Origin of the sequence: Massilia orientalis, from assembly GCF_030411975.2 — a bacterium.
GTDB classification, from domain to species: Bacteria; Pseudomonadota; Gammaproteobacteria; order Burkholderiales; family Burkholderiaceae_D; genus Telluria; species Telluria orientalis.
This window is the reverse complement of record NZ_JASNRB020000011.1, coordinates 1-115343: the sequence shown is the minus strand read 5'-3', so window position 1 is coordinate 115343 and position 115343 is coordinate 1. Positions and strand designations below refer to the sequence as shown.

Annotated in this window: 84 protein-coding genes, 2 tRNA genes and 2 pseudogenes (1 of these 88 running past the window's edge); 45 read left to right on the top strand and 43 right to left on the bottom strand. The window is 65.5% G+C overall.

What is annotated here, in order from left to right; translation table 11 throughout:
• Positions 1 to 173, top strand: partial view of a hypothetical protein gene (locus QPK29_RS18720; protein WP_371770706.1) — the 3' portion only. Its footprint begins 166 nt before the window's first position; 173 of the gene's 339 nt are visible here — the last part of the coding sequence; its start codon lies beyond the left edge, outside the window; its stop codon occupies positions 171 to 173.
• Here QPK29_RS18720 and QPK29_RS18715 read toward each other — a convergent pair.
• The 4 genes from QPK29_RS18715 to QPK29_RS18700 all read right to left on the bottom strand — a co-directional run bounded on the left by QPK29_RS18715 (position 107) and on the right by QPK29_RS18700 (position 10302).
• The gene (locus QPK29_RS18715; protein WP_371770705.1) at positions 107 to 2161 is read right to left on the bottom strand and encodes a gluconolaconase; all 2055 of its coding nucleotides are present in this window, start codon (positions 2159 to 2161) and stop codon (positions 107 to 109) included. The genes QPK29_RS18720 and QPK29_RS18715 overlap by 67 nt on opposite strands.
• Positions 2162 to 2164: 3 nt before the next feature.
• On the bottom strand, positions 2165 to 4021 hold the full coding sequence (locus tag QPK29_RS18710) for a DUF885 domain-containing protein (protein WP_371770704.1): 1857 nt from the start codon (positions 4019 to 4021) through the stop codon (positions 2165 to 2167).
• 144 nt (positions 4022 to 4165) lie between these two features.
• Entirely contained in the window at positions 4166 to 8350 is a 4185-nt protein-coding gene (locus QPK29_RS18705; RefSeq protein WP_371770703.1) for an SNF2-related protein, read from the bottom strand.
• On the bottom strand, positions 8347 to 10302 hold the full coding sequence (locus tag QPK29_RS18700; protein WP_160407289.1) for a dipeptidyl-peptidase 5: 1956 nt from the start codon (positions 10300 to 10302) through the stop codon (positions 8347 to 8349). Before QPK29_RS18700 ends, QPK29_RS18705 begins: the two co-directional genes overlap by 4 nt.
• A 143-nt stretch (positions 10303 to 10445) precedes the next feature.
• On the opposite strand from QPK29_RS18700, the gene hemE reads away from it, so the two are divergent.
• Positions 10446 to 11528 carry a uroporphyrinogen decarboxylase gene (gene hemE / locus QPK29_RS18695; protein WP_160407292.1) on the top strand — a complete coding sequence of 361 codons (1083 nt, stop codon included), beginning with the start codon at positions 10446 to 10448 and terminating at the stop codon, positions 11526 to 11528.
• Between the two features lie 563 nt (positions 11529 to 12091).
• Positions 12092 to 14098 (top strand): primosomal protein N', encoded by a 2007-nt coding sequence (locus QPK29_RS18690; protein WP_056126165.1) that lies wholly within the window; start codon positions 12092 to 12094, stop codon positions 14096 to 14098.
• 84 nt (positions 14099 to 14182) lie between these two features.
• Here the strand turns inward: QPK29_RS18690 and QPK29_RS18685 are convergent, their stop codons facing one another.
• Positions 14183 to 15235 (bottom strand): RNA-guided endonuclease InsQ/TnpB family protein, encoded by a 1053-nt coding sequence (locus QPK29_RS18685; protein WP_371770702.1) that lies wholly within the window; start codon positions 15233 to 15235, stop codon positions 14183 to 14185.
• Positions 15236 to 15339: 104 nt separating this feature from the next.
• Here QPK29_RS18685 and QPK29_RS18680 point away from each other — a divergent pair, with 104 nt between their 5' ends.
• Positions 15340 to 16776 (top strand): dihydrolipoyl dehydrogenase, encoded by a 1437-nt coding sequence (locus tag QPK29_RS18680; protein ID WP_371770701.1) that lies wholly within the window; start codon positions 15340 to 15342, stop codon positions 16774 to 16776.
• Here QPK29_RS18680 and QPK29_RS18675 read toward each other — a convergent pair whose 3' ends face one another.
• A complete protein-coding gene (locus QPK29_RS18675; RefSeq protein ID WP_371763198.1) occupies positions 16777 to 17262 on the bottom strand; it encodes an SRPBCC family protein in 486 nt (161 codons plus the stop codon).
• Positions 17263 to 17442: 180 nt separating this feature from the next.
• Between QPK29_RS18675 and QPK29_RS18670 the strand changes: the two genes are divergently transcribed.
• Positions 17443 to 19503: a UvrD-helicase domain-containing protein gene (locus QPK29_RS18670; RefSeq protein ID WP_056126171.1), complete on the top strand. Its 2061-nt coding sequence runs from the start codon at positions 17443 to 17445 to the stop codon at positions 19501 to 19503.
• Positions 19504 to 19571: 68 nt separating this feature from the next.
• Here QPK29_RS18670 and QPK29_RS18665 read toward each other — a convergent pair whose 3' ends face one another.
• The gene (locus QPK29_RS18665) at positions 19572 to 19922 is read right to left on the bottom strand and encodes a hypothetical protein (protein WP_371770774.1); all 351 of its coding nucleotides are present in this window, start codon (positions 19920 to 19922) and stop codon (positions 19572 to 19574) included.
• On the opposite strand from QPK29_RS18665, the gene QPK29_RS18660 reads away from it, so the two are divergent.
• The 9 genes from QPK29_RS18660 (at position 19824) to QPK29_RS18620 (ending at position 30166) form a co-directional block, all read left to right on the top strand.
• Positions 19824 to 21827, top strand: a complete 2004-nt coding sequence (locus QPK29_RS18660; protein ID WP_371770772.1) for a DUF4214 domain-containing protein — start codon at positions 19824 to 19826, stop codon at positions 21825 to 21827. The genes QPK29_RS18665 and QPK29_RS18660 overlap by 99 nt on opposite strands.
• Positions 21828 to 21912: 85 nt before the next feature.
• Positions 21913 to 22116, top strand: coding sequence for a SlyX family protein (locus QPK29_RS18655; RefSeq protein WP_056126175.1), 204 nt, complete (start codon positions 21913 to 21915; stop codon positions 22114 to 22116).
• Positions 22117 to 22201: 85 nt separating this feature from the next.
• Positions 22202 to 23371: a GNAT family N-acetyltransferase gene (locus QPK29_RS18650; protein WP_371770700.1), complete on the top strand. Its 1170-nt coding sequence runs from the start codon at positions 22202 to 22204 to the stop codon at positions 23369 to 23371.
• 42 nt (positions 23372 to 23413) lie between these two features.
• Entirely contained in the window at positions 23414 to 23710 is a 297-nt protein-coding gene (locus QPK29_RS18645) for a DUF3144 domain-containing protein (protein WP_371770699.1), read from the top strand.
• 386 nt (positions 23711 to 24096) lie between these two features.
• Complete coding sequence (locus tag QPK29_RS18640) at positions 24097 to 24528, top strand: hypothetical protein (RefSeq protein WP_371770698.1); 432 nt, start codon at positions 24097 to 24099, stop codon at positions 24526 to 24528.
• Between the two features lie 17 nt (positions 24529 to 24545).
• Complete coding sequence (locus QPK29_RS18635; RefSeq protein ID WP_371763203.1) at positions 24546 to 25142, top strand: TMEM175 family protein; 597 nt, start codon at positions 24546 to 24548, stop codon at positions 25140 to 25142.
• Between the two features lie 186 nt (positions 25143 to 25328).
• Positions 25329 to 27455, top strand: a complete 2127-nt coding sequence (locus QPK29_RS18630; RefSeq protein WP_371770697.1) for a M3 family metallopeptidase — start codon at positions 25329 to 25331, stop codon at positions 27453 to 27455.
• A gap of 77 nt (positions 27456 to 27532) precedes the next feature.
• Positions 27533 to 27814 (top strand): DUF4404 family protein, encoded by a 282-nt coding sequence (locus QPK29_RS18625; protein ID WP_056126187.1) that lies wholly within the window; start codon positions 27533 to 27535, stop codon positions 27812 to 27814.
• A 78-nt stretch (positions 27815 to 27892) separates the two neighbouring features.
• Positions 27893 to 30166 carry a YgiQ family radical SAM protein gene (locus tag QPK29_RS18620; RefSeq protein ID WP_371770696.1) on the top strand — a complete coding sequence of 758 codons (2274 nt, stop codon included), beginning with the start codon at positions 27893 to 27895 and terminating at the stop codon, positions 30164 to 30166.
• A gap of 72 nt (positions 30167 to 30238) precedes the next feature.
• Here QPK29_RS18620 and QPK29_RS18615 read toward each other — a convergent pair whose 3' ends face one another.
• Together QPK29_RS18615 and QPK29_RS18610 are read right to left on the bottom strand one after the other, a co-directional pair.
• Positions 30239 to 31375 (bottom strand): AI-2E family transporter, encoded by a 1137-nt coding sequence (locus QPK29_RS18615; protein ID WP_229412236.1) that lies wholly within the window; start codon positions 31373 to 31375, stop codon positions 30239 to 30241.
• Positions 31372 to 31854, bottom strand: coding sequence for a cyclic nucleotide-binding domain-containing protein (locus QPK29_RS18610; protein ID WP_056126189.1), 483 nt, complete (start codon positions 31852 to 31854; stop codon positions 31372 to 31374). Before QPK29_RS18610 ends, QPK29_RS18615 begins: the two co-directional genes overlap by 4 nt.
• A 247-nt stretch (positions 31855 to 32101) precedes the next feature.
• Here QPK29_RS18610 and QPK29_RS18605 point away from each other — a divergent pair, with 247 nt between their 5' ends.
• Positions 32102 to 33256 (top strand): GGDEF domain-containing protein, encoded by a 1155-nt coding sequence (locus QPK29_RS18605; protein WP_056126191.1) that lies wholly within the window; start codon positions 32102 to 32104, stop codon positions 33254 to 33256.
• 11 nt (positions 33257 to 33267) lie between these two features.
• Here QPK29_RS18605 and QPK29_RS18600 read toward each other — a convergent pair whose 3' ends face one another.
• The 4 genes from QPK29_RS18600 to QPK29_RS18585 form a co-directional block, all read right to left on the bottom strand.
• Positions 33268 to 33906 carry an ABC transporter ATP-binding protein gene (locus QPK29_RS18600; RefSeq protein ID WP_056126192.1) on the bottom strand — a complete coding sequence of 213 codons (639 nt, stop codon included), beginning with the start codon at positions 33904 to 33906 and terminating at the stop codon, positions 33268 to 33270.
• Positions 33897 to 34970, bottom strand: coding sequence for a hypothetical protein (locus tag QPK29_RS18595; RefSeq protein WP_371770695.1), 1074 nt, complete (start codon positions 34968 to 34970; stop codon positions 33897 to 33899). Before QPK29_RS18595 ends, QPK29_RS18600 begins: the two co-directional genes overlap by 10 nt.
• Before the next feature lie 62 nt (positions 34971 to 35032).
• Positions 35033 to 35109, bottom strand: a tRNA-Asp gene (locus QPK29_RS18590).
• A 46-nt stretch (positions 35110 to 35155) separates the two neighbouring features.
• Positions 35156 to 35231: transfer RNA gene (locus tag QPK29_RS18585), tRNA-Val, on the bottom strand.
• A gap of 325 nt (positions 35232 to 35556) precedes the next feature.
• Between QPK29_RS18585 and QPK29_RS18580 the strand changes: the two genes are divergently transcribed.
• The 5 genes from QPK29_RS18580 to QPK29_RS18560 all read left to right on the top strand — a co-directional run bounded on the left by QPK29_RS18580 (position 35557) and on the right by QPK29_RS18560 (position 44184).
• Complete coding sequence (locus tag QPK29_RS18580; RefSeq protein ID WP_371770694.1) at positions 35557 to 37779, top strand: TonB-dependent receptor; 2223 nt, start codon at positions 35557 to 35559, stop codon at positions 37777 to 37779.
• 634 nt (positions 37780 to 38413) lie between these two features.
• A complete protein-coding gene (locus tag QPK29_RS18575; protein ID WP_371770693.1) occupies positions 38414 to 40249 on the top strand; it encodes a S8 family peptidase in 1836 nt (611 codons plus the stop codon).
• Positions 40250 to 40387: 138 nt separating this feature from the next.
• Positions 40388 to 42004: a S8 family peptidase gene (locus QPK29_RS18570; RefSeq protein ID WP_371770692.1), complete on the top strand. Its 1617-nt coding sequence runs from the start codon at positions 40388 to 40390 to the stop codon at positions 42002 to 42004.
• A gap of 117 nt (positions 42005 to 42121) precedes the next feature.
• A complete protein-coding gene (gene dinB / locus QPK29_RS18565) occupies positions 42122 to 43198 on the top strand; it encodes a DNA polymerase IV (RefSeq protein ID WP_371770691.1) in 1077 nt (358 codons plus the stop codon).
• Between the two features lie 89 nt (positions 43199 to 43287).
• A complete protein-coding gene (locus tag QPK29_RS18560; RefSeq protein WP_056126858.1) occupies positions 43288 to 44184 on the top strand; it encodes a recombination-associated protein RdgC in 897 nt (298 codons plus the stop codon).
• Positions 44185 to 44221: 37 nt separating this feature from the next.
• Here the strand turns inward: QPK29_RS18560 and QPK29_RS18555 are convergent, their stop codons facing one another.
• Entirely contained in the window at positions 44222 to 45841 is a 1620-nt protein-coding gene (locus QPK29_RS18555) for a catalase (protein ID WP_371770690.1), read from the bottom strand.
• A gap of 124 nt (positions 45842 to 45965) precedes the next feature.
• Positions 45966 to 46451 (bottom strand): asparaginase domain-containing protein, encoded by a 486-nt coding sequence (locus QPK29_RS18550; RefSeq protein WP_056330061.1) that lies wholly within the window; start codon positions 46449 to 46451, stop codon positions 45966 to 45968.
• A gap of 135 nt (positions 46452 to 46586) precedes the next feature.
• On the opposite strand from QPK29_RS18550, the gene QPK29_RS18545 reads away from it, so the two are divergent.
• A complete protein-coding gene (locus tag QPK29_RS18545) occupies positions 46587 to 47351 on the top strand; it encodes an L-asparaginase (RefSeq protein WP_371770689.1) in 765 nt (254 codons plus the stop codon).
• Here the strand turns inward: QPK29_RS18545 and QPK29_RS18540 are convergent.
• Positions 47348 to 48331, bottom strand: a complete 984-nt coding sequence (locus tag QPK29_RS18540) for a D-2-hydroxyacid dehydrogenase family protein (protein ID WP_160407325.1) — start codon at positions 48329 to 48331, stop codon at positions 47348 to 47350. The genes QPK29_RS18545 and QPK29_RS18540 overlap by 4 nt on opposite strands.
• Positions 48332 to 48773: 442 nt before the next feature.
• Here QPK29_RS18540 and QPK29_RS18535 point away from each other — a divergent pair, with 442 nt between their 5' ends.
• Both QPK29_RS18535 and QPK29_RS18530 read left to right on the top strand, forming a co-directional pair.
• Positions 48774 to 50639, top strand: a complete 1866-nt coding sequence (locus QPK29_RS18535; RefSeq protein ID WP_056126863.1) for a phosphoenolpyruvate carboxykinase (GTP) — start codon at positions 48774 to 48776, stop codon at positions 50637 to 50639.
• A gap of 434 nt (positions 50640 to 51073) precedes the next feature.
• Entirely contained in the window at positions 51074 to 52642 is a 1569-nt protein-coding gene (locus QPK29_RS18530; RefSeq protein ID WP_371770688.1) for a GH39 family glycosyl hydrolase, read from the top strand.
• Between the two features lie 6 nt (positions 52643 to 52648).
• Here QPK29_RS18530 and QPK29_RS18525 read toward each other — a convergent pair whose 3' ends face one another.
• Together QPK29_RS18525 and QPK29_RS18520 are read right to left on the bottom strand one after the other, a co-directional pair.
• The gene (locus tag QPK29_RS18525) at positions 52649 to 54031 is read right to left on the bottom strand and encodes a YfcC family protein (protein ID WP_371770687.1); all 1383 of its coding nucleotides are present in this window, start codon (positions 54029 to 54031) and stop codon (positions 52649 to 52651) included.
• A gap of 2 nt (positions 54032 to 54033) precedes the next feature.
• Positions 54034 to 55152 (bottom strand): succinylglutamate desuccinylase/aspartoacylase family protein, encoded by a 1119-nt coding sequence (locus QPK29_RS18520; protein WP_371770686.1) that lies wholly within the window; start codon positions 55150 to 55152, stop codon positions 54034 to 54036.
• Positions 55153 to 55305: 153 nt separating this feature from the next.
• On the opposite strand from QPK29_RS18520, the gene QPK29_RS18515 reads away from it, so the two are divergent.
• Genes QPK29_RS18515 through QPK29_RS18505 form a run of 3 tightly spaced genes read left to right on the top strand, consistent with a single transcriptional unit; the run spans position 55306 to position 60226 of the window.
• Positions 55306 to 56235, top strand: a complete 930-nt coding sequence (locus QPK29_RS18515) for a MurR/RpiR family transcriptional regulator (protein WP_160407334.1) — start codon at positions 55306 to 55308, stop codon at positions 56233 to 56235.
• A gap of 33 nt (positions 56236 to 56268) precedes the next feature.
• The gene (locus QPK29_RS18510) at positions 56269 to 59013 is read left to right on the top strand and encodes a TonB-dependent receptor (RefSeq protein WP_371770685.1); all 2745 of its coding nucleotides are present in this window, start codon (positions 56269 to 56271) and stop codon (positions 59011 to 59013) included.
• Position 59014: 1 nt separating this feature from the next.
• Complete coding sequence (locus tag QPK29_RS18505; RefSeq protein ID WP_371770684.1) at positions 59015 to 60226, top strand: cyanophycinase; 1212 nt, start codon at positions 59015 to 59017, stop codon at positions 60224 to 60226.
• 112 nt (positions 60227 to 60338) lie between these two features.
• On the opposite strand, the gene uvrA is transcribed toward QPK29_RS18505, so the two are convergent.
• A complete protein-coding gene (uvrA, locus tag QPK29_RS18500; protein ID WP_371770683.1) occupies positions 60339 to 63188 on the bottom strand; it encodes an excinuclease ABC subunit UvrA in 2850 nt (949 codons plus the stop codon).
• A 480-nt stretch (positions 63189 to 63668) separates the two neighbouring features.
• On the opposite strand from uvrA, the gene ssb reads away from it, so the two are divergent.
• Positions 63669 to 64169, top strand: coding sequence for a single-stranded DNA-binding protein (gene ssb, locus QPK29_RS18495; RefSeq protein WP_056437874.1), 501 nt, complete (start codon positions 63669 to 63671; stop codon positions 64167 to 64169).
• A gap of 179 nt (positions 64170 to 64348) precedes the next feature.
• Here the strand turns inward: ssb and QPK29_RS18490 are convergent, their stop codons facing one another.
• The gene (locus tag QPK29_RS18490; RefSeq protein ID WP_371770682.1) at positions 64349 to 64774 is read right to left on the bottom strand and encodes a hypothetical protein; all 426 of its coding nucleotides are present in this window, start codon (positions 64772 to 64774) and stop codon (positions 64349 to 64351) included.
• A 369-nt stretch (positions 64775 to 65143) separates the two neighbouring features.
• Entirely contained in the window at positions 65144 to 66190 is a 1047-nt protein-coding gene (locus QPK29_RS18485) for a type IV toxin-antitoxin system AbiEi family antitoxin (RefSeq protein ID WP_371770681.1), read from the bottom strand.
• Between the two features lie 284 nt (positions 66191 to 66474).
• On the opposite strand from QPK29_RS18485, the gene QPK29_RS18480 reads away from it, so the two are divergent.
• Entirely contained in the window at positions 66475 to 67152 is a 678-nt protein-coding gene (locus QPK29_RS18480; RefSeq protein ID WP_371770680.1) for a methyl-accepting chemotaxis protein, read from the top strand.
• Between the two features lies 1 nt (position 67153).
• On the opposite strand, the gene QPK29_RS18475 is transcribed toward QPK29_RS18480, so the two are convergent.
• The 4 genes from QPK29_RS18475 to QPK29_RS18460 form a co-directional block, all read right to left on the bottom strand.
• Positions 67154 to 68689: a rhamnogalacturonidase gene (locus QPK29_RS18475; protein ID WP_371770679.1), complete on the bottom strand. Its 1536-nt coding sequence runs from the start codon at positions 68687 to 68689 to the stop codon at positions 67154 to 67156.
• Positions 68690 to 68819: 130 nt separating this feature from the next.
• Complete coding sequence (locus QPK29_RS18470) at positions 68820 to 70565, bottom strand: ClcB-like voltage-gated chloride channel protein (protein ID WP_371770678.1); 1746 nt, start codon at positions 70563 to 70565, stop codon at positions 68820 to 68822.
• A 23-nt stretch (positions 70566 to 70588) separates the two neighbouring features.
• Positions 70589 to 71938 carry an ATP-binding protein gene (locus tag QPK29_RS18465; RefSeq protein WP_371770677.1) on the bottom strand — a complete coding sequence of 450 codons (1350 nt, stop codon included), beginning with the start codon at positions 71936 to 71938 and terminating at the stop codon, positions 70589 to 70591.
• Positions 71922 to 72584, bottom strand: coding sequence for a response regulator transcription factor (locus QPK29_RS18460; RefSeq protein ID WP_056126878.1), 663 nt, complete (start codon positions 72582 to 72584; stop codon positions 71922 to 71924). Before QPK29_RS18460 ends, QPK29_RS18465 begins: the two co-directional genes overlap by 17 nt.
• Before the next feature lie 114 nt (positions 72585 to 72698).
• Between QPK29_RS18460 and QPK29_RS18455 the strand changes: the two genes are divergently transcribed.
• From QPK29_RS18455 to QPK29_RS18440, 4 genes are all read left to right on the top strand, one after another.
• Entirely contained in the window at positions 72699 to 74009 is a 1311-nt protein-coding gene (locus QPK29_RS18455) for an outer membrane protein assembly factor BamB family protein (RefSeq protein ID WP_371770676.1), read from the top strand.
• Positions 74010 to 74197: 188 nt separating this feature from the next.
• Positions 74198 to 77680 carry a glycosyl hydrolase 2 galactose-binding domain-containing protein gene (locus tag QPK29_RS18450; protein WP_400189798.1) on the top strand — a complete coding sequence of 1161 codons (3483 nt, stop codon included), beginning with the start codon at positions 74198 to 74200 and terminating at the stop codon, positions 77678 to 77680.
• Between the two features lie 149 nt (positions 77681 to 77829).
• Positions 77830 to 80487, top strand: coding sequence for a TonB-dependent receptor (locus tag QPK29_RS18445; protein WP_371770674.1), 2658 nt, complete (start codon positions 77830 to 77832; stop codon positions 80485 to 80487).
• Positions 80488 to 80553: 66 nt separating this feature from the next.
• Positions 80554 to 81408: an alpha/beta hydrolase gene (locus tag QPK29_RS18440; RefSeq protein ID WP_371770673.1), complete on the top strand. Its 855-nt coding sequence runs from the start codon at positions 80554 to 80556 to the stop codon at positions 81406 to 81408.
• A gap of 244 nt (positions 81409 to 81652) precedes the next feature.
• Here QPK29_RS18440 and QPK29_RS18435 read toward each other — a convergent pair whose 3' ends face one another.
• From QPK29_RS18435 to QPK29_RS18405, 7 genes are all read right to left on the bottom strand, one after another.
• The gene (locus QPK29_RS18435) at positions 81653 to 82420 is read right to left on the bottom strand and encodes a ThuA domain-containing protein (RefSeq protein WP_371770672.1); all 768 of its coding nucleotides are present in this window, start codon (positions 82418 to 82420) and stop codon (positions 81653 to 81655) included.
• Positions 82421 to 82430: 10 nt separating this feature from the next.
• Complete coding sequence (locus QPK29_RS18430) at positions 82431 to 83324, bottom strand: alpha/beta hydrolase (RefSeq protein WP_371770671.1); 894 nt, start codon at positions 83322 to 83324, stop codon at positions 82431 to 82433.
• Entirely contained in the window at positions 83314 to 86349 is a 3036-nt protein-coding gene (locus QPK29_RS18425; RefSeq protein ID WP_371770670.1) for a glycosyl hydrolase family 28-related protein, read from the bottom strand. The genes QPK29_RS18430 and QPK29_RS18425 overlap by 11 nt, the downstream gene beginning before the upstream one ends.
• Positions 86350 to 86355: 6 nt before the next feature.
• Positions 86356 to 87678: a gluconate:H+ symporter gene (locus tag QPK29_RS18420; protein ID WP_371770669.1), complete on the bottom strand. Its 1323-nt coding sequence runs from the start codon at positions 87676 to 87678 to the stop codon at positions 86356 to 86358.
• Positions 87679 to 87691: 13 nt separating this feature from the next.
• The gene (locus QPK29_RS18415; protein WP_371770668.1) at positions 87692 to 90670 is read right to left on the bottom strand and encodes a TonB-dependent receptor domain-containing protein; all 2979 of its coding nucleotides are present in this window, start codon (positions 90668 to 90670) and stop codon (positions 87692 to 87694) included.
• A 73-nt stretch (positions 90671 to 90743) separates the two neighbouring features.
• Positions 90744 to 91280, bottom strand: coding sequence for a gluconokinase (locus QPK29_RS18410; protein ID WP_229412262.1), 537 nt, complete (start codon positions 91278 to 91280; stop codon positions 90744 to 90746).
• Positions 91281 to 91522: 242 nt separating this feature from the next.
• Positions 91523 to 92599: an AI-2E family transporter gene (locus QPK29_RS18405; protein ID WP_371770667.1), complete on the bottom strand. Its 1077-nt coding sequence runs from the start codon at positions 92597 to 92599 to the stop codon at positions 91523 to 91525.
• 143 nt (positions 92600 to 92742) lie between these two features.
• Here QPK29_RS18405 and QPK29_RS18400 point away from each other — a divergent pair, with 143 nt between their 5' ends.
• A complete protein-coding gene (locus tag QPK29_RS18400) occupies positions 92743 to 93300 on the top strand; it encodes a putative glycolipid-binding domain-containing protein (RefSeq protein WP_371770666.1) in 558 nt (185 codons plus the stop codon).
• Here the strand turns inward: QPK29_RS18400 and QPK29_RS18395 are convergent.
• Positions 93267 to 94496, bottom strand: coding sequence for a DUF418 domain-containing protein (locus tag QPK29_RS18395; protein ID WP_371770665.1), 1230 nt, complete (start codon positions 94494 to 94496; stop codon positions 93267 to 93269). The two genes, QPK29_RS18400 and QPK29_RS18395, sit on opposite strands and share 34 nt — an antisense overlap.
• A 287-nt stretch (positions 94497 to 94783) precedes the next feature.
• Here QPK29_RS18395 and QPK29_RS18390 point away from each other — a divergent pair, with 287 nt between their 5' ends.
• The 4 genes from QPK29_RS18390 to QPK29_RS18375 all read left to right on the top strand — a co-directional run bounded on the left by QPK29_RS18390 (position 94784) and on the right by QPK29_RS18375 (position 98560).
• Positions 94784 to 95953: an MFS transporter gene (locus tag QPK29_RS18390; RefSeq protein WP_400189797.1), complete on the top strand. Its 1170-nt coding sequence runs from the start codon at positions 94784 to 94786 to the stop codon at positions 95951 to 95953.
• Between the two features lie 153 nt (positions 95954 to 96106).
• The gene (locus tag QPK29_RS18385; RefSeq protein WP_371770663.1) at positions 96107 to 96739 is read left to right on the top strand and encodes a DUF4254 domain-containing protein; all 633 of its coding nucleotides are present in this window, start codon (positions 96107 to 96109) and stop codon (positions 96737 to 96739) included.
• Positions 96736 to 97581, top strand: coding sequence for a glycosyltransferase family 2 protein (locus QPK29_RS18380; protein WP_371770662.1), 846 nt, complete (start codon positions 96736 to 96738; stop codon positions 97579 to 97581). Before QPK29_RS18385 ends, QPK29_RS18380 begins: the two co-directional genes overlap by 4 nt.
• Positions 97565 to 98560, top strand: coding sequence for a glycosyltransferase family 9 protein (locus QPK29_RS18375; protein WP_371770661.1), 996 nt, complete (start codon positions 97565 to 97567; stop codon positions 98558 to 98560). The genes QPK29_RS18380 and QPK29_RS18375 overlap by 17 nt, the downstream gene beginning before the upstream one ends.
• On the opposite strand, the gene QPK29_RS18370 is transcribed toward QPK29_RS18375, so the two are convergent.
• Both QPK29_RS18370 and QPK29_RS18365 read right to left on the bottom strand, forming a co-directional pair.
• Positions 98501 to 99553: a glycosyltransferase family 9 protein gene (locus QPK29_RS18370; protein ID WP_056126890.1), complete on the bottom strand. Its 1053-nt coding sequence runs from the start codon at positions 99551 to 99553 to the stop codon at positions 98501 to 98503. The genes QPK29_RS18375 and QPK29_RS18370 overlap by 60 nt on opposite strands.
• Positions 99554 to 99584: 31 nt before the next feature.
• Positions 99585 to 100091, bottom strand: a complete 507-nt coding sequence (locus QPK29_RS18365; RefSeq protein ID WP_371770660.1) for a N,N-dimethylformamidase beta subunit family domain-containing protein — start codon at positions 100089 to 100091, stop codon at positions 99585 to 99587.
• Positions 100092 to 100254: 163 nt separating this feature from the next.
• Here QPK29_RS18365 and nudC point away from each other — a divergent pair, with 163 nt between their 5' ends.
• A complete protein-coding gene (gene nudC, locus QPK29_RS18360) occupies positions 100255 to 101076 on the top strand; it encodes an NAD(+) diphosphatase (protein WP_371770659.1) in 822 nt (273 codons plus the stop codon).
• A gap of 12 nt (positions 101077 to 101088) precedes the next feature.
• On the opposite strand, the gene QPK29_RS18355 is transcribed toward nudC, so the two are convergent.
• Entirely contained in the window at positions 101089 to 101961 is an 873-nt protein-coding gene (locus QPK29_RS18355) for a hypothetical protein (RefSeq protein WP_371770658.1), read from the bottom strand.
• Positions 101962 to 102110: 149 nt separating this feature from the next.
• On the opposite strand from QPK29_RS18355, the gene folE reads away from it, so the two are divergent.
• Complete coding sequence (gene folE / locus QPK29_RS18350) at positions 102111 to 102677, top strand: GTP cyclohydrolase I FolE (RefSeq protein ID WP_160410791.1); 567 nt, start codon at positions 102111 to 102113, stop codon at positions 102675 to 102677.
• A gap of 182 nt (positions 102678 to 102859) precedes the next feature.
• Positions 102860 to 103135: pseudogene (locus QPK29_RS18345) on the top strand (transposase); the annotation flags it as partial.
• Positions 103136 to 103232: 97 nt separating this feature from the next.
• Here QPK29_RS18345 and QPK29_RS18340 read toward each other — a convergent pair.
• Positions 103233 to 103655, bottom strand: a complete 423-nt coding sequence (locus QPK29_RS18340) for a hypothetical protein (protein WP_371770657.1) — start codon at positions 103653 to 103655, stop codon at positions 103233 to 103235.
• A gap of 155 nt (positions 103656 to 103810) precedes the next feature.
• On the opposite strand from QPK29_RS18340, the gene QPK29_RS18335 reads away from it, so the two are divergent.
• The 3 genes from QPK29_RS18335 to QPK29_RS18325 are packed head-to-tail and all read left to right on the top strand — an operon-like array spanning position 103811 to position 107623.
• Positions 103811 to 104389, top strand: a complete 579-nt coding sequence (locus QPK29_RS18335; protein WP_082577558.1) for a (2Fe-2S)-binding protein — start codon at positions 103811 to 103813, stop codon at positions 104387 to 104389.
• Positions 104390 to 104399: 10 nt separating this feature from the next.
• Positions 104400 to 105407, top strand: coding sequence for an FAD binding domain-containing protein (locus tag QPK29_RS18330; RefSeq protein ID WP_371770656.1), 1008 nt, complete (start codon positions 104400 to 104402; stop codon positions 105405 to 105407).
• Entirely contained in the window at positions 105404 to 107623 is a 2220-nt protein-coding gene (locus QPK29_RS18325) for a xanthine dehydrogenase family protein molybdopterin-binding subunit (protein ID WP_371770655.1), read from the top strand. The genes QPK29_RS18330 and QPK29_RS18325 overlap by 4 nt, the downstream gene beginning before the upstream one ends.
• Positions 107624 to 107635: 12 nt before the next feature.
• Here QPK29_RS18325 and QPK29_RS18320 read toward each other — a convergent pair whose 3' ends face one another.
• The 6 genes from QPK29_RS18320 to QPK29_RS18295 all read right to left on the bottom strand — a co-directional run bounded on the left by QPK29_RS18320 (position 107636) and on the right by QPK29_RS18295 (position 113505).
• Positions 107636 to 109123: an efflux transporter outer membrane subunit gene (locus tag QPK29_RS18320; protein WP_371770654.1), complete on the bottom strand. Its 1488-nt coding sequence runs from the start codon at positions 109121 to 109123 to the stop codon at positions 107636 to 107638.
• On the bottom strand, positions 109120 to 110052 hold the full coding sequence (locus QPK29_RS18315) for an efflux RND transporter periplasmic adaptor subunit (RefSeq protein WP_371770653.1): 933 nt from the start codon (positions 110050 to 110052) through the stop codon (positions 109120 to 109122). The genes QPK29_RS18320 and QPK29_RS18315 overlap by 4 nt, the downstream gene beginning before the upstream one ends.
• Before the next feature lie 7 nt (positions 110053 to 110059).
• Positions 110060 to 110266, bottom strand: a complete 207-nt coding sequence (locus QPK29_RS18310) for a DUF1656 domain-containing protein (protein ID WP_025511664.1) — start codon at positions 110264 to 110266, stop codon at positions 110060 to 110062.
• A gap of 11 nt (positions 110267 to 110277) precedes the next feature.
• Complete coding sequence (locus QPK29_RS18305) at positions 110278 to 112320, bottom strand: FUSC family protein (protein ID WP_371770652.1); 2043 nt, start codon at positions 112318 to 112320, stop codon at positions 110278 to 110280.
• Entirely contained in the window at positions 112317 to 112769 is a 453-nt protein-coding gene (locus QPK29_RS18300) for a MarR family winged helix-turn-helix transcriptional regulator (RefSeq protein WP_056126901.1), read from the bottom strand. Before QPK29_RS18300 ends, QPK29_RS18305 begins: the two co-directional genes overlap by 4 nt.
• Positions 112770 to 112872: 103 nt before the next feature.
• Complete coding sequence (locus QPK29_RS18295) at positions 112873 to 113505, bottom strand: HAD hydrolase-like protein (protein WP_056126966.1); 633 nt, start codon at positions 113503 to 113505, stop codon at positions 112873 to 112875.
• 151 nt (positions 113506 to 113656) lie between these two features.
• Between QPK29_RS18295 and QPK29_RS18290 the strand changes: the two genes are divergently transcribed.
• Entirely contained in the window at positions 113657 to 114868 is a 1212-nt protein-coding gene (locus tag QPK29_RS18290; RefSeq protein ID WP_371770651.1) for an extracellular catalytic domain type 2 short-chain-length polyhydroxyalkanoate depolymerase, read from the top strand.
• Between the two features lie 102 nt (positions 114869 to 114970).
• Positions 114971 to 115266, top strand: a pseudogene (locus QPK29_RS18285) (Hcp family type VI secretion system effector); the annotation flags it as partial.
• Between the last annotated feature and the right edge of the window lie 77 nt (positions 115267 to 115343).

Sequence of the window (115343 nt, the reverse complement as noted above, 5' to 3'; positions counted from 1 at the left end):
CGCCCGTGACCTACTTTTTTAACGAAGACAACGACATCGTCAAGGATCACCTGGCGCCGGGCGCAAGCATCGAGTTCCGTACCGCGCGCCGTCTTCGAATAAGCGCTTATTCCACCGTGATCGGCAGGTCGCGCCCCTCCAGCGCCGCCTGTCCCGCGAAATCCGCCGCGTAGATCCGCAGCACGTAATCGCCCGGTGCGAGTCCATCGACGTTCCACGTGCCGGGCAGCGCGACGCCATCGTGCAGCGTGTTGTTGACGGCGTAGGCGAACACGGTGGCCTTGCTGCCGTAGACCGTGATGCCGCTGTTTTCCGCATACAGCAGCTTCACCGCTTCGCGCTCGCGCGGCAGGCGGTTGTAGACCTGCGTGATGCGCGGCGTCTCGAATCCGGCGACGGGGCTGCCGTCCGCATGGAGCAGCTGGTAGCCCAGCTTGTACAGTCCGAGGCGGCGGCGCGCCAGGTTGTCGTCCATCTGGTCGTAGGCGGCGGCGACGATCGTCAACGCGCCGAGCGTGCGCGCCACGTGCAGGCGCTGGCCCTTCTTGCGCGGGAGGCGCTGGCCGCCCGCATCGTACAGCGCGATGCTCTGGATGCGGGGCGGCACCGTGTCGCGCAGGCCGGTGAACGGCAGGGCCAGCGCGTTGACGGCGACGCCGCCGGGGTAGTACTCCATGTGCACGTGCGCCATCGGATTGATGGTGCCGAGCGGGTCGCCGACGGCGAACCGCGTGCCGCGCCGCACGCGCACGCGTGCCGGCTTGCCGTTCGGGCCGGCCAGCACCTGGAAACGCGGATCGAGCGGCTTGCCCGAGGCATCGCGGCCCACGCGCATGTGGATGTACGACAGCGGCCCGATGCTCATGCCTTCGCCCAGCTGGCCGAACGTCCAGTTGGGATACGGATCGCTCACCGTTGCCGGCAGCACCGCCAGCACGCGCGCGCCGACGTCGGCCCGGATGTCGAGGCCTGCGTGGAAGTGGTCGCGGTTTTCGCCATCGTAGCTGCCGCGCACCTCGCCCAGCACGCCGACGACTTCGTGCGGTTCCGTTTGCGGGCCCACGGGCCAGGGCATCGATGCCACCGCGGGCAGTACCTGCGGCCGCGCCTGCGGGGGCGGCGTGCCGGGTTGGGGTGGGGCCAGCACGAACATCTGCTGCGCCTGGCCATCGGCCACCACCAGCGCACCGTCGCGTTTCACGGCGATGCCGCGCGGCGCATACAGCCGCACGCTGCCGTCGCTGGCATAGCTCGCGCCTTCGGGGTGGTCGGCGTCCGGCAGGGCGTGATACTGCCCGCTCGGGTCGAACTGGAGGATGCGTCCACCCGCGCCGCTCGCGTACAGGTAGCCGTCATGCGTCAGCGCCAGCGCGACGGGGCGGCGCAGCAGCGGACGCCGCTCGTCCTCGGGTGCGCGCGCGAGCGTCGTCACTGCGCCATTCCTGTCGATGCGCCGGATCGCGTTGTTGCCCGTGTCGGCGACGAACAGCACGCCGTGCTTGTCGACGGCGAGGGCGCTCGGCGTATCGAAGGCGGCCGCGGTGCCCGTGCCGTCGAGGTAATCGGGCGTGCCGCTGCCGGCCACCGCCGTCACCGCGCCGTCCTTGCCGATGCGGCCGATGCGGTCGTTGTAGGTGTCGGCCACATACACGTTGCCGTCGCGGTCGACGGCAACGCCGACCGGCCCGTCGAAGCCTGCGGCGCTGCCCGCCAGCGTGCTCACGCCGCCGTCGGGCGCCACCTTGCGGATCGCGTTGTTGTGCGTGTCGGCGACGTACAGGTTGCCGAGGCGGTCGATCGCCAGCGCCGACGGCGTGTCGAATGCCGCGGCGGCGCCGACACCGTCCGCGTAGCCCGCGTGCCCACCGGCGAAGATGGTCACCTGTCCGTCGGGTGCGATGCGGCGGATGCAGCTGCAGTCGCCGCCGTCCGCGACGAACACGTTGCCGTGGCCATCGACGACGGTCCCGAACGGATCGCCGAAGCGGTCCGGCAGCGGCGTCACGCGTGCGGACCATGCAGGTCTGGTCGGCGCGTCGGCGGGACGCCAGAACGCGCGTCCCGGCGTCGCGTCCTGGCGCGCGTTGAAGACGTACAGGGCCGCGCCGCCAGCCAGCACGGCGACGCCCGCGAGCGCCGCGACGATCGTGATGCGCTTCACGCGTTACTGCATCAGCTGGCCGATGATCTTCACCGGCGCATTTCCGTAACCGAGGAACTGGTCGTGGAATTGCTTGAGGTTGAAGCGCTCGCCCAGCTGTTCCTTGCGGCGCTCGCGCAGTTCCATGATGTCGCTGTAGCCGCTGAAATAACTGGAGAGCTGCACGGACGACAGCTGCGCGCGTTTCCACTTCTCGGCCGCTTCCTGCGGGGTCTGGAACGCCTGGCGCACGAGCAGGTCGATCGCCTGTTCGCGCGTCATGCCCAGCACGTGCACGCTGTAGTCGAGGATCGTGTTGGAGACGCTGCGCAAATTCCACTTGCACCACATCAGCCACAGCTCCGGCGCATTGTCGCCATAGCCCGATTCCAGCATCATGCGCTCGCCGTACACGGCCCAGCCTTCGACCATCGCGCCGTTGCCGAACAACGCCTTCACGAGCGACGGCGAACGGTTCGCGTTCATCAGCTGTGTGTAGTGGCCGGGGATCGCCTCGTGGATGTTCAGGATTTGCAGCATCCAGTTGTTGTACTCGCGCAGGCTGCTTTCGGCCTGCTCGGGCGTGAGGCCATCCAGCGGCGTCACGTTGTAATAGGTTTTATCCTTCGGACGGTACGGCCCCGGCGCGTCGATGCTGGCGCCGGCCACGCCGCGCTGGTACAGCGGCGTCTCGCGCACGACGAGCGGCTTGCTCGGATCGATCGTCACGAGGTTGTTCTTGATGACGTATTCCTGCAGCTGCGGGATCTGGCGGCGGATCTCGGGCAGGAAATCGGCGGCCGTCGTGTGCTGCAGCGAGAGCTTGTCGATCACCATGCCGATTTTTTGATAACGGTCCGCCGGCTTCGCGGCGCCGCCCATCGTCTTGTCCCACAGCTGGTCGGCGAGGCCGTCCATGCGCGTGAGGAGTTCGTCGCGCGCGGCCAGGGCTTTGCGGTAGGTCTGCTCGCCCGTGCTGGCGGACTGGATCTCGAACGCGAATTTTTGCTCGTACAGGTCCTTACCGATGCGGAACGAGCGCGCGCGCTGCATCTGCGACTGCGACTTGTCGAGGTCCGTCAGGAAGTCGACCCACGCCACCACCGCCGTGCCGGCGTTCGCGATGCGCTGCGCGAAGATCGCCTTCTCCTGCGGCGTCAGGATCGATTCCTGCGCGGCCTTGCCGAGGTCCGCCAGCACGACGAGCGTGCCCGGCGCCTGCTGGATCGCGAGTTGCGTGTGTTCGTGCGTCGGGTTGACGATGGACGCTTGCGCGGCCTGGTAGTACGCCGGCACGTCGGCCAGGCGTTTCAGGATCGTGCGCAGGCGCTGGGCCTTCGCGGCGTATTCCGTCGTCAGGATCAGGTCGAACGTCTGCGCGACGTTGTACTCGGCCGGGTTCCATTCGAACTCGCGGAACGTGGTCAGCTGCCAGCGCTCGTATTTCAGCTTGTTGAGGAGGACGGCGAGGTCGGTGCGCTGGTTCGGCGACAGTTTGTCGGCGTTCAGCTTGCCGAACTTGTCGAGCCACTCGTCGATGAACGCGAGCTTTTTCGCGCGCGTGGCGGCGTCGGGAATCGTCAGCTTCGCGGCGGCGTCGAACTTGCCGACGTAGATGCCGTCTTCCGGATCGATGCGCCACAGCGCGGTCACGAATTGCATGGACAGCGAGTCCATGTAGCGGTCGTTGCGGTTCTGCGGCGTGGCGACGGCGACGTGCGCGGCGGCCTTCTGTACCGGCTTGGCGGCGGCCTTGGCCTTCGGCTTGCTCTTGGCTTTGGCCGTGCTGGCCGCCTTGTGATGCGTCTTGGGACGCGCACTCGCCGGCGCCAGTGCGACGCTGGTCAGCAGGACGGCCAGTGCGATTTTCGATTTCATCATGTTCTATCTGCCTGGTTTATGGATGGGCCAGATGGGGGGCGCCAGATTAGCATCATTTGGCGCTTTTGCGGGCATCTGAAACAATACGTCACGCGCGCGTCGTGACGTGATCCGCCGCCAACGCGCCCGCAACGGCATGCATCCTCACCCGGTTTGCCACTCTTCGACGGACGCCGGACGCGGGCCCGACGACCCGGCGAGCCCCGCCTGCAGCATGACCAGCATGTCCGCCGGCGACAGGCGCGCGGCGACGTCCGTCCCTTCCAGCAGGCTGTCGGCGAGGTCGCGCTTGTGGCGGTGCAGGTCGACGATGCCTTCCTCGATCGTATGGCGCGCAACGAGCCGGTAGATCGTGACGGGCCGCTGCTGGCCCATGCGGTGCGCGCGGTCGCTGGCCTGGTCTTCCACGGCCGGATTCCACCACGGGTCCATGTGGATCACGTAGTCGGCCGCCGTCAGGTTGATGCCGACGCCGCCCGCCTTCAGCGAGATCAGGAACAGGTCGCCGTCGCCCGCCTGGAACGCGTCCACGCGGCGCTTCCGCTCCTGCATGGGCGTCGATCCGTCGAGGTACTGGTAGCGGATGCCGCGTTCGTCGAGATGCTTGCGGATCAAGGTAAGGTGGTCGACGAACTGGCTGAACACGAGCGCCTTGTGGCGGTTCTCCAGCAGTTCATCCGCGAGGCGCGCGAACGTCTCCAGCTTGCTGCTGCGGATGCCGCTCTCCGGCGCGACGAGGGCGGGATTGCAGCACGCGCGGCGCAGCTTCATCATTTCCGCGAGGATCTGGATCTGTTTTTGCGACTGCGGTGCCTCCAGCGCGGCGATGCGTTCCAGCGCTTCGCGCCGCAGCGATTCGTACAGCGCCGTCTCTTCTTCCGACAGCTGCACCGGCAGCACGATCTCGGTGCGCGGCGGCAGTTCGGACAGCACCTGCGCTTTTGTCCTGCGCAGGATGAACGGCTGCGTGAGGCGGCGCAGGCGCGTGCGCGCCGCCAGTTCCGCGCGCCGATCTTTATTAATACTGGAGGCCTTTTCGATCGGGCCGGCGAAGCGCAATTGGAACTGATCGCTCGTCCCGAGCAGCCCCGGATTGATGAAGCGGAACAGGTTCCACAACTCGCCCAGGTGATTTTCCAGCGGCGTGCCGGTGGCCACCATTTTGAAATCGCCCGTCAGCGCCATCACGGCGGCTGAGCGGCGCGTGTACGCATTCTTGATGGCCTGCGCCTCGTCCAGCACGATGGTGTGCCAGCGGATGCCGTCGAACAGCGCGGACTCCAGCTGCAGCAGGCCGTAGCTGGCGACGATCACGTCGAACGGTCCCGCGTCCTTCAGCATCGCGGCGCGGTCGCCGGGCCCGAACAGCTTCACGTTCAGCGTGGGCGCGAAGCGTTCCGCTTCCGCCAGCCAGTTGGTCGCGACGGACGTCGGCGCCACGACGAGCGTCGGCCCGCCCGGTGCGCGCGACAGGATCAGCGCGAGCGCCTGCAAGGTCTTGCCGAGTCCCATGTCGTCCGCGAGGCAGGCGCCGACGCCCCAGTGCGCGAGGCGCGCCAGCCACTCGAAGCCCTCGACCTGGTAATCGCGCAGCTCCGCCTGCAGGGTGTTCGGCAACTGCGGCCGGTATTCCGCGTTCGCCTGCATGTGCTTCAGGTGCGCGCGCCACGCCTTATCGGCATCGACGCCGCCCGCTTCCAGCGCCATCTCTTCCAGCGCGAAGCTGGCGAGCGGGTGGAAGCGCAGCGCTTCCTGGTCCGCGTCGCTGTAGGCGGAGAGGTCCATCAGGCGGCGGTGCAGCTCGTGCGTCAGTGCCAAAAACTGGTTGTCGCCGAGCGCGATGAAGCGGTCTTCGCGCACGCGCGCGAGCAGTTCGCGCAAGTCCATCACCTTGTTCTCGTCGACCTGCACTTCGCCGTTCGCCGCGAACCAGTCCTTGTCGCGCTGGATCTGCAGGCGCACGGACTTCGACGTGATCTTCTTCGATACGCGGAACGATTCGCCCTCCGGCCAGGCGACGACGACCTTCGCCGCGTCCAGTTCCTGCAGCTGCACGACGAGTTCCAGGCAGTGGATCGGCGCCGCGAGCAGCCATTCGCCATGTTCGTCTTCCGCGTGCTCCAGCGCCGGCAGGTCGGCCAGCAGCTGGCGCTCGGCCTCGCGCTCCGCATTCAGGTCGCGGCGCGCTTCCGTACGCACGCCGCCCACGTCCGCGATGACACTTTCCGTGCCGTCGCCCGGGCGGAAGTACGGACCGGCATCCGGCAACGGCCGCACCATCACCTGGATGCGCAGGCCCTGCTGGTAAGGCAGCAGGTTGATGTGCAGGCGCGGGTCGGCCGTCACTTGCTCGATGTCCGCCGCGCTGCCGCCGATGTCCGACTGCACGGTGACGATGGACGAGATGGCGCTGATCGCCTGCAGCACGCGCTTTTCCGCTTCGAGCGGCACGTCGAGCCCGTCGCCGACGATGGCGCCGATGCGCCGGTGCTCGTCTTTCACCCGCACGATGCGCAATCGCGTCGGCGTCTCCTTCGTGACGACGACTTCGCCCTGCTGCTCGCGCAGGGGCGGCACCAGCGTGATCATGACCTTGCCGCCACCGGCGCGCACGACCAGTTGCGGCTCGCCCGGCAGCAGTTCGACGCGCGTGCCCGGCGCATCCATCCAGAACAGCAGCGGATGGCCGGCCAGCGCGGCCACGGCCTTGTCCAGGTCGAATTCGTAGCGCGTGCCGGTGCCGCTGTAGTAGCGGTAGGCGCCGATGCTGCTTGCGACCTGCACGTCCTGCGCGGTCAGGAAGTCCAGCTCCGCCGCCTCTTCCGCGAGGCGCTTGAGGCCCAGCGGACGGCCGCGCGTCCAGCCGCCCTGCACGTCGCGCTTCTGTTCCCTCGGTTCGATGGCGCGGATGCCGAGGTGCGCGTCCCAGCTCACGAGCCACGCGAGACGCGATTCCTTGACCACCTCCACGTTCACGGCGGGCTGCAGGTTGATGAGGGCATTCAGCTGGCGTTCCCACGGCTGCTCGCGCTCGAACCACAGCGCGAGGTCGACGAAGCGGTGCTGCTGGCGCAGCGCGATCGCCTGCTGGTCGATGCCGACCATGCCCAGCTGCCCCAGCACCGAGGCGATCTGCGCCGCGATGAAGTCGAACCCGGCTTCCCGCGCGACGTCGAACTGCTGCTCCAGCATGGCGCGCTTGTCCGCCAGCTGCGGCATGCCGAGCCACCAGTGCAGCAGTGCGCGGAACATCACCGGCTGCAGGCTCGTCTCCCAGTTGCGCGACGGGAGCACCTCCGCATCGACCGTGCCGCCGCGGATCTGGCGCAGCATCGACAGTTGCTGGTACACCGCCGTATCGTGGCTTTGCACGGCGCGCGTGGCGCTGTCCAGGTAGGACTCCACGGCCTTCGCATGTTTCGGGTCGGCGCTCCTCAGCAGCGCCGTCACGTACAGGTGGCCGCCGATCCCTTCGAAGATGGCTTTTCTCTTGCCCGTCTCGCGCCGCAGCGCTTTCAACGCCTTGTCGAAGCCGGCCAGCGCTTGCTCCGTGTCGCCGCGCAGCAGTTGCAGCACGCTGCGGTAATGGAGTGTCGCCGATTCGTCGAGGTCGACGAGCAGGTCGGCCGCCGCATCGAGGCGACCGCACAGGATCAGGTGTTCCGCCAGCGCCGTGCGCAGCGCCATCGATGCGCCGCCCTGTGCCACGTGTTCTTCCGCATACGCGCGGATCGCGGGCGCGCTGGCCGGTTCGCGCTGCACGTGGTTGACGAGCACCGCGAGCACGTCGTCGCGTACGAGCCCGTTGATGCGCTCCATCAGGTCGGGCTCGAACGGGCGCGCGCAGATGTCGACGAGCGGATGCAGATAGGCCGCTTCGTGGCAGCGCAGGCACGCGGCCAGCAGCGGCGCGATGGCTTTCGGGCCTTCGCCGGCGAGCAGCGCGAAACGCAGCAGCGCGACACCCTGGCGGTAGCTGCGCAGCATGGGCGTGCCCTGCCAGTCGACGCGCAGCGGCGTCACCTGCTGGTAGACCTCGCGCAGCTCGTTGAGGCGGCGCGCACGCAGCGCCCACTGGATGGCGGGCCAGGCGACATCGGCGGCGATCGTGTAGCCGCGCGACGGCAGCTCGCCGATCAGGCCATCGGCGCGCAACCGCTCCAACGGCTCGGCCAGGTCTTCCTCGTTGCTGCTCGCTTCCAGCGGCGCCAGATGGTCGTGGATGCGCCGCCGTCCCATCGGCTCGCCGGCCAGCGCGAGCAAGGCCAGGATCAGCTTGCGGCGCTCGTCGCAGGCTTCCACGACCGCATGCAACACCTCATCGCTCATGCGGCAAGGTTCTCGATATCGATGGGCGGCAGGCTTTCGGGCACGGGGATGCCGAACACGCGCAGGTAGAAATACAGCTCCGCTTCCAGCGTGCGCACGATGCTGTCCGCCTTGCGGAAGCCGTGGCCTTCGCCGGCCAGCGTGATGTAGGCGACGGGCACGCCGCGCGCGCGCAGCGCGGACACCATCACTTCCGATTGCGGCGGCGGCACGACCTTGTCGTCGAGACCCTGGAAGAAGATCATCGGCCGGTGCAGTTTATCGGTGTGGTTGATGGGCGAGCGCTCGGCGTAGACCCGGTCGGCGCTTTCCTTCGGCGCGATCAGGTATTCGTTGTAGTGGGATTCGAATTTGTGCGAGTCCGCGTCCAGGCCTTTTAAATCCGACACGCCGTAGTAGCTGGCGCCGGCCTTGAACACGTCGTGGAAGGCGAGGGCGCACAGCGTCGTCAGGCCGCCGGCGCTGCCGCCGCGGATCACGAGGCGTTCGCGGTCGACGAGATCGTTGTCGACGAGGTACTGGGCGCCCGCGACGCAATCCTCGACGTCGACCACGCCCCATTGACCCTTCAGCAGGTCGCGGTAGGCGCGGCCGAAGCCCGTGCTGCCGCCATAGTTCACGTCCAGCACGGCGATGCCGCGGCTCGTCCAGAACTGCGTCGCCAGTTTCAGGGTGCTGGCCGCCATGCTCGTCGGGCCGCCGTGGCCGATCACCATCAGCGGCGGTAGCTCGCCCGGCTGCGGCGCGAAATCGCGGTTCGTGGGCGGGTAATAGAAGGCGTACGCGGTCCGGTCCGCGGTTTTCTCACCCTTGCTCGGGTAGCGGATGCTTTGCGGGACCGACAGATAGCTCACGTCGGGCAGCTGCTCGATCGAGCGCGCCAGCACGTTGCGCTGCCCGGTCGCGAGATCGATGCACGCGATTTCCGCCGCCAGCGTGGGCGCGCCGCCCAGCAGCGCGACCGTGTCGCCTTCGACCCGCAGTTCGCTGATCTGTTCGTACGGCGTGGCGATGGGTGTCAGGTGGCCGTTGCGCACGTCGAGCCGTGCGAGCTGGCTCACGCCATCCTCGATGTACGTGCAGACGATTTCCTGCGCCGAGCGGAAGCCGTACATGCTGTTCCCGAAGACCCAGTGCGGGCCGCCGAATTCGGCCGCGCGCGGGCACACGGGATGCACGACGCCGTGCTCGTAGCGGTACAGGTTCCACCAGCCGCTGCGGTCGGACACGAAGTACAGCGTGCCGTCCGGCGACCATTCCGGCTGCACGATCGCTTCGTCTGCCCCGCCCGCGATCAGGCGGCCGTCCAGCAGCGTGCCGTCTTCGCCGATCTCGGCCAGCCACAGTTCGGTGCCTTGCCACGGCATGCGCGGATGGTCCCAGCTCAGCCACGCGAGGTGAGTGCCGTCCGGGGAGATGCGCGGCGACGAATAAAAATCGTTGCCGTCGACGAGCACCGTGACCGTGCCGTCCGCGCCGAGCGCACTCAATGTGTTGTCCGGGTAGGTGCCGCCGGCAGAGTGATCTTCGCGCACGCCGATCAGGCGCCGGTGCGCGCGGTCCAGCACGAAGTCGGCCCAGCGCTCGTCGCCGCCCGCGCTGACGGGAACGGGTTCGCCGCTGCCGGCGCGGTCGAGGCGGTAGACGCGGTTGTCGGCGAAGTTCGAGAACCAGATGTGGCTGTCCGCGACGAGCGTGGCGCCGCCGCCGTACTCGTGCACGCGGGTGCGGGCGTTGAACGGGGCCGGCGTCAGTTCGTCGACCTGGCCGCCGCGGTTGCGCAGCAGCGTGTTGCGGCCGCCTTCGCTGGCGCGGCCGGCCAGCCAGAACACGTCGCCGCCGTCGAGCAGTACCTGCGACAGCGGCGTGGCGCCGGCCGCGACGACGGCGGCGGTGATCGGGGAGGTCCAGGTGCCGCAGGGCGCGGCCTGCTTGCGGGTGGTGTCGGTCATGGTCGGTTCTGGGACGGGCAGCGGGAAGAGAGGCATTATAAGTCTCTGCCGCGCGAGCGTATGTCCACGTGGATGCGGTGCGCGGGGCCCGGGGATGCGATAATAGAGGTTTGCCCACCCAACCCGCGAACGGATTGTCAGCCATGCCACAATTTGCCCCGCTCCAGAACGACACCTTCCTGCGTGCGCTGCTGCGCCAGCCGACGGACTACACGCCGGTGTGGCTGATGCGCCAGGCGGGGCGCTACCTGCCGGAATACCGCGCCACGCGTTCGAAAGCCGGTTCGTTCCTGGGCCTGGCCAAGAATCCGGATTTCGCGACCGAAGTCACCCTGCAGCCGATCGACCGCTATCCGCTGGACGCGTCGATCCTGTTCTCCGACATCCTGACCGTGCCGGACGCAATGGGCCTGGGCCTGTATTTCGAGGATGGCGAGGGCCCGAAATTCGAGCGCACCGTGCGCACGGAAAGCGATGTCGCCGCCCTGCGCGTGCCCGACATGGCGTCGCTGCAGTACGTGTTCGACGCCGTGACGTCGATCCGCACGGCCCTGAACGGCCGCGTGCCGCTGATCGGCTTTTCCGGCAGCCCGTGGACGCTGGCCTGCTATATGGTGGAAGGCGGCGGCTCGCGCGAATTCCACACGATCAAGAAGATGCTGTATTCGCGTCCGGACCTGATGCACCGCATCCTGGAGATCAACGCGGAAGCCGTCGCGCAATACCTGAACGCCCAGATCGACGCGGGCGCGCAGGCCGTCATGATCTTCGACTCCTGGGGCGGCGCGCTGGCCGACGGGGCTTATCAACAGTTTTCGCTCGCGTACATGGAGAAGGTCGTCGCGAAGCTGCAGCGTGAAAAGGACGGCGTGCGTATTCCGGCCATCGTGTTCACGAAGGGCGGCGGCCTGTGGCTGGACGCCATGGCCGATATCGGCGCCGACGCGCTGGGCCTGGACTGGACCGTCAACCTGGGCCGCGCCCGCGCGCAGGTGGGCGACCGCGTCGCCCTGCAGGGCAACCTCGATCCGGCCATCCTGTTCGCCGGCCCGGACCAGATCCGCACCGAAGTGGAAAAGGCGCTGGCCAGCTACGGCACGCCGTCCGCAGGCCACGGCCACGTGTTCAACCTGGGCCACGGCATCTCGCAATTCACCCCGCCGGAATCCGTGACGGCGATGGTCGACGCGGTCCACGACTTCAGCCGCCGCCAGCGCGCCGCCTGATCGTTCCACAGCGGCCGTGCTGCATTTTGTGCAGCACGGTGAGCAGGCAATCACACTTATTCACAAAAAATCGGATTCGATCAGCGTGGACTGTAGAAATGTACAGTGCCCGTCAAAATATGGTAAGTGATTGATTTGATTGTATTTAATGCTGGGCCAAGGGCGGCCTGGCGAGGTGCTCCCAGAGGAGTGACCGGTTATCCACCGAAGCTTTCAGCCTATTGTTCACAAAGTTATGCACAGGTTCTGTGAATAATCCGGAAAAGTGCTTGGTTTACCGTGGTTTACGGATTTTCTTCAAGTGTTGTATCAAGATTATGCTGCACTGCGCTGAAGTTTTTCACTGGAAAGGCACAGTTATGCACAGAAGCGCGCAAGCGATGGGATATTTCACCCGCTCAAAGTAGAAAATCGTAAGTCATTGAATTTATACGGAAAATTTCGGCATTTATGTAGAGAATTTCCTAACGTTTTGATCTAGCGTAAACCTTCTCCACGGTCAACTTTTCCATTTTCCACAAAGTTTTCCACAGTTTTCCACAGCTTCTCGACAAGGTACCGGATTGTCCCACTGCATCCTGCAAATCGCGCTCGACACGCCGCTCGACAGCCTGTTCGACTACCGCTGGGCATGCGAACCCGGCAGCGAGCCGGAAGTCGGGCAACTGGCGCTCGTGAACTTCGGGCGGCGCGAGGCGGTCGGGCTGATCGTCGCCGTCAAGCACGAGACGGACGTCCCGGCCGACAAGCTGAAGGATGCGCTCGCCGTGCGCGGCCAGTTGTCGCCGCTGCCGGCGCGGTGGATCGCGCTGGCGCGCTTCGCCGCCGCGTATTACCACCGGCCGCTGGGCGAGGTGGCGATGCCGGGCCTGCCGAAGAATGTGCGGCTGTCGACGACGGTGGCGCTGGACCGGGCGCTGAAAAAACTGGCCAAGCTGCCGGATGCGCACGATCCCACGCCGGCCGATATGCCTGTCCTGAACGCGGCCCAGCAGCAGGCAGCGGATGCGATCGGCGGCGCGCAAGGATTCAGTCCGCTGCTGCTGTACGGCGTCACGGGCAGCGGCAAGACCGAGGTCTACCTGCAGGCCTGCGCGCAAGTCCTGCAGCGCGATGCCGATGCGCAGATCCTGATCCTGGTCCCCGAGATCAACCTGACGCCGCAACTGGAAGCGAACATCCGCGCGCGCTTCCCGGGCGTGATGCTGGCCACGCTGCACAGCAGCCTCTCGGAAGGCGAGCGCATGCTGCACTGGCTGGCCGCGCACACGGGCCGCGCGCGCATCGTGCTGGGCACGCGGCTGGCGATCCTCGCGTCGCTGCCGAACCTGAAGATGATCGTCATCGACGAGGAGCACGATCCGTCGTACAAGCAGCAGGAAGGCCTGCGCTATTCGGCGCGCGACCTGGCCGTGTGGCGCGCGCGCCAGCTCGGCATCCCCATCGTGCTGGGCTCCGCGACGCCGTCGCTGGAAAGCTGGCACCACGCGCAGACGGGCCGCTACCGCAGGCTCGAACTGCGCGAGCGCGCCGTGCGCGACGCCGTGCTCCCGCGCGTGAAGCTGGTCGACATGGAGCGCGACAAGCCGAAGGAAGGCCTCACGTCGACGCTGATGCAGGCGCTGCGCCTGCGCATGGAACGGGGAGAGCAATCGCTGCTGTTCCTGAACCGGCGCGGCTATGCGCCCGTGCTGTGCTGCGAGGCGTGCGGCTGGATCAGCAACTGCACGCGCTGCACCGCGTTCATGGTCCTGCACCGGCCGGAGCGGCGGCTCCGATGCCACCACTGCTCATTGGAGCTGCGCATCCCGCATGCGTGCCCGACGTGCGGCAACATCGATTTGCAGCCGCTGGGCCGCGGCACGCAGCGCGTCGAGGAAGGTCTGCAGGCGCTGTTCCCGGACGCGCGCATCCTGCGCATCGACGCCGACTCCACGCGCCGCAAGGGCAGCGCGCAGGAGGCGTTCGACACGGTGCACCGGGGCGACGTCGACATCCTGATCGGAACGCAGATGGTCGCCAAGGGTCACGATTTCAAAAGGCTGACGCTCGTCGGCGTGCTGAATCCCGACACGGCGCTGTTCTCGCAGGACTACCGCGCCAGCGAGCGGCTGTTCGCGCAGCTGATGCAGGTCGCGGGCCGCGCCGGCCGCGCGGGATTGGAGTCGGAAGTGCTGATCCAGTCGCGCTACTGCCAGCATCCGCTGTACGGCGCCGTGATGCGGCACGACTACGACCGCTTTGCCGGCAGCCTGCTGGAAGAGCGCCACCAGGCCGCGCTGCCGCCGTATATGTACCAGGCGCTGCTGCGTGCCGAGGCGCCCGAGCTGGCGACGGCGATCGAATTCCTCGAGGCGGCGCGCGATGCGGTGCCGTCGGACACGGTCGTCATCAACGAGCCGATCCCGATGACGATGACCCGCGTGCACAACGTCGATCGCGCGCAGCTGCTCGTCGAATCGAATTCGCGGCCGGCGCTGCAGGCATTCTTGACCGAGTGGGTCGACGTGCTGCGGGCGATGAAGTCGCGGGTGCGGTGGTCGCTCGAGGTGGATCCGCTCGATATCTGAAAATTACTCACCTCCAAGCCGAGTTCTGCAAAAAAGCGTATCGTCACGCTCGTGAACTTCCCGGAGGTCAGTTGACGTCCTCCCCTAAAGGACGGGGATTCCTGCAGCCAGCGTCGCACGTCCGCGACGGAGAATGTTTATTGCAGCATTGATATCGCGATCATGTGTACGACCGCAAACACTACACTGCCACTCTCTTATTCCAAGGTCTGCGATACCTTTCGGCCGCGAATCGGGCATGGCGCCACAATTCGAACAGACTTGGGAAGTCAATCTCTCATCGACTTCCTCGAACCACGCGCCATGCTTAACAGCCTTGTACGCCAGTTGATGTCGGAAGGTCGACCAGCCCGCATCATGAACAGACTTGGCCATGCCGGTCCTGGCGAGTCTGGCGGCGGCCACATTGCCGACCGCGATATAGTCGAATTGCCGGACAATGCGGTCCGAGAGCTTGTGCAGAAAGTCGTTGCGACGGTTCGCGATCTTTGCGTGAATCGCCCTGACGCGCCGCTTCTTGTTGGCACGCTGTGCCACCGCGAGCGCTTGCTCGGCACCACGATAGATACGCTGCGCTTCAATTTTTTCGCCGGTGGAAAGCGTCGCGAAGTCTTTCAGGCCGAGGTCGATACCGACACCGCGCAACGGTCGGCGGGCACTGCTATCGGGCGTGACCACATCGATCACGATATTCAGGTACCAGTTCCCTCGCGCGTCGCGCGAAAAGTTGGTGCCATCCTTGATCTTCCCTTCGGGCAGCGGCCGGCTGTTAAAGACGCGGAAGGTATTGCCTGCGAAGCGAAACGCATCACCTTCACGCTTCAGTTCCCGTCCCTTGATCGGTACCCAACCCGAGGAACGCTTGCCGCGATAGCGGAGATAAGGTCGCTTCTTTTGCGAACGCGATTTCGCATACTGTTCGCAGACCGCATTCACCGTCCCCGAATGCAGGCCCAGTTCCTTGCTGCTGCCGGTCGTCAGCTTGTTCAGGTCAAAGCCCGAAAGCCAGGGTCGGCCAAAACGCAGAGCGTCCTTTTGCCGATCGTTGCAGTAATTCCAGACGAAGTTACACGCACGCGACTGCCTGTTGAGCAGCCCGTTAAGGGACTTCACCCGGTAACGATAAACCAGCATCATGCTGTGATTATAGGCAGCGTTTTTAGCAACCGAAAGGCATCGATTGCTGTGCAATCGGCTCTTTTCCTTCCCGCCCTGAAGGACGGGATTTCTCGGAGTACCTGATGAAAAAACTGAAGGTCGATGTCGCCGTGATCGGCGCCGGTACCGCCGGCCTCGTCGCCTACCGCGCCGCGAAGGCGCAGGGTGCGCGGACGGTGCTGATCGAGCGCGGCGTGTACGGGACCACGTGCGCGCGCGTGGGCTGCATGCCCAGCAAACTCCTGATCGCGGCCGCCGAGGCCGCCCACATGCTGCAGCTTGCGCCCCAGTTCGGCGTCCATCCGGGGACGACCCGCATCGACGGCGTCGCCGTGATGGCGCGCGTGCGGCGCGAGCGCGACCGCTTCGTCGGCTTCGTGGTCGAAGGCGTCGACGCGATGCCGGATGAAGACAAGGTGCGCGGCCATGCCCGCTTCGTCGATCCGCACACGCTGCAGGTCGACGACCACACGGAGATCGACGCCCGCCGCATCGTCATCGCCACCGGTTCGAGCCCCACGCGCCTGCCGACGCTGGAGAACGTGGGCCCCGGCGTGATCACGAGCGACGACGTGTTTTACTGGAACGACCTGCCGCGCTCGGTGGCCGTGATCGGCACGGGCGTCATCGGCCTGGAACTCGGCCAGGCCCTCGCGCGGCTGGGCGTGCGCACGCGCGTGTACGCGCGCGGCGGCAGCGTGGCGCAGTTGTCCGATCCGGTCGTGCTCAAGACGGCATCGCGCGTGCTGTGCGAGGAACTCGACATCCACTTCCAGTCGCGCATCCTGAAAGCGGAACAGGACGGCGACGACGTCGTGCTGACGACGGGCCGCCACGACGAAGCCATCACCGAACGGTTTCAATACGTGCTGCAGGCGGCCGGCCGCACGCCGAACGTGCATGGCCTGGGCCTGGAACACGCGGGCATCGCCCTGGACGACAGCGGCGTGCCGGTCTTCGATCCGCGCACCATGCAATGCGGGAACAGCCACATCTTCATCGCGGGCGACGCCAACCAGGAACGCCCCGTGCTGCCGGAAGCGGCCGACCACGGCAAGATCGCGGGCGACAATGCCGGCCGCTTCCCGGACATCCGCCCCGGCCTGCGCCGCGCGCCGCTGACGGCCGCGTTCACGGAACCGAACATCGTCACCTTGGGCGCCAGCTACAAGGCGCTGTGCGCACCGGGCAAATCGAAGTTCGCGGTGGGACAGGTGTCGTTCGAGAACCAGGGCCGCAGCCGCGTCATGTTGCAGAACAAGGGCATGCTGCGCGTGTACGGCGAATACCGCACGGGACGCTTCCTCGGCGCCGAGATGATCGCGCCGCGCGGCGAACACATCGGCCACCTGCTCAGCTGGGCCGTGCAGTCGCGCCTGACGGTGGACCAGATGCTGGAGATGCCGTTCTACCACCCCGTGATCGAAGAGGGCGTGCGCACGGCGCTGCGCGATCTCGCCGCCAATCTCGCCAAGGGAGAAAGCGACATCGATCCCGACTCGGTCGAGCCGGGAACGTGATCAGTTGAGCAGCGAGGCGTCCAGCTTCCCTTCGGACGCCAGCTGCCGCACGATCTTGATCGTATCGATGTCGGCTTCCTGGTAGGCCGACTTCTTGAAATCCTCGTACATGCGGCCCGTCTCGTCGGTCGCCGACGGATTGCCGTCGTCGTACAGGAAACGCACCCACATCACGCCCTCGGACGGCGCCTCGATGGTCATCGTCAGCAGCGACTGGGCAATATCTCCCTGCGCCGGCACTTCGTAGCGGACTTCGTGCAGCGGGTGCAGAACCACCTTGTCGTCGATGACCAGGTCGCCATAGCGCAGGCGGCGCATGAAGCTGCCGCTTTCGCGCTCGCTGATCGTGCATTCGTCCAGGTGCGGCACGAACATCTTCGGATCTTCCGCGCGCAGCACGAGGCCGCGCCACAGTTGTTCGCGTGTCATGGTGTCCGCCAGCGGATTCAGCGGGTCGTTAATCTCGATCAGGTGCTCAAATTTCATGTTGTATCCCTCGTTGGCTGCTGCCCGGTCATGTTAGCGCATGCTTGGCGGGACTGATGCAAAACGCACATGTGGAGGCGGCTTGCGGTTTACTCAAGCGGCGTCGTGGATTCGACACGAACGTTACGCACGAGCTTCCAGCTTCGCTACAATGCTGAGCTGTCCTCTCCAATATTTCCAATGTCCAACACCCCGAATTTCGGCCTGAACGGTCCGCAAAGCGAAGCCGTGCTCTATCTCGACGGTCCGTGCCTGGTGCTGGCCGGCGCCGGGTCGGGCAAGACGCGCGTCATTACGCAAAAGATCGCCTACATGATCGAGCACCGCGGCTACGATCCGCGCACGATCGCGGCCCTCACGTTCACGAACAAGGCCGCGCTCGAGATGCAGGAGCGTATCGCCAAGCTGCTCAAGCAACCCAAGCAGGCCAAGCAGCTGACGGTGTCCACGTTCCACTCGCTGGGCGTGAAAATCCTGCGCCAGGAAGCGGCCGGCGTTGGCCTGAAGGACAAGTTTTCCATCATGGACAGCGACGACTGCTACACCGTCGTCTCCGACCTGGCCGTCACCACCGACAAGCAGGAAATCCGCCGCATCCAGAACGCGATCTCGCTGTGGAAGAACGGCCTCGTCGACCCCGAGGACGCGATCAGGGACGCACGCGACGAGGACGAGGCCCAGGCCGGCCGCATCTACCGCAGCTATGTCGCGACCCTGCAGGCCTACCAGGCCGTCGACTTCGACGACCTCATTCGCCTGCCGGTGGAATTGTTCCGCAATAACGAGCCGATCCGCGACCGCTGGCAGCGCCGCCTGCGCTACCTGCTGATGGACGAGTACCAGGACACCAACACCTGCCAGTACGAACTGGTCAAATTGATGGTGACGGGCCTGGGCAAGAAGCCGATGTTCACGGCCGTGGGCGACGACGACCAGGCGATCTATGCTTGGCGCGGCGCGTCGGTGGAAAACCTGCGTACCCTGCAGACGGACTTCCCCGACCTGAACGTGATCAAGCTGGAGCAGAACTACCGCTCCACGACGCGCATCCTGCAGGCGGCCAACGCCGTCATCGGCAACAACCCGAAACTGTTCGAAAAGTCGCTGTGGTCCGAGCACGGGCTGGGCGAGCCCATCAAGGTTCTCGGCATGCCGAACGACGAGACGGAAGCGGACCAGATCGCCATCATGATCTCGGCCGACCATTTCCAGCGCAAGAACAAATGGTCCGACTTCGCGATCCTGTACCGCGGCAACCACCAGGCCCGCGTGATCGAGCAGGCGCTGCGCAAGGAGCGCATCCCGTACACGATCTCGGGCGGCCAGAGCTTCTTCGACAAGGCCGAGATCAAGGACATCATCGCCTATCTGCGCCTGATCGCGAACCAGGACGACGACCCGGCCTTCATCCGCGCCATCACCACGCCCAAGCGCGGGGTCGGCATGACCACGCTGGAAAAGCTGGGCGAATTTTCCGGGCAATGGAACTGCTCGCTGTTCGAGGCGGCACTGAAGGGTGGCATCGAAGCGCTGCTGCAGGAGCGCCAGCTGTATCCGCTGCGCGAGTTCTGCCACTGGATCAACGAGCTGGAATCGCGCGCCACGCGTCCGGGGCCGTCCGGCAGTGGCGACCATGCCGCCGAGCTGATCGACGACATGATGAAGGAAATGAATTACGAGCACTACCTGTACGAGAACTTCGACGACAAGGCGGCGCAGGGCAAGTGGCAGAACGTGCTCGAGTTCCTGAACTGGCTGAAGGAGCGGGGCCGCGGCGGGCGCGACCGTGACGGCGAAGAAAAGAACTTGCTGGAATTGACGCAGATGGTGGCGCTGATGTCCATGCTCGAGGGGCAGGACGAGGAACAGGATGCCGTCCGCATGTCGACCCTGCACGCCTCGAAGGGCCTCGAGTACCCGCACGTCTACCTCGTCGGTTGCGAGGAGGGCATCCTGCCGCACAAGGGCGATCCGGACGACCCCGTCGAGAAGATCGCCGCCCGCATCCAGGAAGAACGCCGGCTGATGTACGTGGGCATCACGCGCGCCCAGCGCAGCCTGCACGTCACGTGGTGCAAGAAGCGCAAGCGGGCAGGCGAGCTCGTGCATTGCGACCCGTCGCGCTTCATCAAGGAAATGGCACTTGACGTGGGCGATGCGCCGCCGAAGGAAAACGAAATCCTCACGCCCAAGGAACGTCTTGCCAGCCTGAAGGCGTTGCTGGCCACGCCGAAAGTGTGACGTTCAGCCCCAAGGGTGCGCACGATTGAAATTCTTATTTGACTTCAACTGTTGCGCGGGAAATACTTTCATGAATCAATTTTCACGCAGCAAGCATCGTTAATTTCATGGCTACCGTATCTGACATCACGACCACGCCCCTGTCCGGCTTGAACTACATCGATGCCCTGCTCGATACCGGCCCGGACTGGAACTATTTGACGGATGAATTTGGAAAAACCGTCTATAGACTTACTTATACGTTTTCCATCGCGTCCGGTAACGAAGATCCAAAAGACGCAGAAAAGAATTTCACGGGTGCCCAGCAGGCCTTCACAGCTATGCAGCAGCAGGCTGCTCGTCTCGCCATTAAAGATCTTGAGCAGATCACGGGCATAGAGTTTGTCGAGACCACCGAAGGTAGCGATGCGCAGATTCATTTGTCGTACGCTAACCTGATAGCCACGAACGTGACCGGCCTGTGCAGCTGGCACAGCAGTTTCCCCAACAGCGGAGATCAAGTCACCGGCTACGATGCCGATGCCTATGTTTACCTCGACAACGACGCGATCTGGGGCGCGCAGAATGCGAACCTGAGCAAAGGCGGCGACGGCTACGAGACGCTGCTGCACGAACTGGGCCATGCGCTCGGCCTCAAGCACCCGTTCTACGAAGCGGACTATACGGGCGACAACAAAGCCGTGCTGCCGGACGCGCAGGACAACACGGCCTATACCTTGATGTCCTACGACGCCAATGGCGGCCCGTACGCGGCGTACCGCGACTACGACCTCGCCGCATTGCACTGGCTGTACGGGGACGATGGCCTTGGTGGCGCGCAGGGCATGAACTCGACCGGCGGCGGGCGCTACATCATGGGAACCAGCGGTACGGACACCCTCACCGGAACGAGCGCCGATGACAAGCTTGCTGGAAATGGAGGAAACAACATGATCGACGGAGGAGCAGGAAACGATACCGCCGTATTCAGCGGCGCGCGCATCGATTACACGTTCACGAAGCTTGCCAACGGCGACTTGCAGGCCGTCGACAAGACCGGCACCACGACATTGCATTCGATCGAACTGATCCAGTTCGGCAGCAGCCAGGCCGTCAGTGCCAGCACGGTCCTCAGCAGCGACACGACGCCGCCCGGCGCGCCGGTGATGGCGGTCACCCGCAACGGCGACGGCTATGCGCAGGGCAGCCAGCCGTACGTGAGCGGTACCGCGGAAGCCAATGCCGTCGTCAAGATCTACACGGCCAACAACGTGCAGGTCGGAACCGCCCAGGCCGATGCGAAAGGCGTGTGGAGCACGAACCTGAGCCCGTTCGCCGACGGGGTCGGCTACACGATCTACGCGACCGCCACGGATACCGCCGGCAATATTTCGACGCACAGCGGCACGGCGACGTTCAACGTCGACGCGACCCCGCCCGTCATCCCGACCTTCGGTCTGCAATACGCGTCGGGCGACAACATCGCCACGTTCAGCGGCACCGGCGAAGCCGGCACGCTGATCCAGGTGGTGCGCGCGGGCGCGACCGTCGACGACTATATCGACATCGCCACCACCACCGTCCGCCTGGACGGCTCGTGGTCCGTGACCACGTCGCCGCTGCCCAATGCCGGCTACCAGGTCAACGTCGTCTCGTCCGACAAGGCGGGCAACGCCACCGCCAGCCTCAACAGCGCAACGTTCACGGTGGCGAACAGCGCCTTCCAGGGCGGTACGGCCAAGGACGACGTGATCAAGGTGACGGCCGCGAACGGCGGTCATGCGATCGACGGCGGCGCGGGCCGCGACACGGCGGTTATTGCGGGCAAGTTTGCCGATTACACGGTGGGCAAGGAAACGTGGGGCTACGGGGTCACGGACAAGCTGGGCAGCGGCGGACACGATTCGCTCATCAACGTCGAGCGTCTGCAATTCAACGACGTCAATGTCGCGCTGGACATCGACGGTCCCGCGGGCCAGGTCTACCGGCTGTACAAGGCCGCGTTCGACCGTGAACCCGATCCCCAGATCAATTACTGGATCGATCGGGTCGACCATGGCCTGCAACTGGAAGACATGGCGAAGGAGTTCATGACCAACCAGCCCGAGTGGGACAAGATGTATGGCAAGACCCCGTCCAACGCCGACTTCCTGACGAACCTGTATGCCCACGTCCTGCACCGCGGGCCGGACGGCGAAGGTTACGCATTCTGGCTGAATGCGCTGGACACCAAGATCGCCACGCGCGAACACCTGCTCGCTTTCTTCAGCGAAAGCCCGGAAAACCAGTTGCAGGTGATCGGCTCGATCGAGAACGGCTTTACCTATACGCCTTTCGGCGCCTGACGCCGATGCACGCAGACGGCCGCCGCGACTGGCGGCCTTTTTTTCGCCCACGTATCATGCAGCTTTTACTTCACCGGACATCCACGTGAGCGACGAAAACCGTTTCATCGACATCGAAATCAAGCTGGCCGACCAGGAAAACCTCGTCGATACCCTCAACCGCACGATCTACGAGCAGGGCCGCCGCATCGACCAGCTGGAAGCCATGGTGGCCAAGCTGGCCGACCACGTGCGCGCGCTGCGTGACGCGGGGCAGGGCCCGCTCAACGAGCGGCCGCCGCATTATTGACGCATCACCAGCAGTCCATATCGATTTTTACAAGATGTCACCCGCGGTCCTTGCCTAATCTGTGATTTTTTTGGCGGGGGCCGACATGATAGCCATACGGAGTCTCGGGACGAGTCCGCTCGCGCTGCCTGCGCCATGGGGCACGCGTCCCCGCGCGGCGCGCTGCCCCGACAGGTTCGAGCTGAACGTTGCGACCGCCTATCACGACCGTCCGGACATCCTTGCGGCGTGGCACCGGATGCTGGCCGCGGCGGCCGGTCCGGAAACGCTGTACCAGTCGCCCCAATTCTTCAACCACCTGATCGACATGGATCGAGGGCGGGACGCGAACCACGAATTGTTCATCGTCCGCCGCAGTGTCGATTACGCGATCGTCGGCTTCGTTCCCGTGCGCACCCTGCCGTGCCGGATCGCGTTCCATGCCGGCCCCGTGCCGTTGTTCGGGCGGACATTGCGCGCCTGCCAGGTCCTCGGCAGCGTTCCGTTGCTGGACCCGGCGGAACCGGGCCTCGCCGAATTCATCGCGCAGCAACTGCTCGACCGATTTGCGCACTGCCACGTGCTGTACCTGCAGGCCGTGCCGCAAGACGGCTGGAAAAGCATCGCGGGCGTGGCGGCGTACGTGCTGAACGGCTGGCGCGCGTGCCATACGCAGCCGCTGCCGGACAGCGTCGACGCCTATTTGAAGCATTTCAGCGCCAAGAAGCGCTACAACCTGTCGCGCCAGGTCCGCCTGCTGACGGAAGCGGCCGGCCCGTTGCACGTGCTGCGCATCGTCCGGCCCGGCCAGGTCGGGGCCATGCTGGACGCCATGATCGCCACCGACGCCTCCCGCGCCGCCGGGCGCGCCGGCGAGCAGGCGCGCCTGGAGAGCCTGGCGCGCCATGGCCTGCTGCTGTCCTACGTGATCCGTTGCGGCGAGAACGACGTCGCCGTCGTGTACGGCATGCGCTCGGCGTCCGTCTGGCATGTCTATAAAATTCTGTGCCGGCAGGATTACCTGCACCTGTCGGCCGGCACCAGCGCGATCCACCTGGCCGTGCAGGACGTGCTGGCCCATTTCACGTTCGACCACATCGACTTCGGTTACGGCACGCCGCACGCGGAATTCCGCTCCACGCATGTGCTGCAGACACGCGGCCTGGTCCTGCTGCACCGCGCGCGCAGCGGGACGGCCTGGCTGTTGAACGTCCACGGCCGCTACGATGCGCTGAACGGCGCGCTGATCCGCCAGGTGAAGCGGTTGCGGAAATGACTGTTATAGTGGCGGCACCTTTACCTCAATCCACGATGACTCATGAGTGACAACGCCCCCAGCCCGGAATTCTTCGACCGCGCCAACGCCCTCATCAACCTGGCGAACGACCAGTGCGCGTCGACCCATCCGAGCGAAGTCAGCGCATCGACGCTGTACGCCTCGGCGCGCTTCAACGCGTTCATCGTCGCGGCAACGACCGGCAGCGCGCAGACCATGACCTCGGAAAAGGCGCGGGCGCTGGAGTATTTCACCGACCAGTTCCGCAAGATGATGGAAGCGAATCTCGACGATTTCATCGAGAACTTCGACACCTACATGAAGCGGGCGGAGAAGTAAGCGCCTGCGCTCCACACATGGCCGCCGCGTGCGGCCATTTTTTTATGCAGGGAAATAGCGTTCAAGCGGTACGCCCGCGGCGGCGGTTATCATGATGTCATTGTGAACTGAAGAGGTATCGATGGTGCAATTCGAATTCAGGCCGCAGTGGAAAGAGGAACTGCTTTGCTCTTGCGCCCTTGGTTCATTCACGTTGGACATGCCGATGGGCGTCACGTCCGTGTACCTGCCAATCAAGGCGTGTTGGCATGAGGCTGCGCCACCATGGGCATCGGAACTTTGGGACACGTTGCACCAGCAATTGCGAGCGTGGTGTGAAGAGAGAAATATTCCCCTTTATTTTTGTTAGTGCCACAACAATTACCTGTCAACCACAAGGACGTCGTATGAAACCTGCCGAATCGGTAACAGCATTCCAGGACTTCACTGCATCGAAAGGCATCGATTTGAATGCGTCAACGCCACGAGAAGGTATCGAAGCAATGCTTGAGTTTCGTGCCCAGGCCGCATGTGTTGCATGTTCCGACGATATGTTGCTGTACCAGTGGGGAACCTACGACTGGGGAAACGGAAAATACTTCGAACTTGACATCACGCGTCAATTCATTGAAGCAGAGCTCGAGGATGACGACGCGATCAGCCAGCTGAGCCTTACATACAAGTACCAGCCAAGCGCTGAGCTGGATGCGCTCGGAACGAGTAACTGCTGGGAGGATGCAACACCGGACTTTCGCCGGTTCATCCTTACGTCCGCCCCATTTATTTCGGTTGCAGACGCAAAAGCGGATCAGATCGATCTCCGCCATTCTTACGTATAACGTTCACGAGAAAAGAGATGGGCAAAACTCGACTGGAAGCCTTCAGCGACGGCGTCATCGCCATCATCATCACCATCATGGTGCTGGAACTCAAAGTCCCGCACGGCGCCACGTTCGACGTGCTGCTGCCGCTGTGGCCCGTCTTCATGAGCTACGTGCTCAGTTTCATCTACGTGGGCATCTACTGGAACAACCACCACCACATGCTGCACGCCGTGAAGGAAGTCAGCGGCGGCGTCCTGTGGGCCAATCTGCACCTGCTGTTCTGGTTGTCGCTGATCCCGTTCGTTACCGCGTGGATGGGCGAGAACCATTTCGAGAGCGGACCGACCGCGGCGTACGGCTTCGTCCTGTTCATGTGCTCCGTCGCCTATCTGATCCTGGTGCAGGTGTTGACGGCGAATCATCCGAAGAACGCGGCGCTGGCCGAGGCGATCGGCAAGGATCGCAAGGGCAAGCTGTCGTGCGTGCTGTATCTCTGCGGCGTCGCCCTGTCGTGGTTTGGCGCCTGGCTCGGGTTTCTCGTGTATGCCGCCGTCGCCATCGTGTGGCTGATTCCGGACCGGCGCATCGAGGAAAAAGTGGCACAGGAAGAGCAATCGGAGCGGGGCTGAGTCCCCCACAAAGCCTTTTTTTAGGCCGTAAATATGTAACTTACGGCAATATCCCTGCTATCCTTAGGGCGCACTTCACCGCCGGGTTCGTCCCGGCGGTTTCCATTATGGAGTGCACGAGCAAGAAGAGATCGGTCCGTGGCACAAGCACGGTCGGATCCGACAACCCTCCGGAGAGCCCAAAGAATGAACCGTTCGCACATCCTGGCCGTCGCTGTTACCGCAGCCGTCGCCAACCTGGCCCATGCCGCCCCCGCTTCGCTGCTGCCCGCGTCCAACCCGTTCGCCAAGCCGAGCACCCTGCAGTTCCAGTACCCGGCCTTCGACAAGATCAAGAACGAGGACTTCGCGCCGGCGTTCGAAGAAGGCATGCGCCAGCAGTCGCTGGAGATCGATGCCATCGCCAACAACAAGGCAGCGCCGACCTTCGACAACACGATCGTCGCGATGGAGCGTTCGGGACTGCTGCTGAACCGCGTCTCGACCATCTTCTACAGCCTCGTCGGCGCCAATACCAATCCCACGCTCGACGCGCTCGACAAGGATCTCGCGCCGAAACTGGCCGCCCACAGCGACAAGATCCGCCTGAACGACAAGCTGTTCAAGCGCATCCAGACGCTGTACGACAAGCGCGCCAAGCTGCACCTCGATCCGGAATCGGCCTACCTGCTCGAGCGTTATCACACCGACTTCGTGCGCGCAGGCGCGAAGCTGTCCGCCGCCGACAAGGAAACACTGAAAGCCTATAACGGCAAGATCGCCGCCCTGCAGACCCAGTTCAGCCAGAACGTGCTGAAGGAAGCGAATGCGTCGGCGCTCGTCGTCGACAAGCGCGAAGAACTCGCCGGCATGTCCGACAAGGCCATCGACGCCGCCGCCGCGCTGGCGAAGAAGGATGGTCTCGACGGCAAGTTCAAGGTGCCGGTCGTGAACACGACGCAGCAGGCGCCGCTGTCCGTGCTGACCAACCGCGCGACGCGCGAAAAACTGCTGGCCCTGTCGCTGGCCCGCGGCAGCCACGGCGGCGATTACGACAACCGCCAGGTCGTGCTGGACCTGGCCAAGGCACGCGCCGAACGCGCGAAGCTGCTGGGCTATCCGAACCACGCCGCGTACATGCTGGAAGACCAGACCGCCAAGACGACGGACGCCGTCAACAACCTGCTGGCCGAGTTCGCCAAGCCGGCCGTGCGCAATGCGAAGAAGGAAGCGGCCGAGATCCAGAAGGTCATCGATGCCGACGGTGGCAAGTTCCAGGCGACCGCCTACGACTGGAATTACTACACGGACAAGGTACGCCAGGCACGCTATGCGTTCGACGAAAACCAGCTGCGTCCCTATTTTGAGTTCAACAACGTGCTCGTGAACGGCGTGTTCTTCGCCGCCACCAAGGAATACGGCATCACGTTCAAGGAACGCCACGACCTGCCGGTGTACAACCCGGACGTGCGCGTGTTCGACGTGTTCGATGCCGACGGCAAGCAACTGGCGATCTTCCTGCACGACCCGTATGCCCGCTCGAACAAGCGCGGCGGCGCGTGGATGAATGCGTATGTCGGCCAGAACAAGCTGCTGGGCACGCATCCGGTCATCGCGAACCACCTGAACATCCCGAAGCCGGCCGCGGGCGAGCCGACCCTGCTGACGTACGACGAAGTGCGCACGATGTTCCACGAATTCGGCCACGCGCTGCACGGCATGTTCTCGAACGTGAAATACCCGCGCTTCTCCGGCACCCGCGTACCGCGCGACTACGTCGAGTTCCCGTCGCAGGTCAACGAGATGTGGATGGCCTGGCCGGAAGTGCTGGCGAATTATGCAAAGCACTACCAGACGGGCGCGGCCATGCCGAAGGAGTTGCTGGATAAAGTCCAGGCCTCGTCCAAGTTCAACGAGGGTTATCGCACGACCGAGTACCTGGCCGCAGCTATCCTCGACCAGAAATGGCATCAACTGGGCGCCGGGCAGATCCCGGCCGACGTGCTGGGCTTCGAGGCGACGGCGCTGCACGACGCCGGCGTCGACTTCCCGCTCGTCCCGCCGCGCTACCGCACGACGTACTTCTCGCACGTGTTCTCGGGCGGCTATTCGGCCGGCTACTACGGCTACCTGTGGGCCGAGAAGCTGGACGCCGACACCGTCGAATGGTTCAAGGAACACGGCGGCCTGACGCGCGCGAACGGCGACCGCTTCCGCCAGATGCTGCTGTCGCGCGGCGGCACGATGGATGCGATGGACATGTACCGCAACTTCCGCGGCCGTGATGCGAAGATCGAGCCGCTGCTGGAGCGCCGTGGCCTGACGGGCGAGTAATCCCGACGACAAGGGCGGCGCGCCAGGCCGCCCTTATCGGGTGTAGACTTCTCACAACATCATGACGTGAGAAAGCCATGCTGCCTGAAAACGAAAATACCCTGAAAGCGCACCTCAAGACGCTGCACCGCAGCCTCGAGGAAACCGGCGAAGTCGATGACGAACTGGAAATGCTGCTGCGCCAGCTTGACGGCGATATCAAGCACGTGCTCGACAAGCGCTCCCAGGATCCGGACGCGAACACGTACGGCCTGGCCTCGCGCACGCAGGAGCTGACAGCCCGCTTCGCCATCCGCCATCCGCACCTGGAACCGGCCCTCCGTGAGCTCGGCAACATCCTCGCGAGCATGGGGATTTAACGACAAGCCATTGAAAATTAAGCCATTTTTCGAGGGGTCCGCAGCTTAAACACGCGTTTTCCGGTAAAATGCCGGCCAATGAACTCCCCTGCCAATCTTTTCGCGAACGTCGCCAAGCGTTCCAGTCGCGCCCCTGCGGCCCCGTTCCTGCCCATGTCCCGTGCCGAGATGGACAAGCTGGGCTGGGATTCGTGCGACATCATCCTGATCACGGGCGACGCCTACATCGACCATCCGAGTTTCGGCATGGCCCTCGTCGGCCGCCTGCTGGAGGCGCAGGGGTACCGCGTCGGCATCATCAGCCAGCCGGACTGGACCTCCGTGGAACCGTTCCGCGCGCTGGGCAAGCCGAACCTGTACTGGGGCATCACGGCCGGCAACATGGATTCGATGGTCAACCGCTACACGGCCGACCGCAAGATCCGCTCGGACGACGCCTACACGCCGAACGCCGAGCCCAATAAACGTCCGGACCGCGCCGTGACCGTCTACTGCCAGCGGGCGCGCGAAGCGTTCCCGGGCGTGCCCGTCATCGCCGGTTCGATCGAAGCGTCGCTGCGCCGCATCGCGCACTACGATTACTGGTCGGACAAGGTGCGCCGCTCGGTGCTGTTCGAATCGAAGGCCGACCTCGTCATCTTCGGCAATGCCGAACGCGCGCTCGTCGACGTCACCCGCCGCATCGCGGCCGGCGAGAACATCAAGTCCATCCGCGACCTGCGCGGCACGGCCTTCCTCGTGCCGCACGGCTGGCTGCCGGACGAAGAGTGGACCGTGCACAATTCCACCCGCGTGGACGTGCCGGGCCGCATCGACGCGCAGCCGAATCCGTACGCGATGGCGCTGGAAGATCCGAAGCAGTGCGCGCTGGACAATGCGCAGCCGGAACCGGAAGTGAAACCGATCGTCATCATGACGCGCGAACAGCGCCAGGCGGCCGCACGCGAGAAAGCGCAGAAGACCGTCGTGCGCCTGCCGTCGTTCGAGACCGTGAGCGAAGACCCGGTGATGTATGCGCACGCATCGCGCGTGTTCCACCTGGAATCGAACCCGGGCAATGCGCGCGCGCTCGTGCAGCAGCACGGCGACCGCGACGTCTGGCTGAACCCGCCGCCGCTGCCGCTCGCGATGGACGAGATGGACGGCGTCTACGACTTGCAGTACGCGCGCGCGCCGCACCCGAGCTATGGCAAGGCGCACATCCCGGCGTGGGAAATGATCCGCTATTCCGTGAACATCATGCGCGGCTGTTTCGGCGGCTGCACGTTCTGCTCGATCACGGAACACGAGGGCCGCATCATCCAGAGCCGTTCGGAACCGTCGATCCTGCGCGAGATCGAGCTGATCCGCGACACGACGAAGAATTTCGCCGGCACCATCACGGACCTGGGCGGCCCGACCGCGAACATGTACCGCCTCGCGTGCAAGGACAAGAAGATCGAGGAAACGTGCCGCCGCCTGTCGTGCGTGTACCCGACCATCTGCAGCAACCTGGGCACGGACCACAGCAAGCTGATCTCGCTGTACCGCAAGGCGCGCGCGATCCCGGGCATCAAGAAGATCCTGATCGGCTCGGGGCTGCGCTACGACCTGGCCGTGCGTTCGCCGGAATACGTCAAGGAACTGGTCACCCACCACGTCGGCGGCCTGCTCAAAATTGCACCGGAGCACACGGAAGAGGGCACGCTCTCGAAGATGATGAAGCCGGGCATCGGTGCCTATGACGAGTTCAAGGCGCTGTTCGACAAGTACTCGCGCGAAGCGGGCAAGAAGCAATACCTGATCCCGTACTTCATCGCCGCGCACCCGGGCTCGACGGACGAGGACATGCTGAACCTGGCCCTCTGGCTCAAAAAGAACAATTTCCACCTCGACCAGGTGCAAACGTTCACGCCGACGCCGATGGCCATGGCGACGACGATGTATCACTCGGCTAAAAATCCGCTGCACAAGGTCACCGAGGATTCGGAAGAGGTCCTCACCGCGAAAAGCGGCAAGACGCGCAAGCTGCACAAGGCGTTCCTGCGCTACTACGATCCGGAAAACTGGCCGGTGCTGCGCGAAGGCCTGAAGCGCATGGGCCGCGGCGACCTGATCGGCAATGGCGAGCGTCACCTGGTGCCGCCGGCCGGGTCGGAACAGGAAGTTGCGCCGCAGCGTGGCGAGCGCCGTCCGCCGGTCGCGCCGCGCAGCGAGGCGCCGAAAGGCCGCGTGATCGAGGTCGCGACGCGGCGTAATGGACGCGGCGGCGAGCGTCGCAGCGAGCCGGCACCGTTCATGGCGCCGCCGTCGAAGGCGAAGGCGGGCATCCTGTCGACCATCAAGTCGAAGCCCAAGGCCGGCCGCAAATAACACCGGGGTCAGAGCCCGTTTTTTGGAAATAGCCCAAAAGCCATTGCCAAACACTGGGATCTGACCCCGGTTTCAGACGCTCAGGTCGGCGCTTGCCTGTTTGTCGCGCAGCCTGCGCGCATACCGATGCCGCGCCCTGAGCCGCGGATTGGTCATCAGCCGCCCCATGGTCTCGCCAACGACCATCACGACCCCCAACAGCGGCAGCACCAGCATCAGCCCGGCCACGCCCGACAGCGCCCCGCCGATAAAGATCATCAGCACCGTCACGAGCGGGTGGATATGCAGACTGCGCCCCAAGGTCAGCGGCATGAACACGAAGTCGTCCAGCAGCCTCGCGAGGATGAACACGACGATGGCGCCGTACGCGATCAGCGGATTGTTCGGCGCGTCCGTGGCCGCAACGACCACGACCATCATGCAGCCCACGACCGACCCGACGAACGGCACCCACGCCAGCAGCGCCGAAATAAAACCCAGCAGCAGCGGTGACGAGACGCCGATCACCCACAGGCCGAAGCCGAGCACGATGGTGTCCAGCACGGTCAGCTTCAACAAACCCTCGAAGTAACGGCGCGCGGTCTGGTCGACCTGGTGCAGCAGGAATAACGTCCGTTCGAAATAGGCGTTCGGCACGGCGCGGGCGAGGAATTTCTTGAAGCGCAGGCCGTCGCGCAGGAAGAAGAAGGCGAGGAACGGGGCCAGCAGCAGCGACGGCAGCCAGCCTGCGGCGCCCAGCAGGATGGTCGTCAGGTGGCGCTGCGCGAAATTGTCCGTGTAGGCCTTGAAGCGCTTGTTGACGATGGACGTCAAATGCATCTCGGCCAGGATCGGGAACTTGGCTTCCAGCAGCGTCATCGTGTTGCGCACGAAGGCGACGCCGCCGTCCAGGTACAGGGCGCCCGTCTCGTGCCAACTGTCCGTATCGCCGGGCGTGCTGGTCCAGGTCATCGCCGCCATCACCAGCAGGACGGTGGCGCCGTAGAACACGATGCAGACGAGCGTGGCCGAGACGTTGCGGGTGAAACCCGCGCGCAGCAGGCGTTGCATCGGGCCCAGCAGGATGTAGTACATGACGGTGCCGAGGATGAAGGGCAGCACCAGCCACAGCATGTGCTCGAGCAGCACCAGCAGCAGGCATGTCACGCCGATGATGCCGGTCCAGACGAAGGGACCGCTGCGCTCGTCGCGGAGGGCGCCGTGGATCACAGCGCCTCCACCTGCGCGTTGCCGTCGAGCCAGCCGCGCAGGCGCTGGCCGATGTGGCGCGCCAGGGCGAGCGAGATCTTGTAGCCGATCACGGCATCCGTTTCCATCAGGGCGAGAAAGTCGTCGCGGAAGAAGACGGCCAGTTCGCACGCGTCGAGGGCGCGGACCTGGGCGCTGCGCGGGGAATTGTCCAGCAGGGCGAGGTCGCCGAAGAAACTGCCGGCGCTCAGTTCGCCCACGATCTGGCGGCCCCGGCTGTGGCTGCGGCTGATTTGCACGCGGCCGCTCATCACGAGATACAGCGCCTGGCCTTCCTCGCCTTCGTCGAACACGATCTCGTCCGGCAGGTAGCGGCGCTCATGCATGAGGCCGTCGACGAACTTGATTTCCAACGGTTTGAGGGAACGGAACAGCGGCGTGTTCTGCAGCCGAAGCTGGCGAGGGGACAGCGTGGACGATTTCAGGAAACCAAAAATCACGAAAGCTCCAGGACGATGCAACCGAGTGGCTGCTTTGTCAATTATGAACGATTCATTTGTGCTTGCGCAGCAACGAATACTCAGTTAATTGGACGCGACACAACACCCTCTAGCCGCCGTGCATACCGCTCGACCATTGGTGCAAATCGTGCGTGCACCTAATTGGAAAACGTGTAATATAATTCCTTTGGGAAATATTAATTACATTCATGGCATCATCTCACCACGTCCTGCCAGGAGGAACCGAGTGATCGATATCCAGACCTTCATGCTGGCGCTTGGCGTCGGCAACACAGCGTTTGCGTTGCTGATGGCGGGTTACATGCGCGGTGCGGCACCCAATCCGGGGCTGCGCACCTGGATGTGGGCGCGGCTATCGTCGGGTTTGGCACAGATCTGCTGCTGGGTGGCGCCGCATGTCGGCCTGCCCATCGCGGAGGAGCTGGCCGCGTTCGGCTGGGTGGGCGGTGTCGCGCTGGAACTGGCCTCGTACTGCGTGTTCTTCGGGTTCCGCAACTGGCGCCGGATTCTCGCACCGGCCACCGTCGCGGCGCTGATCATCGTCGCGGCCGCGGCGCTGGCGCAGGCGTCGCGCGAGCAGATGACGCAAGTGGTGGCCGTCATCGTCGCCCTGTTCGCTTCCGGTGCCGCCGCGATCCTGCTGCGGCCGCAGGCCGATGCGCCGCTGCTGCAGCGTGTCATCGGCGTCAACGATGCCTTGTTCGCCATCGCGATCTGGATCTGGATGGCGGTGGCCAATGGCGGCGTGGGCATGTTCAATACGAATCCGGTGTATGGCTTCGCCTATCTGGCCAGCTATCTGCTGATGATCGTCAATGGCTTCGGCTTCCTGTTGCTGTGCAAGCTGAAGGACGACCAGCGCATGCAGCGCCTGGCCACGATCGACGGCCTGACGGACATGCTGAACCGCCGCGCCTTCTTCGAGCGTGCCGAGAGCGCCCTGCAGACGGCGGTCCGCCTGCGCAAGCCGATCGCGCTGATGATGCTCGATCTCGATCATTTCAAGCAGCTCAACGACGGCTTCGGCCATGCCTGCGGCGACGAGGCCTTGCGGTTGTTTGCCGACACGGCGCGCGCCACCTTGCGCGAGAACGATGTGATTGGCCGGCTGGGCGGAGAAGAGTTCGCGCTGGCGATGCCGGGTACGTCGCTGGCAGGCGCGCAGTATGCGGCCGAACGCCTGCGCATCGCCGTCGCCGAAGCGCCGGCGCTCACCTGCGCCGCGACCTATCGCATGACGGTCAGCATCGGCCTTGTGATGATCGATCCGAACGAGGAATTGACGGCCGCGCTGGCGCGCGCCGACCACGCCCTGTATGCGGCCAAGACCGGTGGCCGTAACCGCGTCGAGATCGGCGCGCCCCTCCTCAGGCGGGCCTGAACGGCCGGCGTTCAGAGCACGCCCGGTTGCGTGTCGAGGTCGAGCGTGACCGTCGGCGCGATGCGCAGGTCCAGGTGGCTCGTCAGCACGGTGCAGCTCGTGCCCGCGCGCGTGCGCCGCGCGAGGACTTCTTCCAGCACGCCGACCGCGTCGACGTCCAGGCCGTTGAACGGTTCGTCCACCAGCAGCAGGCGCGCGGGCAGTGCGAGCGCGAACGCCAGCTGCAGCTTTTTATATTGTCCCAGCGACAGGCCCGTGACCGGCTGCGCGCCGATGTCGGCGACGTGGAACGCGTCCAGGTGGCGGTCCAGCACGGCGCGGTCGGCATCCAGGTAGAGCGCGAGATGCAGTTCGAGCCATTCGCGCGCCGTCAGCCAGTCCAGGGCCGGCGCTTCGCCGCCGCAATAAAAGCTCAGGCGGCGGTAGGCGAGCGCATCCGTTGCGCTGTCCAGGCCGTCCAGGCGGATGTGGCCGCGGCTCGGCGCCAGCGCGCCGCCCAGCAGTTTCAGCAAGGTCGTCTTGCCGCGGCCGTTGCGGCCGCGCAGCCACGTCAGGCCCGGGCCGAGTTGCAGGTTCAGGCCGTAGAAGACGCTGCGCGTCGCGAAGTGAAACGCCAGATCCTTGATGTCGACGGCGGGATTCAATTCCATAGTTGGCTTCCGGTAGCGCACAGCAGCATGATGGCGAGCGCGACGAGCGCCATGCGGCCGCGTGCCGTGAAGGGAGGCGTCAGCACGAGCAGCGGCGGCACGCTCCAGGCAAGTAGTAGATAAAAGCGGCCGGCCGTGCCATGCCAGGCGCCGGCCAGCGCACCCGTCGCGGTGACGGCGGCGGGCGCGAGCGCGATGCCCAGCAGCACCAGCGCGCGGGCATGCCAGGCCAGCGCGGCGACGTCGACCGGCCAGCCGGCCGCGAGCCCGCGCACGCGCGCGAGCTGGCGCCGCAGTGCCTGGTCGGCCTCGTGCGCGAGCAGCACCAGCAGGATGCTCGTCACGATCGCGCCGGCCACGCGCGGCAGCGCCTGCGGCCCCAGCATCCACAACACACCGGCACCGATGGCGGCAGCCAGCAGTGCGCCCTGGCGCGCGCCGGCGGTAGCGCCGCGCCACAGGGGCAGCCAGAACAATTGACGCCACAGGTAGAACCAACCCGCGCGCGGCATGGGTGGCCGGGTCGCGGCGGCGGCGTCCGCCGGCGCCTGCTGCGATCGTTGCGGCAGGGCCGCACCGCGCACGAGCAGGCCGGTGGCGCAGGCCAGCGTCAGCAGGAAGGAGAACACGGTGCCGCCGACGGCGCGCAGCGGCGCCATCCAGCCGGGATCCTGCACCAGCCAGATCGCCAGCGATGCCGCATAGGCCAGTGCCAGCGGTGCGGTCAGCAAGGCGGCGACGGCGGCGGCGGCGCGCAGCAACCTGGCGGGCGGTACGGGCAACGGACGCAACCAGGCGGCCACGTCCGCGGGCACGACCCGGGGCCGCAGCAGCACGATGGGCAGGCTCATCGCGACGCCGTGCAGGCACAGCAGGGGCAGCGCGAACGGCAGCGGTTCGGCCGCCGCGAGCATGGCGGGCAGGGCGGCGAAGGCGAGCAGGCCGAGTGTCATCGGACCCAGCACGAGCATGGCGATCTCGGCGGAGCTGCGCAGGCGCGACGCCAGTTGCGCCACGGCGTGGCGGGCAAGGCGGATCCGGAACCGGGTGTAGGGATGAACCATCGATAGAGTGCAGGGTCTGAAACGAAAAAAGGTCCGACGAATCGGACCTTTTCTCTTGATACTGGCGGAGCGGACGGGGCTCGAACCCGCGACCCCCGGCGTGACAGGCCGGTATTCTAACCAACTGAACTACCGCTCCATTTACTCTGATCGGTTCTTCACTTCGCAAGATCTCTGAAACTGACTGGTGGGCGCTGAGAGGCTCGAACTCCCGACCTAATCCTTGTAAGGGATCCGCTCTACCAACTGAGCTAAGCGCCCGCTTCAGGGTTTTTCCTGCCGACGTTTGTCATCACGTCCGAAGAGGCCCGAATCATAGCGTATCCCTTCGAAAACCTGCAAGGGTTTTTCAGAAAAAAGTGAACAGGGACGTGACACACCACGTTCTCATATACAACAAACTGTTGTATGGATGTGTAAGCCGATTCGTATTCCTTGCATAAGGATATACACATAATCGACAATTGCCGGTTTACATGCCGGCAATATTTAGACATCAACAATCAGGTGCGGGTTTGCCGAGGCAGGAGAGACAGGCGGAGACAACGCGGCAGTTTTTTTACTCTTCCCAGCTAGGAAAAACTCAATGATCAAGATGTCCAAGATGCACAAGCGCGTCATCGCCGCGCATGGCGCAATGCTGGCGCTCGCAGCCGTACCCGGCGGCGCGGCCCTGGCCCAGACTGCGCAGGCGACCGAACTGCAGACGGTGACCGTGACCGCACAACGCCGTACCGAAAACATCAAGGAAGTGCCGGTGTCCGTCACCGCCATCAAGGGCGAGAAGCTGGACGTGCTCGTGTCCGGCGGCGCAGACATCCGCCTGCTGGCCGGCAAGACCCCCAGCCTGAACGTTGAGTCCTCGAACGGCCGCACGTTCCCGCGTTTCTACATCCGCGGCTACGGCAATACGGACTTCTCGACCTTCGCATCGCAGCCGGTGTCGCTGATCTATGACGACATCGTCCAGGAAAACCCGATCCTGAAGGGCTACCCGATCTTCGACCTGGCCGGCGTGGAAGTGCTGCGCGGCCCGCAGGGCACGCTGTTCGGCCGCAACACCCCGGCCGGTGTCGTGAAATTCGAATCCGAGAAGCCGAATCTCAAGAAAACCGAGGGTTACTACAACCTGTCGTACGGCACCCACGGCACGGCCAACGTCGAAGGCGCGATCAACGTGCCGCTGTCGGACAAGTGGGCGATGCGCGTGTCGACCCTGCGCCAGCACCGCGACGACTTCGTCGACAACTACAGCGACGTCGCCAAGACGAACAAGACCGGCGAACTGGACGGCTACAACGAACACGCCGAGCGCGTGCAATTCCTGTACAAGCCGGATACCACGTTCAGCGCCCTGTTCAACGTGCACCAGCGCACGACCAACGGCAGCGCCCGTCTGTTCCGCGCGAACCTGATCAAGAAGGGCACGAACGATATCGCCGACGGCTACGACCTCGACAGCATCGTGACGAACGCCCAGAACTTCCAGAGCCTCAAGACGAACGGCGCCAATGCCCGCATCACGTGGGACCTGGGTCCGGTCATCTTCCACTCGATCACCGGTTACGAGTCGGTCGGCAGCTACTACAGCCGCGGCGACATCGACGGCGGCACGCCGCAAGGTCCGGGCTTCATTCCGTTCCAGTCCGAGACGGGCGGTTTCATCGACGACCTGAAGCAGTACTCGCAGGAATTCCGCGTCGAGTCGAAGAGCACGGGCCCGCTGAACTGGCAGGCCGGCGTGTACTACTTCAAGGAAGACGTGACGGGCGGCAGCGACGGCTACAACAGCGCCACCGGCGCCCGCACCTCGCGCCAGGCCAGCGAGCAGAACAACAAGGCCTGGGCCGCGTTCGGTTCCGTGACGTACAACATCAACGACGCCCTGTCGGTGCGCGGCGGTATCCGCTACACGGACGACAAGAAGGACTTCCGCACCGTCACCGCGATCGGCTTCACGCCGGTGGGTCCGAACAGTGTCGGCGAAAGCAAGGACAAGATCAGCTGGGACCTGTCGAGCACGTACAAGCTGAATCGTGACGTGAACCTGTACGCGCGCATCGCGACCGGCTTCCGCGCCCCGAGCATCGCGCCGGCCTCGACCTTCGCACCGGTCGGCATTACCGTCGCCGACGCCGAGACGATCACGTCGTACGAAGGCGGCATCAAGGCCGACCTGTTCGAACGCCGTGCCCGCGTCGCGTTCTCGCTGTACGACTACGAGATCAAGAACCAGCAGCTGACCGTGGTCGGTGGCAACACCAACGTCACCAAGCTGATCAACGCGAAGAAGACGGCTGGCCGCGGCGCCGAGTTCGACCTGGAAGGCCTCGTGACGCCGGACCTGCGCGTCGGCGCCAGCGCGTCGTACAACTTCACGGAAATCCGCGACCCGAGCCTGTCGCTGACGAAGTGCGCAGCCTGCACGATCACCGATCCGCTGAACGCCGCCGGCAACGTCCTCATCGATGGCAACCCGCTGCCGCAGGCACCGAAGTGGATCGTCAACCTGAACGCCCGCTACAGCATGCCGGTCGCCAATGGCGAGTTCTACGTCTACACCGACTGGTCGTACCGTTCGAAGATCAATTTCTTCCTGTACGAAGCGAAAGAGTTCACGGGCAAGCCGCTGACGGAAGGCGGCCTGCGCCTGGGCTACATCTGGGCCGACGGCAAGTATGAAGTGGCCGCCTTCGGCCGCAACATCCTCGACCAGCGCCGCATCTCGGGTGCCATCGACTTCAACAACCTGACGGGCTTCACCAACGAGCCGCGCACCTACGGTGTCCAGTTCAAAGGCAATTTCTAAGCTTTAAAAAGAAGTCGTCAGCCAGAAAGGCCGCGAGCGATCGCGGCCTTTTTTAATTCGGGGTCAGAGCACATTTCGGATCAATTTTCTTGCGCATCCCGAATCGTTCAAGTCCGCACGCTCCGTCGGCATATCGCTTGGGAGAGGCAGGCGGCGCCCCGATCGCGAATTGCTTTAAAGCTCGTGCACCAAAAAGGGCTCTGACCCCGATTTTCCGATCGCGAATTGCTTTAAAGCTCGTGCACCAAAAAGGGCTCTGACCCCGATTTTCGGGGCTAAAAATTTCTTCCTTGGTGACGATTGAGATATCTCAATGTTGAGAGTGTGCATATGTGCGCAACGCCTGACAGTCACGGAACATTGTTAATTCATTGGTGCTTCCAAGGCGATATGTTCTTCTGCTGAGTTCACAGTTTTCCGAAGAATCTAGGTTTTAGCGCTATCAATAGGCGAAAGTGTTGTATAGACATCGAATCTAATTGTGAAATTTCTACACGTTTATTTCTTTCGCGCTAATCTGGCACTCCCGCTTTTCAGACGGGAAATCGACGCTTAAAAAGCGTCGAGACAACTAGATCTCAGGCAATCACGCCTGCGGAAAATCAACTTTTGTGTTTTTCTAAAAGGAATAAACATGAAGTCTCAGCAATCGAAGTATCCGGCAGTGTTGAAACTGTGCGCCGCGGCCGTCCTCGGTCTCGGCGCCGGCGTTGCGGGCGCGGGGGTGCCCGCGGACGTGCCGGCCACGCACGCCGCGCAGCGTGTGGCCGTCTCGGACCAGACCGACCGCATCATCGTCAAGTACAAGGACGAGAACGCGCCGGTCGTTTCCAAGGGCGGGCAGGTATCGGTCGCACGTGCAATGCCGCTGTCCGCCTCGCGCAAGGCCGTGGTCGACCGCGCCGGCCAGCAGTTCGGCATGCTGGTGAAGGCGTCGCATTCGATCGCCACCGGCGCCCGCGTCTTCAAGCTGGACCGCAAGGTGTCGCTGGCCGATGCCGCCAAGCTGGCGGCCGAGCTGAAGTCGCGCGATGCTTCGGTCGAGTACGCCGAGCCGGACCGCATGATGCATCCGCTGTTCACGCCGAACGACTCGATGTACAGCCAGCAGTGGGATTTCTTTGAAGCGACCGGCGGCCTGAACGCGCCGGCCGCCTGGGACAAGTCGATCGGGACCGGCATCCGCGTGGCCGTGATCGATACGGGCTACCGTCCGCACGCCGACCTGTCGGGCCAGATCCTGGCCGGCTATGACTTCATTTCCGACACCGCCATCGCGAACGACGGCAACGGCCGCGACAGCGACGCCAGCGACCCGGGCGACTGGACCGCGGCGGGCGAGTGCGGGGCCGGCGAACCGGCGTCGAACTCGAGCTGGCACGGCACCCACGTGGCCGGCACCATCGCCGCGGCGACGAACAACAGCACCGGCGTCGCCGGCGTCGCGTACGGCGCCAAGGTCGTGCCCGTGCGCGTGCTCGGCAAATGCGGCGGCTACACATCCGACATCGCCGACGGCATCATCTGGGCATCGGGCGGTACCGTGTCCGGCGTGCCGGCCATCGCGGCGCGCGCCCAGGTGATCAACATGTCGCTGGGCGGCGGCGGCGCGTGCGACACGACGACGCAGAACGCGATCAACAGCGCCCGTTCGCGCGGCACCGTGATCGTCGTGGCGGCCGGCAACGAGTCCCAGAACGCGAGCAACAGCAACCCGGCCAACTGCGCGGGCGTGATCACGGTGGCGGCGACGAACCGCTCCGGCGGCCGAGCCTCCTACTCGAACTACGGCACCATCGTCGACGTCGCGGCACCGGGCGGCGACAGCGGCGCGGCCATCCTGTCCACCCTGAACGCCGGCACCAAGTCGCCGGGCGCCGACAGCTACGCGGGCTATATGGGGACGTCGATGGCGACACCGCACGTGGCCGGTGTCGTCGCGCTGATGCTGGCCAAGAACCCGAACCTGACGCCGGACGAGGTCGAGTCGCGCCTGAAGTCGAGCACGCGTCCGTTCCCGGCCAGCTGCTCGGGCTGCGGCACCGGTATCGTGGACGCTTCGGCCGCGGTGGACGCGGCGGCGGGCACGGGCGGCGGTACGGGCACGACGATCTCGGAAACGGAGTCGAACAACACGCTCGGCACGGCCGACAGCGTGACGACGTCCGGCACGACGGTCGATGCCGCGATGGGCAGCTCGACGGACACGGATTATTTCTCCGTCCAGCTGCCGGCCGGTAAAACCCTGAGCGCGACGATGACGCCGAACGCGAGCTCGGACTACGACCTGTACATCTACAACAGCGCGGGCACCTTGCTGGCACGCAGCGAGAACGGCACGGGCACCGCGGATACCGCCACGTCGTCCAACACGGGCACGACCACGTCGGTGCGCTATGTACGCGTCGTTTACTACAGCGGCGGCACCGGTTCGACCAGCGGCAAGTACACGCTCAAGCTCACTTGGTAATGCGTTATGACAGGACGCATAACCGTTAAAATTCAATTACTTAACGAAACTTTCCTGTTGTAAAAACCCCGAAAAACGGCCCGCGCAGGGCCGTTTTTCGTTACGCTGCACAGTTCGGTTTACTGAAAAGGATGCAGCATGACGCAGCGCCACACGATCTCTTCTTTGTTGAAAATTTGTGCAGCGGCCCTCGTTGCCGTCGGTTTCGCCGGCCAGGCCGTGGCGCAAACCAATCACTTCGTCGTCCAGACCGACCGCATCATCGTCAAGTACAAGGGCGACAGCGATACGTCGAAGACCGGTGTGGCCGCACGCGGCATCGACCGCGCGCGCCAGGCCCTGATCGACCGCGCCGGCCAGACCTATGGCGCCACGATGCGCGCGCTGCGCGCGACGGCGAACGGCGCGAACGTCCTGCAACTCAACCGCACGATGTCGCTCGACGAGGCGCGCCAGCTGGCCGCCGAACTGAAGTCGCGCGACGCCAACGTCGAGTACGCCGAGCCGGACCGCATCATGGTCCCGCTGGCCACCCCGACCGACCCCAGCTATACCCAGCAGTGGGACCTGTACGAAGCCACCGGCGGCATCAACGCGCCCGCCGCCTGGGACAAGTCGACCGGCGCCGGCATCAACGTGGCCGTGATCGACACGGGCTACCGTCCGCACGCCGACCTGTCGGGTCAGATCCTGCAGGGCTATGACTTCATCTCGACGACCACCATCGCCAACGACGGCAGCGGCCGCGACACCGACGCCAGCGACCCGGGCGACTGGGCCCCGGCCGGCAGCTGCGGCACCGGCATCCCGGCCGCGGACCAGAACTCGAGCTGGCACGGCACGCACGTGGCCGGCACGATCGCCGCGAAGACCAGCAACGGCCTCGGCATCGCGGGCATTGCTTATAACGCGAAGATCGTTCCGGCGCGCGTGCTGGGCCGTTGTGGCGGCTACACGTCCGACATCGCCGACGCCATCGTCTGGGCCTCGGGCGGCACCGTGACCGGCGTACCGGCCAATGCGAACAAGGCGCGCGTGCTGAACCTGTCGCTGGGCGGCACCGGCGCGTGCGACACGACGACGCAGAACGCGATCAACAGCGCCCGTTCGCGCGGCGCCGTGGTGGTGGTCGCGGCAGGCAACTCGAACACGAATGCGATCAATTCGAACCCGGCCAACTGCGCGGGCGTGATCACCGTCGCGGCGACGAACCGTGCGGGCGGCAAAGCGTCGTATTCGAACTACGGCACCAATGTCACCGTTGCGGCACCGGGCGGCGACAACGGCGCCGGCATCCTGTCGACCTTGAACGCGGGCACGACCACGCCGGCATCGGACAACTACGCGTACTACATGGGCACGTCGATGGCGACGCCGCACGTGGCTGGCGTCGTCGCGCTGATGCTGTCGGCGAATCCGAACCTGACGCCGGATGACGTGGCCGCCAAGCTGAAGTCGACGGCGCGCGCCTTCCCGGCCGCGTGCTCGGGCTGCGGCGCCGGCATCGTCAACGCGGCCGCCGCCGTGAACGCGGCGCTGGGCTCGACCACCACGACGACGACCCCGACCTGGACGTATTGCGCCGCCGAGAACGGCACCTGCTCTTTCAGCGGTACGCGCGACGTGCGCTACGGCACCGCTACCAGCTATGTGACGAAGACCTTCACCGGTTCCGTGAAATGCTCGAACGCGGTGTTCGGCGACCCGGCACACGGTATCGTCAAGTCCTGCAGCTATTCCAGCGTCACCAAGTAAGTCGTCTCAACCCGCCGCCGCATCCCTGCGGCGGCGGCGTTCCCCCTTGCACTATTCCTAATTCCCAGCGATACTGTATGCAATTACAGTAGTCGCTCGGCGCGGGCGACCGTCACCGTGAACGCCCCCGTCCGCAAGATCATCCACTGCGATTGCGATTGTTTTTACGCATCCGTCGAGATGCGCGACGACCCGTCCCTGCGCGGGCGGCCGCTGGCCGTCGGCGGGCGGGCCGAGCAGCGCGGCGTGGTCGCCACCTGCAACTACGAGGCGCGCCGCTACGGCATCCATTCGGCGATGGCGACGGCGCAGGCCGTCAAGCTCTGCCCGGACCTGATCCTCATTCCACCGAACATGGAAAAGTACCGGGTCGCATCGCGCCAGATCATGGACATCTACCGCGATTACACGGACCTCGTGGAGCCGCTGTCGTTGGACGAAGCCTATCTCGACGTGACGAACTCGCCGCACTGCAAGGGCAGCGCGACCTTGATCGCCCAGGAGATCCGCCGCCGCATCTTCGAGACGGTCGGCATCACGGCGTCGGCCGGCGTGGCGCCGAACAAGTTCGTGGCCAAGATCGCCAGCGACTGGAACAAGCCGGACGGGCTGTTCCTCGTGCGGCCCGATGAGGTCGATGCGTTCGTCGCCGTGCTGCCTGTGAAGAAATTGTTCGGGGTAGGGAAGGTGACGGCCGCGAAACTGCATCGCCTCGGCGCGCAGACGTGCGGCGACCTGCGCGACTGGAATATGGACAAGCTGCAGCAGCACTTCGGCTCGTTCGGCGCGCGGCTGTACGACTTGTGCCGCGGCATCGACGACCGCGACGTGAATCCGGTGCGCGAGCGCAAGTCGATCAGTACGGAGGAGACGTACACGCCGGACGTCCCCGACCTGGACGGCTGCCTCGCGCTGCTGCCCGACCTGTACGAGCATCTGCTGGGCCGGATCAAGCGCAACAATGCCGAAAAATTCATCAATAAATTGTTCGTGAAGATCAAGTTTGCCGACTTCCAGCGTACGACCGTCGAATGCGTGGGCTACGCGCCGAACATGACGACGTTCCGTCACCTGATGGAGACGGGCTGGCTGCGGGCGAGCCGTCCCGTGCGGCTGCTGGGCGTCGGCGTGCGCCTCAGCGATACGGAAACGGTCGAGCAGCTGAGCTTGTTTGACGAACGTGCAACACAATAAAAATCCCTTGTCGACGACGTGAATTTTGCCGCCAGTCAGCGTGTAGAATGTCGTTCCTTTGAAATATCGAGATAACTGGAAGCAACGTTATGTGGTTCAAGAATCTTCAGATCTACCGCCTGCCGGCACCGTGGAATTTCTCCCCTGAACAGATGGAAGAGGCCCTGCAGTCGCAGGCGTTCACGCCCGCCAGCAGCAACGAATTGCTGCGCCAGGGCTGGGATTCGCCACGCGGCAACGGCAAGCTCGTTCACGTCGTCAACAAGCAGATGCTCATGATGCTGGGCACGGAAAAGAAATTGCTGCCGAGCTCGGTCATCAACCAGGTCGCCAAGGCCAGGGCCGCCGAGCTGGAAGAGCAGCAGGGCTTCCCGCCGGGCAAGAAGGCGATGAAAGAACTCAAGGAACGCGTGGCCGACGAGCTGCTGCCGCGGGCGTTCTCGATCCGCGGCAACGTGTGGACGTGGATCGACCCGGTCAACGGCTGGCTCGTCGTCGACGCCGCCAGCCCGAGCAAGGCCGACGACGTCATCAAGCTGCTGCTGAAGGCCGTCGACAAGCTGCCGCTGGAATCGCTGCGCGTGCAACAGTCGCCGGTCGCCGTGATGACGGGCTGGCTGCAATCGGACGAGGCGCCGTACAACTTCACGATCGACCAGGACACGGAACTGCGCGCCACCGGCGAGAGCAAGGCCGCCGTGCGCTACGTGAAGCACTCGCTGGACCCGGAAGACATCCGCCGCCACATCGCCAACGGCAAGCAGTGCACGCGCCTGGCCATGACGTGGAACAGCCGCATCTCGTTCGTGCTGACCGAGCAGCTGGCCGTCAAGGGTATCAAGCCGCTGGACGTGATCAAGGAAAACGAAACGATCACCTACAGCGATGACGAGCGCTTCGATAACGACATCATGCTGATGACCGGCGAACTGGCCAAGATGCTGACCGACCTGGTCGAGGCGCTGGGCGGCGAAGCCAAGGCGTAACGAAAAAAGGCCCGGACATTCATCCGGGCCGCTGGTTTTATTTTGCCGACGCCACTTCTTCCGTCGTGGCCGGCTCCTTCTTGCCGCCGCTTTCCGGCTGGCCGCCCGAATAGGTCGAGCCCGGGCGATTCTCGCCCGGCGCCGGCTTGCCCGGCAGCGGCTGCAAGGCTTTCGCCTTTTCCAGGTCGATGCCAGCTATCTCGGCCACGCGACGTCCGTAATCCTCGTCGCAATGCCACAGGTGCCACACCATGCGCAGCTGGATGACTTCCGGGCATTTCTTGAGGTCGTTGCCGACGTTGTTGACGAGGTCGTCACGCTCCCAGTCCGCGAACGTGCGGTAGCGGTCGCCGGCCTGTTGGTAGTCGTCGGCCGTGCGGCTCGTCTGGTAGCGGCCCAGGTGGCCCTCGACGTGCTGGTGGTAATCCTTCTCGGGTTGCGGCGCTTCGCCCAGGCCGCCCAGCAGGCTCGGTTCGTAATTGATGTGCTTTTCCTCGCCGCCGCCGTCGACATAGAAGGTCATCTGGCCGTCGCGCTGGTTCGTGCGCGCCACCGCTTTTTCCTGCGGCGCATTGATTGGTAGCTGAAGATAGTTCGGCCCGACGCGGTAGCGCTGCGTGTCCGAATAGGACAGGGTGCGGCCCTGCAGCATCTTGTCGTCCGAGAAGTCGATGCCGTCGACGAGCACGCCCGTGCCGAAGGCCGATTGCTCGGTTTCAGCGAAGACATTGTCCGGGTTCTTGTCGAGCACCATGCGGCCCACGGGCAGCAGCGGGAAGCGGTCTTCCGGCCAGCGTTTGGTGTCGTCCAGCGGGTCGAATTCCAGTTCCGGATGCTCGCCGTCGCTCATGACCTGCACGCAGAATTCCCACTCCGGAAACTCGCCGCGCTCGATCGCGTCGTACAGGTCGCGCGTGGCGTGGCTCGTGTCGTGCGCCTGGATTTCCGCGGCCTGCTGGCTCGTCAGGTTGCGCACGCCCTGTTTCGGCTGCCAGTGGAATTTGACGAGGTGGGCGATGCCCTGGTCGTTCACGAGTTTATACGTGTTGACACCCGAGCCTTCCATCTCGCGGTAATTGGCGGGAATGCCCCATGGGCTCTTGACCCACGTAACCATGTGCAGTGCTTCCGGATGGCTGCAGATGAAATCGTAGAAGCGCCACGGCTCCTGCTGGTTTGATACGGGATCGGGTTTGAAGGCGTGGATCATGTCCGGGAACTTGATCGCATCGCGGATGAAAAAGACTTTCAGGTTATTGCCCACGAGGTCCCAGTTGCCGTCGACCGTCTTGAGCTTGACGGCGAAGCCGCGCGGATCGCGTGCCGTCTCCGGCGATTCCTTGCCGCCGATCACGGTCGAGAAGCGCACGAACACGGGCGTCTGCACGCCGGTCTCGTTGAGGACGCGGGCGCGCGTGTACTTGCTGGCGGGCTCGTCGCCGATCTTGCCGTAGGCTTCGAAATAACCGTGCGCGCCCGTGCCGCGCGCATGCACCACGCGCTCGGGGATCCGTTCGCGGTCGAAGTGGGTGATCTTTTCGATGAACTGGTAGTTCTCGAGGGTGGCCGGACCGCGTTCGCCGACGGAACGCATGGCCTGGTTGTCGCGGACGGGATGGCCCTGGCGCGTGGTCAGGGTGGGGCGCTGCTCGCTCATCGCTGATTCCTCCTGGTTCGTGGGAGAACCATTATAGGAATTGACGAAAACGCGCAGCGCCCGAAACACCGGGGTCAGAGCCCGATTTTGGGCAATTGCCCAAATCGGGGCTCTGACCCTGGTTTCACAACGCCTGGAACACGCCCGCCGCGCGGTTCTTCGTGACGTTATCCCAGGTAAACACTTTGCCGTTCATCGCCACGTAGACGCCCGGCGGCAGCATCTGCGCGGCGGCGCAGGCGAAGCCGAAGTTGAACAGCGCATCCGAGTTGGCGATTTCGTACGGGATCATGGCGCCCGTGAACACGATCGTCTTGTCCGACGTTGCCGCGCCCAGCACCTCGGCCGTTTCGCGCATCGTATCGGTACCGTGCACGATCACGATCTGCTTCTCGCTGGCGGCCTGGCACGCGGCCAGCACGTTCTGGCGATCGCTGTCCTGCATCTCCAGCGAATCGAGCAGGGACACGACCTGCAGTTCGACGGGAATGGTCATGCGGGAGCGTGCGATGACCTCCGGCAAGTGGCTTTCGGCAAAGCCCAGAACGCCATTGAGTTCGTTGTAGTGTTTGTCGAAAGTGCCGCCGGTGGCGATGATCCGCAAAGTCATAATGATTTGAAAACGCTGTAAAAAAAGGTGGGTAATGATAGCCGCAAACCGTAGTGTATCCGTATGTGTCTGCGCTAGAATCGTCCGGATCGGATGAGTATCCTTTCTCCTTTTTGGGCCGAGCCCGCCTTCCCAATGAAACCCGTCGCACCTGGAACCGTCATCTTCCATCGCCATCGCGGCTATGGTGTCATCACCCACGTCAACCTGCTGACAGGCTGGATTTCCGCACGCTTCGGCAACGAGTCGCGCACGCTCGACCTGAACCTGTCGACCGACGAGGTGCAGCACGCCGATGGCGAAGCGATCCTGTTCCGCCGCTCGCCGCCGGACCGCATGCCGCATGCGCGCCTGATGGCGATGGTGCGCGCGCTCCACATGGCCGGCTACGAAAAGCTGTACCTGTATTCCTGGCCCAAGCCGTCCGGCCTTCACTGGCGCTGGCAATTGTTCACGGGTAAGCGCGACTGGATGCAGCGGCCATGGCGCGAAGGCTGGTATGGCTCGGGCGCCGACTACAACAACAACCCCGTGATGGGATGGGGCGATGCGCCGGGTGCCAGTACGGACGAACTGATCCACGCACTGGCGAAGTTCGACCCGGAAGGCCTCGCACGCGCGCTCGGGCGCGACGACGATCACACCGCGTGGTTCGCGAGCGTGTGCGATGCGCTGCTGCCGGGTTACATGTATTCCTTCGACATGGCGCCGATGCAGCAGAATGCGAACGGCGGCCTCATCGAGATGCCGCCGGTGCCCATCGTGCCCGTGCGCGCAGGCTTGCCCGCGTATGCCGGGCCCGTGATCGAATGGCCGCCCGGCTGGGCCGGCTTGTGGACGCGCCGGCATGAGATGCCGATGCGTAAGCCCAATTTCACGGGCGAGCCCGAGTTGCGTTAAAGCGCCTCGGTATTCAGGATGTTGGTCGGAGTCCCGTTCGCAAAATTGACGACATTCTCGAACGCCGCCCGGAAATACAACTCGTAACTGTCCCGCTCGACATACCCGAGGTGTGGCGTCGCCAGCACGGTCGGAATCTTCAGGATATCCGCATCGGCCGCCAGCGGCTCGCTGGTGAACACGTCCAGCGCCGCATAGCCCGGCCGTCCCTTGCGCAGCGCCGCCTCCAGCGCGCCTTCCTCGACCAGTTCCGCCCGGCTCGTGTTCACGAACAAGGCGTCGCGCTTCATGCGCGCCAGGTCGTCGGCCTTGACGATGCCGCGCGTCGCATCGTTCAGCCGCAGGTGCACACTGACCACGTCGGCCTGCTCGAAGAACGCTTCGCGCGTCGGCGCGGCCGTCAAACCCTCGGCGACCGCGGCGGCCCGGCTTTTCTCGCTGCCCCACACCATCACCTGCATCCCGAACGCCTGCGCATAGCCCGCGATCAGGTGTCCGATCTTGCCGTAGCCCCAGATCCCCAGCGTACGACCCTTTAGCACGCGGCCCAGGCCGTTGAGCTCGGGATTGATCGACGCCGTCTGCCACAGCCCGTCCTTCAGGTTGTTGGCGTAGGGCACGATCTTGCGGCTGGCCGCCATGATCAGCGCCCACGTCAGTTCGGCCGGCGCGACCGGCGAGCCGACGCCTTCCGCGATCGCGACGCCGTGTTCGGTCGCGGCCGCCACGTCGATGTGTCCGGCGACCTTGCCCGTCTGGGACAGCAGCTTCAAATTGGGCAGCTTGGCCAGCAGCGCACGCGGAAACGTGGTGCGTTCGCGGATCAGGACCAACGCGTCGAACGGCGCCAGGCGGATCGCCAGTTGGCCCAGGCCACGGGTCGAACTGTTGAACACTTTGACCTCGTGGCCGTCCAACATGCGGAAGCATTCGAGGGAGCGGACGGCGTCCTGGTAATCGTCAAGGATTGCAATTTTCATGGATGTTAGCGGATGTTATCGGCAAGAAAGTAATGAAATGACAGAATTTGAACGATAGGAAATAGCCTACTACTTTGCTCAACCAAAATTCCTACATTTTTGTTGTGCAAGCATTCTAAAGCCGTTTGCGCAGGTGTAGAATCGACCAGAAATAAGAGCCCGAGATGTCAGACTGACATCATTTGCGGCCAGCAGCACACGTTCCAACCAGCCCGCCGGCCTCCGCGCAACGCGACCCCGGGCTGGCGACATGACCGCCGTAGCACTGAACCGTGAACCGCACGGCTTTCCAGGTGCGGGCCCACGAGGCCATCCTTGACGACGATCCTGCCGGGACAAGATTAACGGGATTCCGACCGCCGCGCGCATTGCAGGCCGCCGCCTCTGCCGCATCAAGGCCATCGGAATCGCCAGGGATTCTTAATTGGCATTGGAGGTATGTATGAACCAGCCCGTGATGGGCGGCGTCGCCGCACTGAACGTCCCAGCTTACATCAAGCACAATAAACTCATCAATTGGGTGGCCGAGATCGCGGCCCTCACGAAGCCCGACGCCATCTACTGGTGCGACGGCTCCGAAGAAGAGTACGACCGCCTGTGCGCACAGATGGTCGAAGCCGGCACGATGAAGCGCCTGAACCCGGAGAAGCGCCCGAACTCGTATCTGGCGTGCTCCGACCCGAGCGACGTGGCGCGTGTCGAAGACCGCACCTTCATCTGCTCGGCCACGAAGGAGCAGGCGGGCCCGACCAATAACTGGGTCGATCCTAACGAAATGCGCCAGACCCTGAACGGCCTGTTCGACGGCTGCATGGCCGGCCGCACGATGTATGTCGTGCCGTTCTCGATGGGCCCGCTGGGCTCGCCGATCGCGCATATCGGCGTGGAACTGTCCGATTCTCCGTATGTCGCCGTCAACATGCGCATCATGACCCGCATGGGCAAGGCCGTGTACGACGTGCTGGGCGCCGACGGCGATTTCGTGCCGTGCGTGCACACCGTCGGCATGCCGCTGCAGGCGGGCCAGCAGGACGTGCGTTGGCCGTGCAACTCGACCAAGTACATCGTGCACTATCCGGAAACGCGCGAGATCTGGTCGTTCGGCTCCGGCTACGGTGGCAACGCGCTGCTGGGCAAGAAATGCTTCGCGCTGCGCATCGCTTCCAACATGGGTTACCAGGAAGCCCAGCAAGGCGGCACCGGCTGGCTGGCCGAGCACATGCTGATCCTGGGCGTGGAATCGCCGCAGGGTGACAAGAAATACGTCGCGGCCGCGTTCCCGTCGGCCTGCGGCAAGACGAACTTCGCGATGCTGATCCCGCCCGCCGGCTTCGAAGGCTGGAAGGTCACGACCATCGGCGACGACATCGCGTGGATCAAGCCGGGTGCCGACGGCAAGCTGTACGCCATCAACCCGGAAGCGGGCTATTTCGGCGTCGCCCCGGGCACGAACGAAAAGACCAATCCGAACTGCATGGCTTCGCTGCGCGAAAACGTCATCTTCACGAACGTGGCGCTGACCGACGACGGCGACGTATGGTGGGAAGGCATGACCAAGGAAGCCCCGGCGCACCTGATCGACTGGCAGGGCAAGGACTGGACCCCGGCGTCCGGCACCAAGGCCGCGCACCCGAACGCGCGCTTCACCGTGGCCGCCACGCAGAACCCGGTGATCGACCCGGCGTGGGACGATCCGGCCGGCGTGCCGATCTCGGCCTTCATCTTCGGCGGACGCCGCTCGACGACGGTGCCGCTCGTGACGGAAGCCCGCAACTGGACGGAAGGCGTGTACATGGCCGCCACGATGGGCTCGGAGACGACGGCCGCCGCCGCCGGCCAGATGGGCATCGTGCGCCGCGACCCGTATGCCATGCTGCCGTTCATCGGCTACAACATGAGCGACTACTTCCAGCACTGGCTCAACCTGGGCCAGAAAGTCGCCGACAAGAACCCGCAAGCGCTGCCGAAGATCTTCTGCGTCAACTGGTTCCGCACCGACGACAACGGCAAGTTCGTGTGGCCGGGCTACGGCGACAATATGCGCGTGCTGAAGTGGATCCTGGACCGCAGCCAGGGCCAGGCCGGCGGCGTCGAGCACATGTTCGGCACCACCCCGACCTACGGCGACCTGAACTGGACCGGCATCGAGTTCACGTCCGAACAGTTCACCACGATCACGTCGATCGACAAGGATGCATGGCGCGAAGAACTGAAGCTGCACACCGAACTGTTCGACAAGCTGGCTTACCGCCTGCCGCAGGAACTGGTCGCGACCAAGGCGCAGCTGGAGAAGCGCCTGGCCGAGTAAGGCGCACGGAGAAATACAGGCGAGGAGACGACGGCCGCGCGCACGACGATGCGGCCGCGATAAAAATGAGAAAGGACAGGCTTGGTGGCCTGTCCTTTTTTCATTACCTCATCGTGGCCTGTACAAGCAGAGCAATGCAACTAACCGACACCGGCTCGGCCGCCAAGTCCGACCGGCCGTCGAAGACGTGCGCCCGTTGCGGACTGCGTTCAGCTGGCGCAAGAAATGGAAGCGCGACTGGGAGGAGGTGACACGGTTCGGAGCGCGGTCGCCGCGTATCGCTTCCTTAACGAATTTAAATCATCACATTGTGGAAAATCATTTGGGTTTTTGATTTTACTAAATGCGGCTTATCCTCTATCCTTTCGTCAACTCGCATTGTTAGCGCAAACATCTTAGAGATAAGCGAGCTTCGACGTAAAAGGACAATAGACATGAGACACCGCCGCACCGTGCTGCGCGCCGCTCTGGCGCTGGCTTTCACCACCCCATTCGCATTGCCCGCCATGGCCGCCGACGCCGCGCGCCAGATCGTCATCGACGCGAACGCGCCGACCGTCCCGCGCGACCATGCCGCCGACCTGTCGGTGGGTTCCGATTACCCGGGCACGCTGATCCGCGACGACAGCCTGGCCCAGTTGAAGATCGCGAAGGATGAGCTGGGCTTCCGCTACATCCGCTTCCACGGCATCTTCCACGACGTGCTGGGCACGTTCAAGGTCGTCGACGGCAAACCCGTCTACAACTGGACGAAGATCGACTACCTGTACGACAAGCTGCTGGGCATGGGCATCAAGCCGTTCGTCGAGCTGGGCTTCACGCCGGAAGCGATGAAGACGTCGGACAACAGCATCTTCTACTGGAAGGGCAATACCTCGCACCCGAAACCGGAACTGTGGGCAGGCCTCGTCGACGCCTTCGTGCGTCACGTGCAGCAGCGCTACGGCAAGGAAGAAGTGCGCACCTGGTTCTTCGAAGTGTGGAACGAGCCGAACCTGGACGGTTTCTGGGAAAAGGCCGACCAGAAGGCCTACTTCGACCTGTATGACGTGACCGCGAAGACCATCAAGGCGATCGACCCGACGCTGCGCGTGGGCGGTCCGGCGACGGCGGGTGCGGCCTGGGTGCCGGAATTCCTCGCGCACACGCAGAAGAGCGGTGCCGCGGTCGACTTCATCGCCACGCACACCTATGGCGTGGACGGCGGCTTCCTGGACGAGAACGGCCAGGGCGACCAGAAGCTGTCGCCGTCGCCGGACGGCATCGTCGGCGACGTGCGCAAGGTCCGCAAGGAGATCGAAGCGTCGTACCTGCCCAAGCTGCCGCTGTATTTCACGGAATGGAGCACGAGCTACAACCCGCGCGACCTCGTGCACGATTCGTACATCAGCGCCGCCTACATCCTGTCGAAGCTGAAGGCGACGGAAGGCATCGCGCAGGGCATGAGCTACTGGACCTATACGGACCTGTTCGAGGAACCGGGTCCGCCGACCGCGCCGTTCGAAGGCGGTTTCGGCCTGATGAATCCGCAGGGCATCCGCAAACCCGCCTGGTTCGCCTACAAGTACATGAACGAGCTGGGCGACCAGCAGGTGCAGACCGCCGACAAGCAAAGCTGGGTGACGAAGGACGCGAACGGCGTGCAGGTGCTGGCGTGGGACTTCCAGACGCCGGACATGGGCAAGAAGACCAACCGCCCGTTCTTCGGCGCCGTCCAGCCGACGAAGAACGGCACGCCGTTGACGCTGTCGCTGAAGGGCATGAAGCCGGGCACGTATCACGTCCAGGTGTACCGCACGGGCTTCAAGGCCAATGACGCGTACACGGCCTACATCGAGATGGGCAAGCCGAAAACCCTGGCGGCCGGCCAGCTCGCGAAGCTGCAGGCGCTGACGGTCGACAAGCCCGAGACGCGCACCGTGAAGGTCGCGGCGAACGGCACCGCGAACGTGCAGGTGCCGATGCGCGCGAACGACGTGGTCCTGGTGAAGATCGCCAAGTAATGTCGCTCAGCCCCACTGCATCAGGCAGGGGGGCACGAGCAGCACGAGGGCCAGCACGAGGTAGATCAGCTGCAGCGGGATCATCCACCTGGCCCACGTGATCCATGGCACGCGCGCGAGCGCGAGCACGCCGACCGTGATGCCGGACGTCGGGATCATGGGCGTCGACAGCTCGCCGAGTTGAAAAGCGAGGATCGCGGTCTGGCGCGTGACGCCCACGAGGTCCGCGAGCGGCGCCATGATCGGCATCGTCAGCGCGGCCTGGCCCGTACCCGAGTGGATGAAGAAGTTGATCACCGACTGGATCAGGTACATCTTCTGCGCCGCGAATACGGGGTGGCTCGACTGTACGAGCGGCATCAGGCCATGCAGCATCGTGTCGATGATGTGGGCGTCGCGCGCGAGGATCATCGTGCCGCGCGCGATCGCGATCACGAGCGCCGTCGGTGCCAGGTCCTTCGCGCCCTGCATGAACGCCGCTACCCAGTTGTCGGACCCCAGCCGGCCCACGATGCCCACGACGATCGCCATGGATAAGAACAGCGCCGCGATCTCGTCGATGTACCAGTCGAACTTCACCACGCCGATCACCATCGCCGCCAGCGCCAGCGCGAAGATCGCCAGCACCGCCTTGTGCTGGCCCGTCATGCGGTCGAGCCCCGTGGCAGCCGGCTGTTCGAGGCGCCGCGTCTGGTCCAGCACATAGGTCGGGCTCAGCGTGGGGTTCCGCTTCACGCGCGCCGCGTACCACATCAGGAACAGGATCGTGACGGACGTCGTCGCCACCCACACGATCAGGCGATAGCCGATCCCCGAAAACACGGGCACGCCCGCGATGCCCTGCGCGATGCCGACGTTGAACGGATTGAGGAAGGCGGCGCCGAAGCCGGCCTGCGAACCGAGGAACGGGATCGACACGCCGGTGATGGTGTCGTAGCCGAGCGCCAGCGCGAGCGGCACGAAGATCAGCACGAACGGAATCGCCTCCTCGTTCATGCCGAACGTGGCGCCGCCCAGCGAGAACAGGGTGACGAAGACGGGGATCAGCGCCGCGCGCACGAGCGCCGAGTGCTCGTGCATGCGGGCGATCGAACGGATGCCCGTGTCGATCGCGTCGGTCTTCTGCACGACCGCGAACGCGCCGCCGACGACCAGCACGAAGCCGATGATCTGCGCCGCCTCCACGAAGCCCTTGATGGGCGCCTTCATCAGCGCAACGAGGCCTTGCGGCGCGCTCTCGACATAGTGGAACGAGGCCGGGTCGATGAGCTGCTTGCCGTTCACGAGATGCGTGTCGTACTTCCCGCCGGGGATGAACCACGTCGCCAGCGCGATCAGCGCGAGGATCGCGAACAGCAGCACGAAGGTATTGGGAATTCGTAGTCGCATGATCACTGACTCAAAAGTGAACCCGAACGGAAGGGCGTCGTCCCCGCGATCTTACAGATGTGCATCCCGCGCAGCAGGTGGCGGTGTGCGGTGCTCGCGAACAGCAGGCCGTCGCGGCTCGCATGCACGGTCGCCGTGTCGCCGGTGACCGGGTTGACGATGTCGGCGACGGCGTCGCCCGCCTTCACCTCGTCGCCCAGCGCTTTCAGGAACACGAGCACGCCCGTTTGCGGCGCGTGCAGCGGTTCCACGGCCTCCAGCGGCGACGCCGCAGACCGCGGCGCGGGCAGGGCGTCATGCGGGATGTCGACGACGCCTTCGCGCGCGAGGAACTGCAGCAACGCGTGCGCATCCTGTTCCGCGTAATCGTAGCGCACGTCCATCTCGCCGCGCAGTTCGACGGTGACGGCGGCGCAGGCGGGCGGAATTGGTATCTCTGGACCGAAGTGCGCGGCCAGGTCCCACCACAGCTTGCTGCAGGCCTCGTCGAACGGTTCGCCGCCCGAACCGGCGGACAGCAGGTAGGCACGCGCGCCGAGCAGCGTCGCCAGCGGCGCCACGCGGTCCGCCAGCGCGGGACCGGTATAGACGTGCAGCAGCGCCTCGTTGTCGCAGTGCAGATCGAGCACGATGTCGGCGTCGATCGCCATGCCCAGCAGCGTCTTTTTCAGCACCTGCGTTGCGTCCTGCGGCTCCCACCGTTCGACGGCGGCGCGTGCCTCCGCACGGATCGCGGCCACGTTCGCGGCCGAATCCAGCCCGAGCCGGCCGGCCAGCGCATCTTTCAATTCGTCGGCGACGTGGCGGAAGGCGCGGTTGAAATTGGTACCGGTGCCGAGGTCGAAGCGCCCGAACGGCGCGCCGTGCACGATCTGCGACAGCCCGATCGGATTCGCGGCGGGCACGAGGATCACTTCGCCGCGGATGCGTCCCTCGCCATCGAGCCGTTCGAGTTCGCGCCGCAGGACGTGCGCGACGAGCATCGCGGGCACCTCGTCCGCGTGCAGCGATGCCTGGATATAGACCTTGCCGCCGCTGCCCGCGCTGCCGTAGTGGTACGACGTGAGCTGGTAACTGGCGACGCCCGGTTCGGTCGCGATCGGATGGGTCTTCGTATGCATGCGGACGTATCTCCTGGCGGCGGGTCTGCGGCCGATTATGTATGAATTTTTACACAACGTAAATCGATGAAAGATTATTTTCAAAATGTTGTTGAGTTGGGCGCCGCACCTGTTTTACATTAAAAAAACATTAACTCGTTGACATCCGGTCACATGACGCCTGCCGCCCCGTCCAGCGCCTCTCCCGACATCGGTTTCGCCGAGTCTTCGCTCGGCCAGTCGCTGCTGCGGGTGCTGGCCGAAGGGTCGGCGTCGAACCGCGCGATCGCGGATTACGTGCTGCGCAACCAGGTGCGCGTGACGGCGCTCGGCATCGAGGAACTGGCCGATGCGTGCGACGTGTCGACGGCGACCATCAGCCGCTTCGCGCGCGACCTCGGTTTCAGGAATTACGCGGCGATGCGGGGCGCGGTCGCGGAAACGCTGCAGTCCGTGTTGCAGCCCGTCGAAAAGCTGCGCAGCACGATCGCGCGCCGCGCCGCGAAAGCGTCGCCCGCGCTGGAAAGCCTGGGTTATGCGGAAGCGGCCATCACGGCCACGAGCCGCGCGCTGGCCGGCACGCAGATCGACCGCATCGGCGCCGTGCTCACCAGGGCGCGCACCGTGTACGTGCTGGGGTTCGGCCTGTCGTCGTTCCTCGCGGGCGCGCTCGCGATGCATCTGCAGCCGTTCTGCCGCCACGTCGTCGAAGCGGCGGCGAGCGGCGGTACGGAAGTCGCGGCGAGCCACCTCGCCACGATCACCGGCAAGGACGTGCTGGTCGTGATCTCGCTGCCGCGCTACACGCTGGACGCCGCGTCGCTGACCCGGTTTGCGCGCGATGCCGGCGCGACGATCGTCTCCATCACCGATTCGCCCGCGTCGCCGCTCGCTGAACTGGGGCACCACGTGCTGTACGCGCACAGCACGCACCCGGTGCTGCCCAGCAGTTCGAGCGCCGCGCTGGCCGTCATCGAGGCGCTGGCCGTGTCGCTGATGACGTCCAACAAGGCCAACGTGGCCAAGGCGGCCCGCCACACCGAGGCGATCGCCGCGTATCTCCACGGTGAACACCAGATTCGCAAGCTCGTCAAAAAAACCTGAGTCACCACAAGACACCAAGAGGGAGAGCACCGCATGACCAAGCACATTTCGAGAGCCCTGCAACCCACCATCCTCGCGGCGGCCGTCGCCGTCTTGACGTCGCAGCACGCCTATGCGCAGGCGCAGGCGGACGAACCGAAGATGCACCGCGTGGAGATCACCGGTTCGTCGATCAAACGCATCGACACGGAGACCGCGCTGCCCGTGCAGCTGATCTCGCGCGAGGACATCGAGAAGATGGGCGCGACGACGGCCGCGGAACTGGTCAAGAACATCAGCGCGAACACGGCGCCGGTGACGGACGGCCCCAGCATCACGGACGGCACGTCCGGCCAGCGCGGCCTGAACGGCGCCAACCTGCGCGGCCTCGGCGTGTCGTCCACGCTGATCCTGCTGAACGGGCGCCGTCTCGCCAACTTCGCGTCGCCCGGCGACAACTCGGGCGTCGACCTGAACAACATCCCGGCCGGGGCGATCCAGCGCGTCGAGGTGCTGAAGGATGGCGCATCCGCGATCTACGGTACCGATGCCATCGGCGGCGTGATCAACTTCATCACGCGCAAGGACTATACGGGCATCGACCTGGCCGCGTCGGCCGCGGGCACGCAGCAGGGTGGGGCAGGCAAGAAGACGCTGAGCCTCAGCGGCGGCACGGGCGACCTGAGCACCGACCGCTTCAACGTGTTCGGCGTGCTGGACATCCAGCAGCTCGACCGCCTGCGCTCGGGCCAGCGCCGCTTCATCTCCGAGCATCCGCTCGCGACGACGCTGCCGGCGCAGATGTCCAGCAATACTTTCCCGGCCAATATCGACATCTCGGCCGCGCAGCGTGCCGCCCTGATCGGCGCGGGCCTGCTGCCGGCCGGCAGCCGCGCGAGCCGCGTCAACCCGAGCGCGCCGAAGTGCAATCCGCCCGCCACCGTGTATGCCGAGAAGGGGCCGGGCGGCGTGGCCGGCTGCAGCTACGACTACATGGAAGACACGGAGATCTATCCGGACTCGCGCAAGATCGGCTTCATCGGCCGCGCGACCTTCCAGCTCGATCCGGACAACCAGCTGTTCGCGGAACTGGTGCAGACGCAGGCCAAGACCAAATACGTGCTGTCGCCGAACCCGGTGTCGACCCTGCGCAACCTGCCCGTCAGCATCCTGCCGGAGGCGTACCGCAACGCGCTGTCGGCGCCCGGCTTGCCGGCCACGGTCAACCGGATCCGCTACCGGATGGCGGAAGCGGGCAACCGTACCAACGACGTGACGAGTACCGGCCAGCGCCTGCTGCTGGGTGCCACGGGCACGATCAAAGGCTGGGACTACGACGTGGCGCTGGGCCGCGCCGAGAACAAGGCCATCGACAAGTACGTCGACGGCTACTTCCTGTACGACCAGTTCGAGGCCGGCGTGCGCTCGGGCGCGATCAATCCGTTCGGGCCGTCGTCGCAGGCCGGCCGGGACCTCATCAACAGCATCCGGGTCAACGACGAAGCACGCAATGCGAAGGGCGTGTCGACTTCCCTCGACGGCAAGATGTCGCGCTCCTTGACGACGCTGGCCGGCGGCGACCTGGCGCTGGCGGTCGGCGGCGAACTGCGCCACGAGCACCAGACGTTCAGGCCGTCGGACCTGCTGCGCTCGAATAACATCCAGGGTGACCGCGACAGCACCATTCCGGCCGGCGAACTGGCCGACGTAGAGACCGCGGACAACACGAGAAAAGTGGCCTCCGTGTTCACCGAGGTGGTCGCGCCGTTCACCAAGGAACTCGAGATGCAGTTCGCGGTGCGCTATGACCACTACAGCGAAGTGGGCAACACGACCAATCCGAAGATCGGCCTGCGCTGGCAGCCGATGCAGTCGCTGCTGGTGCGCGCGTCAGCGGGCACGGGCTTCCGCGCGCCGTCGCTGTCGGACCTGAAGCGCCCGACGATCTTCGGCACGACGGCCGGCATCCTGACCGACCCGCAATGCGTCAAGCAGGAAGGCAGCATCGACACGTGTACCGACCAGTGGAACGTGGAACGCCGCTCGAACCCGGACCTGAAGCCGGAAAAATCGCGCGAGTTCTCGCTGGGCGTCGTGTTCGAACCGGTCAAGCGTACGAGCCTCTCGATCGACTACTGGAACATCGAGAAGCGCGACGTGATCAGCACCCTGGGCGAACAGGTCATCATCGAAAACCCGGCCGCCTACAACGGCAAGTACATCCAGCGCGACGAGGACGGCTTCATCTCCAACATCCTGCTGATGAAGGAAAACCAGGGCAAGCTCAGGACGTCGGGCTTCGACATCGCCGGCGACTGGCGGTCGGAGCGCGGACCGTGGGGCCGCTTCGGCGTCAACCTGTCCGGCACGCTGATCCTGCACTACGACCGCCAGTTCGGTCCCGCCGAGCCGTTCCGCTCCAACCTGGGCGTGTTCCTGAACGACCAGGCGATCCAGAAATGGCGCCACCGCGTGAACTTCGAATGGGACAACGGCCCGGTCACGCTCACGCTGGCGAACCAGTACTCGATGGGCTACACGGACCAGAACACGACCTACGACCCGTACACGGACACGCTGCTGCCGCCGAACCACGTGAAGTACTACTCGCTGTGGGACCTGACGGGCAGCTGGACGATCAGCAAGCAGCTCAAGGTGCGCGCGGGCGTGCTGAACATGTTCAACGCGGATCCGCCGTTCTCGAACCAGGCCTGGTTCTTCCTGGCCGGGTACGACCCGAGCTACACGGACCCGCGCGGCCGCAGCGCGTTCGTGAGCGTGAACTACTCGTTCCGCTGACATGCTGAAGAAACTGGGTGTCGCGCTGGCGCTGGCGGTATGCGCCGGCGCGGTGATGGCGGCCGACGCCGGGCCGCCGAAAGGATCGCTGGTCATCATCGGCGGCGGCCTGCGCGTCAACAACGCCGAGGTGTGGGAGAAGATCGTTGCGCTCGCGGGCGGGAAGGGCGCGCGCATCGCCGTGCTCCCGACGGCCGCGCAGACGCCCGCGAAGGAAGCCCAGCTCACGGTGGATGCGCTGAACCGCTACGGCGCGCGCGCGTTCGTCGTCCCGGTCGCGCCCATGCTGGCCGGGACCGACGTGCGCAAGGCCGCGGACGATCCCGCGCTGGCCGAGGCGATCCGCAAGGCCGGCGGCGCGTTCTTCACCGGCGGCGACCAGGCCCGCATCACCGGGTCGCTGCGGCGCGCGGACGGCAGCAACACGGCCGTGCTGGACGCGTTGTGGGCGCTGTACCGGCGCGGCGGCGTCATCGCTGGCACGAGCGCGGGCGCTGCCATCATGAGCAGCACCATGTTCTACGATCCGCCGCTGGAAGTGATGCCCGTGCTGAAGAACGGCGTGGCGGATGGCAAGGACGTGGCGCCGGGACTCGGCTTCATCGGCGACGACGTCTTCGTCGACCAGCACCTGCTCGCGCGCGGCCGTTTCGGCCGCATGCTGCCGGCGATGCTGGCCAAGGGTTATACGCTGGGACTGGGCATCGACGAGAACACGGCCGCCGTCGTGGGACCGGCGCACGACGTCACGGTGATCGGCTACCGCGGCGCGCTCGTGCTCGACCTGGCCGGGGCCACGACGGACAAATCGAAGCCGGGATTCAATATCGCCAATGCGCGCATCAGCTACCTGGACAGCGGCGACCGGTTCAACCTGGCCACGCGCGCGTACGCGCCGGGGCCGGGCAAGGAGCCCGTGGACTGGCAGTACGTCGAGCACCGTGCGCCGATCTTTTATACGGACATCCTCGGCAACACGGCGGTCGCGGACCTGCTCGAGAAACTGGTGGACAGCGATCTGCAGCGCGCCGTCGGCGTGGCGTTCGAAGGGCCGGACAGCCAGTCGCCGGACCGCGGCTTCGAGTTCACGTTCACGCGCGTGCCGGACACCGCGGCATTCGTGACGAACCGCGAGGACGCGTATTCGATCTACCGGATCAGGATGGACGTGCGGCCGGTGCGGGTGCACCAGCCGTTTTATACGGTGGAGTAGGAAGTACGTCATTCCCGCGCAGGCGGGAATCCATACTGAGCCTGCGTAGTGTCGGCTCGATGCCGCAGGCCCGCGCGCTCAGCATGGGCCCCCGCTTCCGCGGGGGCGACGGTCAGGCTTTCAGCAGCGGCTTGAGGTACTTGCCCGTGACGCTGGCCGGATTGTCGGCCACGTCTTCCGGCGTGCCGTGCGCGACGATCGTGCCGCCGCCCGCGCCGCCTTCCGGACCCAGGTCGACGATCCAGTCCGCCGTCTTGATGACGTCCAGGTTGTGCTCGATGATGACGAGCGTGTTGCCCTGGTCGCGCAGGCGGTGGATCACCTTCAGCAGCAGGTCGATGTCGGCGAAGTGCAGACCGGTCGTCGGCTCGTCGAGGATATAGAGTGTCCGGCCCGTGTCGCGCTTGGACAGTTCCAGCGACAGCTTCACCCGCTGCGCCTCGCCGCCCGACAGCGTGGTCGCGCTCTGGCCCAGTTTGATGTAGCCGAGACCCACGTCCAGCAGCGTGTGCAGCTTGCGGGCGATGACCGGCACCGGCTTGAAGAACTCGTGCGCATCCTCGACCGTCATGTCCAGCACTTCGGTGATGTTCTTGCCCTTGTACTGGACTTCGAGCGTCTCGCGGTTGTAGCGCTTGCCGTGGCAGACGTCGCAGGGCACGTACACGTCCGGCAGGAAGTGCATCTCGACCTTGATGACGCCATCGCCCTGGCATGCTTCGCAGCGGCCGCCCTTCACGTTGAACGAGAAGCGGCCCGCGGAATAACCGCGTTCCTTCGCGGTCGGCACCGTCGCGAACAGGTCGCGGATCGGCGTGAACACACCCGTGTACGTGGCCGGGTTCGAACGCGGCGTGCGGCCGATCGGCGCCTGGTCGACCGAGATCACCTTGTCGAAGTGCTCCAGGCCGTGGATGGCCTCGTGCGGCGCCGGTTCCGTCTGCGAACCGTACAGGTGGCGCGACAGCGCCGGGTACAGCGTATCGTTCACGAGCGTCGATTTGCCGGAACCCGACACGCCCGTCACGCACGTCAGCAGGCCCACCGGCAGTTCCAGCGACACGTTTTTCAGGTTGTTGCCGGTCGCGCCCGTGATGACGAGCTGGCGGTCCGGGTCGGCCCGCGTGCGCTTCTTCGGCACGTGGATCTTCTTCTTGCCCGACAGGTAAGCCGCCGTCAGCGACTCCTTGCTCTTCATGATGTCCTTGAGCGAGCCCTCGGCGATCACGGCGCCGCCGTGCACGCCCGCGCCCGGACCCATGTCGACGATGTAGTCCGCCGTGCGGATCGCATCCTCGTCGTGTTCCACCACGAGCACGCTGTTGCCGATGTCGCGCAGGTGCTTCAGCGTGGCGATCAGGCGGTCGTTGTCGCGCTGGTGCAGGCCGATCGACGGCTCGTCGAGCACGTACATCACGCCCGTCAGGCCGGAGCCGATCTGCGACGCGAGGCGGATGCGCTGCGCTTCGCCGCCCGACAGGGTGTCCGCGCTGCGGTCCAGCGACAGGTAATCGAGGCCGACGTCGTTCAGGAATTTCAGGCGCGCGACGATTTCCTTGATCACGCGCTCGGCGATGTCCTTCTTCGCGCCCGTCAATTTCAGGTCGTCGAAATAGGTCAGGCAGTCGCGCAGCGGCGTCTTCGCCACTTCATAGATGGCGCGCTGCTGCTTGCCGTTGCCGATCTTGACGTAGCGCGCTTCCGTGCGCAGGCGCGCGCCGCCGCACGACGGGCACTCCTTCTCGTTGATGAACTTCGCCAGCTCTTCCTTCACGGCCATCGAATCCGTCTCGCGGTAGCGGCGCTGCAGGTTGTTGACGACGCCCTCGAACGTGTGCTCGCGCATCACCGTGCGGCCACGCTCGTTCACGTACGCGAACGGCACCGACGTCTTGCCGGAGCCGAACAGCACGACGTCCTGCGCGGGCTTCGGCAACTGCTCGAACGGCTTGTCGAGGTCGAAGCCATAGTGCGACGCGAGGCTCGTCAGCATCTGGTAGTAGAACTGGTTGCGGCGATCCCAGCCCTTCACGGCGCCGGACGCCAGCGACAGGTTCGGGAACGCGACGATGCGCTTCGGATCGAAGAACTCGATATGGCCCAGGCCATCGCATTCCTGGCACGCGCCCATCGGGTTATTGAAGGAGAACAGGCGCGGCTCCAGCTCCTGCAGCGAATAGCCGCAGACGTTGCACGCGAACTTGTTCGAGTAGATGTGCTCCTTCTCCGTATCCATCTCGTACGCGACGGCGCGGCCGTCCGCGATGCGCAGCGCGGTTTCGAAGCTTTCGGCCAGGCGCTGCTTGATCTCGGCATTCACCTTGATGCGGTCGATGACGACGTCGATCGTGTGCTTTTCCGTCTTCTTGAGCTTCGGCAGGTCGTCCACGTCGTAGATCTTGGCCGCGTGCGTGCCGCTCTGGATGCGGAAGCGGACGAAGCCCTGCGCCTGCATCGCCTCGAACAGGTCGCTGTGCTCGCCCTTGCGGTTCGCCACGACGGGCGCCAGGATCATCAGCTTGGTCCCTTCCGGCATGGCCAGCACGGCATCGACCATTTGCGACACGGTCTGGGCGGCCAGCGGCTCGTCCGAATGGTCCGGGCAGTAAGGCGTGCCGACGCGTGCGTACAGCAGACGCAGGTAGTCGTGGATCTCGGTGACGGTGCCGACGGTCGAACGCGGGTTGTGCGACGTCGCCTTCTGCTCGATGGAGATCGCGGGCGACAGGCCCTCGATCATGTCGACGTCCGGCTTTTCCATCAGCTGCAGGAACTGGCGCGCATAGGCCGACAGCGATTCGACGTAGCGGCGCTGGCCTTCGGCATACAGCGTGTCGAAAGCGAGCGACGACTTACCGGAACCCGACAGGCCGGTGATGACGATCAGCTTGTTGCGCGGCAGGTCGAGGTTGATGTTCTTGAGATTGTGCGTGCGGGCGCCGCGGATACGGATTTCTTCCATTGTTGTTTGAAGGCTTTCGAATGGTTGCGGGGCCGGCGCACGAATGGCACAGGTGAGCGGGCCGAACGGGAAAGCGCACTAGTTTACCTGTTTTTATTTACAGTGGTATGCCGGCGCTCGAAAAAGTCTGCGAGGCTTGGTAGCATGATATGACGACCTGTCAAGATCTGCCGTTCCGGTACAACGTGCGCGTATCGTATGTGGTCCGGGAGCGGCGCGTTTCAATGGCAGACTCACCAGAAAACGAAAATAAGCGGAAAAATTTTCGTCCGGCTGTATTGATGAGCATCTCTTCCAATTCGGGCACTTCGCCCCCATCTTCGAGGTCTGATCAGGTGCTGTAACCCGGGTGCCCGATCAGTGCGGAATCAGTTGCTTTCTCATGCGACTGACCAGCATAATAGCGGGCCGTATTCAACATGTTTCCCTAACGCTTAGACAACACGCAGAGTCAGGGACTATCCAAAGGAGCTTTACAAAATGGCATCAGTTAACAAGGTCATCATCGTCGGCAATCTCGGCCGCGATCCGGAAATTCGCTACATGCCGAGCGGCGACGCCATCGCCAACATCGCGGTGGCCACGTCCTACAAATCGAAGGACCGCAACACCGGCGAGCAGAAAGAGCTGACCGAGTGGCACCGCATCTCGTTCTTCGGCCGCCTCGCCGAAATCGTCGGCCAGTACCTGAAAAAGGGTTCGTCGGTCTACGTCGAAGGCCGCCTGCAGACCCGCAAGTACACCGACAAGGACGGCATCGAGCGCTACGCCACCGACATCATCGCTGAAAACATGCAGATGCTGGGCGGCCGCCAGGGCATGGGCGGCGGCGACAGCTACGGTGGTGGCGACGACATGGGCGGCTATGACGCCGCGCCGAGCCGCCCGGCACCGCGCCAGGCCCCGCCGGCCCCGGCCGCACGTCCGCAGCCGAAACCGGCACCGAACTTCTCCGATATGGATGACGATATTCCGTTCTAAGTGCGACCTCGTCGTCCGCTGATGAAAGCCCGCTCTTCGGAAGAACAGCGGGTTTTTCTTTACTTTGCCATGGCTTGAATAACAGGAGACCAGGACGGTGATCGAATAAGTCCGCTACAAGATAGCGGCCGATCAGGCCGACCAGTTCATTGCCGCCTATGCGACGGCGCGCGGAGCAATTAGTTTCGAAGCCCGAGCTCGAACTGGCTCAGCAGCTTGTCCGCCATATCGGATTCGATGCCGGCAGAGCGGGTCATGTGGACGAGAAGGCGGTCGCGTTTGCGCGGGTCGGCCAGGATGGCGAGCAGGGCGTGTAATGAGTCGTCGTGCAAGATGACACGCGTGTCATGGCCGAGCAGGGTCGCACCGGCCAGGGGCAGGTCGAATCCGGCGGCTTCGAGTAATTCAAATGCCTCCTCATACATGCGGTCGCCATTCCCTGCTTCGTGGTAGTGCTGGAGGAGGAAAAGGAGATCCTGGGCATCCTTGTTGTCTTGCAGCCCGCGGTCGTCCCATGCCAGCAGCTTGAGCGCGCCAAGCGCTGGAATCGATACGACCCGGATGACAAGGCCGTTATCTGCCTCCACGTCCAGTGCTGATGCCAAGGCTTCGGCATATCCGGTGGCCAGGCAATGCGATGAGCTTCCTGTTCCACGCCGCCAAAAGGAATCAGATCCAGCGGGAACGCGTTGCCGTATTCCGTGGGCTTGTAATGCAATAGATGTATTCTGTCTGCGGCCGGGGTGAAGCTGCCGGTGGCCACGAGAGCAGCCTTCAGTGCGTTGAAGCGCTCCCAGTGATCGAGTGCGATGGCGAAGTCGACGTCATGAGTCGCCCGCGGGGTGTCGAGGCCGAACACATGGGTCATCAATATGTCGCGTGCGGTTGCGCCGACGAGAAGATAATCGCAGCCGAGCTCTCCCGTTACCGACCGAACCGTGGACAGGATCTCGAGAAGTACTGGATTGAAGGGTTTATCGAGTCGTATCGTGTACATGCTCAATGATCCCGGGCACGAGCTGGCGTGCCACGGCAATGTTGCGTGAATCGTGGCTTGCCATCAGGTCCGCATAGATGAGGTGCAGTGGTACAGTCGGGAATGAGTCAGCGAAGTGATCCGGATTCCAGAACATTTCGACGATTTCGATGCGCCCTCGGGGATCCGCGCGTAGACGGAAGCTTTTGACGATGTCTTTGAGCGCGTGCGGGTCATCCATGTCGATGTAGACCGTGCACTCCTGGGGTTTGAGGTGGCCGGTCAGGATCATGGCTGCTGGTTCGCCACCCCACGCCGAAAGCCTGAATCCAGGGCTCCAGTTGAGGAATTCGTCGAGATTATCGATTGCGAAACGGTATTTCCTAAGCTTGGGCTTGAGCCTACCAGCATAGCCACTGGCCCACTCGTTCAGAAACAGTTCCGGCGTGCGGATCATGCGCTTGCCGTCGGCCGTCGAGCCGATTAATTCACGCGATTCCAGCGTATCGAACGCCTTGCTGATGGCCCCGATCGCTATCCGTGCGTGCATCGAGATGTCCCGGTAGGGCGCATTGAGCAATGCGGGCTCGGCCAAGGCGGCAAACATCATCCGAAGCGCCCCCGGCGTCATCGTATTGTTGGCCGGGAATTGGATTTCAGCGTCACCGCGTCTGCCCGTCACGTAAATGTAAATGCCAGCACCGTCATTGATGTAGGCATTACCCGCCGTATCGATGAACTGCAGGCCGATGTCGCGGCAACGGGTTGCCATGTCAGGGCTGAGCGGGGAACTGACCAGCAAGGCGCGCTGCGCGTTGCCGAGCCTGTTCAACAGGTTGAGCGGTAGCGCATACCGGTCGACTTTCTTCTTGATCTCGCAGTCGTATCGTAATTTTCGACCATTGATCGTAAGGAGGACCGCAGCAACGGTATCGTCATTCGGCGTATCAAGGACTTCCCCCTGGATGCACGTCGAGTCGTGCAGCGCTTCCAGAGCGCTTGCGATGAATGCGGTTTCACTCCCAGGGATAAACAGGTTGTTCATGGTTCTTCAGCGTTCACGTTACGTGAACATGGCCAAGATATGAACAATCATACATTATGTTCATCTTTTCAGCGTGTTCACGTTACGTGAACAAGAAAAAATCGTGAACAAACGGGCGAGCCTGCCCAAAATTTGGGCTGGCTCACGCCCCGGGTGCACATCCTCTCCCCGGTTTGATTCAAGTTAGTGCATGTAACTACAGCAGCCACGAATCTGGCTGGCATAAAACCTGCATCAGCTACTGCATCAGCCGCCGCCGGCGGCCACCCCGATCGGAGCCCAGGATGCACGCAGACACTCTTCCCACCTCATCCACCGCACAGCCCGACGTCAAACTGTCCGGCGACGTGTTCGGCGCCCTGATCAACCTGTCCGGCCGGCGCCGTTTCACGTCGCAGCGGGTCGTGCTGTATTCGGTGCTGGCGTCGCTCGGCCATGACGGCGCGGACAAGACGGCGCGCGACACGCTGGCGGCCTTCCGGGACGCGCACATCACGCTCGTGCAGGGCAAGCAGGGTTTGCCGGGCATCTTTTGCCAGCAATTGCGCGACGCGTATTTCGGCACGATGCGGGGCGACCAGATCATCCGCGACTTCATCGCACTGGCCGAGAGTACGCTGGACGCCATCGGCACGACGTCGCGGCGCGCGCCCGCGCTGCTCGATGAGCTGGTGCGCAGCGCGACGCCGTTGCTCACCGTGCTCAATGCGCTGACCCTCGTGTACGAGGAACAGTCCAAGCGCCATGCCCTGCTGCAGCGCCGGCAGATGCAGGAATTGATGGGGGACATCAAGACCATCGCGCGGCAGGCGCGCATGGTCGCCTTCAATGCCCAGGTCGTCGCTGCGCGCGCCGGCGACGTCGGCAGGGAGTTTGCCGTGGTCGCGAGCACCATGACCAACGTCACCGGCGAGATCGATGCGCTGGTGCAGACCGCCCTGGAGGGGTCGCTTGCCTACTGAATCAGATGCGCTGGCGCTGCACGGTGCCGGGAACGTGCTGGTCCTGGACCCTGCGCGCATCGCGCACCGTGAAGTCCGTCACCGACCGCAAGTCGAACAGCGCCGCGCCGCCGCTGCCCGGCTGGGCGTTGACCGCGCTGAAGACGGCGTCCCGCACGTCCTCCAGCACGAAGGCGGCGCGCGCGTCGGGCTGCGCATACGTCACCGTGACGTGGTCGGCGTCGACGCCGGCCGCATGGCGCACGTACAGGCCATAGGCCGGGCAGGGCCCGAACATGCCCGGCTCGGGATACGCTGCCGGCTTTTCCAGCGGGACCGCGTCGCGGAGCATGGCCGTGCCGCCGCCTTCGACGTGCAAGCGCAGGTTCGACAGGTGGATGTCCTCGACCGGATGACCGGGCAGGCCGCTGATCGTGCTGGTAAAACCCGCCTGCGCGCCCGAGACGACGATGTTGCTGATGTTGACGCGCCGGATGGTCCCGACCGGCGGCGCGTCCGGCCCGCGCAGGCGCGCGCCGAGGACGATGAAGATGGGATCGTTGGCCACCTTGCGCATGGTGATGTTGGAAATCGTGAGGTCTTCGATGTGCGAACCGTCCACGCTTTCGATGGCGAGGCCGCGGCAATCGTCGAAAATGCAGTTGGTGATCGTGATGTTCCTGAAGTCGCCATTCGATTCCGTGCCCAGCTTGATCCGCCCGAAGCGGCCCGAGTGGTAGTCGGGTGCGCTGCGCTTGAATGTCCCGTCCAGCAGCGTGCCGACGTCGAAATTCCCGGCCACGTAACAATCCGAAATGGTGATGTTGTCGCAGGCCGCGATCCGGCCCAGTGCATACGACGCCTTCAGGCAGATGCCGTCGTCCCAGGGCGAATTGACGCTGCACCTGGAAATGCGCACGTTGCTGCAGCAATCGATGTCCATGCCGTCGCGATTGGTATCGATGCGTAGATTATCGACCGTCACGTTGCTGCATCCGGTCGCCAGGATACCGAAATGGCCCCCTCGCAAGATGCCGAAGTCGCGCAACAGGACGTTATTGCATTCGCGTAGCGCGATCGCCTTGTTGCCTTCGCCCGGCCCGCCGTCCGCGTCGTAGCGTATGCTCCCGTCGGGCAGCTTCCGGTAGCCCGGATTGAGTCCCTTGCCATCGATGTGGCCGGTGCCGGTGATCGCAACGCTGTCCAGGCCGATGCCCCAGATCAGGCTGTTTTTCCAGTGGCTGTGGCCGAAGTCCTGGTAGTTGCCGCCCGCGGCATTCGGTTCCGGCAGGTCGTACGGCGCGACCTTCCAGTCCACCGCTTCGATCACCGCGCCCGCCTCCAGATGCAGCGTGACGCGGCTGCGCAGCCGGATCGATGCGGACAGGTAGCGCCCGGGCGGGACATGCACGGTGCCGCCGCCGGCCCTGGCCGCCGCCTCGATGGCGGCGTTGATGGCGCCGGAATCGACCGTTTTACCGTCGCCGCGGGCGCCGTAGTCGCGCACGTCGTGGCGCGCCGCGGCTTGCGCCTGCGCGTTGCCGAAGGCGGACAGCATGGGAAGCGAGGCCGCCAGTCGGGCGGCTGAACCAAGCAAACGACGGCGGGTAAGTGTGCTCATGGACCGGTACGCGGAAGAGTGGGTAATCTCTCGATGTTATCGATCTCACAATATATGTGCAAGCAGTTTATGCCTCCACCTGCATCCCCAGCGGCGCCCGATTCAGCCTGACATACGCATCCAGCACATCCGTCTTGTGCACGGCCCCGAGCAGCTCGGGGTCGAGCGCGCTGCGCACGGCCGGCAGCCGCTCGCCGAAGTGGCGCATGAACTGGCGCAGCGCGTCGTCCAGGCCCATGTCGGCCGTGACGACGGGCAGGGCGTCGGGCCGGGCGATGTCGGCGCAGGTGCGGGAGGATGCCTCGTCCCGCTCGTACAGCGCGGCCACGTCGTGCAGCGCCACCACGCCGCGGTAGCGCCCGGCGGTGTCGACGAGGTAGACGTATTTCACGGGATGCTGGCGGAATAGCGCGGCGGCCTGCGCGATGGAGGCATCGAGCGGCAGGACGGTGTCGGCGGGGCGGATCAGTTCCTGCATCCGGATCGCGCGCAGGCGTTCGCGTTCCTGCTCGTCGGCCGCGCGGCGGGCCGTGATCTCGTACATCGACGGCCCGTTCACGGCGCGCGCGACGCCGAAGGCGACGACGCAGGCCAGCATCAGCGGCAGCATCAACGAATAGCTGAGCGTCATCTCGAAGATCATCAGGATCGCCATCAGCGGCGCGCTCGTCGCGGCGGCCAGCAGGGCGCCCATGCCGACGGCGACGAACGCGGCCGGCGCGGCGGCCGTTTCCGGCGTCAACGCCTGCGGCACCAGCGCGAACAAATGGCCGACGGCCGCGCCGACGAACAGCGTGGGCGTGAAGATGCCGCCGATGGCGCCGGATCCGCTGGTGAGCAGCGTCGCCGCGATCTTGCAGACGAGGACGACGAGAACGGCCTGCCATAGCCAGGACTGGTGCAGCAGCGCGTTCACGACGCTGTAGCCGTTGCCCCAGACCTGTGGCACCCAAATGGAGATGGCGCCCACGCCCAGGCCGCCGAGCGCGAGGCGCAGCGGCAGCGGCAGGCCGCTGTTGGCGAACAGGCCGCGCGTGCGCTGCAGCGCGACCAGGAAGGCCGGCGCGATCAATCCCGCGAGCACGCCCAGCGCGACGAACCACACGACCTCCAGGTTGGCGATGGGCGCGAACGCGGGCATCTCGTATGTCGGGTGATAGCCGGGCAGGCGGCGCATGGTGATGTTGGCGACGACGGCGGCGACCATGATCGGCCCGAGGCTGTTCATGGTGATGGCGCCCAGGATGATCTCGGTGACGAAGAACGCGCTGGCGATGGGCGCGTTGTAGGCCGCGGCGATGCCCGCAGCCGCGCCGCATGCCACGAGCAGGCGCAGACGCTCCGTATTGAAACGGGCGATGCGGCCGATGACGGACGCGCTCATCGCCGCCAGCTGGATCATCGAGCCTTCGCGGCCGATCGAGCCGCCGGACGCGATCGACAGCAGCGACGATACGCTGTTCACGAGCGTAAGCTGCACCGGCACCTTGCCGTCGCCGACGGCCACCACTTCCATGTAGTCCGCACGCGCACCGCCGGCATGGCGGCGCGCCAGCACCAGCACGCAGCCGGCCAGCAGGCCGCCCGCGCATGGCATCAGCAGGCGTGCCTGCCAGGGCAGTGCGGTCGCGATGTCGACGAACGAGCCGCTGCGGCCGAACAGCAGCGCCTGCAGCAGCGTGAGCCCGTCGCGGAAGAGGAGCGTCGCCAGCGCGCCGGCGCAGCCGACGAGCGCCGCCCACAGCAGGATGGCATTGGCGCGCAGCAGCAGCGCGAGCCGCGTGCGCAGGCGATCGGGCGAAGAAACGTTCATGGTGAGGGAGCGGAGCCCGGCCACTATAGCATGCGCTCGGGGTGGCTCAAGCCGAACGCGATGCGCACGGCCAGTCCGCACCCATCGGGGCGGCCGTCGAGCGTGATGCGGGCGCCGTTGCGGGCCGCGGCCCGTTCCGCGATCGCGAGACCGAGGCCGCTGCCCGCCTGGTCCTGGCCGGGCACGCGGTAGAAGCGTTCGAACACCCGGGCACGCAGCGCGGGCGGGATGCCGGGACCCTGGTCCGACACCGTGATGCATGGACCGGCGTCGAGGCACACGTCCACGCGCGCGCCGTCCGGCGAATACTTGATCGCGTTGCCGACCACGTTGTCGAGCAGGGCGGCCATGCTTTCGCGGTGCAGCGGCAGGATGACGGGGGCAGCTGCGCGCAATTCGATGTCGACGCCGCGCTGCAGCGCCAGCGGCGCGGCCACGGCGATGCGTTCGCGCAGCAGCGCGGCCAGGTCCTGGTCCTGCAGCGGCGCGTCCGTCGGTTCCTGGCGCGCCCGTTCGTAGGCGAGCAGCTGGTGCACCGCGTGCGTGGCGCGCGCGACGCCTTCGCGCAGGCCGGCACCGGCTTCGGTCTTCCGGGCCGCGTCGGTCGACGCTTCCAGCAGGTGGGCATTGAGCTGCACGACCGACAGCGGCGTCTTGAGCTCGTGCGCGGCGTCCGCGAGGAACTCGTGTTCGCGCGCGAGCCGCTCGGACAGGCGCCGCATCAGGCGGTTCACCGCATCGACGACGGGTGCCAGTTCGCGGTAGGGCGACGCGGGCAGCGGCGCCAGCTCGGCCGCACCGCGTGCTTCGAGCGCCTGCGCCATCGCGCGCAGCGGGCGCAGGCCCACGCGCACGATGAACCAGGCCGGCAGCAGCACGAACGGCAGGCTGTAGACGAGCGGCGAGAACAGGTACTTGGCGGCCGACGGCGTGAACACCCAGTCGACGTTGGGCTTCTCGCGCCGCTCGACCACGATGCCGCGCGCGGCGTCGCGCTCGACCCAGCGCACCCACCCGTCGTCCGGCGGCGCGTCCGGGTCCGAGTCGTACACGAGCTGCCCGTTCAGCCACACGCGGGTCTGCGCATGCGTCTCGAAGCCCGTCTCGCGGAACATGTCCAGGCGCAGCGCCTCGATGCCGCGGCCGATGCGCGCCAGCGCTGCCGGGTCGGATGGCAGCGACTGCATGTTCAGCATGATCTGGCGCGTCCACGCGCGGTTGACGATGGACGTCTGGCGCGCCTGGTCGACCTTCACCTGCCAGGCGATGTGGGCCAGCGCCGCCAGCCAGATGGCGAGCATGACGAGCATGAAGCCGATCAGGAGGCGGCGCAGCAGCGACTTCGGTGGCGACACGCTAGCGGTCGCCGTCATGGCGCACCATGTAGCCGACGCCGCGCACGGTGCGGATGTAGCCGTCGCCGATCTTCTTGCGCAGGTTCGAGATATGCACGTCCAACGTCTGGCCCTCGCTGTAGGGCAGCACGCCCTGTTCGAGTTCCGCGCGCGTGACGATGCGGTCCGGGTTGCGCACCAGCGCGTGCAGCAGCGCGAACTCGGTCCGCGACAGGTTGACGGGCGCGCCGCGGCACGTGGCGCTCATGCTGCGCGTATCGATGGCCAGGTCGCCGACCTGCCACAGCGTGTCGGCCTGCGCACCGCCGGCGCGGCGCACGACGGCGCGCAGGCGCGCCAGCAGCTCGGGGATGTCGAAGGGTTTGATGAGGTAATCGTCGGCACCGCCGTCGAAGCCGTCGAGGCGGTCCTGCAGGCTGTCGCGCGCCGTGATCAGGACGGCGGGCAGCACGTGGCCGGCTGCGCGCAGGCGGCGCAGCAGCGCGACGCCGTCGCCGTCGGGCAGGCCCAGGTCCAGCAACAGCGCGTCGTGGCGGCGCTCGTCCAGCAGGCGCGCGCAGTCGCTGCCCAGGCGCACCCAGGTGACGTCATGGCCGTCGTTGTGCAGCACCGACTGCAGCGCGCGGCCCAGCGCCAGGTCGTCTTCCACGAGTAGGAGTCGCATGGAGCGCAAGTATAGCGACGCGTCGCCGCCGCGCCTATCGGCCGTGAAGCCTCCCTGAAGATTGCGCGCGCTTCCCGCCTCTAGAATGGCGGCATCCCAACGTCAGGAACCCCCATGCGCCGCCTTGCCCTGCTGCTTGCCTTCCTCGCCACCCCATCGTTCGCCGCCGACTGGCCCATGTTCATGGGCGACCCCGCGCACACCGGCCGTGCCGCCGGCGAGACGCGCGCCGTCAAGGGTTTCAGGCTGGCGGGGCGGTTCGACGTCCACGCGGCGATCCACGCGTCGCCCGTGGCGGCGCAGGGGCGCGTGTTCGTCGGCGCGGAGAACGGCAACCTGTACGCGCTCGATGCGAAGACGCGTACCCTGCAGTGGCTGTATCACGCGCGCGGCGGCATTGCGTCGACGCCCGCGGTGGCCGGCGGCACCGTCTACTTCCTCGACCGCGCGGGCAGCGTGCATGCGCTCAAGGCGGACGACGGCTCGCCGCGGTGGACCTTCCGCACGCAGGGCGAGGCGGTGTTCGCCGCGCACGGCATGTTCGGCATGCCGCGCGACGGCCAGCCCGTGCCCGACCCGTGGGACCTGTACCTGTCGTCGCCGCTGGTCCATGACGGCAAGGTCTACGTGGGCAGCAGCGACGGCCACGTGTATGCCCTCGACACGAAGGACGGCAAGCTGGCCTGGGCGTGGCGCACGGGCGGCATGGTGCATTCGTCGCCCGCGCTCGCCGGCGGCAACATCGTCGTCGGCAGCTGGGACGGCGCCGTGTATGCGCTCGATGCACGGACGGGCGAGCAGCGCTGGCGCCACCAGACGGGCGTCGAGCAGAAGACCAGCATCATGTTCGGCATCCAGGCATCGCCCGCCGTCGATGGCGACACGGTCTACGTCGGCTCGCGCGACGGCTTTTTCTACGCGCTCGATGCGGCCGGCGGCCAGCCGAAGTGGCGCTACGACGCGCAGGGCAGCTGGGTCGTCGGCACGCCGGCGGTGGACGGCGACAGCGTGTACGTCGGCACGTCCGACACCGGCCTGCTGCTGGCGCTGGACAAGCGCACCGGCCGCGAACGCTACCGCTTCGACACGAAGGTGTGGACGTTCGCGTCGCCGCTGCGCGTGGCCGATGTCGTCGTGGCGGCGTCGATGAAGGGAGAATTGCACGCGCTCGACGCGGCGACCGGGCGCGCGCGCTGGTCGTGGCGCGGCGATGCGCTCGCCGTGAACGATGGCCGCGTGATCGACACGGCCACGGGCAAGCTGGACACGAAGCACATGTACGAGGGCGGACCGCATGCGCTGTATGCGGCCGTCGAATACGTCAAGCGTCTCGGTGCCTTCGCCGGCTCGCCGGCCTGGTACGACGGCCAGCTGATCGCGGCCACCGCGACAGGCGAGGTATTGTTCTTCGAACCGCAGCGCTGACGGGCGGCTTTACTAAAACGCCGCGCGCCGCTGCCCGCGCGGCGGGCAGCATCGTTTGACCATCAAGCGCGGCCAGTTTAGTAATCACCGCTAAACAGCGTCGCAAAGCCTTTCCGGCGTTTGACCCTCCTTCCGGGCGGATGCAGAATCCGCCGCATAACGATGCCGGCCGTCCGCGCCGGTACTTCATGCCTACCCCGGAGACCATCATGCGCCACGCCAGTTCGGGCCTGCCCACGCCCGCCGCACGCCCGCCCCGCCTTTTGAACGCCTTGCTCGCCGCCGTGTTGCTGGCGGCATCCGCCGCCCACGCGGCCACATGGGGACCGTTCAACGCCGAATTCCCGGCCGCCGCCGATGGCCTGGTCAAGAAGGCACCCGCCGGCGTGACGCTGACGGCGCAGCGCGTCGCCATCGGCGGCTGGTTCAAGCCGTCGGAAGTCGCGCGCGGCACCGCGCTGCTGGCCGGCGCGGACGGCATCGGCTACCTGTGCAGCGTGGACGGCACGCTGGCGTTCTGCGGCGCGGGTGCGCCGGTGCGCAGCGGCGTACCGCTGCCCGCGGGCGCCTGGACCCATGTGGCGGCCAGCCGGGACGGCCGCCACGTCGTCCTGTACGCGAACGGCAGGGAAGTGGCGCGGCAGGAGGTGCAAGGCGGTGCAGCCGCCGCCGCCCAGATCGCGATCGCACCCCGCACGGGGACCGATGCCGCGTTCGCGGGCCGCGTGGCGGGGCTGACGCTGGGCGACGACGCACAGGCCGTCGCACGGCCCGCGGCGACGCCGCCAAACGAAGGCATGATCGTGTTCGAGAACGGCAGCCCGCACTGGCCGCTGCAGACCCGCCAGATGGCCGGCCAGCTCGCGCCGCAGGACGCATGGACGCTGCCGCACAGCGCGACGCCGCCGTCGCAGCCCGTCGCCGTGCCGGCCTATGCGGGGCCGGCGCTGGAACCGCGGGGCGCGAACGAATGGACGATCCGTGCGTGGACGCTGCAATCGGCGGACCAGGCACCGGGATCCGCGCAGCAGATCGCCAGCGGCGGCTATGACGCGTCGCGCTGGTACAAGGCCACGGTGCCGGGGACCGTGCTCACCACGCTCGTCGACCGCGGCGTCTATCCGAGCCCGGCGTATGGTCTCGACAACCTCGCGATCCCGGAAAGCCTCAGCCGCCAGGATTGGTGGTACCGCACGAGCTTCACGCTGCCGCGCGGCCATCGCCCCGGCCGCCATCTGTTCGTCACGTTCAAGGGCATCAATTACGCGTCCGAGATCTGGGTCAACGGCCGCCGTGCCGGCACGACGCGCGGCGCCTTCATGCGCGGCAGCGTCGACCTGGGGCCGTACCTGAACCCGACAGGCGAGAACGTCATCGCCGTCAAGGTGTCGCCGCCGCCGCATCCCGGCATCGCGCACGAGGAATCCGTCGCGGCCGGCGTCGGCGAGAACGGCGGCGTGCAGGCGCAGGACGGCCCGACCTTCATCGCCACCGAGGGCTGGGACTGGATCCCGTCCGTCCGCGACCGCAACACGGGCCTGTGGCAGGACGTCGTCCTGCGCAGCACCGGCGACGTGCGCGTGGGCGATGCGCACGTGATCACGGCGCTCGCGGACGACCATCATGAGGCCGACGTCGGCATCGAGGTCCCGGTGACGAACCTGTCGAACAAGACCGTGCGCGCGACCGTGCGCGCCACCATCCGCGACCGGGCGGGGTCGATGCGGGCTATCGTCGTGAGCCGCACGCTGGACGTGGCACCCGGCACGCATACCGTGCGCTTCGCATCGAACGACTTCGCCGCGCTGAAGGTGAAGCAGCCGCGCCTGTGGTGGCCGAACGGCTACGGCAAGCCGGAGCTGCACGACCTCGACGTCGACGTGCTGCAGGGCGCGGCGCTGTCCGACCATGCGCGCACCGCGTTCGGCATCCGCAGCGTGACCTACGAACTGTCGCTGGTCGACCGCACAGGCCACCTGCGCCGCGTGGAGGCCGATTTCACCAGGGCGCACGCGCTCGGCGTGCGTATCACCGACGCCCGCCACGAGGCGCTGCGCAAGGTCGCGGGCAACCAGTGGGCCACCGGCCTGCGTGCGGAAGCGGAGGGCACGGCCGCGATCCGCGAACTGGCCGATGCCGGCAGCCTGGCGCCGCACCTCGTCATCAAGGTCAATGGCGTGCGCATCGCGGCGCGCGGCGGCAACTGGGGCATGGACGACTTCATGAAGCGCGTCGACCGCGCGCGCCTGGAACCCTATTTCCGCCTGCACCGCGACGCCCACGTGAACATCATCCGCAACTGGGTCGGCCAGAACACGGAAGAGACGTTCTTCGAGCTCGCCGACGAATACGGCCTCATGGTGCTAAACGACTTCTGGGCCTCGACGCAGGACTACAACATCGAGCCGCAGGATGTCGACCTGTTCATGGCGAATGCCGTCGACGTCGTGCGCCGTTTCCGCAACCACCCCTCGATCGTCGCCTGGTTCGGCCGCAACGAGGGCGTCCCGCAGCCGGCGCTGAACGAGAAGCTGGAAGCGCTGATCTATGCGGAAGACGGTACGCGCTGGTACACGGGCAGTTCGAACCGCGTGAACCTGCAGAACAGCGGCCCGTACGACTACCAGCCGCCGGAAACGTATTTCACGACGCACGGCAAGGGCTTCGCCGTCGAGGTGGGCACGCCGTCGTTCCCCACGCGTGAAGCGTTCGAAGCCGCGGTGCCGGCGTCCGAGCGCTGGCCGCTGGGCGACACCGCCGCGTACCACGACTGGCACCCCAGCGGCAACGGCCGCGTGGAACCGTTCATGAAGGCGCTCGAGCGGCAGTACGGCGCGCCGGCGTCGCTGGCGGACTTCGAGCGCAAGGCGCAGCTGATGAACTACGAATCGCACCGCGCGATCTTCGAAGGCATGAACGCGGGACTGTGGCGCGAGAACAGCGGCCGCATGCTGTGGATGACGCAGCCGGCCTGGCCGAGCACGATGTGGCAGATCCTCAGCCACGACTACGACACGCACGCCGCCTACTACGGCACGAAACACGCGTCCGAACCCGTGCACGTACAAATGAACCTGCCCGATCACGCGGTCGACGTCATCAACAACCCGACCACGCCGCTGGACAAGGCGCGCGTCGCGTTCGAGGCCTGGACCGTCGACGGCCGCCTGGCGGGCCGCGGCGCCGCCACCGTCAGCGTGCCCGGCGTCGCCACGTCGGGGCCGATCGATCTCGGCATCGCGCCGCTGCTGGCGCGCGAAGGCCTGCTGGTCGTCAAGCTGACCTTGACCGACGGCGCGGGCCGCACGCTGTCGGACAACGTGTACTGGCCGTCGACGAGCCCGGAGCGCCAGCGCGGCCTCGATACGCTCGCCGGCGTGCCCGTGACCGTGCGCGCATCCGCCCGTACGGAAGGTACGGCGCGCAAGGTGGACGTCACGTTGACCAATCCGTCCAGGGTGCCCGTGCTGAACACGAAACTGACCCTGCTCGACGCGGCCGGCGCGCGCGTGCTGCCCGTGTACTGGTCGGACAACTACGTGGCGCTGATGCCGGGCGAGAGCCGGACCGTCAGCGCCGAGTTTACCGGTGCGACCGGCGCGCTGAAGGTCGCCGTACGCGCCTGGAACGGCCCGGAACAGGCGGTCGCGGTGGACGCCGCGCAGCCTTGAACCTGCGCGACAAGCTGATTGTTTAGTAAAGACGAAGAAACTGAAAGGTGTCCGGCGAAATTCTTTGATTTTACGAATTCCGATTGAAATACTCGTCGATACGTGACCGGTTCGCCGGCACGCAGAATTCAAAAAACCAAGGAGATATGATGCTGCATCCAATCAAACGGACGGCCATGAGCGTGGCCGTCGCCAGTGCCTGCACCTTCGCCGCCATGCCCGGCTGGGCGCAGACCGACGCCAAGCCTGCGCAGTCCGCCGACACGATTCCCGAAGTGACGGTGACCGCCACCCGCTTCAGCACCTCGCTGCTCAAGACGCCGGTCGCCGTGACGGCGTTCTCGCAGGACCAGCTGACCCGCAAGGGCGCCACCAACATCCGCGACCTCGCCAACGACATCCCCAACGTCACCATCGACTCGGGCCTGGACAACGGCGTGCAGATCACGATCCGCGGCATCACGTCGACCAACTTCACCGAGACGGGCGACCCGGCCGTGGGCTTCCATGTCGACGGCCTGTACTCGCCGCGGCCGCAGGGCGCGCAGGCGCTGATGTTCGACATCGACCAGCTCGAAGTGCTGCGCGGTCCGCAGGGCACGCTGTTCGGCCGCAACTCGACGGGCGGCAGCGTCAACGTCATCACCGCGAAGCCCGACTTCAACGGCAACTACGGCCGCGTGGAGACGGACCTGGGCAACTACAACAAGAAGCAGGTCAACTGGGTGCAGAACGTCGTCGTCAACGACAAGCTGGCGCTGCGCGGCTCCTTCATGCGCGTGCGCCGCGACGGCTACGCCGACCAGCACCAGGACCTGTCGGAAGCGAACGTGCCGTCGAAAGGCTGGATCCCGAATGGCGTGCCGGACGTCGACATGCGCTACAACCGCCAGGTCCGCCCGTCCGACTACTACACCAACCAGAACGAGTGGGCCGCGCGCCTGCAGGCCCTGCTGCGCGTCAACAAGGACCTCACCCTGCACGCCGCTTACGAGCACTTCCAGGATTCGGGCGCGGGCTATGCGTTCTTCCGCGACTGCGGCGCCGGCGTGGGCACGCGCTATGCCTGCACCAACGACGAGTTCTACATCAACGTCAACGTGCCGGGCCAGACCGACATGAAGATCCGCACGGTGCGCGCGGGCGCGGACTGGAACGTCAACGACCGCACGTCGGTGAGCTACAACTTCGCCGTCGCCGACCAGCGCCGCAGCCAGATCTCGGACGACGACCTGGGCCTGCAGAACGCGCCGTCGTGGGCCGACATCGCCCCGTTCCCAAATACGAAGGACGGCAACTGGGGCACCTGGCCGCTGCGCGACACGTGGCACCGCACCGCGGATTCGCGCTACCTGTCGACCGTGCACGAACTGCAGCTCAAGCAGCAGCTGGGTTCCTTGAAATACGTGTCCGGCCTGTTCTGGATGCACGAGCGTAACCGCATCGACTACGAGATGACGGAAGCGATCCAGAAGCCGTTCGGCGACCCGGGCAGCGTGGTGTACGCGCAGCCGAACCGCCAGATCGATTCGAAGGCCATCTTCGGCCAGGCCGACTGGAGCTTCGCGCCGAAGTGGACGGCCACGCTGGGTGCGCGCTACAGCCGCGATTCGAAGGAAGACAAGGGCGGCAAGGTGTACGGCGCCAACTGGATCGGCAACCCGGCCTATTACCGCGGCCTGTACGACCGCGGCATCCCGGGCACGCCGGGCTTCACGATCCACGACGGCACCGACCTGACGCAGCAGATGGGCTGGGCCGGCGGCGGTCCGATCGCCTATGCCGGCTACGCCAACGCGACCAACAACGATCACAAGGAAACCTGGGGCAAGGTGACGTGGCGCGCGGGCCTGCAATTCCAGATCACGCCGCGCCAGATGATGTACGCGTCCGTGTCGACGGGCTACAAGGCGGGCGGTTTCGCGGACAAGGTCGACAGCTGCAACTACCACCTGTGCGCCGCGACCGGCAAGCCGGGCGAGGCGACCTTCCTGCCGTACGGCCCGGAGACCGTCACCAACTATGAGCTGGGCTGGAAGGGCCGCTTCCTGGACAACCGCCTGAGCCTCTCGGCCACCGCCTTCTACATGCGCTACAAGGACATGCAGCTGACGGGGAACTACTTCGTCAACCAGATCATCCCGGACAACGGCCTGCCTTGCCCGGCCGACCAGCCCAAGTGCGACGTGTACGAATCCTGGCGCACGATCAACGTGGGCGACACCCGCATCCCGGGCCTGGAACTGGAATGGGACTACAAGCCGTGGCGCGGCGCGCGCGTGGGCGGCGGCTTCGCCTTCATCGACACCAAGGTACACGGCTTCTACAACTACAGCGACGATTACCAGTGCGGCGACGTGCGCGCGGAATTCGGCGTCCAGCCTTGCCCGGCCATCTACAACGGCCCGGACAAGTCCTTGCTGGGCCGCCGCCTGTACGACATCGACGGCAACCACCTGCCGAACACGCCGAAGTACCAGGTTTACCTGAACTTCTCGCAGGAGTTCGAGCTGCCGGGCGGCTACCGCCTCACGCCGTACGTGAAGGTGAACTGGCGCGACAAGGCCTATTTCGACCTGCGCAACTCGGACTGGGCCGGCATCGGCCGCTACCAGGCCGCGTATGCGCTGGCGGATGCGTCGGCACGCCTGGACGCACCCGACGGCAACTGGTATGCGGAAGCGTACGTGCGCAACGTGACGGACAAGCGCGCCAAGACGAGCAGCGATTCGCTGTGGGGCGGCTTCATGAAAGCCACCTACGTCGAGCCGCGCATGTTCGGCATCCGCGCGGGCTTCAATTATTGAAGACTGCCTGAAGAAAGCCCGTTCCATTCATGGCTAGAATGAGCCGGTGCTCATGGGAGGCCATGGATGGAACGTCGGTGTTTTTTGCTTGCCACGGCTGCCTGCCTGGCCGGTTGCGGAGGCGGCAACGCTTCGGTTCAGCAGACCGTCGCGCCGGTCCCTGCCGCACCGGCGGGCACCGTCGACACCCTCGCCGTCGCGAGCCGCGCGCTCGGGCGCACGATGAACGTCGCGCTCTACCTGCCGCCGGGCGGCGCGCGCCATCCCATCCTCTACCTGTTCCACGGCTTCGGCGGCAACGGCGCAGCGTTCTTCGACGCCGGCCTGGCCATCAACCGCGCGGCCGACCGGCTGGGCACACCGCTCGTCATCGCCGCGCCCGACTACGACAACGGCTTCGGCGTGAACACGACGCCGGCCCAGGGCACATCGAGTGCCGGCGGCACGATCGGCCTGTACGAGGATTATCTGATGACGGAGATGCTGCCGGCCGTCGAATCGCGGCTCGGCGTGGTGGCCACGCGGGCCGACCGCCGCATCGGCGGCGTGTCGATGGGCGGATTCGCCGCGCTGCATCTCGCATTGCGCCACCCGGAGATGTTTTCACGCGTGGGCGCGCACAGCGCCGCGTTATGGGACTACAGCGGCGCGGACCAGTTCACCGGCCAGCGCGACTGGCTGTACCCGACGCCGGCCCTGCGCGCGCAACGCGATCCGCTGCTGCTGGCGCAGCACACTGACCTGCGCGGCCTGCGGTTCTACCTCGACGTCGGCGACCGCGACCCGCTGCGCAAGCAGGACGAGGCGATGCAGGCGGTGCTGGGCGCCGCCAGCGAACTGCACGTGGGCAGCGGCGGCCACGACGCCCAGTTCTGGCGCAGCCGGCTGGAAGACTGGCTGTCCTTCTACAGTGCAACCTGACGCCGCTGGCCCTGAAACAGCCCACCAGATAAATTCGGGGTCAGAGCACTTTTTGAGACACGATCTTCAAAGAAAGATCTTTCGGAGCTACAGCCAGCTCCGGCGTGTGGCTCGGCGTGAATGGCGTCCCGATTGCGCCAATCTAGGAGGAGCACTGTTCACCCGGACATTGACCCGGAATGTGCTCTGACCCCGAATTTGGTCGAAAATGTGCTCTGACCCCGAATTTTTTGACCCCGAATTTTCAGCGCTGCTGGCCGCGGCCCGTCGCCGCCCACCAGATCCCGCCCATCAGGTGCGCGAGATATTGCGGGTCGCGGTACATGTCGCCGTTGTGGCCCAGCAGCGTGACGAACACGCGGCCTTTTTCGACCGTGTGGTACCACGACACCGGGTGATCCTTGCCCATGCCCGTCGACACCTGGCCGGGCCAGATCTTCGTGACGTCGTAGCTGGATTCATCGATGTTCAGCACGGGGTGGATGGCGACCTTGTACGGGTTCGTCGTCTCGTACCACTCGTCGCTCCACATCCAGCGCGGCGGGATGCCGAACGTCGCGGGGAACGTTTTATCCACGACGTCGACGGCGCCCGTCTGCAGCATCGGGTGCGTCTTGAACGAGCGGCCGACGAGCTTCTCGTACCACACCCACCCGTTCGGCGGCGTGATCGCGGCGCGGTGCACGACGACGGCATTCCCGCCGTCACGCATGTAGGCCTCGAACTTCGCGCGCTGCGCCGGATTCAGTTCCTCGCCAGGCGTGTTGAGGAAGACGACGGCCGCGTACTGTTTCAGGTCGCCGTCGAACACCTCGGGCTTGTTCGTGTACGTGAAGTCGAACGCGTGCAGCTTCGCCAGCTTTTCCAGGCTCTCGCGCGCGATCGGGATGTATTCGTAGTGGTACTTGTTGGGGATGGCCAACACGAGCAGCTTGTACTGCACGTCCGCCGCCCAGGCCGCCGGCGTGGCCACGGCAGCGGCCACCGCCAACGTCGATACGATGCGTTTCATGATGATCCTTTCAAGGTGCAGGCACGCCTTCCGGCTTGCGCCCATTGCGCGACACGAGCCAGCCGCCGTCGGACAGCCAGTCCGCGAGGCGATCCGGCCAGTGCTGCAGCGAGATGCGTTCGCCGCGCTGGCCCACGTTGAAGGCGTGGTCCGTGTCCGCGTACAGGTGCAGCTCGGCCGACACGCCGGCCTTCACGAGCTGCTGGTACAGGGTGATGGTGGGCGGCATGCAGCACGTGTCGCGCGAGCCGGCGACGAGGAACGCGGGAGGCGCGCCGTCCACGGCTTTCGCGGGAGAGCCCAGCGGTCCGGGATACACGAGCACCTGGAAGTCCGGGCGCGCGCTCTGGCGGTCCAGCGCATCGGCTTTTCCGCGTGGCGCGGGCTCCGGATTGTCGGCGACGAGCGACACGAGTTCGCCGCCCGCCGAGAAGCCCATGATGCCCACGCGCTGCGGGTCGATGCCGTACTCGCCCGCATGCGCGCGCACCCAGCGCACGGCGCGCCGCAGGTCCGCCGCGCCATCGCCTTCGATGCTGTAGCCGGCGGAATCCGGATCGCGCGCCAGCCGGTATTTCAAGACGAAGGCCGTCACGCCCATGCGGTTCAGCAGCTTGCCCGCCACGACACCCTCGTTCTGGAACACGAGCATGCGATGCCCGCCGCCCGGCACGACGACGATCGCCGCGCCGTTCGCATGGCGCGGGTCGGCGCGCAGCACCGTCAGCGACGGGTCGTGCACGTTGCTGACGTACGCGCCGTCCGTCAGCTTCTCGGGCTCGCCGTGGCGCTTCTCGGAACCGGGCGCGCCGTCGGGCCACAGTTGCACGGCCTGCTGGGCGAGGGCGCTGCCGGCGCAGCCCAGCGCCAGCAGGGCGGAGACAACGATGCGCTTAGTCGACATGGCTTGTGTACAGGCTGTGGTGCGTCAGGATGAACAACGTGCGCTTGTCCGCACCGCCGAAGATCAGCTGCAGCGGCCGTTCCGGCACGTCGATGCGGCCGCGTTCCTTGCCGTCCGGGCCATAGATGAACACCTGGCCGTTGGCGACGTAGACGTTGCCGTCCGGGCCCAGGGTCGCGCTCTCGCCGCCGCGGTCGGCCACCTGCTTCAGGTCCGTGATGGCGCCGCCCTGGCCCACGAGGCCACTGAACGTGCGGTTCTCGGAACCGTTCGTGAAGATCACCCGCTCGCCCACGCGGGCGCTGGTAAAGCCGTGCGTGTCGAGCGTGTCGGACCAGCGGTAGCCCAGGTGGTTCGTCGCGCCCTGGCGCGTCACGCGCCATGCCGGGAGCACGAGGCTGCCGTCCGGCGACACGTATTCCTGCGCCTTCGGCTTCGCCACGTCGCGCGCGAACATCTCGCTCAAGGTGGTGAACTCGTAGGTCTTCGGATCGATCTGGTCCTGGAACTCGCCGTTCTGCCAGAAGTTGACGGGAATGGCCACACGCGCATCCGCACGCGCCGCGGCAGCCGTCGGCTTGATCATCGTGTAGCCTTCCGGCGTCGGCGGCACGTCCGGCTTGAACGCATACACGCTCGCGCTCGGGCCGTAGTGCGACACGACCATCACGTTGCCGCTGCGGTCGATGGCGAGGTTGATCGGGTCGAGCGGCGTGTCGCGCACGATCTCCAGGCCGCGGTCATGGCTCCATGCGTGGACGCGCTTGAAGTGGCGGTCGATGAAGTACAGCTTGCCGTGGGAGTCCACGGCGGCGCCTGCGATGGAGTAGAAGCCGTCCGCGACCTTCTCGACCTTGCCCAGCGGTGCCGGCGCGGCCGTCTGCTTGCCCGTGTAGTCGAGGATCGCGAATTCGCGCTCGCGCACCTGGATGTTGTGCGTGATGTCGGTGATGGCGTTCTCGTACGGGTACTTCGACGCGCGCGCGTACGTCGTGCAGCCGTTTTCGTCGCAGGTGGCGAAGCCGCTCTCGCCGTTCACGTGCACGTTGCGAAAGCGGATGTCGCTGGAATTCGCGATGCGCACAGCCGTCACCGCCGGCTTGATGGAGCGGGTGACGCGGTAGCCGTGGTAGTTCGCGATCAGGATGTTTTTCGAATTCCGGATATCGAGCGACACGGAATCCATGCCGTCGCGGACTTCTTCTTCGGTCTGCGGCGCATAGAACGACCAGTTCTCCACGCCGTCCAGCACGATCTCGTTGCGGATGTGGTGCTCGGCCGAGAGTTCGTACACGCGGCCCGGCGTCTTCGTGTTCGTCACGTAGAAGCCCGCCTGCGCATAGCCGCTCGGCGACCAGATGCCGGTGAACGTGCCGCCGCCGCCGTCCGTCACCCAGACGCTCGGATACTGGCGGTCCCACCAGGCGGTCGTATCCCACCGCTCCGTCTTCTTGTACGGATCGGCGCGCGTGCCGTCGTACAGGCGCGTGCCGTGGCCGCCCTGGATGCGCACGTCGTCGACCAGCGATTGCTCGCCCGCGCGCCACAGCAGCGCGACGGCGCGGTTGTTGACCTCACCGGTCGCGAGGCCGATGCCGGACACGATGCCGGCGCCGCCGCGCGCGCTTTCCAGCAGCGCCTTCGGCGTGTCGACGCCCTGGAACAGCGGCGAGCCGTTCGGCAGCACGAGCTGCGTCAGGCCCGGGTGCAGGCCGACGATCACGGTGTCCGGCTTCATGCGGATCGTGTCGTTGACCATGTAGAAGCCCTGCGGCAGGTACACGACGCGGTTGGTGTCGATCGCTTTCTGGATCGCGGCCGTGTCGTCCGCGCGGCCGTCGCCCTTCGCGCCGAACTTGTGCACGTTGGCCCATTCTTTCGACGGCGGCAGCGCTTTCAGCACACGCTGCGGCGTGGCCTTGGCAGGCAAAGGCGCCGTCTTGTAGTTGGTCGTGAAGCGGCCCGGCGTGCCCAATTGATCGAGCTTCATGCCGTAGTTGAGTTCCGTGACCTCGTACGCGCGGCCCGCGCCCGCGAGGGTCTTGCCGCTGTCGCGGAATTGCGCGAATGTCGGGACATTGCGAGCGGAAGCATGGTCGAACGCGATCTGCGTGTAGACGTTGTCCTCGTTGCTGATGACGACGGCGGCCTTCGCCACGTTCTCGAAGCGGACGTTCTTCGCATACAGCCAGTCGCCGTAGCCGCGGTCGATGTCGATGCCGACCGGGGTGTCGCGGATGTCGACGTTGTCCAGCGTGAGCCCGGCTTCGTGTTCGCGGATGGCGGCGTCGCGCTGGCCGTCGAACGTCGCGTCGACGAGCGTGAACTGCCACGCCGGCGACGTCTTCTCCGCGAGGATGCCGTAGCGGCCCCCGTGGAATTTCAGGTCGTACGCGATGTTGCCGACGTGGTAGACGCCGGCCAGGCCGCTGCCGATATGGAAATCGATGTGCGACAGGTTCGAGTGCTGCGCCGTGTGCATGCGCACGCCGGTGGCGGCCGGGTTGCCGTCGCCGATCTCGAAGTCGACGTTCGACAGCACGGAGTAGAAGGTGGCGGAGTTCGCGTCGCGCACGTCCTTGTCCGCGCCGACGGCGCCGGCGACGGGCATCGGCACCTTGCCCACCGTGTACTGGTCGCCGCCGGTGAAGATCACCATGTTGGCGACGCCCTGCTGGAAGCCCGGCGTCTGCGGCGCCAGCACGAACACGGGACGCGTCGCGCCCACGCCGTACACGCGCACGGCGAGCGGGATCAGGATGCTCTTCGTGATGCGGTAGCGGCCCGACGGCAGGAACACGACGCCGCCTTCGCCCTTGTTGGCGGCGGCGTCGATGGCCTGCTGGATGGCGGCCGTGTCGTCCGTCTTGCCGTCACCCTTGGCATGCACGACGACGGCGCGCGGGTCCTCGGGCATGGTCTGGAAAGCCGACACGGAAGCGGCGGATGCTGGTGCTGCTAGCACGAACGCGAGCACCAGCGCCGCCGGAAGCGGACGTAAAAGCGTTGAAAGCGTAGTCTTCATTTATAGTTATCCTTGAGTGACGAACAGCGACAACAACATCACGAACAGCAGTCCGAACACGCCGACGAGGGTCTCCATCATCGTCCACGAGCGGAACGTATCCTTCAGCGACAGGCCGAAGTATTCCTTGAACATCCAGAAGCCCGAATCGTTCACGTGACTGAACATCAGGCTCCCTGCGCCGACGGCGAGGACCATCAGGTTCGGGTCCACGCCGGAGCTTTCCACGAGCGGCCCGACGACGCCGGCCGCCGTGATGCCGGCCACCGTGGCGGAGCCCAGGCACACGCGGATCAGCGTCGCCACGGCCCAGCCGAGCAGCAGCGGATGCACGGGCATGTGCGCGAGCTGCGTGCCCAGTTCCGCGCTGACGCCGGAATCGATCAGCACCTGTTTCAACCCACCGGCGCCGGCGATGATCATCAAGATCGGCGAGATCTCGCGCAGCGCGCCCGCGGCGCTGTTTGTCACTTTCGAAAACGGCTGGCCGCGGCCGATACCCAGCGTGACGACCGCGACAAAGTACGACAACAGCATCACGATGAGCGGACTGGATAGAAATGCGAGCGGCTTGGACAGGTCGGGACGGACGATCGTGACGAGCGTGAGTGCCCCCAGCACCACGACGGGCAGCAATGCGGTGAAGAAGCTGTTGAAGGTGCCCGGCAGCTCGCTGTCGGGGATCTCCTGCTGCGCGGTGCGGAACATCGGCGCGGGCTCGCCGCGGATGTGCTTCAGCGACATGGCGAAGATCGGCCCGGCGATGATCAGCGTGGGGATCGCGACGACGAGGCCATACAGCAGCGTCTTGCCCATGTCCGCGTGCACGGCGACGACGAGCGCCGTCGCGGACGGATGCGGCGGCAGGAAGCCGTGCGCGATCGACAGGCCCGCCAGCAGCGGCATGCCGAGCGCCACGGCCGGACGGCCGGACTGGTACACGAGCGAGAAGATCAGCGGGATCATCAGCACGAAGCCGACGTTGTAGTACAGCGGCATGCCGACGACGAAGCCGGTGACGGTCATCGCCACCGGGATCCGCGCCATGCCGAGCCGGTCGACGAGGCTGATGGCGATGCGCCGGGCCGCGCCGCTGTCGGCGATCAGCTTGCCGAACACGGCGCCCAGGCAGATCACGACGACCAGGGACCCGAGCAGGTCACCGATCCCCTTTTCGATGGCGCCCGGGATCTTCGCGGCAGGCATCCCGAGCATCAAGGCGGCGACGATGGCTGCGACGACGAACGCGAGGAGCGGCTGAATCTTGCCCCACGCGATCATCACCGTCAGCAGCCCGACCGCCAGCAGTACGGACAGCAGGTTCCACACGGCCGGCCTCCGTTTAGAAGTTGTAGCGCAGGCCGGCGCGGTAGGTGCGTCCCACGACGTCGTACAGGGCGGGGTTGATCGCGAAGCTCGGGTTGGCCTGCGGTGCCGGTTCCGGATCGCGGTCCGCCAGGTTGTCGATCTTGAAGTAGACCATCAGCTGCTTCGACACGTTGTAGCTGCCGCCGAAGTCGACGTAGGTCGCGCCCTTCATCTTGTTGTCGTAGATGGTCGGGTGGATCAAGGTCGACACCGGGCAGTTCGTCTGGCACTCGATGTACTCGTTGCTGTACTTGCCGTCGCTGAACCAGCGCTCGGTGAGGGTCAGGCTCAACTTGTCGTTATCCCACGACTGCGTGGCGAGCAGCTTCCACTTCGGCGTGTTGCCCAGGTTGACGCCAGCCCCTTCCGACGGAATCGTGCCGACGACGCCCGAATCCGTGATGAAGTGCAGCGTGCGGGTGGCCAGCGCACGGACGGTGAAGCGGCCCGGCAGGTTGAATTTATCGAGGTTCGTGCGGTACGCCGACTCGATGTCGAAGCCCTTCAGATGCAGCGAAGCGAGATTGAAATTCTGCACCGTGACGTAGTTGTTGCCCGGGCTGTTCAGCACCATCGCCTGGCAGATTTCCTGGTTGCCGGCCACGCACAGGTCGACTTCCTGCTGGATCGACAAGGTCGAGATCACGTCGTTGACCTTGATGTCGTAGTAGTCGAGCGACGTCGAGAAGCCCGGCGCCCAGCTCGGCTGGCTCAGTACGATGCCGAACGAGTTGTTGCGCGCGATTTCCGGACGCAGGTTCGTGTTGCCGACGGTGCGCTGCTGCACGCTGACCGTGTTGCCCTGGTACTGCACCTGGTTGTTGACGACGACCGGTGCCGCGAACAGTTCGGAGAGGTTCGGTGCGCGCACGTCCTTCGAGCTGACGGCGCGGAAGCGCAGGCCGTCGATCGGCGTCTTCCACGTGGCGCCGATCTTCCAGCTGCTGACGCTGCCGGCGGTGCTGTACTTGGTCTGGCGGTCGGCCAGGTTCAGGTTCGCCTCGCCCCAGGTGTCGGACTTCAGCACGGGCAGGTTCAGCTCGACGTACGCCTCGCGCACGTTGTACGAGCCCGCGCCGTTGTGATAGTTACCGGCATACCAGTTGTTGCCGACCGTGCTGTTGAGGGTCGGATCGAGCGGGTAGGCGGCACCGCCGATCGAATCCGGGGAGACGCCGGCGCCGTACGGGTCGCCGTGCACGTCGTATTTCTCGCGGCGCCATTCGGCACCCGTCGCCATCGACAGCGGACCGGCCCAGCCTTCCCAGATCTCGCCGTTGAAGTTGGCGCTGGCCACGTCCTGGCTCTGCGTCGTGCGCTGGATCGGGCCGGCGCCCGGCGCGATATAGCCCCACGCGGCCGGATCGACCGGATTGTTGCCGATGATGTTCAGCGGCACGCAACCGTTGGCGGCGGCGACGGCGTTGCGGCAGACGATCTTGCCGCTGGCATCGCGCACGGCGTCGATCGCGTTGTTGTAGCGCGTGTTCAGCGTGATGTCGTGGACGTTGATGTTCGTCGTGTTCTCGCCGTGTTCCGCATAGGCGTCGTACGACCAGTCCTTGCCGAACAGCGTGAACGTGCCGTCCGCGCCGACGACGAAGCGGCGCTGCGTGCGCGTCGGGTGGACGTTGATGTTTTCCGGGAAGATCGCGTTCGCCGTGCCGTACTGGAAGCTCTTGATGTTGTTGGCCGCGCAGGCCGCCGCGATCGACGCCGGCAGGAACGGGTTGTCGCACTGGATCGTCAGGTTGGCCTGCTTGGCCGCACCCGGGTTCGGCGAGAAGTGCGATTTCACCTGCGCATAGTTCGCGGTGAAATAGATCTCGTTATCCGCGTCGAGGTCCCAAGACAAGCGCGTGTAGGCGACTTGTCGCTTGAAATTCATCGCGAGGTTCGTACCGGCGCCCACGCTGCCCGAGAGGTCGCCGCCCACGCAGAATGGATTCACGCAGTTCGTGACCTGGCCGGTGCCGGTCGGCACGCCGTTCGAGCCGTAGTTGAACTGGTACGGCACGCCGCCGTCGCCGAACGCGGTGCCCTGCAGCGGGCCGTTCGTGATCAGGCCGTATTTCGAATACTGGTATTGCTGGGCATGGTCGATGGCCATGTATTCCGGCTTGCCGTCGGTGGTCTGCGACAGCGGACGGCGCTGGAACACCGTGTTGCGGTACCACGTGCGGCCGCCCGCGCCCACTTCGCCGAAGCCCGGCGAATCGATGCCGTTTTCCTTGCTGAACTCGCCGCTGACGGTCGCGTGCAGGCGGTCGTCCATGAAGCCCTTGCCCCAGGCGGCCTGCAGCGTGCCGCTCTTGTCGTCGTGGTAGCGCGTCTGGCCGCCCTCGACGTTGGCTTTAAAACCCGTGAATTTTTTGTCGGTGATGAAGTTGACGACGCCACCCACCGCATCGGAACCGTACGACGCCGACGCACCGCCCGTGACGACGTCCACGCGTTTCACCAGCAGTTGCGGGAACTGGCTGACGTCCGTGACGCCGGTGACGTTCGCGCCGACGACGCGCTGGCCGTCGAGCAGGGTCAGGGTCCGGATGGTGCCCAGGCCGCGCAGGCTCAGCGAGCTCAAACCCTGGATGCCGCTCGAGGTGCTGTTGGTGCTCGTCGTGCGGCCCGTGCTGCCTTGCAGCGCCGGCAGTTCGGCCAGCGTGTTGAACAGGTTCGGCTTGGCGGCCTTTTCGAGGTCGGCGCTGGACAGGCTCGTCGTCGGCGTCGGCTGCGTGAAGCCGCGGGCCGCGATGCGCGAGCCGGAAATGCGCACGACGTTCGCTTCCGGGACGGCGGGCGTGGTGCCGGCGGTCTGGTCGGCCGGGGCCGCTTGTGTGTCCGTAGCGGGTTGTTGTGCCGGTTCGGCCTGCTGGGCGTGAGCGGCGCCGAGCATGCCGCAGGCGCTGGCGACGGCGAGGTTGATGAGGGTGCGTTGTAGTGGTGTACGCATGGTAGTCTCCATTATTCTGATGTGGTCGGCATGCCGCCTCGGATGGGCGGCTGGGCCGGGTGCGACGACTGACTTATTGATTGATCGATGCGATGATGCTGGCCACCAGGACGTCTGGCGGCTGGGTAATGTCCAGGGTAATGCCGGCTTCGTCCGGCTGCAGCGGCTCGAGGTCGCGCAACTGGCTGTCCAGCAGGGTGATCGGCATGTAGTGGCCGATGCGCGTCTGCATGCGTGCCGCGATCGTGCCGCGCGGACCATGTAAATGGGCGAAGCGCAGGTTCGGGTCGGCCTGGCGCAACAGGTCGCGGTAGCGGCGCTTGAGTGCCGAGCACGACACGACGACGCCCGTGCCGCGTTCGCGTGCGGCGCCGATCTCGTTGGCCAGGGCTTGCAGCCAGCCGGCGCGGTCGTCGTCCGTCAGCGGGATGCCGGCCGACATCTTGACCACGTTCGGCGCCGGGTGATACGCGTCGCCCTCGAGGAAGGCGACGTCGAACGCCGCGGCGAGGGCGGCAGCGATCGTGCTCTTGCCGCAGCCGCAGACGCCCATGACGACCCAGCGGTAGCCTTCGCCCGACTGGTTGGATACATCGCTTGGTGATGCCATTCTCTCTCTCTTTCTGTCAATTCACAGCGACCGTTAGCGCTATCATTTTTGCCAAGTCTTCAATAAGGCGGCGGGTTTGTAAAGCGTTATTCATGTTGCGGAGCAAACCGGGCGGCGGGCACATCATGCAATTTGCATGAAATGAGGGTCATATCGCTGTTGCGTCAGAGGGAAACCGCGAAAACGGGACTGATAGCGCTATCAGTTGTGCATGGCGGCATTACATTGAGAGCGTGTGGCGTTTACAACACGTTTGCATCACCAGACGTTGGTGGAGTCGTAATCTTGGTCCGATGCAGGCGCATTTGCACGACAAACATCCGCAGTGCGGCCAGGAAGGGAACGGAGAGGAAGATGCCGGCCACGCCGGCCAGTTCCTCGCCGGCGAGCAGGCCGAACACGACGAGGATCGGCGGCACGTCGACGCCCTCGCTCATCAGCCAGGGGCTCAACATATAGTCCTGGAAGACACGGTAGCCGCCGATGAAGAGAATGATCCAGCCCACGTGCTCGTAGCCGCTGAACAGGGCGACGCCCACGATGGCCGCCGCCGCGACGAGCGGCCCCAGCACGGGAATCACTTCCAGCACGGCCGCGACGCCGGCCAGCAGCAGCGCGAACGGCACCCTCATCAGCGACAGCACGAGACCGTAGGCGACGAGCGTCGCCAGCGACAGCAGGGCCAGCGCCCGCACATAGCTCGACAGCACGGTGTTCAGGCCGTGCAGCACGTCCGTCCAGAAGCCGCCGTTGCGGCGGTGGCGCATCGCCACAAGCAGCTCGTCGAACACGGGCGCCTGCAGGATCATCAGGAAGCTCAGGATCGGGACGACGACGACGTAGATCAGGTTGCCGGCCAGGTGCACCAGGCCGTAGCCGATGTTGCGCACGAACGGCATTGCCTCCGCCGAGCCGCCCTGCAACAGGTCGCGCAGGAAAGCGGCCAGGCGCGCGCGCAAGGGTTCGAGCAGGTGGGGCAGCGGCAGGCGCCGCTCCAGCGTGGCGGGATCGAGCAGGGTCGGCAACTGTTGCGCGAGCGCCGTCGCCTGCTCGGCCACCGTGTTGCCGAACAGCCCGACGGCCAGCGCGACGAGCCCGACCACGACGAGGTAGACGAGGCACAGCAGGAGCGTGCGCGGCACGCGGCCGCCGGCGACGCGCTGGGCCAGCACGAACAACGGATAGATGAGGTAGCTGAACAGCACGGCGATCAACATCACCAGCAGCGTTGTCCGCACGAGAAAGACGCCGTACAGACCTGCTATCACCAGCGCGGCCGTCCACACCACGCGGGCCGTACGCGCATCGATACCGAACACGGCGTCTCCCTGTCAGCAACCCGCCACGGCGGCGGGCCTTGTCATGATGATACGGCGACGCCTTCTTCGCTGGCGCGCAACTCCGCCTGGGGGTGCTACATTCGGTGCTACATCAAGCGTGCATGGAGCACAGGGAGGGCCACGTGAAACGCAGCTATCGCTGGGCAACGGAGCAGGGTGGCGGCCTGGAGCATGTCGAACTGGAGACCGGGGAGACCGGGGAGGCCGGCGTGACGGCGGAAGGCGTCCTCATCGGTCCCGCCGGCGGGCGGCTGTTTGCCTGCAGTTATCTGCTGTGCTGCGACGAACAATGGCGCGTGCGCAGCCTTGACGTCCATGTCGCGGGCAAGGGGCAAGTGAGCCTGCACGCCGACGGGGCCGGCAACTGGACTGACGCGGACGGTACCCCGTTGCCGGCGCTGCAGGGCTGCACGGACGTCGACCTGTCCGGCAGTCCCTTCACGAACACGTTGCCGATCCGGCGCCTCGGCGATGCGCTGCATGACCGCCAGGAAATCCGCGTCGCGTACGTCGACCTGCCCAAGCTCGACGTCCAGCCCGTCGCGCAGGCGTACACGCGCGTGGCGCCCGACCGGGTGCGGTTCGAAAGCCTGTCCCGGCCGTTCGCCGCCGACCTCGACGTCGACGGCGACGGCGTCGTGCTGCGCTACGAGGGGTTGTTTACGCGCGTGGCGGGCTGAGCGCTTTTCGTTGACGCTGCGCCGATCCACGTCAGGCGGTGCCATACGGTTTCAAGCGGGCCCTGCTTGTGGCTCTTGAGCCACCAGGCGCTGAAGGTGCCCTGCAGCACGGCCAGCACGATGCCGATGGACAATGCCATCACGGTACCCGCGACCGCGTACAGGCCGAAGCCGAAGCCATAGTACAAGGTCGTGCCGACGATCGATTGCATCATGTAGCTCGTCAGGCTCATCCGTCCCATCCAGCGCAGCTTCCCCAGCACGCTCGCGCCCGCGGCACGGCGGAACAACAGCGCGAAACCCGTCACGAGCAGCAGCATGACGTCCAGGTTGAGCAGCGGGTTGCAGATGGATGCCACCGGCCGGCGCAGGGCCTCGGCGGCAATCCATGTTTCCAGCTGGCTATGAATGAAGAACAGAGGACCGAGCAGCAATAGCGCACCGAAAAAGATGCGCCGCCAGATGCCGATGTTCCGGTCGTTGACGGCGAACAGTCCGAGGCGCCCGGCCAGCATGCCGAACATGAACAGCCCGGGAATCTGCAGGACGCGGCCCATTTCCCAGCTCCACAGCACCACGGCGTGCTTGCCGTTCGTGAGGTTGCCGATCCAGACATCGAGTACCGAACCGTGCATCAGGTATTGGTTTGCGCGGCCGAACATCGACCAGGATTCCGGATCGGGCAGCTTGCCCGGCGCGCTGTCCAGCGCCGCCAGCGCATCGATCCACGCGAACGGCTGCAGGCTCAGGAAGCAGGCCAGCAGGAAGACGGTGCGCGTACCCAGGCGCGCCACAGGGATCAGCACGAGGCCGAGCACGGCATAGATCGACAGGATGTCGCCGTGGTAGAACGCGGAATTCACCAGGCCGAACCCGAGCAGGAGCAGCATCCGCCACGCGAAGCGCGGCCGGAAATCCTCCCCGCGCCGGGCCCGGGCGTCGTACTGCAGGTGGAACGTCAGGCCGAACAGCAGGGCGAAGATGGCATATGACTTGCCGCCGAACAGGGCGAACATGGCGTCCCAGATGTGTTGTCCCAGTCCCTTCAGCCAGGCGGGCTCGCCCGGCGGCGAAAAATAGAGATCGAAGTGCTCGATGTTATGCAGCAGCATGATCGAGACGATGGCAAAGCCGCGCAGGGCGTCGACGAGGTCGAGGCGGGAGTCGGTACGGGGCATGTCGGAGGAGGGCGTCATGGTATTCCTGTCCGTTTTTTGGGCCCGGCCATTCTAGTTTGGAATCGTTTTCATCTCCACTATATTTTTTACAACGCCCGCGCTTATTTCTCGTTATAAGTTCACATCTGGTTACAAACTGCCGGTGTTTGTCGGCATCCCGCAACGCTGAAAATTTTTTCCGAGTGGCAAAGCAAAGTTCTCGCAAACCGTTTAGAATTGCCTCCCATCAGCTTTCCACGCGCCAACCGCTCGGTTGGCGTTTGCTTTTTGATTCAGACATTTTTTTAAAAAAAGTCATCTACTAAATGCAAAATCATTTGCCCGTTACTGCTGCCGCCCGCTCCCGCAGCCTCCCGCTCGCGCAATCGCAGTCGTTCGCCCTGCCGCTCCTGTTTACGGTATTCGGCGTGATCATGGGTTCCTGGGCCGGCCGTATTCCGGCCATGGCCGAACGCGTGCACGTGTCGCACTCGGCGTTGTCGATGGTGCTGCTGTGCGGCGGCCTCGGTGCCGTTCTGTCGTACCCGATTTCATCGCGCATGATGAGCTCGTTTGGCGCCCGCAAGACCATGCTGTTTTCCGGCCTGGCCCTGCTGGCCGTGCTGGTCGCCATCGGCGGCGCACCGACCGTGCCGCTGCTGATGATGGCCGTCCTGGGCCTGGGCATCACGGCCAGCACGTTCGACGTCGCCGTCAACTCGGCCGCCACCCGCCGCGAAAAGCAGTCGGGCAAGTCGGAACTGGCGAAACTGCACGGCCTCGGCTGCGCCGGCGGCCTGGCGGGTGCGACCCTGGGCAGCCTGATGGCCGGCCTGCACATCGCGCCGCTCACGCATTTCGTGATGCTGGCCGGTCCGCTGGCCCTGGCGCTCTATTACGGTCATGCGTCGCTGGATGCGGACGACGCCGGTGAAGTCGTCGAGAAAAAATCGTTCTCGCTGCCGCGCGGTCCGCTGCTGTTCCTGGGCGCACTCGGCTTTTTCGGTTCGATGGCCGAAGGCAGCATCGCCGACTGGAGCGGCGTGTTCCTGAAAGAGCACTTCGGTGCGTCGGACGGCCTGGCGCCGCTGGCCCTGTCGTCGTTCTCCGTGATGACGTTGCTGGCCCGCCTCGTCGGTGACAAGCTCAAGGTGCGCTACGGTGCCCGTTCGCTCGTCACCAGCGGCTCGATGCTGGGCGCCGCCGGCCTGTTCTTCGCCGTGCTGTCGCCGAATGCCTGGTTCGCCCTGTTCGGCTTCGCCGTCGCGGGCATGGGCCTGGCGCTGGTGTTCCCGTTCGTGTTCAGCGCGGCGGGCGCGCAGGGTCCGGCGGCATTGGCCGGCGTGGCCAGCATGGCCTACAGCGGCAGCCTGATGGGCCCGCCGGTCATCGGCGCCATCGCCCAGGGCATGGGCATGCAGATCGCCATCGCCTACATCGGCGGCCTCGCCTGCCTGATCGCCTTCGTGGCCAGCCGCTCGCGCCTGCTGAAGTAATCTGTTCTCACCTATCCTCCTGTTCCGGGGCGGTCGCCGATGGCGCCGCCCCGTTTTTTTGCGCTGTGCCAAGGCCGCGCGCATTCCGCAGAACTCCAGTACGCCTGCGTACTCCAAGCAAACGTCACTCGTCTGCCCAGGATCGGAGTTGCCATGCAAAGCGAAATCGATGCCGTGTCCGTCGTCTGGTTCCACGACCGCCAGCTGCGCGAACGCGACTGGCCCGTGATGTCGCACGTCGCCGCCGATGCGGGCCGGTTGGGCGTATGGGAATGGATCGCCGCCAATCACCGCTACAACGGCCTGCTGTGGCGCGAGGAAGACCGGGCGCGCCGGCTGGACGTGCCCCCTTCCGAAATCGCGGCCGGCAAGCGCCTGATCGACCGCTACAACCAGAAACGCAACGACGCGGTCGAAGCCATCGACGAAGCGCTGCTGGCCACCCTGCGCCACGTCGTCTGCGTGCCCGATGCGCGGCTCTCCAGCGAAACGGCCGGCGCCATGATCGACCGCCTGTCGATCCTCGCGTTGAAGATCCACCACATGCGCGCGCAGACGCAGCGCGTCGATGCGGACGACGCCCACATCCGCGCGTGCACCGCCAGGCTCGACCGCCTGCTCGCGCAGCGCCAGGACCTGATGTCGTGCCTCGACCTGCTGCTCACGGAAGCGCGGGCCGGACGGGCCTATTTCAAGCTCTATCGCCAGTTCAAGATGTACAACGATCCCGCGCTGAACCCGTACCTCAACGGCCAGGTGCAGGGGGATGGAAGGGCGGCGCCGTGAACGAGACGATCGACGTCCTGATCCCGACCCGCAACCGCCCCGCTGCGCTCGCGGTCACGCTGACGGCGCTCGGCGCGCAGACCTGGCCGGCTTTGCGCATCGTGCTTGCCGACCAGTCGGATGGCGAAGGCGTCTGCACGCATGGCGAGGTGCAGGCGGTATTGCGCTACCTGCGCGTCACCGGCCGCGGCGTCGACACGTTCCGGCGCCCGCGCCGCCGCGGCATGGCCGAACAGCGCGCCTTCCTGCTGGCCGAGGTGCGCTCGCCGTGCTGCCTGTTCGTCGACGACGACGTGATCCTCGAACCGGACCTCGTCGCCCGTCTGCACGCCGCGCTACGGGAAGAGGGATGCGGCCTCGTCGGTAGCGCGCTGCACGGATTGAGCCACCTGGGCCAGTTGCGGCCGATGCAGGAAGCGATCGAATTCTGGGACGGTCCCGTGACGCCGGAAACCGTGCGGCCCGGCAGCCCGGCGTGGGCGCGTCATCACCTGCACAGCGCGGCGAACCTCTTTCACGTGCAGGCCCGCCTGGCGGGCGAAGCCGGAGCAACGCGGCGCTACAAGATCGCCTGGGTCGGCGGCTGCGTGATGTTCGATACGGCCAAGCTGCGCGCGGTGGGCGGCTTCGACTTCTGGCGCGATCTGCCGGCCCAGCATTGCGGAGAAGATGTGCTGGCCCAGCAGCGTGTGATGGCGCTTTACGGCGGCTGCGCGATATTTCCGTCCGGTGCGTATCACATGGAACTGCCGACGACCATCACGGCACGGGCCATCGATGCGCCGTATGTGTTGCCGCTCAGTGAGCCACACGACGAGCCGCACGATGCGACCGATCCATGACCGTCTCGATGACATGCGTGTCCACGACATGCGTGTCCACGACATGCGTGTCCACGATGTGCGCAAGATCGTCGTGCTGCGGCCCGGTGCGGTGGGCGACTTCGTGTTCGCGCTGTCGGCCCTGCACGCGTTGAAGCAGGCGTATCCCGGGGCCGAACTGGTCCTGGCGGGAAAAGCCTGGCATCGTGCGTTCCTGCAGGGGAGGCCGGGGCCGGTCGACCGGGTCGTCGAGGTGCCGCCCGTGCAAGGCGTCGGCGCACACGAGACTTCAACAGAAGAGGTCGAGCGCTTCGTCGACGCGATGCGCGCCGAGCGTTTCGACCTCGCACTGCAGATGCATGGGGGCGGGCGGCATTCGAATCCGTTGCTGTTGCGCTGCGGTGCGCGGCTGACGGCGGGGGCATGCGCGCCGGGTGTCCCCTTGCTCGATCGCTGGGTGCCGTTTCGCGCGCCCAGCCCGCGCAGGCTGGCCTTGCTCGAGATCGCGAGCCTGGTCGGTGCGGCCATGCGGTTGCCGCTTGATGCGCAACCGGAACTCGCGCTCACGGAAGCCGACCGGCACGAGGTCGTGGCGCGCATGCACGCGCCGGCCGCAGCGCTCGCAGGCCGGTTGAGCCTGGGCGGGCTGTGCGGCCTGCTGGCGCGTGCCGCGCTGCTTGTGTCGAACGACACCGGCCCACTGCACCTGGGCCTGGCGCTTGGTGTGCCGAGTGTCGGCATCTTCTGGCTGACGAATTTGATCGACGGTTTGCCGTTGCGGCCCTCGACCTTGCATGCGGCCATGTCGGTGCGGACACGCTGCCCTGTCTGCGATCAGGACAATCTGCGAGCGCGCTGTCCGCACGATGTGAGCTTTGTCGCCGATGTCGGCATCGACGAGGTGGAGGCGCTGGCCCATGCGGCATTGGCTCGTCAAGAGTCACCAGTAAGGCCACATGCCGACACTGCGCTGGCGGCTCGGCGCCGTGCCGGCCAGTAAGGCGCGTGCATGTTGCAGCACCACCTGGGCGCGCTCCGCACCGGGATCCCAGATGCAGCGGTGCGTGTGGCGGTCGAGCGGCGCCCAGCGGGCGATGTCGGCCTTGCTGAACACGACGATGCTTTTGAGCCTGAGGCCGGCCGCGATGTGGGACACGCCCGTGTCGTTGCAGAGCAAAAGCCTGGCATCACGCATCAGGACGGCCATCGCACCGATCGAGATGGGCGCGGCGGCGTCGACTGGCGGGTGGTGCATGCGGGACGCCACGTCGGCCGTCAGGTCCGCTTCCTCGGCCGATCCCGTCAACACCACCTTGAGGCCGAACTCGGCGGCGAGGCGGTCGCCGACCTTCGCGAACAAGGCCGCCGGCCAGCATTTGTCCCGCTTGCGCGCGCCCGGGTGGATGCACAGGTAGGCGCCGGGCGTGAGCGAGGCGCCGAGGCCGCTGGCGCGCCACTCGTCTTCGTCGTCGCGCGACAGCGGGAATTCCAGGTGGACGCCGGTCGACGGCGCGCCCAGTTGCTCCATCAGCGACAGGAGGCGCTCCGGTTCTGCCCCGATTTCCGGATAGGGAAACAGGACGGTGCGGTCGCGGACGACGGGCGCGCCACGGCAGAACCCGGCCATCGCCTGTGCGCCGAAGCCGCTGACGATGTCGTTGCTCACGTCGCCACTGCCGTGCAACTGGAGCGCCAGCGCGAACTGGCGGGTGCAAAGGCTGTTGTAGAAACGCGCGAGCGCAGCATGCCGGACCGGTTGCTCGGGCAGCAAAGGGTGGCCGGGAAAGGCGATGAATTCATCGACGTACGCACTGAACCGGTCTGCGAATTGCTGCGCCCACGGCAAACCCACCAGCGCGATGTGGGCACGGGGCACGGCGGCGCGCAGCGCGCGCAGGGCGGGCACCGTGCACAGCATGTCGCCCAGGTGAAGGGCGCGGAATACGATCACCGAAGGCGGATCGAGACGCTGCAGCAGTGGTCGACGGTACACTTGTTGCTCCTTTGTCGCCTGAGTTACCGCGCTACCTTCGCAACAGGCCATCGAGGACATTACGCGTGACGCGCTCCAGTTGGCGATCCCGGCCGGCGTCGAGGACTTGCGCCCAATCGGTGGTTCCGGCAGAAAACACGGTGCCGTTGCGTGTGAACAGGCCCATGGCGGCCGTGTGGATGCCTTCGCCGGCCGCGTGGCGTGCACGTGCCGGCAATTCCTGCCAGTCGGGGCCCAGGCGCGCCGCCGCCAGCAATGCATAGCCGTCCGGCGTACCGTCCTCGTCCGCCCAGACGGACAGCAATGCGTCATGGCCGGCATCGAAGACGTCGAGCGGGACGCCGTCGCATTCATAGCCCGCCAGCGGCGGCCAGCTATGCCGTCCGAGCGCGTCGCCGCGCGCCAGGCCGGTCTCGGTGAAGATCCAGTGATCGGGCTTCTGGACACGATAGCCGGCGGACCTGCGCGGACCATCCCACCAGCCGCCGCCGTGCCGGTAGCTGGCGCCGCTCAAGCTGTCTTCGGTCATCACGCTCATCGTCTCCTCCGCGTTGGGTTGCGCTGCGGTCCTGCTGAGGCTTGGAGCATGATGAGCTGGATTAGTTCATCCATTCGCGCGGTTGTTGGATGTCGATGGCGGCCTGAACGGTGCGGCGAAAGACGGTATCATCGAAGGCAATCCCTTTATGACCGGATACCTCATGCTCCAGACGCCCGCCTCGTTCACGCCCCTGATGGCTCCGCAGCAGGATGCCGCACCGCTGTCCTTCGTCTTCCACGGCGGGCGGCTGCTCGTGCGCGAGGCCGACCTCGGCCTGCCCGACGAGGCCGCGGTGCGCAGCCTCGCGCTCGACCCGCCGCGCCTGCAGCCGGTGGGCCTGCTGGACGACCGTTATTGCCAGGCCGCCTGGGTCGACGACGAGGCCCTGGCACCGCCCGGCCACGCCTGGCGCGGGCTGCGTTCGCTGTTCGGCGAGTTCGACGAAGGCCACCTTGGCGTGGCCGCGCGCGCCTGCCAGATCGCCGAATGGGCGCGCACGCACCGCTTCTGCGGCGCCTGCGGCAGCGGCACCGTGCTGGCGGCGGGCGAGCGCTGTTTCAAGTGCGTGAACTGCGGCCACATGGCTTATCCGCGCATTTCGCCGGCGATGATGGTCCTGATCCGCAATGGCGACAAGGTGCTGCTGGCGCTGCACACGCAGTCCGCCGTCAAACGCTTCGTGCCGCTGGCCGGCTTCCTGGAAGCGGGCGAGACGATCGAGGAAGCCGTGCACCGCGAAGTGTTCGAGGAAGTGGGCCTGCGCGTGCACAACCTGCGCTATTTCGGCAGCCAGTCGTGGCCGTTCCCGCACTCGCTGATGATCGCGTTCACGGCCGATTACCTGGACGGCGACATCCGTACCGATCCCAACGAGATCAGCGAGGCGCGCTGGTTCGGACCGGGCGACGAGTGGCCGGAGCGCGTGGCGCACGTGTCGATCTCGAGCATGCTGGTCGACAGCCACCGTCCGCCCGGCCGCTGACGGCCAGCCCCCTTACGGTACCGGCGTAGCTGCGATCCTGCCTTCCACGCGCAGCGCCAGCGGCGTTTCTTCCGGCCGCGTGCCCGTGCTGCGCATGCGCACGACGCGCTGCATCAGGTCGAACCAGAACGGGGCGCCGAACAGCGCGGTCGACGCCGTGACGATCCAGCCCGCGATCTGCAGCGCGAAATCGGCATTGGCTACCAGCGGGAACCGCGTCCAGCCGATCGGCAGCGCCATCAGGGCGTCGAACACGGCCGGGTCCAGGGCGCCGGGCGCGTCATGGAGATGCGCCGCGAGGGCCGGCTGCTGCCACAGCGTGCGGAACAGATGGATGCTGTCGATGTTGAACAGGATCGCCAGCAGCAGCGCCAGCAGCAGGGAAATCAGCAACTGGCGCCGTTTATAGGCGCCGGACATGCGCGCCATCGCGTTGTCGAACCAGCCGGCCAGCATGTCCTGGAATTGCTGCAGGTCGCGCGCGCGCCCGTACAGCCCGCGCATTACCTGCCGGACCTGCGGATCGGGAATCGTCTCGATGGCGTTGCCGAGCTGGGCGAAGTCGCCCGGCACTTTCCACAGGCTGTCCACCAGCGCAATCGCAAAATGCGCCGGTTCGATGTACGATGGCCGCGTACGCATGTCCCGTTCGCTCGGCTGCGTGCCGTCCGCATGCGGGTTGACGAGCGGATGCTGGTAGACGGCACGCGCCAGCCCGTCGAAGCGGGAGTCGTTGAGCATGCTCTTGACGCCCGCCAGCAGGGTGTTGGCACGCAGCCGGAACGCCGCGGCCAACGCTTCCTGCAAGGTGCTGACGATCAGGGCGACCGTGCCATAACAAAATGTCAGGCCGATCGCGACTTCCAGGACGGTGCTCCCAAGCATGGCTGTTCTCCGCGCAGTGACAAGGACGTCGACTACGCTAGCGCATCCGCCACAGTCCGGCTTTCGTTTTGCGCAAGGAAGCCGCCGTCATCGGTGGATCCGCTCCATTTTCTATATACTCTCGGCAATCGAAAATTTTAGGGTTAACCATGTCTGACAAAGAAGTCTTCACCGAGAATGACTGGCGCCGCCTGCTGGTAAGCCTTGGCGAAGATCCCAATCGCTCCGGCCTGCACGAGACGCCCGCGCGTGTCGCCAAGGCCTGGAAACACTGGACTTCCGGCTACGACCAGGATCCGGTCGAGATCCTCAAGGCGTTCGAAGACGGCGCCGAGGAATACAACGAATTGATCGTCGTGCGCGGCATTCCGGTCTACAGCCATTGCGAACACCACCTGGCGCCGTTCTTCGGCAAGGCGACGGTGGGCTATCTGCCGAACGGCAAGATCGTCGGGCTGTCGAAGCTCACGCGCCTCGTCGACGTGTTCTCCAAGCGCCTGCAGGTGCAGGAACGCTTGACGGTCCAGATCGCCAACACGCTGATGGAAGTGCTGGAACCGAAGGCCGTGGGCGTGGTCATCAAGTGCCGCCACATGTGCATGGAAAGCCGCGGCATCCGCACGCCGGGCGAGGAAACCATCACGTCGACCCTCCTGGGCGAACTGCAGCCGAACCTGGCGCTGCGCACCGAGTTCCTGGCGCTGGCCCGCGACTGACGGCCTGCCCGACCCCGCACGGATGGCGCCGCAAAAAAAAGGCGCCATGATTCCGAACACGCTGCTAGACTGTATTTACTGGGCGCCGTGTTCGAATCCGTCGCGACAATGCGCTACGCCCCGTCGATGATCGGGAACCTGTTCCGGATCATGTGTCTCCAAGTGAATTTGAGGCGATCGACATGGCCAGGCAAACCTTTCCAAGCGATGTACCGCGTGAACAGTTCGAGACCGTGCGTGAAATGCTCGAAGCGGCCCGCCGCAAGACCCGGCCGCGCAAGCACGACCTGTACGATGTGTTCTGCGCCGTCCTGTACTTCCTCCACACCGGCAGCGCCTGGCGCAGCATGCCGCCCGAGTTTCCGCCCTGGCGTACCGTGCATGAATATTTCACGCAATGGACGATGCTGCGTGACGGCGACCGCACCCTGCTCGAGCAGACGCTCGACCGGCTCGGGCGCACGGCTGAAATCGCACGGCTGCGCCAGCTGACCGGGCAGCACTGATCCGGGCTGCGTTGCCGGATGACCGGCCTGCCGCCGGCGGGTGTGAGCGCTAGCGCGTGGCCGCCACCGAGCCTTCCGCCGGCTCGAACACGAGCTTCTTTTGCGCATCCATGTGGAACACGCCGATCGGCTGGGCCTGCACATTGTCCGACGGTTCCGGCAACTGGCTGCAGGTACGGGTTTCCAGCTGCCACATCGCGTCGCCCGCGCGCAGCACGAAGGTGTCGTCGCCCGTGGAGAACAGCTCGACGTTCAGGTCGGCCAGCGGCGTCTTGCCGAGGTCGAACTGGCGCTGGCAGTCCGGCAGGCGCGACGCGATCACCCGCAGGCCCGCCTGTTTGCTCCAGAAATAATCCTGCGTGACGACCACCGTCAGGGCGTGGTCGTTGCTGTCGATCGTGTAGCTGGCCGATTCGTTGACGCAGCCGGCCAGCAGCAAGAGCGGTGTCAACAGGAGCAAGGGGGAGCGCATGGTCATGTCCGGGTTGCTGATGCTTCTGTGCATCTCTGCGCGAGTATAGAGCGCTTCAAACACTTGCCGCAACGGCACGCTTCTCGCGCGCTCCCCGATTTTTTGATTTCGGAGATGATGAATCAGGCAATCCATCTTCGAAAGCGAGCAAAGTCATGCCAGACGATGACCAGAGTCTATCGGAGCAGCGTGCGCAGGGCGCGACGTTGCTCCATGCGCCGCCGCAACCGCTCACCTTGCGGATCAATGGCGCCGAGCACAACCTGACGATCGAACCCCGCGTGACCCTGCTGGACGCGCTGCGCGAGGTGCTGGGCCTGACCGGCACCAAGAAGGGCTGCGACCGCGGCCAGTGCGGGGCCTGCACGGTCCTCGTGGACGGCCAGCGCATCAACGCCTGCCTCACGCTGGCGATGATGCACGACGGCCGCGAGATCACGACCGTGGAAGGCCTCGGCGAGCAAGGGCAGCCGCACCCGATGCAGCAGGCCTTCATGGATTGCGACGGCTTCCAGTGCGGCTATTGCACGCCGGGACAGGTGTGTTCGGCGGTGGCGCTGCTGGACGAAGTGAAGGCAAGGCAGGCCAGCATGCTGACCGAAGGCGACCAGCTGGCGCCGGGCGCGCTGTCCGAAGACGAGATCCGCGAGCGCATGAGCGGCAACCTGTGCCGCTGCGGCGCCTATCCCAACATCGTCAAGGCCATCCACAGCGTGGTCTTGCGCCAGGCATAGGGGGACGTGCATGCAATCGATCTTCTACGACCGTGCCAGGGATGTGAACCACGCGCTCGAGCTGGCGCGCCAGCCGGGTGCGAAATACATCGGCGGCGGCACCAACCTGCTCGACCTGTACAAGAGCGGCATCGAAAAGCCTGTCCGCCTGATCGATGTGAGCCGGCTCGCGCTGGCCGACATCGACGAGCTGCCGGGTGGCGGCCTGCGCATCGGCGCGATGGCCAGCAACACGGCGGCCGCGAATCATCCGCTCGTGCGCCAGCGCTATCGCCTGCTGTCGGAGGCGCTGCTGAACGGCGCGTCGGCCCAGCTGCGCAACATGGCGACCATCGGCGGCAACCTGCTGCAGCGCACGCGCTGTTATTACTTTACCGATCCCGCTTTCCCCCGCTGTAACAAGCGCGATCCCGGCTCGGGCTGCGACGCCATCGACGGCCACAACCGCATCCACGCGATTTTGGGCGCGAGCCCGCACTGCATCGCGACCAATCCTTCCGACATGAGCGTGGCCCTCGTCGCGCTCGATGCGGTCATCCACCTGCAGGGGCCGGACGGCGCGCGGCAGCTGCCCGTCGCCGAGTTCCACCGCTTGCCGGAGGACCGCCCGCAGGACGACACGGTGATCCGCCCCGGCGAACTGATCACGGCGGTGGAATTGCCGCCTACGCCGTTTTCCAGGCATGCGCACTACCTGAAGGTGCGCGACCGGGCCAGCTATGCGTTCGCGCTCGTGTCGGTGGCGGCGGCCGTCGACGTGGACGGCGACACCATCCGCGACCTGCGCATCGTGCTGGGCGGCGTGGCCCATAAACCCTGGCGGGCGCTGGGTGCGGAGCAGAGATTGCGCGGCCAGTCGCTGGGCGCGCTTACCGACGACGTGCTGGGCAAGGTCGGGGCGGATGCCGTCGCCGGTGCGCAGCCGCATGCGCACAACGCGTTCAAGGTCGAACTGGCGCAGCGCGCGGTCGCGCGGGCGCTGCGGATCGCGACGGGTGAGATGGGAGGCATGGCATGACGATCACGGGCGCTCCCATCAATCGCGTCGACGCATGGGCGAAAGTCAGCGGCGCGGCGTGCTATTCGGCCGAGCATCCGGTCGACAACGTAGCCCATGCGGTCCTGGTCACGAGCACGATCCCCAGCGGACGCGTGCTCTCCATCGACGACAGCGCGGCCCGCGAGGTGCCGGGCGTGCTGCTCGTGATGACGCCCGCGAACGCCATGCGGCTTCCTCCCAACATGAAGGACGGCAAGCTCCAGCCGCCGATCGGGCGCAGGCTGACCCTGCTGCAGGAAGACGACGTCTATTACAACAACCAGCCGATCGCCGTCGTCGTGGCCGACACGTTCGAGCGCGCGCGCGAGGCGGGCGCCCGGCTGCGCATCGAGTACGAACGCAAGCCGGCCGTGCTCGATTTCGAGGAGGCCAAGGCGTCCGTGCATCCGCCGGAAAAAGTGTTGACGGAAGAAACCGACACGAAGCGGGGCGATTTGCAGGCGGGGCTGCTGGCCGGCAGCGCGCGGATAGACGTCACCTACACGACGCCGGTCGAGAACCACAACCCTCTCGAAACGCATGCGACGATCGCCCAGTGGGACGGCGACCGCCTCACCCTGTACGACTCGACGCAATACATGAAGGGCGTGCAGCGCATCGTCGCGAGCATCTTCGGTATTCCACCCGAGAACGTCACGGCGATCTGTCCGTACGTGGGCGGCGGCTTCGGCGCTAAGGGTTCCGTGTGGTCGCACGTGGTGCTCGCCGCGATGGCAGCGAAGCAGCTGGGGCGTCCCGTGAAACTGTCGCTGGACCGCAACCAGATGTTCGGCCCGGTCGGCACCCGCCCGAACACCGAGCAACGCATGCGCATGGCGGCGCTGTCGGACGGCCGCATGACGGCATCCAGCCACGACACGATCGCCTACACGTCGATGATCGAGGACTGGATCGAGCCGTGCGGCCTCGTCACGCGCATGATGTACGAGAGCCCCAACCAGGCAACGTCGCACCGGCTGGCACGCATGAATCTCGGTACGCCCACCTTCATGCGCGCGCCCGGCGAGGCCACCGGTTCGTACGCCCAGGATTGCGCGATCGACGAGCTGGCCTACGAGCTGCACATGGATCCGCTGGATCTGCGCCTGAAAAACTACACGGAGCGCGATCCCGGCAAGGACTTGCCGTTTTCGAGTAAATCGCTACGCCAGTGCTACGAGATCGGCGCCGAGCGCTTCGGCTGGCGCGACCGCAACCCGCAGCCGCGCTCGATGCGGCAGGGGAGCAAGCTCGTCGGATGGGGCATGGCGACGGCGAGTTATCCGACGAACCGTTCGGCGGCGGAATGCTCCGCGACCTTGCTGCCGGACGGCACCGCGCTGTTCCGCTCCGGCACGCAGGACCTCGGCACCGGCACCTATACCGTGATGACCCAGGTGGCGGCGGATGCGCTCGGCGTGCCCGTCGACCGCGTGCGTTTCGAGCTGGGCAATTCGCAGATGCCGGAAGCGCCCGTCTCGGGCGGATCGACGACGGTGGCCAGCGTGGCGCCGGCCGTGCAGGCGGCGGGGAGGGCGTTGCGCCTGAAACTGCTCGGCATCGCGGCGGCCGATGAATGCTCGCCCTTGTTCGGCGCGACGGCCGACCAGGTGGGCGTGGATTCGACGTCGGATGGTGGCGAGCTCTACCTGCTGGACGATCCGGCGCGGCGTGTAGCGATGCAGGCCATCGCCGCACGCCACGGCGGTCCCGTGGAGGTGACGGCCAAGGCCGAGCCCGGCGACGCGAAGCAGAAGTACTCGATGCATGCGTTCGGCGCCGTGTTCGTCGAGGTGACGGTGGACGAAGACCTGGGCGAGATCCGTGTGCCGCGCGTCGTGGGCGTCTACGGCGTCGGCAAGCTGATGAACGAAAAGACGGGCTACAGCCAGCTGATGGGCGGCATCGTCTGGGGCATCGGCCTGGCGCTGTTGGAAGAGACGCTGATCGACAAGCGGGAAGGCCGCGCGGTGAACGGCAACCTGGCCGAGTACCACGTGCCGACGAATGCCGACATCCAGGCGATCGACGTGCAGATCGTCGACGAGGACGACCCGCATGTGAACCCGCTGGGCGCCAAGGGCATCGGCGAGATCGGCATCACGGGCGTGGGCGCCGCCATCGCGAATGCCGTGTTCCACGCGACGGGCAAGCGGGTGCGGGATTTGCCGATCACGCTCGATAAATTGTTGTGAACGCCGGGCGCGTCACTCCGCGTGATGCGCCTGCGCGACATGCTCCTCGCCATGCTTGGCATGCGTGTTCTCCCAGCCGCCACCCAGTGCGAGGAACAGCTGCACCTGATCCGCCGCCAGCTGGGCATCGGACGCCGCGAGGACGCTCTCGGCGCTGGCCAGGGTGCGGTCCGTGTCCAGCTGGGACAGGAAGTCGGTGCGGCCGAACTGGTACAGCTTGGCCGACTGGCGCGACGCCAGCGCGCTCTGGTCGCGTGCGGCGCGCAGGGCGGCGTTGCGGTCGAGCTCGCGGGCGTAGACGGTGAGCGCGCTTTCCGTCTCGCGCAGTGCGTTCAGCACGACCGAGTCGAAGCGGGCCAGCGCACCGGCCGTGCCGGCCTTCGCCTGCGCGATGTGCGAGCGGGCGGAGCTGGTCGCCGGCAGGCTCCATGAGATCAGCGGGCCCAGGCTGAACTTCCACGTGTTCGCATCGTTGAACTGGTTCATCATGCCGATCATGCCGACCGACGCACCCAGGTTGATGTTCGGGTACAGCTCGGCCGTCGCCACGCCGATGCGCGCGGTGGCGCCGGCCAGCTGGCGTTCGGCCTGGCGCACGTCGGGGCGGCGGCGCAGCAGGGCGGCGCCATCGCCGACGGGGATTGTCGCGGCCACGCGCGGCGGCGTCGAACATTGCGCGACCTCGGCCGGGAACTGGCTCGGCACTTCACCTGTCAAAACAGCCAGACGGTACAGCGCCGTGCGGCGGCGCGCTTCCAGCGGCGGCAGGTTGGCGCGCAATTGTTCGAGCTGGGCTTGTGCACGGGTGGTGTCGATGGCGATGCCGCGGCCGCGCTTGACGCGTTCGGCCGTGAGATTCACGAACTTCCGCTGCAGATCGACGGACTCCTGCGCCACTTTCAGCTGGTAGCCGGCCGAACACGCTTCCGCATAGGCGCGGGTCGTGTCGGCCGCGACGATCACGTGCGTGAGGTCGCTGGCCGCCTGCGCGGCTTCGACGTCCGCTTCCGATGCTTCGACGGCGCGGCGGATGCGGCCCCACAGGTCGAGCGTGTAGCCGATCTTGACGTCGGCGTCGTACAGGCCGTCGGTGGGGAGTTGTTCCGGGATGCCCAGCTGCGCGCCGGCGATCCGGCCGTATTGCGGGGCGGCGCTCATCTCGACTTCGGGGCGCTTCTTTTCCTCGACCTCTTCCAGCACGCCATGCGCGCGCTGCAGGTTGGCGGCGGCCACGCGCAGGTCGGCGTTGTTGGCGAAGGCCTTGGCGACCAGCTTGTCGAGCAGCGGGTCCTGGTACAGGCGCCACCAGTCGGCCGGAAGCGGTTCGGACTTGAAGGACTGCTCGGCCGCGCCCATGAACGGGGCATTGGCCGCGTCGCGCTTGATCACGGCCTCTTTCGGCACGTGGTAGTCGGGGCCCACCGTCGTGCAGGCGGCGAGCGCGGCCGCCAGCAGCGACAGCGTGAAGACTTTCTTGACGGAGGATCGGTAGCGGTTCATGACGATTTACGCGTGGTAGTCGCGGCGGGAACGGCAGCCACCGCCTGGGCCGCAGGTTTGGTCACAGCAGGCAACACCTTCACCGTCGCCGTCTGCCCGGCAACGAGTCGCACATTGGCCGGCACCTGGTCGATGGCGATGCGTACCGGCACGCGCTGCGCGAGGCGGACCCAGTTGAAGGTCGGGTTCACGTTCGGCAGCATGTTGGCGCCGGTGCTGCGGTCGCGGTCCGTGATGCCTTCGGCGAAGCTTTCCACATGGCCGCGGATCGGCTGGCGCGTGCCCATCAGGGTGACGTCGACCGCGTCGCCGAGCTGGATGCCGGGCAGCTTCGTCTCTTCGAAATAACCTTCGACGTAGAACGAGCTGCTGTCGACGACGGCCATCACCGGATGCGCCGCGGTGGCGTACGCGCCTTCGCGCAGGTCGAGGTTCGTCACGATGCCGTTGACGCTGGAGACGACGCGCGTGCGCTCGAGGTTCAGCTTCGCCGTGTCGCGGTTGACGATGGCCTGGGCAAGCGCGGCCCGCGCCTGGTCGCTGCGGGTCTGGCCCTGCTCTCGGGTTTCCTGCGACACGAGGTCGTCGAGCTGGGTGTTACGCTGGTTCTCGCGCAGCGCCTGGGCCAACGCCGCCTGGGCCGCCGTCACCTGGGCTTCGCTCTGGCGCAAGGCCAGTTCGAAGCGGGCGCGGTCGATGTCGAACAGCGCCTCGCCGGCCTTCACCTGCTGGTTGTCGTGGACGTAGACCTTGGTCACCTGGCCCGTCACGTCGGGCGCGACCTGCACGACATAGGCTTTCACGCGGCCGTCGCGCGTCCAGGGCTCGACCTCGTAATGGCGCCACAGCTGCCAGCCCGCGTAGACCGCGCCCGCGGTCACCACCGCCGTGATACTTACCCGGCCAATTGTCGACAAAATAGTTTTCATAGCCATCTCAGGACCAGTTGCGTGTGTAATACGTCAGTGCGCCGAGCACGATGACGAACAGGGAAAAATCGAACAGGGCCGGGTGCCAGACGACGCGATAAAAGCCCGTCTTCGCCAGGACCAGGTTGATGAGCCGCGAGACCACCAGCGCCGCTAGCGTGAGCAGCAGGAGCGGAGGAACGTAGAGGCCGTAGATGCTGACTTCGCCGATCATCGGATCTCCTTTCAGATTGCAGTTGCCAGCGAGGGCTGATAAGCCGCCGCCTTGGGAAACAGGTCGCGCCGCATGCCGGTGAGGGCGGCGAGCGCCTCGCGCTGGGCCGCGTCGCGTTCGCCGGCGCAGATGGCGCGCAGGGCGTTGTCGAGCGTGTCCAGCAGGCTGCGTTCGCAGCCGGCGTCGACCCTGGGGCGCAGCGCGAAATGGCGCGACAGCTGCTTCATCAGCGGGCCGACGGCCGCGTCGCCGCGGCCCAGCCGGGCGCGTACGCTTTGCAGCAGGGTCATGTTCAAGCCGATGCGCAGGTCGCGCAGCGCGTCGACGGCCTGCAGGTCCTGGTCCTTGCCGGCCAGCGCGAGGCGCGGGGTCAGCTGGCCCACGCGGTCGACCATCCTGGCCGAGAATTCCGGCAGCGACGGCACGCGCTCGCCAGTGCCCATGCGCGACAGCTCGCTCCAACCGGCCTTGAGCAGGCGGCGCGCCGTCCAGCCGGCGCCCACGCGGCGGAACACGCTCGTCGTGACGGCGGCCGCGATGTAGCCGACCACCTGCGCCAGCGTGCTGTTCACGAAGGACACCATGTCGGCGTTGTGCGTGTCGATCATGGCCAGGGTGCCGCAGATGGCGAACAGGAACGGCATGGCACGTCCGAACGTCGAGGGCCGCGCGAGGAAGACACCCAGTGCGAGGAAGGTCGGGGCGCACGCCAGGACGAACGACTCGAAGTTGTGCACGGCAGGCAGGATGCCCAGCAGGTACAGGGCCGACAGCGGGATCGCGTAGATCGAATACCACATGAAGGTCTTGATGAATGGGACCGGATCGTCCTGCGTGGAGAAGAAGCAGCACAGCACGGCCGTCATCATCGGGGCGGCCGCGCCGGACGGCCAGCCGGTCAGGATCCAGAATGCGCAGCAGGCCAGCACGGCGACGGCCGCGGCGAACGCGGACAGCAGGGCCATGCCGCGGTCCAGGTGCAGCGCGCTCACCGGCACGCCCGGCAGGTGGCGCACGGCCTCGGGCAGGCGCCCGTGCACGCCGGCGTCGATGTGCTGGCGCAGCGCGCGCGTCTCGACGCAGATCTCGATCAGGCGCCGCAGCCGGGCGGCCAGGTTCACTTCGATCATGCCGGTCCAGCCCAGCGTGTCGTCGACCTTCGGTTCGAGGGCGTCGATGCGTTGGCGCAGCGCGGCGCCCTGCGCATCGATGACCACGTCCTTTGGGCTCTCGGTGAGGGCGACGACGTCGCGCAGCAGCGCGTGCCACCGTTCCGACACCTCGGTGGCGCCCAGTTCGCGCAGCGCCGTCAGGCGGTCTTCGACGCCGGAGACGATCGGCACGAACGCGGCCAGGCGTTCCTGCAGCGCATTGACCGCCTTTTCCGTCCAGCGCAGGTGCGATGTGTCGAACGGCAGGTGCGTGGTCATCAGGCGCATCTCCGTAATGTCGCCGGCGAGCTTGCGGCGGTCGGAGGCGGAGCGCGTGTCGCCGGCCGGATTCAGCGCATCGCGGATCCAGTGCTGGGCGTCGCGCACGGCATTGTCCAGGCGCGCCACCAGCATCGGACCGAACGGCTGCGGCAGCACGAGGCTGTGCACGACGGTGGCGCACGTGATGCCGAGCAGGATTTCCTCCACGCGCGCGAGGACGATGTCGAAGATGGCGGCCGGCTCATTGACGGCGGGGAAGGCGATGAGACCGGCGGTATAGCCGCCCAGCATCAGCATGTACGAACGCGGCGTGCGGTCGAGCAGTGAAAAATACAGGCAGCCGGCAATCCACAGCGCCAGCACCAGCGACAACAGTTCAGGGGAATTGATCAGCCGCGGCACGAGGAACGTGACGGCGATGGCGCCCAGCACCGTGCCGCCCGCGCGGTACAGCCCCTTGGAGCGGACGGGGCCGGCGAACGGTGCGGCGCAGATATAGGCCGTCATCATGGCCCAAAACGGTCGCGGCAGTCCGATGCGCATCGATACATAGACCGAGAGCATCGCTGCCGCGAATGACTTGACGGAGAACAGGATCTCCGACCGGGTTGGCAAGTTCATGCGGCCTGGATGGTGGTGATGGCCGTCGGCAGGCCGGACAGGACACGCAGCGTGGCCTCGACGTCGGCCGCGTCGAACTGCCCGAACAGTTTGCGGCGGAAGGGCGTCAGCGCCTGGTCCATCTGGTGGGCGGTCTTGAGGCCCTCGTCGGTCAGGCGCAGGATCTTGGCGCGGCGGTCCTGCGGATCTTCATGGCGCTCGACGAGGCCCGATCCGATCAGGTGGTCGACGACGCGCACGAGCGACGACGCTTCCAGGCTCAGCGTCTCGGCCAGGATGCCCGGCCGCACGCCGTTCTCGCCGAAGCGGTGGATGACCAGCACCGGCAGCCCGGTCGCCTGCGACAGGCCGAAGTCGGATGCGACCTTGTCGGCGGCGGCACGGTAGGCGCGCGACGCGTGGGTCAGCGCGGCGGTGAGACTGCTCAGGGTCTGGTCGGTGAGTCGCATGTTGATCCTTGTAAATACTTCTCTTGTTCACTGTTGATATACGAAAGTTTAGCATGCGAAGTATTTTCCTTCAAGCCAGCCGCCGATATGTGCGCGGGACAGGTCAGGATGCGGGGGCGATGCGGCGCAGATCGGCCGGCGTGACGAACTCGGTGGCGCATGCCTGCGCGCGCAGCGCTTCGATCGTGGCAATGCCCCAGTGGACGGCGCCGAACGCCACGCCGGCTTTCTGGGCCGCCTCCGCATCCGTCGCCTGGTCGCCGACATACAGGGCATCCGCCGGCGCCACGCCGCAGGCCTTGAGCACGGCGCGGATGCGGCTCGCCTTGCCGAACACGGACATGCCGCATTCGAAGCGCCGGATCAGCGCCGCCAGCTCGGGTCCCAGCACCGCGCGCACATTGTGCTCGGCATTCGACGAGACGACGGTAAGCACCACGCCCCGGTCGTGCAGATGGCGCAGCGCGTCGGCGATGCCGTCGAACAGGGGAATCGCGTGGGCGCTGTCGCGCATCATCGTCATGAAGGTCTTCGACGCGAGCGGCAGCTTCCAGGCCGGCATGCCGACATGGTCCATCATCTGGCGCACGTGGAGGTGGCGCAGCTCGTCCGCGCGCGCGACGTCGATGCGGCGAAAGCCGTGCTGGTCGGCGATCGTGTTGAAGACGGTGAGGACGAACGGGAACGAGTCGGCGAGCGTGCCGTCGAAATCGAACATGGCGAGGCGGTAGGTCATGCGCACATGGTACACGCGGCGTGTTTCAGCTCTGGATGCATCGTTTTTTGCACAGCCGCCTGATCGCAAGCGCACATCGCTTTGCGCTTGCACATCGGTCTGCCTCATCTAAGCTGATCCGGGTCAAACCTATAAAACAACCGGAGACAGCATGACCATCCTGATCAGGGCAAGGCAGCTTGCCGGCATCCTCATTGGTTTTCTCGGCACGAGCGCCTTCGCGGCGGTCGTCGCTTTACCGAAGTACAACGTCAGCGTGAACGACGTGTCGGTCTCCGGTTTTTCCTCCGGCGCCCACATGGCGGCGCAGATGCATTTCGCGTATTCGAAAACGGTGAAAAAGGGCGCAGGCATCATCGCCGGCGGGCCCGTCTACTGCTCGCAGGGGAATGTCGCGATCTCGGTCGGTCCGTGCATGGCGAATACCGGCTCGCGCAATCTGCCGTACCTGATGTCGGTGGTGAATACGTGGTCGGGCAATGGCTATATCGACCCGACCAGCAATATGGCCGCATCGAAGGTCTATCTGCTGTCGGGAACGATCGATTCCACGGTCCGCCAGCCCGTGATGGACGACCTCAAGACGATGTACGGTTCGTACCTCCCGACCGCCAATATCTATTACAAGAACAATCTCGCGGCCGAGCATTCGATCCCGACGGATTTCTTCGGCAACGGCTGCGCCATCAACGGCATCCCGTACGTCAACAACTGCAACTTCGATACCGCGGGCGAGATCCTGAAATGGATTTATGGGCCATTGAATCCGAAGAACACGGGTGTGCTGTCCGGCAGCTTCATCAACTTCGACCAATCCGTTTTCTGGGGCAATTTCAATCCGAATTTTTATAGCATGGCCAACAGCGGCTACGCCTACGTGCCGGCCAGCTGTGCCGCGGGTCAATCCTGCCGGCTGCACGTGGCATTCCACGGCTGCCTGCAAAGCGCATCCGTCGTCGGCACGGCGTTTTACCAGAATGCCGGCTATAACCGTTGGGCCGATACGAACAACGTGATCGTGCTGTATCCGCAAACGATCGTCACCGCGAACAATCCCGGCGGATGCTGGGACTGGTGGGGCTACGAGGACGTGAATTTCCCGGCCAAGAGCGGCGGGCAAATGGTCGCCATCAAGACGATGATCGACAAGATCGTCAGCGGCAATGTGGCGGCGCCATTCACGTGCAGTCACTGGTATGCCAGCAATGTGTCGCACGTGTCGGCGGGCCGGGCTTACATCGGGGCGGATGGGCAGGTGTATGCGAAGAATTCGAACCAGTACCTGGGGTATTACATGGTCGCCGCTTATACGGATGTGAGGCAGACGTCGGTGGGGTATTACGCGTATGGCAGTTGTTCGTGACCAGCTCCTTGATTGACCAAGCGCATCGAGCCTGCCGAGCTTGGGTGAATACTTCAGCTTTTCATCGCAGAAGTGATTCACCCTCTAACGCGGAGATGATCCATGGCAATCGACGTATATCTGCAAATCGACGGCATCAAAGGAGAGTCGCAGGATTCCACCACCAGGGATGGATCGAACTGACGTCAGCCCAATGGGGTGTTTTGCAGCCCAAGTCAGCGACAGCATCAACTGCCGGGGGCCACACTGCCGAACGCTGCGAGCACCGCAGCATTACAGTAACGAAGCTGGCCGACCTGGCTTCGCCGCTGTTGATGCAGACTTGTTCGGTTGGGAAAACGATCCCGAAAGCCAAGCTTGAATTCATGCGTGCCGATAGCGACGGCAAGCCGGTGAAGTAAAGTGGACCCATCAGTCAAGACACTCAGCCGGCTAGTTTAAGCTGTGTCCGTTTCCGTTTCCGCTTCTGCAGCTG

Excerpts from the sequence above, each read along its gene's own strand:
- QPK29_RS18375 (WP_371770661.1), top strand. The coding sequence starts at position 97,565 with ATGCGACCGATCCATGACCGTCTCGATGACATGCGTGTCCACGACATG.
- QPK29_RS18410 (WP_229412262.1), bottom strand. The coding sequence starts at position 91,280 with ATGGCATCACCAAGCGATGTATCCAACCAGTCGGGCGAAGGCTACCGC.
- nudC (WP_371770659.1), top strand. The coding sequence starts at position 100,255 with ATGCTCCAGACGCCCGCCTCGTTCACGCCCCTGATGGCTCCGCAGCAG.
- QPK29_RS18480 (WP_371770680.1), top strand. The coding sequence starts at position 66,475 with ATGCACGCAGACACTCTTCCCACCTCATCCACCGCACAGCCCGACGTC.
- QPK29_RS18330 (WP_371770656.1), top strand. The coding sequence starts at position 104,400 with ATGCAATCGATCTTCTACGACCGTGCCAGGGATGTGAACCACGCGCTC.
- QPK29_RS18435 (WP_371770672.1), bottom strand. The coding sequence starts at position 82,420 with ATGAAACGCATCGTATCGACGTTGGCGGTGGCCGCTGCCGTGGCCACG.
- QPK29_RS18525 (WP_371770687.1), bottom strand. The coding sequence starts at position 54,031 with ATGCGACTACGAATTCCCAATACCTTCGTGCTGCTGTTCGCGATCCTC.
- QPK29_RS18455 (WP_371770676.1), top strand. The coding sequence starts at position 72,699 with ATGCGCCGCCTTGCCCTGCTGCTTGCCTTCCTCGCCACCCCATCGTTC.
- QPK29_RS18295 (WP_056126966.1), bottom strand. The coding sequence starts at position 113,505 with ATGACCTACCGCCTCGCCATGTTCGATTTCGACGGCACGCTCGCCGAC.
- QPK29_RS18675 (WP_371763198.1), bottom strand. The coding sequence starts at position 17,262 with ATGAAATTTGAGCACCTGATCGAGATTAACGACCCGCTGAATCCGCTG.
- QPK29_RS18660 (WP_371770772.1), top strand. The coding sequence starts at position 19,824 with ATGCAGCAGCAGGCTGCTCGTCTCGCCATTAAAGATCTTGAGCAGATC.
- QPK29_RS18560 (WP_056126858.1), top strand. The coding sequence starts at position 43,288 with ATGTGGTTCAAGAATCTTCAGATCTACCGCCTGCCGGCACCGTGGAAT.
- QPK29_RS18475 (WP_371770679.1), bottom strand. The coding sequence starts at position 68,689 with ATGCTGTCCGCCTTCGGCAACGCGCAGGCGCAAGCCGCGGCGCGCCAC.
- QPK29_RS18335 (WP_082577558.1), top strand. The coding sequence starts at position 103,811 with ATGCCAGACGATGACCAGAGTCTATCGGAGCAGCGTGCGCAGGGCGCG.
- QPK29_RS18305 (WP_371770652.1), bottom strand. The coding sequence starts at position 112,320 with ATGAACTTGCCAACCCGGTCGGAGATCCTGTTCTCCGTCAAGTCATTC.
- hemE (WP_160407292.1), top strand. The coding sequence starts at position 10,446 with ATGCCACAATTTGCCCCGCTCCAGAACGACACCTTCCTGCGTGCGCTG.
- QPK29_RS18535 (WP_056126863.1), top strand. The coding sequence starts at position 48,774 with ATGAACCAGCCCGTGATGGGCGGCGTCGCCGCACTGAACGTCCCAGCT.
- QPK29_RS18425 (WP_371770670.1), bottom strand. The coding sequence starts at position 86,349 with ATGAAGACTACGCTTTCAACGCTTTTACGTCCGCTTCCGGCGGCGCTG.
- QPK29_RS18595 (WP_371770695.1), bottom strand. The coding sequence starts at position 34,970 with ATGGTTCATCCCTACACCCGGTTCCGGATCCGCCTTGCCCGCCACGCC.
- QPK29_RS18315 (WP_371770653.1), bottom strand. The coding sequence starts at position 110,052 with ATGAAAACTATTTTGTCGACAATTGGCCGGGTAAGTATCACGGCGGTG.
- QPK29_RS18580 (WP_371770694.1), top strand. The coding sequence starts at position 35,557 with ATGATCAAGATGTCCAAGATGCACAAGCGCGTCATCGCCGCGCATGGC.
- QPK29_RS18395 (WP_371770665.1), bottom strand. The coding sequence starts at position 94,496 with ATGACGCCCTCCTCCGACATGCCCCGTACCGACTCCCGCCTCGACCTC.
- QPK29_RS18575 (WP_371770693.1), top strand. The coding sequence starts at position 38,414 with ATGAAGTCTCAGCAATCGAAGTATCCGGCAGTGTTGAAACTGTGCGCC.
- QPK29_RS18485 (WP_371770681.1), bottom strand. The coding sequence starts at position 66,190 with ATGAACAACCTGTTTATCCCTGGGAGTGAAACCGCATTCATCGCAAGC.
- QPK29_RS18640 (WP_371770698.1), top strand. The coding sequence starts at position 24,097 with ATGAAACCTGCCGAATCGGTAACAGCATTCCAGGACTTCACTGCATCG.
- QPK29_RS18325 (WP_371770655.1), top strand. The coding sequence starts at position 105,404 with ATGACGATCACGGGCGCTCCCATCAATCGCGTCGACGCATGGGCGAAA.
- QPK29_RS18300 (WP_056126901.1), bottom strand. The coding sequence starts at position 112,769 with ATGCGACTCACCGACCAGACCCTGAGCAGTCTCACCGCCGCGCTGACC.
- QPK29_RS18365 (WP_371770660.1), bottom strand. The coding sequence starts at position 100,091 with ATGAGCGTGATGACCGAAGACAGCTTGAGCGGCGCCAGCTACCGGCAC.
- QPK29_RS18310 (WP_025511664.1), bottom strand. The coding sequence starts at position 110,266 with ATGATCGGCGAAGTCAGCATCTACGGCCTCTACGTTCCTCCGCTCCTG.
- QPK29_RS18550 (WP_056330061.1), bottom strand. The coding sequence starts at position 46,451 with ATGACTTTGCGGATCATCGCCACCGGCGGCACTTTCGACAAACACTAC.
- QPK29_RS18645 (WP_371770699.1), top strand. The coding sequence starts at position 23,414 with ATGAGTGACAACGCCCCCAGCCCGGAATTCTTCGACCGCGCCAACGCC.
- QPK29_RS18600 (WP_056126192.1), bottom strand. The coding sequence starts at position 33,906 with ATGGAATTGAATCCCGCCGTCGACATCAAGGATCTGGCGTTTCACTTC.
- QPK29_RS18630 (WP_371770697.1), top strand. The coding sequence starts at position 25,329 with ATGAACCGTTCGCACATCCTGGCCGTCGCTGTTACCGCAGCCGTCGCC.
- QPK29_RS18670 (WP_056126171.1), top strand. The coding sequence starts at position 17,443 with ATGTCCAACACCCCGAATTTCGGCCTGAACGGTCCGCAAAGCGAAGCC.
- QPK29_RS18540 (WP_160407325.1), bottom strand. The coding sequence starts at position 48,331 with ATGAAAATTGCAATCCTTGACGATTACCAGGACGCCGTCCGCTCCCTC.
- QPK29_RS18355 (WP_371770658.1), bottom strand. The coding sequence starts at position 101,961 with ATGCTTGGGAGCACCGTCCTGGAAGTCGCGATCGGCCTGACATTTTGT.
- QPK29_RS18450 (WP_400189798.1), top strand. The coding sequence starts at position 74,198 with ATGCCTACCCCGGAGACCATCATGCGCCACGCCAGTTCGGGCCTGCCC.
- QPK29_RS18510 (WP_371770685.1), top strand. The coding sequence starts at position 56,269 with ATGACCAAGCACATTTCGAGAGCCCTGCAACCCACCATCCTCGCGGCG.
- QPK29_RS18340 (WP_371770657.1), bottom strand. The coding sequence starts at position 103,655 with ATGCGCTCCCCCTTGCTCCTGTTGACACCGCTCTTGCTGCTGGCCGGC.
- QPK29_RS18545 (WP_371770689.1), top strand. The coding sequence starts at position 46,587 with ATGAAACCCGTCGCACCTGGAACCGTCATCTTCCATCGCCATCGCGGC.
- QPK29_RS18390 (WP_400189797.1), top strand. The coding sequence starts at position 94,784 with ATGCAAAATCATTTGCCCGTTACTGCTGCCGCCCGCTCCCGCAGCCTC.
- QPK29_RS18520 (WP_371770686.1), bottom strand. The coding sequence starts at position 55,152 with ATGCATACGAAGACCCATCCGATCGCGACCGAACCGGGCGTCGCCAGT.
- QPK29_RS18705 (WP_371770703.1), bottom strand. The coding sequence starts at position 8,350 with ATGAGCGATGAGGTGTTGCATGCGGTCGTGGAAGCCTGCGACGAGCGC.
- QPK29_RS18385 (WP_371770663.1), top strand. The coding sequence starts at position 96,107 with ATGCAAAGCGAAATCGATGCCGTGTCCGTCGTCTGGTTCCACGACCGC.
- QPK29_RS18460 (WP_056126878.1), bottom strand. The coding sequence starts at position 72,584 with ATGCGACTCCTACTCGTGGAAGACGACCTGGCGCTGGGCCGCGCGCTG.
- QPK29_RS18430 (WP_371770671.1), bottom strand. The coding sequence starts at position 83,324 with ATGTCGACTAAGCGCATCGTTGTCTCCGCCCTGCTGGCGCTGGGCTGC.
- QPK29_RS18440 (WP_371770673.1), top strand. The coding sequence starts at position 80,554 with ATGGAACGTCGGTGTTTTTTGCTTGCCACGGCTGCCTGCCTGGCCGGT.
- QPK29_RS18470 (WP_371770678.1), bottom strand. The coding sequence starts at position 70,565 with ATGAACGTTTCTTCGCCCGATCGCCTGCGCACGCGGCTCGCGCTGCTG.
- ssb (WP_056437874.1), top strand. The coding sequence starts at position 63,669 with ATGGCATCAGTTAACAAGGTCATCATCGTCGGCAATCTCGGCCGCGAT.
- QPK29_RS18530 (WP_371770688.1), top strand. The coding sequence starts at position 51,074 with ATGAGACACCGCCGCACCGTGCTGCGCGCCGCTCTGGCGCTGGCTTTC.
- QPK29_RS18685 (WP_371770702.1), bottom strand. The coding sequence starts at position 15,235 with ATGATGCTGGTTTATCGTTACCGGGTGAAGTCCCTTAACGGGCTGCTC.
- QPK29_RS18635 (WP_371763203.1), top strand. The coding sequence starts at position 24,546 with ATGGGCAAAACTCGACTGGAAGCCTTCAGCGACGGCGTCATCGCCATC.
- QPK29_RS18700 (WP_160407289.1), bottom strand. The coding sequence starts at position 10,302 with ATGACCGACACCACCCGCAAGCAGGCCGCGCCCTGCGGCACCTGGACC.
- QPK29_RS18665 (WP_371770774.1), bottom strand. The coding sequence starts at position 19,922 with ATGAATCTGCGCATCGCTACCTTCGGTGGTCTCGACAAACTCTATGCC.
- QPK29_RS18465 (WP_371770677.1), bottom strand. The coding sequence starts at position 71,938 with ATGACGGCGACCGCTAGCGTGTCGCCACCGAAGTCGCTGCTGCGCCGC.
- QPK29_RS18445 (WP_371770674.1), top strand. The coding sequence starts at position 77,830 with ATGCTGCATCCAATCAAACGGACGGCCATGAGCGTGGCCGTCGCCAGT.
- QPK29_RS18505 (WP_371770684.1), top strand. The coding sequence starts at position 59,015 with ATGCTGAAGAAACTGGGTGTCGCGCTGGCGCTGGCGGTATGCGCCGGC.
- QPK29_RS18620 (WP_371770696.1), top strand. The coding sequence starts at position 27,893 with ATGAACTCCCCTGCCAATCTTTTCGCGAACGTCGCCAAGCGTTCCAGT.
- QPK29_RS18290 (WP_371770651.1), top strand. The coding sequence starts at position 113,657 with ATGACCATCCTGATCAGGGCAAGGCAGCTTGCCGGCATCCTCATTGGT.
- QPK29_RS18625 (WP_056126187.1), top strand. The coding sequence starts at position 27,533 with ATGCTGCCTGAAAACGAAAATACCCTGAAAGCGCACCTCAAGACGCTG.
- uvrA (WP_371770683.1), bottom strand. The coding sequence starts at position 63,188 with ATGGAAGAAATCCGTATCCGCGGCGCCCGCACGCACAATCTCAAGAAC.
- QPK29_RS18515 (WP_160407334.1), top strand. The coding sequence starts at position 55,306 with ATGACGCCTGCCGCCCCGTCCAGCGCCTCTCCCGACATCGGTTTCGCC.
- QPK29_RS18415 (WP_371770668.1), bottom strand. The coding sequence starts at position 90,670 with ATGCGTACACCACTACAACGCACCCTCATCAACCTCGCCGTCGCCAGC.
- folE (WP_160410791.1), top strand. The coding sequence starts at position 102,111 with ATGTCTGACAAAGAAGTCTTCACCGAGAATGACTGGCGCCGCCTGCTG.
- QPK29_RS18555 (WP_371770690.1), bottom strand. The coding sequence starts at position 45,841 with ATGAGCGAGCAGCGCCCCACCCTGACCACGCGCCAGGGCCATCCCGTC.
- QPK29_RS18710 (WP_371770704.1), bottom strand. The coding sequence starts at position 4,021 with ATGATGAAATCGAAAATCGCACTGGCCGTCCTGCTGACCAGCGTCGCA.
- QPK29_RS18320 (WP_371770654.1), bottom strand. The coding sequence starts at position 109,123 with ATGAACCGCTACCGATCCTCCGTCAAGAAAGTCTTCACGCTGTCGCTG.
- QPK29_RS18650 (WP_371770700.1), top strand. The coding sequence starts at position 22,202 with ATGATAGCCATACGGAGTCTCGGGACGAGTCCGCTCGCGCTGCCTGCG.
- QPK29_RS18680 (WP_371770701.1), top strand. The coding sequence starts at position 15,340 with ATGAAAAAACTGAAGGTCGATGTCGCCGTGATCGGCGCCGGTACCGCC.
- QPK29_RS18570 (WP_371770692.1), top strand. The coding sequence starts at position 40,388 with ATGACGCAGCGCCACACGATCTCTTCTTTGTTGAAAATTTGTGCAGCG.